The organism is Peribacillus cavernae, assembly GCF_003989135.1.
Taxonomy (GTDB): Bacteria; Bacillota; Bacilli; order Bacillales; family DSM-1321; genus Peribacillus; species Peribacillus cavernae.
Map to the genome: position 1 here is coordinate 573,135 of NZ_RYZZ01000007.1, position 115,343 is coordinate 688,477.

General features: G+C 44.2%; 99 protein-coding genes and 3 pseudogenes (2 of these 102 cut by a window edge). 100 read left to right on the plus strand and 2 right to left on the minus strand.

Annotated elements, in window-relative coordinates; translation table 11 throughout:
• The 60 genes from fliG to ELQ35_RS09195 all read left to right on the plus strand — a co-directional run.
• On the plus strand, positions 1-567 hold the 3' portion of the coding sequence (gene fliG, locus ELQ35_RS08900; RefSeq protein ID WP_126864467.1) for a flagellar motor switch protein FliG. 459 nt of this gene lie to the left of the window's left edge; only the last 567 of its 1,026 coding nucleotides appear in the window; its start codon lies beyond the left edge, outside the window; its stop codon occupies positions 565-567.
• Positions 560-1,321 carry a flagellar assembly protein FliH gene (fliH, locus tag ELQ35_RS08905; protein ID WP_185861707.1) on the plus strand — a complete coding sequence of 254 codons (762 nt, stop codon included), beginning with the start codon at positions 560-562 and terminating at the stop codon, positions 1,319-1,321. Before fliG ends, fliH begins: the two co-directional genes overlap by 8 nt.
• Before the next feature lie 3 nt (positions 1,322-1,324).
• A complete protein-coding gene (fliI, locus tag ELQ35_RS08910) occupies positions 1,325-2,644 on the plus strand; it encodes a flagellar protein export ATPase FliI (protein ID WP_126864469.1) in 1,320 nt (439 codons plus the stop codon).
• 3 nt (positions 2,645-2,647) lie between these two features.
• Positions 2,648-3,091, plus strand: a complete 444-nt coding sequence (gene fliJ / locus ELQ35_RS08915) for a flagellar export protein FliJ (protein WP_126864470.1) — start codon at positions 2,648-2,650, stop codon at positions 3,089-3,091.
• Positions 3,092-3,100: 9 nt separating this feature from the next.
• Positions 3,101-3,715 carry a MotE family protein gene (locus tag ELQ35_RS08920; RefSeq protein WP_126864471.1) on the plus strand — a complete coding sequence of 205 codons (615 nt, stop codon included), beginning with the start codon at positions 3,101-3,103 and terminating at the stop codon, positions 3,713-3,715.
• A 13-nt stretch (positions 3,716-3,728) separates the two neighbouring features.
• Positions 3,729-5,063 carry a flagellar hook-length control protein FliK gene (locus ELQ35_RS08925; RefSeq protein WP_126864472.1) on the plus strand — a complete coding sequence of 445 codons (1,335 nt, stop codon included), beginning with the start codon at positions 3,729-3,731 and terminating at the stop codon, positions 5,061-5,063.
• 9 nt (positions 5,064-5,072) lie between these two features.
• Complete coding sequence (gene flgD, locus ELQ35_RS08930; protein ID WP_126864473.1) at positions 5,073-5,717, plus strand: flagellar hook assembly protein FlgD; 645 nt, start codon at positions 5,073-5,075, stop codon at positions 5,715-5,717.
• Positions 5,718-5,751: 34 nt separating this feature from the next.
• Entirely contained in the window at positions 5,752-6,567 is an 816-nt protein-coding gene (gene flgG, locus ELQ35_RS08935) for a flagellar basal body rod protein FlgG (protein ID WP_126864474.1), read from the plus strand.
• 48 nt (positions 6,568-6,615) lie between these two features.
• Positions 6,616-6,846: a flagellar FlbD family protein gene (locus tag ELQ35_RS08940; protein WP_425466817.1), complete on the plus strand. Its 231-nt coding sequence runs from the start codon at positions 6,616-6,618 to the stop codon at positions 6,844-6,846.
• Entirely contained in the window at positions 6,833-7,264 is a 432-nt protein-coding gene (gene fliL, locus ELQ35_RS08945) for a flagellar basal body-associated protein FliL (RefSeq protein WP_126864476.1), read from the plus strand. Before ELQ35_RS08940 ends, fliL begins: the two co-directional genes overlap by 14 nt.
• A gap of 54 nt (positions 7,265-7,318) precedes the next feature.
• Positions 7,319-8,317, plus strand: a complete 999-nt coding sequence (fliM, locus tag ELQ35_RS08950; RefSeq protein ID WP_126864477.1) for a flagellar motor switch protein FliM — start codon at positions 7,319-7,321, stop codon at positions 8,315-8,317.
• Positions 8,307-9,599, plus strand: a complete 1,293-nt coding sequence (gene fliY / locus ELQ35_RS08955; protein ID WP_126864478.1) for a flagellar motor switch phosphatase FliY — start codon at positions 8,307-8,309, stop codon at positions 9,597-9,599. Before fliM ends, fliY begins: the two co-directional genes overlap by 11 nt.
• 18 nt (positions 9,600-9,617) lie before the next feature.
• Complete coding sequence (gene cheY, locus ELQ35_RS08960; protein ID WP_126864479.1) at positions 9,618-9,980, plus strand: chemotaxis protein CheY; 363 nt, start codon at positions 9,618-9,620, stop codon at positions 9,978-9,980.
• A gap of 23 nt (positions 9,981-10,003) precedes the next feature.
• Positions 10,004-10,660, plus strand: coding sequence for a flagellar biosynthetic protein FliO (locus ELQ35_RS08965; protein WP_126864480.1), 657 nt, complete (start codon positions 10,004-10,006; stop codon positions 10,658-10,660).
• Complete coding sequence (gene fliP / locus ELQ35_RS08970; protein ID WP_126864481.1) at positions 10,657-11,322, plus strand: flagellar type III secretion system pore protein FliP; 666 nt, start codon at positions 10,657-10,659, stop codon at positions 11,320-11,322. The genes ELQ35_RS08965 and fliP overlap by 4 nt, the downstream gene beginning before the upstream one ends.
• Before the next feature lie 15 nt (positions 11,323-11,337).
• Positions 11,338-11,607, plus strand: a complete 270-nt coding sequence (gene fliQ / locus ELQ35_RS08975; protein ID WP_126864482.1) for a flagellar biosynthesis protein FliQ — start codon at positions 11,338-11,340, stop codon at positions 11,605-11,607.
• 3 nt (positions 11,608-11,610) lie between these two features.
• Complete coding sequence (gene fliR, locus ELQ35_RS08980) at positions 11,611-12,387, plus strand: flagellar biosynthetic protein FliR (protein ID WP_126864483.1); 777 nt, start codon at positions 11,611-11,613, stop codon at positions 12,385-12,387.
• Position 12,388: 1 nt separating this feature from the next.
• Entirely contained in the window at positions 12,389-13,471 is a 1,083-nt protein-coding gene (gene flhB, locus ELQ35_RS08985) for a flagellar biosynthesis protein FlhB (RefSeq protein ID WP_126864484.1), read from the plus strand.
• Between the two features lie 43 nt (positions 13,472-13,514).
• On the plus strand, positions 13,515-15,551 hold the full coding sequence (flhA, locus tag ELQ35_RS08990) for a flagellar biosynthesis protein FlhA (RefSeq protein ID WP_126864485.1): 2,037 nt from the start codon (positions 13,515-13,517) through the stop codon (positions 15,549-15,551).
• Positions 15,548-16,705, plus strand: coding sequence for a flagellar biosynthesis GTPase FlhF (gene flhF, locus ELQ35_RS08995; RefSeq protein WP_126864486.1), 1,158 nt, complete (start codon positions 15,548-15,550; stop codon positions 16,703-16,705). The genes flhA and flhF overlap by 4 nt, the downstream gene beginning before the upstream one ends.
• Positions 16,705-17,571 (plus strand): MinD/ParA family protein, encoded by an 867-nt coding sequence (locus ELQ35_RS09000; protein WP_126864643.1) that lies wholly within the window; start codon positions 16,705-16,707, stop codon positions 17,569-17,571. The genes flhF and ELQ35_RS09000 overlap by 1 nt, the downstream gene beginning before the upstream one ends.
• A 122-nt stretch (positions 17,572-17,693) precedes the next feature.
• Positions 17,694-19,742: a chemotaxis protein CheA gene (locus ELQ35_RS09005; protein ID WP_126864487.1), complete on the plus strand. Its 2,049-nt coding sequence runs from the start codon at positions 17,694-17,696 to the stop codon at positions 19,740-19,742.
• Between the two features lie 32 nt (positions 19,743-19,774).
• Positions 19,775-20,248, plus strand: a complete 474-nt coding sequence (locus tag ELQ35_RS09010; protein ID WP_126864488.1) for a chemotaxis protein CheW — start codon at positions 19,775-19,777, stop codon at positions 20,246-20,248.
• Between the two features lie 4 nt (positions 20,249-20,252).
• Positions 20,253-20,891 (plus strand): chemotaxis protein CheC, encoded by a 639-nt coding sequence (locus ELQ35_RS09015; RefSeq protein ID WP_126864489.1) that lies wholly within the window; start codon positions 20,253-20,255, stop codon positions 20,889-20,891.
• Complete coding sequence (locus tag ELQ35_RS09020) at positions 20,884-21,381, plus strand: chemotaxis protein CheD (protein ID WP_126864490.1); 498 nt, start codon at positions 20,884-20,886, stop codon at positions 21,379-21,381. The genes ELQ35_RS09015 and ELQ35_RS09020 overlap by 8 nt, the downstream gene beginning before the upstream one ends.
• A gap of 84 nt (positions 21,382-21,465) precedes the next feature.
• Entirely contained in the window at positions 21,466-22,233 is a 768-nt protein-coding gene (locus ELQ35_RS09025) for a FliA/WhiG family RNA polymerase sigma factor (RefSeq protein ID WP_126864491.1), read from the plus strand.
• 25 nt (positions 22,234-22,258) lie between these two features.
• Entirely contained in the window at positions 22,259-22,780 is a 522-nt protein-coding gene (locus ELQ35_RS09030) for a DUF6115 domain-containing protein (RefSeq protein WP_126864492.1), read from the plus strand.
• 159 nt (positions 22,781-22,939) lie between these two features.
• On the plus strand, positions 22,940-23,662 hold the full coding sequence (gene rpsB, locus ELQ35_RS09035) for a 30S ribosomal protein S2 (RefSeq protein ID WP_126864493.1): 723 nt from the start codon (positions 22,940-22,942) through the stop codon (positions 23,660-23,662).
• Positions 23,663-23,811: 149 nt separating this feature from the next.
• Positions 23,812-24,696, plus strand: coding sequence for a translation elongation factor Ts (gene tsf / locus ELQ35_RS09040; RefSeq protein WP_126864494.1), 885 nt, complete (start codon positions 23,812-23,814; stop codon positions 24,694-24,696).
• A 117-nt stretch (positions 24,697-24,813) separates the two neighbouring features.
• Positions 24,814-25,536, plus strand: a complete 723-nt coding sequence (gene pyrH / locus ELQ35_RS09045; protein ID WP_126864495.1) for a UMP kinase — start codon at positions 24,814-24,816, stop codon at positions 25,534-25,536.
• Positions 25,537-25,538: 2 nt separating this feature from the next.
• The gene (gene frr / locus ELQ35_RS09050; RefSeq protein ID WP_126864496.1) at positions 25,539-26,096 is read left to right on the plus strand and encodes a ribosome recycling factor; all 558 of its coding nucleotides are present in this window, start codon (positions 25,539-25,541) and stop codon (positions 26,094-26,096) included.
• A 413-nt stretch (positions 26,097-26,509) separates the two neighbouring features.
• Positions 26,510-27,283 carry an undecaprenyl pyrophosphate synthase gene (locus tag ELQ35_RS09055; protein ID WP_126864497.1) on the plus strand — a complete coding sequence of 258 codons (774 nt, stop codon included), beginning with the start codon at positions 26,510-26,512 and terminating at the stop codon, positions 27,281-27,283.
• 19 nt (positions 27,284-27,302) lie between these two features.
• Positions 27,303-28,094, plus strand: coding sequence for a phosphatidate cytidylyltransferase (locus tag ELQ35_RS09060; RefSeq protein WP_126864498.1), 792 nt, complete (start codon positions 27,303-27,305; stop codon positions 28,092-28,094).
• A 201-nt stretch (positions 28,095-28,295) separates the two neighbouring features.
• The gene (locus ELQ35_RS09065; protein WP_126864644.1) at positions 28,296-29,447 is read left to right on the plus strand and encodes a 1-deoxy-D-xylulose-5-phosphate reductoisomerase; all 1,152 of its coding nucleotides are present in this window, start codon (positions 28,296-28,298) and stop codon (positions 29,445-29,447) included.
• Positions 29,448-29,459: 12 nt separating this feature from the next.
• The gene (rseP, locus tag ELQ35_RS09070; protein ID WP_126864499.1) at positions 29,460-30,731 is read left to right on the plus strand and encodes an RIP metalloprotease RseP; all 1,272 of its coding nucleotides are present in this window, start codon (positions 29,460-29,462) and stop codon (positions 30,729-30,731) included.
• Between the two features lie 134 nt (positions 30,732-30,865).
• Positions 30,866-32,569, plus strand: a complete 1,704-nt coding sequence (locus ELQ35_RS09075; RefSeq protein WP_126864500.1) for a proline--tRNA ligase — start codon at positions 30,866-30,868, stop codon at positions 32,567-32,569.
• A 303-nt stretch (positions 32,570-32,872) separates the two neighbouring features.
• Positions 32,873-37,189, plus strand: coding sequence for a PolC-type DNA polymerase III (locus tag ELQ35_RS09080; protein WP_126864501.1), 4,317 nt, complete (start codon positions 32,873-32,875; stop codon positions 37,187-37,189).
• Between the two features lie 244 nt (positions 37,190-37,433).
• Positions 37,434-37,904 carry a ribosome maturation factor RimP gene (rimP, locus tag ELQ35_RS09085; protein WP_126864502.1) on the plus strand — a complete coding sequence of 157 codons (471 nt, stop codon included), beginning with the start codon at positions 37,434-37,436 and terminating at the stop codon, positions 37,902-37,904.
• 43 nt (positions 37,905-37,947) lie between these two features.
• Positions 37,948-39,072, plus strand: coding sequence for a transcription termination factor NusA (gene nusA, locus ELQ35_RS09090; RefSeq protein ID WP_126864503.1), 1,125 nt, complete (start codon positions 37,948-37,950; stop codon positions 39,070-39,072).
• Positions 39,073-39,089: 17 nt separating this feature from the next.
• Entirely contained in the window at positions 39,090-39,374 is a 285-nt protein-coding gene (gene rnpM / locus ELQ35_RS09095; protein WP_126864504.1) for an RNase P modulator RnpM, read from the plus strand.
• Positions 39,371-39,673, plus strand: a complete 303-nt coding sequence (locus ELQ35_RS09100) for a YlxQ family RNA-binding protein (protein WP_126864505.1) — start codon at positions 39,371-39,373, stop codon at positions 39,671-39,673. Before rnpM ends, ELQ35_RS09100 begins: the two co-directional genes overlap by 4 nt.
• A gap of 19 nt (positions 39,674-39,692) precedes the next feature.
• A complete protein-coding gene (infB, locus tag ELQ35_RS09105; RefSeq protein ID WP_126864506.1) occupies positions 39,693-41,924 on the plus strand; it encodes a translation initiation factor IF-2 in 2,232 nt (743 codons plus the stop codon).
• Positions 41,924-42,202, plus strand: coding sequence for a DUF503 domain-containing protein (locus tag ELQ35_RS09110; RefSeq protein ID WP_126864645.1), 279 nt, complete (start codon positions 41,924-41,926; stop codon positions 42,200-42,202). Before infB ends, ELQ35_RS09110 begins: the two co-directional genes overlap by 1 nt.
• Positions 42,203-42,222: 20 nt before the next feature.
• Complete coding sequence (gene rbfA / locus ELQ35_RS09115; RefSeq protein WP_126864507.1) at positions 42,223-42,591, plus strand: 30S ribosome-binding factor RbfA; 369 nt, start codon at positions 42,223-42,225, stop codon at positions 42,589-42,591.
• Positions 42,592-42,721: 130 nt separating this feature from the next.
• The gene (gene truB, locus ELQ35_RS09120; protein ID WP_126864508.1) at positions 42,722-43,633 is read left to right on the plus strand and encodes a tRNA pseudouridine(55) synthase TruB; all 912 of its coding nucleotides are present in this window, start codon (positions 42,722-42,724) and stop codon (positions 43,631-43,633) included.
• Positions 43,634-43,683: 50 nt separating this feature from the next.
• On the plus strand, positions 43,684-44,631 hold the full coding sequence (ribF, locus tag ELQ35_RS09125; RefSeq protein WP_126864509.1) for a bifunctional riboflavin kinase/FAD synthetase: 948 nt from the start codon (positions 43,684-43,686) through the stop codon (positions 44,629-44,631).
• Positions 44,632-44,757: 126 nt separating this feature from the next.
• Positions 44,758-45,027 carry a 30S ribosomal protein S15 gene (gene rpsO, locus ELQ35_RS09130; RefSeq protein WP_126864510.1) on the plus strand — a complete coding sequence of 90 codons (270 nt, stop codon included), beginning with the start codon at positions 44,758-44,760 and terminating at the stop codon, positions 45,025-45,027.
• A 150-nt stretch (positions 45,028-45,177) separates the two neighbouring features.
• Entirely contained in the window at positions 45,178-47,298 is a 2,121-nt protein-coding gene (gene pnp, locus ELQ35_RS09135; RefSeq protein ID WP_126864646.1) for a polyribonucleotide nucleotidyltransferase, read from the plus strand.
• A gap of 130 nt (positions 47,299-47,428) precedes the next feature.
• Positions 47,429-48,388: a polysaccharide deacetylase family protein gene (locus tag ELQ35_RS09140; protein WP_126864511.1), complete on the plus strand. Its 960-nt coding sequence runs from the start codon at positions 47,429-47,431 to the stop codon at positions 48,386-48,388.
• Between the two features lie 89 nt (positions 48,389-48,477).
• Complete coding sequence (locus ELQ35_RS09145) at positions 48,478-49,707, plus strand: M16 family metallopeptidase (RefSeq protein WP_126864512.1); 1,230 nt, start codon at positions 48,478-48,480, stop codon at positions 49,705-49,707.
• 132 nt (positions 49,708-49,839) lie between these two features.
• Positions 49,840-50,121 carry a YlmC/YmxH family sporulation protein gene (locus tag ELQ35_RS09150; RefSeq protein WP_126864513.1) on the plus strand — a complete coding sequence of 94 codons (282 nt, stop codon included), beginning with the start codon at positions 49,840-49,842 and terminating at the stop codon, positions 50,119-50,121.
• Between the two features lie 234 nt (positions 50,122-50,355).
• The gene (gene dpaA, locus ELQ35_RS09155) at positions 50,356-51,258 is read left to right on the plus strand and encodes a dipicolinic acid synthetase subunit A (protein WP_126864514.1); all 903 of its coding nucleotides are present in this window, start codon (positions 50,356-50,358) and stop codon (positions 51,256-51,258) included.
• Positions 51,255-51,854, plus strand: coding sequence for a dipicolinate synthase subunit B (locus ELQ35_RS09160; protein ID WP_126864515.1), 600 nt, complete (start codon positions 51,255-51,257; stop codon positions 51,852-51,854). The genes dpaA and ELQ35_RS09160 overlap by 4 nt, the downstream gene beginning before the upstream one ends.
• 167 nt (positions 51,855-52,021) lie before the next feature.
• The gene (asd, locus tag ELQ35_RS09165) at positions 52,022-53,077 is read left to right on the plus strand and encodes an aspartate-semialdehyde dehydrogenase (protein ID WP_126864516.1); all 1,056 of its coding nucleotides are present in this window, start codon (positions 52,022-52,024) and stop codon (positions 53,075-53,077) included.
• A gap of 64 nt (positions 53,078-53,141) precedes the next feature.
• A complete protein-coding gene (gene dapG, locus ELQ35_RS09170) occupies positions 53,142-54,386 on the plus strand; it encodes an aspartate kinase (RefSeq protein ID WP_126864517.1) in 1,245 nt (414 codons plus the stop codon).
• A gap of 29 nt (positions 54,387-54,415) precedes the next feature.
• Complete coding sequence (dapA, locus tag ELQ35_RS09175; RefSeq protein ID WP_126864518.1) at positions 54,416-55,282, plus strand: 4-hydroxy-tetrahydrodipicolinate synthase; 867 nt, start codon at positions 54,416-54,418, stop codon at positions 55,280-55,282.
• A 587-nt stretch (positions 55,283-55,869) separates the two neighbouring features.
• The gene (locus ELQ35_RS09180; RefSeq protein WP_221884959.1) at positions 55,870-57,549 is read left to right on the plus strand and encodes a ribonuclease J; all 1,680 of its coding nucleotides are present in this window, start codon (positions 55,870-55,872) and stop codon (positions 57,547-57,549) included.
• A gap of 56 nt (positions 57,550-57,605) precedes the next feature.
• Positions 57,606-58,355 (plus strand): ClpP family protease, encoded by a 750-nt coding sequence (locus tag ELQ35_RS09185; RefSeq protein ID WP_126864520.1) that lies wholly within the window; start codon positions 57,606-57,608, stop codon positions 58,353-58,355.
• A complete protein-coding gene (locus tag ELQ35_RS09190; RefSeq protein ID WP_126864521.1) occupies positions 58,352-58,561 on the plus strand; it encodes a YlzJ-like family protein in 210 nt (69 codons plus the stop codon). The genes ELQ35_RS09185 and ELQ35_RS09190 overlap by 4 nt, the downstream gene beginning before the upstream one ends.
• A 139-nt stretch (positions 58,562-58,700) precedes the next feature.
• Positions 58,701-61,061: a DNA translocase FtsK gene (locus ELQ35_RS09195; RefSeq protein WP_126864522.1), complete on the plus strand. Its 2,361-nt coding sequence runs from the start codon at positions 58,701-58,703 to the stop codon at positions 61,059-61,061.
• 58 nt (positions 61,062-61,119) lie between these two features.
• Here ELQ35_RS09195 and ELQ35_RS09200 read toward each other — a convergent pair whose 3' ends face one another.
• Positions 61,120-61,410 carry a DUF6509 family protein gene (locus ELQ35_RS09200; RefSeq protein WP_126864523.1) on the minus strand — a complete coding sequence of 97 codons (291 nt, stop codon included), beginning with the start codon at positions 61,408-61,410 and terminating at the stop codon, positions 61,120-61,122.
• A 269-nt stretch (positions 61,411-61,679) separates the two neighbouring features.
• Between ELQ35_RS09200 and ELQ35_RS09205 the strand changes: the two genes are divergently transcribed.
• From ELQ35_RS09205 to ELQ35_RS09370, 34 genes and pseudogenes are all read left to right on the plus strand, one after another.
• The gene (locus tag ELQ35_RS09205) at positions 61,680-62,405 is read left to right on the plus strand and encodes a GntR family transcriptional regulator (protein WP_126864524.1); all 726 of its coding nucleotides are present in this window, start codon (positions 61,680-61,682) and stop codon (positions 62,403-62,405) included.
• An 84-nt stretch (positions 62,406-62,489) separates the two neighbouring features.
• Positions 62,490-63,581: a BMP family lipoprotein gene (locus tag ELQ35_RS09210; RefSeq protein ID WP_126864525.1), complete on the plus strand. Its 1,092-nt coding sequence runs from the start codon at positions 62,490-62,492 to the stop codon at positions 63,579-63,581.
• A 262-nt stretch (positions 63,582-63,843) separates the two neighbouring features.
• The gene (locus tag ELQ35_RS09215; protein WP_126864526.1) at positions 63,844-65,379 is read left to right on the plus strand and encodes an ABC transporter ATP-binding protein; all 1,536 of its coding nucleotides are present in this window, start codon (positions 63,844-63,846) and stop codon (positions 65,377-65,379) included.
• Positions 65,372-66,418, plus strand: coding sequence for an ABC transporter permease (locus tag ELQ35_RS09220; protein WP_126864527.1), 1,047 nt, complete (start codon positions 65,372-65,374; stop codon positions 66,416-66,418). Before ELQ35_RS09215 ends, ELQ35_RS09220 begins: the two co-directional genes overlap by 8 nt.
• A 39-nt stretch (positions 66,419-66,457) precedes the next feature.
• Positions 66,458-67,378: an ABC transporter permease gene (locus ELQ35_RS09225; RefSeq protein WP_370873384.1), complete on the plus strand. Its 921-nt coding sequence runs from the start codon at positions 66,458-66,460 to the stop codon at positions 67,376-67,378.
• Between the two features lie 267 nt (positions 67,379-67,645).
• Positions 67,646-68,923, plus strand: a complete 1,278-nt coding sequence (yfmF, locus tag ELQ35_RS09230) for an EF-P 5-aminopentanol modification-associated protein YfmF (protein WP_126864529.1) — start codon at positions 67,646-67,648, stop codon at positions 68,921-68,923.
• Positions 68,923-70,209, plus strand: coding sequence for an EF-P 5-aminopentanol modification-associated protein YfmH (gene yfmH / locus ELQ35_RS09235; protein WP_126864530.1), 1,287 nt, complete (start codon positions 68,923-68,925; stop codon positions 70,207-70,209). Before yfmF ends, yfmH begins: the two co-directional genes overlap by 1 nt.
• An 88-nt stretch (positions 70,210-70,297) precedes the next feature.
• Positions 70,298-71,023, plus strand: coding sequence for an elongation factor P 5-aminopentanone reductase (gene ymfI / locus ELQ35_RS09240; protein WP_126864531.1), 726 nt, complete (start codon positions 70,298-70,300; stop codon positions 71,021-71,023).
• 89 nt (positions 71,024-71,112) lie between these two features.
• Positions 71,113-71,370 carry a DUF3243 domain-containing protein gene (locus ELQ35_RS09245; protein ID WP_126864532.1) on the plus strand — a complete coding sequence of 86 codons (258 nt, stop codon included), beginning with the start codon at positions 71,113-71,115 and terminating at the stop codon, positions 71,368-71,370.
• A 202-nt stretch (positions 71,371-71,572) separates the two neighbouring features.
• Positions 71,573-72,364, plus strand: coding sequence for a YmfK family protein (locus tag ELQ35_RS09250; protein ID WP_126864533.1), 792 nt, complete (start codon positions 71,573-71,575; stop codon positions 72,362-72,364).
• Between the two features lie 8 nt (positions 72,365-72,372).
• Positions 72,373-73,275: a helix-turn-helix domain-containing protein gene (locus ELQ35_RS09255; RefSeq protein WP_307363456.1), complete on the plus strand. Its 903-nt coding sequence runs from the start codon at positions 72,373-72,375 to the stop codon at positions 73,273-73,275.
• Between the two features lie 80 nt (positions 73,276-73,355).
• Positions 73,356-73,940 carry a CDP-diacylglycerol--glycerol-3-phosphate 3-phosphatidyltransferase gene (pgsA, locus tag ELQ35_RS09260; RefSeq protein ID WP_126864535.1) on the plus strand — a complete coding sequence of 195 codons (585 nt, stop codon included), beginning with the start codon at positions 73,356-73,358 and terminating at the stop codon, positions 73,938-73,940.
• Positions 73,941-73,960: 20 nt separating this feature from the next.
• Positions 73,961-75,199, plus strand: coding sequence for a competence/damage-inducible protein A (locus tag ELQ35_RS09265; RefSeq protein WP_126864536.1), 1,239 nt, complete (start codon positions 73,961-73,963; stop codon positions 75,197-75,199).
• A gap of 312 nt (positions 75,200-75,511) precedes the next feature.
• Positions 75,512-76,156: pseudogene (gene recA / locus ELQ35_RS09270) on the plus strand (recombinase RecA); the annotation flags it as partial.
• Between the two features lie 697 nt (positions 76,157-76,853).
• Positions 76,854-78,815 (plus strand): annotated as a pseudogene (locus ELQ35_RS09275) (reverse transcriptase/maturase family protein); the annotation flags it as partial.
• A gap of 191 nt (positions 78,816-79,006) precedes the next feature.
• Positions 79,007-79,405: pseudogene (locus ELQ35_RS09280) on the plus strand (recombinase RecA); the annotation flags it as partial.
• A gap of 452 nt (positions 79,406-79,857) precedes the next feature.
• A complete protein-coding gene (rny, locus tag ELQ35_RS09285) occupies positions 79,858-81,420 on the plus strand; it encodes a ribonuclease Y (protein WP_126864538.1) in 1,563 nt (520 codons plus the stop codon).
• Between the two features lie 178 nt (positions 81,421-81,598).
• Complete coding sequence (locus ELQ35_RS09290; RefSeq protein WP_126864539.1) at positions 81,599-82,396, plus strand: TIGR00282 family metallophosphoesterase; 798 nt, start codon at positions 81,599-81,601, stop codon at positions 82,394-82,396.
• A 204-nt stretch (positions 82,397-82,600) separates the two neighbouring features.
• The gene (spoVS, locus tag ELQ35_RS09295) at positions 82,601-82,861 is read left to right on the plus strand and encodes a stage V sporulation protein SpoVS (RefSeq protein ID WP_003181955.1); all 261 of its coding nucleotides are present in this window, start codon (positions 82,601-82,603) and stop codon (positions 82,859-82,861) included.
• A gap of 121 nt (positions 82,862-82,982) precedes the next feature.
• Entirely contained in the window at positions 82,983-83,936 is a 954-nt protein-coding gene (locus ELQ35_RS09300; RefSeq protein ID WP_126864540.1) for a dipeptidase, read from the plus strand.
• 444 nt (positions 83,937-84,380) lie between these two features.
• Positions 84,381-86,132, plus strand: coding sequence for a 2-oxoacid:acceptor oxidoreductase subunit alpha (locus tag ELQ35_RS09305; RefSeq protein ID WP_126864541.1), 1,752 nt, complete (start codon positions 84,381-84,383; stop codon positions 86,130-86,132).
• Positions 86,119-86,985, plus strand: a complete 867-nt coding sequence (locus ELQ35_RS09310; protein ID WP_126864542.1) for a 2-oxoacid:ferredoxin oxidoreductase subunit beta — start codon at positions 86,119-86,121, stop codon at positions 86,983-86,985. Before ELQ35_RS09305 ends, ELQ35_RS09310 begins: the two co-directional genes overlap by 14 nt.
• A gap of 330 nt (positions 86,986-87,315) precedes the next feature.
• Positions 87,316-87,852 carry a hypothetical protein gene (locus tag ELQ35_RS09315; RefSeq protein ID WP_126864543.1) on the plus strand — a complete coding sequence of 179 codons (537 nt, stop codon included), beginning with the start codon at positions 87,316-87,318 and terminating at the stop codon, positions 87,850-87,852.
• Complete coding sequence (locus ELQ35_RS09320; RefSeq protein ID WP_126864544.1) at positions 87,840-88,892, plus strand: alpha/beta fold hydrolase; 1,053 nt, start codon at positions 87,840-87,842, stop codon at positions 88,890-88,892. The genes ELQ35_RS09315 and ELQ35_RS09320 overlap by 13 nt, the downstream gene beginning before the upstream one ends.
• A gap of 195 nt (positions 88,893-89,087) precedes the next feature.
• Positions 89,088-90,128 carry an L-threonine 3-dehydrogenase gene (gene tdh, locus ELQ35_RS09325; RefSeq protein ID WP_185861714.1) on the plus strand — a complete coding sequence of 347 codons (1,041 nt, stop codon included), beginning with the start codon at positions 89,088-89,090 and terminating at the stop codon, positions 90,126-90,128.
• Between the two features lie 75 nt (positions 90,129-90,203).
• Positions 90,204-91,382 (plus strand): glycine C-acetyltransferase, encoded by a 1,179-nt coding sequence (locus ELQ35_RS09330; protein WP_126864545.1) that lies wholly within the window; start codon positions 90,204-90,206, stop codon positions 91,380-91,382.
• Between the two features lie 158 nt (positions 91,383-91,540).
• Positions 91,541-93,085: a tRNA (N6-isopentenyl adenosine(37)-C2)-methylthiotransferase MiaB gene (gene miaB, locus ELQ35_RS09335; protein WP_126864546.1), complete on the plus strand. Its 1,545-nt coding sequence runs from the start codon at positions 91,541-91,543 to the stop codon at positions 93,083-93,085.
• Between the two features lies 1 nt (position 93,086).
• The gene (locus tag ELQ35_RS09340) at positions 93,087-93,512 is read left to right on the plus strand and encodes a YlbF/YmcA family competence regulator (protein ID WP_126864547.1); all 426 of its coding nucleotides are present in this window, start codon (positions 93,087-93,089) and stop codon (positions 93,510-93,512) included.
• Between the two features lie 470 nt (positions 93,513-93,982).
• Positions 93,983-94,519 carry an outer spore coat protein CotE gene (gene cotE, locus ELQ35_RS09345; protein ID WP_126864548.1) on the plus strand — a complete coding sequence of 179 codons (537 nt, stop codon included), beginning with the start codon at positions 93,983-93,985 and terminating at the stop codon, positions 94,517-94,519.
• A gap of 186 nt (positions 94,520-94,705) precedes the next feature.
• On the plus strand, positions 94,706-97,360 hold the full coding sequence (mutS, locus tag ELQ35_RS09350; protein WP_126864549.1) for a DNA mismatch repair protein MutS: 2,655 nt from the start codon (positions 94,706-94,708) through the stop codon (positions 97,358-97,360).
• A 26-nt stretch (positions 97,361-97,386) separates the two neighbouring features.
• On the plus strand, positions 97,387-99,294 hold the full coding sequence (gene mutL / locus ELQ35_RS09355; RefSeq protein WP_126864550.1) for a DNA mismatch repair endonuclease MutL: 1,908 nt from the start codon (positions 97,387-97,389) through the stop codon (positions 99,292-99,294).
• Between the two features lie 161 nt (positions 99,295-99,455).
• Positions 99,456-104,030, plus strand: a complete 4,575-nt coding sequence (gene gltB / locus ELQ35_RS09360) for a glutamate synthase large subunit (protein ID WP_126864551.1) — start codon at positions 99,456-99,458, stop codon at positions 104,028-104,030.
• A 30-nt stretch (positions 104,031-104,060) separates the two neighbouring features.
• On the plus strand, positions 104,061-105,548 hold the full coding sequence (gene gltD, locus ELQ35_RS09365; protein ID WP_126864552.1) for a glutamate synthase small subunit: 1,488 nt from the start codon (positions 104,061-104,063) through the stop codon (positions 105,546-105,548).
• Between the two features lie 66 nt (positions 105,549-105,614).
• Positions 105,615-106,070: a hypothetical protein gene (locus ELQ35_RS09370; RefSeq protein ID WP_246026018.1), complete on the plus strand. Its 456-nt coding sequence runs from the start codon at positions 105,615-105,617 to the stop codon at positions 106,068-106,070.
• Positions 106,071-106,409: 339 nt separating this feature from the next.
• Here the strand turns inward: ELQ35_RS09370 and ELQ35_RS09375 are convergent, their stop codons facing one another.
• Positions 106,410-107,300: an acyl-ACP desaturase gene (locus tag ELQ35_RS09375; RefSeq protein WP_126864553.1), complete on the minus strand. Its 891-nt coding sequence runs from the start codon at positions 107,298-107,300 to the stop codon at positions 106,410-106,412.
• A gap of 392 nt (positions 107,301-107,692) precedes the next feature.
• Here ELQ35_RS09375 and ELQ35_RS09380 point away from each other — a divergent pair, with 392 nt between their 5' ends.
• The 6 genes from ELQ35_RS09380 to ELQ35_RS09405 all read left to right on the plus strand — a co-directional run.
• Entirely contained in the window at positions 107,693-108,391 is a 699-nt protein-coding gene (locus tag ELQ35_RS09380) for a FadR/GntR family transcriptional regulator (protein WP_126864554.1), read from the plus strand.
• Positions 108,392-108,472: 81 nt separating this feature from the next.
• On the plus strand, positions 108,473-109,798 hold the full coding sequence (locus ELQ35_RS09385; RefSeq protein WP_185861708.1) for an FAD-binding oxidoreductase: 1,326 nt from the start codon (positions 108,473-108,475) through the stop codon (positions 109,796-109,798).
• Positions 109,799-109,815: 17 nt separating this feature from the next.
• Positions 109,816-111,159, plus strand: a complete 1,344-nt coding sequence (locus ELQ35_RS09390; protein WP_370873382.1) for a (Fe-S)-binding protein — start codon at positions 109,816-109,818, stop codon at positions 111,157-111,159.
• Positions 111,159-112,622 (plus strand): FAD-linked oxidase C-terminal domain-containing protein, encoded by a 1,464-nt coding sequence (locus ELQ35_RS09395; protein WP_126864556.1) that lies wholly within the window; start codon positions 111,159-111,161, stop codon positions 112,620-112,622. The genes ELQ35_RS09390 and ELQ35_RS09395 overlap by 1 nt, the downstream gene beginning before the upstream one ends.
• Before the next feature lie 232 nt (positions 112,623-112,854).
• Positions 112,855-115,035, plus strand: a complete 2,181-nt coding sequence (locus ELQ35_RS09400; protein WP_126864557.1) for a malate synthase G — start codon at positions 112,855-112,857, stop codon at positions 115,033-115,035.
• Positions 115,036-115,206: 171 nt separating this feature from the next.
• Positions 115,207-115,343, plus strand: the 5' portion of a protein-coding gene (locus ELQ35_RS09405) for an NAD(P)-dependent malic enzyme (RefSeq protein ID WP_126864558.1). It continues 1,066 nt past the right edge of the window; 137 of the gene's 1,203 nt are visible here — the first part of the coding sequence; its start codon is at positions 115,207-115,209; the stop codon falls past the right edge of the window.

A 115,343-nucleotide genomic window follows, 5' to 3' on the forward strand; every position in this document is an offset into this window, starting at 1 on the left:
TCTGAACTGCCTCAAGAGGTACAGGCTGATATTGCCAGAAGGATTGCGATCATGGATATTACATCTCCAGAGATTATCAATGAAGTGGAACAAATATTAGAGAGAAAACTTTCAGCAACCGTGACCCAGGATTATACACAGACCGGGGGAGTTGAAGCTGTGGTAGAAGTGTTGAATGGTGTGGACCGCTCAACGGAAAGGACGATTCTCGATGCACTGGAAATTCAGGATCCTGAACTGGCGGAAGAAATCAAGAAACGGATGTTTGTTTTCGAAGACATCGTAACCCTCGACAGCCGGGCCATCCAGCGTGTGATCCGTGATTCGGAAAACGAAGACCTTAAACTTGCGCTTAAGGTTGCCAGCGGGGAAGTCAAGGAAATCGTCTTTAAAAATATGTCGAAGCGTATGGTGGAAACATTCGAGGAAGAAATGGAATATATGGGCCCTGTCCGTCTCCGCGATGTAGAGGAAGCGCAGTCACGTATCGTTGCAGTGATACGCCGTTTGGAGGAATCAGGTGAAATCGTCGTTGCCCGCGGCGGAGGGGATGATATCATTGTCTAGAATTATCAAATCACAGTTTGCAAATACGATTCTCAAGAAAAAAATCAATATCCGAGAGTTTGATTTTCTCCTGCAAGGTGGAGATCCGGAAGCTGCCGCAGTGTTCCAGGAAATCGATGCAGGAAATGTAACGGAACAGGCAAAATCAGAAGCTGAGGCAATCGTTATCGAAGCAAGACAACAAGCAGAAAAGATTCTCAGACAGGCAGAAGCGTCCAGGATGCATTTTGAAGAAGTCGAGAAAATGCAAATGGTTCAGGAAGCACGGGAGCTCGGTTTCAATGAGGGAATAGAGCTTGGGAAGCAGAGGGGCTATGAAGAGTGCGCTGCTGCGATTGAACATGCCAGAGAAATTGTAGCATCATCTAAAAATGATTATCTGGCCCATATCGAGGCATCCGAAAGAACGATATTGGAACTGGGGATAAAGGTATCCGAACGGATTATTGGCACCAGATTGGAAGATTCAGAGCAAGTATATATGTCCATCGCCAAGCAGGCAATCAAGGAAGCGAAAGATCATCCCGAGGTGGAACTGCATGTCCATCCAGTCCATTATCAATATTTCCTTGCCCACAAGGAAGAACTGAGTGCGATTTTCCATAAAGAAACAAGGTTTTATATTTACCCGGACCAAGGGATAGGTGAAACCAGCTGTATCATCGAATCTACGCACGGACGCATTGATGCAGGGATAGACAGCCAACTAAAAGAAATTAAGTTGAAATTGGTTGAATTGCTGGAAGGGGAGTAAAAGATGAAGGCAGCGGAACTATTGCCCTTTGTTGAAGAATTGGAAACCTTAAAGCATTACGGAAGAGTGAAGAGAGTTGTCGGATTGATGATAGAGTCGCAAGGCCCCGCAAGTTCTATCGGAGATGTCTGTTATATACATACCGGCATGAAGCGAAAAAAAAAGCAGATTCGCGCCGAGGTTATAGGCTTCAAGAATGAAATGGTGATTCTGATGCCTTATACGGCGGTAAGCGACATCTCCCCGGGATGCCTTGTAGAAGCGACATCACGCTCTCTGGAAATTAAGGTGGGTGCAGGTTTAATCGGGCAAGTCGTCGATTCACTCGGTAACCCGCTGGACGGCTCCCCGCTTCCAAAAGGACTGGCATCGGTTTCTGTAGAACAAGAACCCCCTGGTCCGATGGAAAGACCGCCGATTGATGAGCCGATCGACGTCGGCGTACGGATGATTGACAGTCTGCTGACGGTCGGAAAAGGCCAGCGTGTCGGAATATTTGCCGGCAGCGGGGTAGGGAAAAGCACACTTCTGGGCATGGTCGCAAGGAATACGACTGCTGATTTGAATGTGATTGGCCTGATTGGCGAACGCGGCAGGGAGGTCCGGGAATTTATCGAAAAGGATCTTGGCCCTGAAGGTTTGGCGAAGTCAATCGTTGTTGTAGCGACCTCAGACCAGCCTGCCTTGATGAGGATAAAAGGAGCCTTGACGGCGACGGCCATTGCCGAATATTTTCGCGATGAAGGCCTCAATGTCATGTTAATGATGGATTCAGTCACACGCGTCGCGATGGCACAGAGGGAAATCGGGCTTGCGGTAGGCGAGCCTCCGACAACGAAAGGCTATACACCGTCCGTATTTTCGACCCTACCAAGGCTGCTTGAACGGACCGGAACTAACCGGTTGGGGACAATCACCGCTTTTTATACTGTTTTGGTGGATGGCGACGATATGAATGAGCCAATTGCCGATACAGTGCGGGGGATTTTGGACGGTCACTTTATCCTTGACAGGCAGCTTGCGAATAAAGGCCAGTTCCCGGCAATCAATGTCCTCAAAAGCATCAGCCGGGTCATGAATAACATTGTTGACGAAAAACATAAAGGCGCTGCAGAAAAGTTACGGGCGACGCTGTCAACGTATGCCGAATCTGAGGATTTAATTAATATTGGTGCTTATAAAAGAGGCGCTTCCAGTGATATAGACCACTCGATTAACATGCAGCCGCAGATCATTTCTTTCCTGAAGCAGGGAATACATGAAAAAATGTCAAAAGGCGAGAGCGTTTTTAATTTAAGACAATTGATGGAAAAAGGTGAATAGCTCATGATCTACCAATATAAGTTCGAAAAAATACTTACCATCAAAGAAAAAGAGAAGAGCGACGCCTTTTCCAAATATAATGAAGCGCTCAAAAAGTTTGAAGAGGCGGCTGAAAAACTTTACAAGCTTCTGAAAAAGAAGGAAGACCTATTGCAATTTCATCAAGAAAAACTGAGAAGTGGCCTTTCAATACAGGAAATCCGCCATCAACAGCTTTTTATGGATAACCTTGAAAAGATCATCGAGCATTATCAAAAAGCGGTTATCGAGGCGCGTTACAATATGACACTGCAGCAGGATAAGCTAATGGAAAAAAATATCGAAGTGAAAAAATATCAAAGAATCAAAGAAAAAGATATTCAAAGATTCCTGGATACCCTAAAAGAAACAGAGAATAGAAACATGGACGAAATCTCGATACAGCAATTCTTAAGCAAGGATAACTAGGTGAGGGTCATGGAAAAAACAACGCTTGAGAGTGAGGAAAAACAATACAATAAGTTCCAATGGTTTCTATTTGTCGTGTTCATTCCCCTGTTATTCTTGATTGTGATCATTTCGATTGTCCTTACAGTTGCGGGGGTCAATGTTTTCGAGGAAGGTAAGAAGGCAGGAGAGAACCTCCCGATAATATCCGGCCTTTTTGACGAAAAAGAACAGAAAATGCCATCCATTGACCGATTCGAGAAAAAGATTGGAGATTTGGAGACGGAAAAAAGAGACAGCGAAGCGGAGATTGCAAAGCTCGAAGAACTCATCGACAGCGGCGACCAAACAATCCAGCGTACTGAACTGGAAAAACAGCAGCTTGAAAAGGAAATCGAAGAATTAAGGGCTGCACAGGACGAAAATAAACGCGCCTTTAAGGATATCATCCGTACCTATGAAACAATGTCTGCAAAAAAATCGGCGCCGATCATCGCACAGCTTGAGGACGATGAAGCCGTTAAAATATTATCGGGCATCAAAGCGGATACACTTACTTCAATTATGGAACAAATGAAACCGGAAGATGCTGCCCGGTTAACAATGAGGCTCACGATTAACTCAAGGGGGGACAGTTCCCCGTAAAGGAGGTGAAAAAATGAACGCTGGATCAGTCTTTTCTTCACAATCTCCATCAGGAACGCCTGCTTCAACTAAATTAAGCTCATCTAATCAGGCCTCTGGCTTTGGGACAGCGCTCACCGCCCTGTCCGCTGGTGCCAATCAACAAATCGAGGGCCTTTCGAGCGAGCAGACCGCACGGTTACAGGAGTTGTCTCTATTTTTACAGACAGGCAGTCTAAGTGACCTGGAGGGAGGCCTTCAACTGGGGCGAGACATTTTGCTGGACGGGAAGCAGCTTGAATCCCATCCGTTTGTAAACATGCTTTTAAAAGGCGGCATCGATGAAGCCTCCCTAGGAAAGCTGGCAGATGCACTAAAAGAGATGGGACAATTAAAAGAACCGGATGAAAATGGAAAGGAAGAAAATGATCAGTCTTTGCTCGCTATCGGGGGAATTGATTTACTTTCGATAATGGCTGCCATTGCCCGGCTGAGTGAAGAGCAGCTTCAGAACGTCGATCTTCAAAGCGCTTCTAACGTTGTGAAATTTGCCAAGATCCAAGAGCTTTTGACTGCATTTAAGGATATGTCCGCTGATGAAGCAGCACTAAGTTCCCAATTGAAAAGCTTGCTCGAAAAAATTTCAAGCAAAGTGGAACAGCTTTTGGAAAACGATTCTTCCAAAAAAAATCTTGGGGCTGCCTTTGAAAGAGAAGTCGCCACTGGGAACGGCCGGAATACAGAATGGCTCAAACGCGCTTTTAGCGGTATTACAGATGATGTAAGCCGTAAAAACAGCTCTGAAACAAAAAATAGCGGAAAAGAGTTCATTTCTACTGAACAAACGGAAATACCCAGATCCCATCCGGTCCATTTTCAGATTTCAAAACTGGAACAATTTGTGTTAACAACGGAAAAAGGCGGTCAACCGGTAAACCAGGAACAATTTATCAAAGCATTTGAAAATATTCTGAACAAAGCAAACTTTACAAGTAGAAATGGGATGCAGAAGCTGTTCATCAAACTAAATCCGGAGCATCTTGGTTCCCTGAGAATTGAACTCATCCAAAAGGATGCTGTGCTGATCGCGAAAATTGTCGCAACTACCGCAAAAGCCAGGGATTTATTAGAGTCGCAGGTCCAGGGTTTGAAGCATGCTTTGAACGGGCAGAATCTCCAGATTGAAAAAATAGAGATCTCACAGTCGTTGAACGCTTTTACACAGGAAAGGTTTTTACAAAGAGATTCAGACAGGTCCGGACCCCAGCAGCAAACAAAAGAACAACAGCAAAACGAGAACCATCAGGAAAAGGCCGAAACGGAGTTCACGGCCGATCTTGAAGCAGCGTTGCTCAATATGGAAGCGTAGGTGAAAAGCATGAATACGATTGACTCATCACTGCTGTTATCCGGCTCTCAGGAGAAACAGCGAAAGACTGGCAGCGATGTTTTAGGAAAAGATGATTTTCTGAAAATATTGATGACACAGCTTCAAAACCAGGATCCGTCGAGTCCGATGGAGGATAAAGACTTTATCGCACAAATGGCGACCTTTTCAACCCTGGAGCAGATTACGAACATGGGAAAAAGCATCGACAAGTTCGTCCAAATGGAACAGCAAAACAAACTGATCTCGTATAATCAATTTGTCGGCAAAGACGTTACCTGGCATAAAGTGATTCCGGGAGAGGATCCAAATGCACAGCCTGCCGTTGAGAACGGCACGGGTTTGATCACTTCCATTCAATTTAAAAATGACAGCGTATATCTGATTCTAGAGGATGGAACGACGCTCGAACCGGGAAATATCTCGCAGGTCAATCAGCCGGGGACCAGCAATAGCCTTATTACAGCCAGTGAACTGATCGGAAAGACCGTAACCTGGTCAAATAATGACAACCAGGAAGCTTCCGCAGCCGTGAAATCTGTTCAAATGAAGGATGGCAAAACGCAGTTTGAATTGGATGATGGACATGCTTCAAAAATTTCGGCGAATCAAATCATTAAAATCGCGGCAACGTAAAAGCGGGAAAATGTGTGACGAAAGGGGAAAAGACATGCTACGTTCAATGTACTCAGGAATCAGCGGAATGAAAAACTTTCAAACAAAGCTGGATGTGATCGGCAACAACATCGCTAACGTGAATACTTATGGATTTAAAAAGGGCAGGGTCATTTTTAAAGATTTAATCAGTCAAAACGTTTCCGGTGCAAGTGCTCCAACCGGGAATAGAGGCGGAGTCAATCCGAAACAGGTTGGCCTGGGTTCACAAATGGCATCTATAGATACGATGCATGAATCAGGGAGTTTGCAGACAACGGGAAGGGTGCTGGATTTAGCCATAGCAGGCGATGGCTATTTTATCGTAGGCGATGCGGCCGGACAAGACCAAAGCTATACTAGAGCCGGCAATTTCTATCTGGATAACAACGGAAACTTAGTAAATGGAGACGGTCTGTTTGTGTTAGGCCAATCAACCACACCGGCCGCCGCCTTCCCAAGTAAAATTAATGTACCTTCTACAGCAACAGAGATGAGTATCAGTAAAAATGGAACGGTCACCTATATAAACGCTGGAGCGCTAGTAACTGCCGGACAAATTATGAACGCAAAGTTTGCTAATACGGGAGGTTTACAAAAAACGGGAAATAATCTTTTTAAGATTACTACAAATTCCGGTGCACCGGTTAGGGGTTTTGCAAATACTCCCGGATTTGGTTCCATCGAATCATCACAGTTAGAAATGTCAAACGTCGATTTATCAGAGGAATTCACAGAAATGATTGTTGCCCAGCGCGGTTTTCAGGCTAACACCCGGATCATTACCACTTCAGATGAAATCCTGCAGGAGCTTGTCAATTTAAAACGATAAGTAAGGGAGGGAAGGAGTTTTAGGCAGGATTTCCCCTAAAACTCCTGTATGGGATTGATAAAGGTTACGAGATTAAACGGGAAAAGTTTTACGGTTAATGGGTTGTTCATCGAAACGGTAGAATCGCTTCCTGATACAACCATCACATTCACAAGCGGGAAGAAAATTGTCGTGAGTGAAAGAGAGGAAGAGATTATCCAAGCTATTATTGCCTTTTACCGTATGATAAATGTTCTCGGGCTTCGTGATGATATGGGAGATAATGATGATGAAAAATAAACTGCTAAGAAATATGTTGATAATTCTGGCCGCGATCGCTCTTGTCGGGGTTATCGCGATTGTAGTGGTGACGAAGTTTTCAGGGGATGGAACCGCAGCTAAAGAGCCGTCCATTGATGAAATAGTCGAATCTTCCGTGGAAATTCCTGAAATCACCACCAACCTTGCCAGCGGGGATTTCATCAAAATTACATTTACTGTCCAAACAGACAGCAAAAAAGCGAAAGAAGAGCTGGAAAAAAGAAATTTTCAGGTGAAGAATATCATCATTACCGAGCTGTCTGAAATGAAATCCGCTGAATTGAAGGGGAAAGCCGGCAAAGAACAACTCCAGGAAAAAGTAAAGGCTGACGTTAATGGATTAATGCAGGAAGGGGATGTTGAAAAGGTCTATATTACCTCCTCTCTCCTTCAATAGTGCGCCACCAAGCAGAAATATCATTTTATAGAGGAATTATGGAGGTGATCACTAGTGCCTGGTGAAGTGTTATCACAAAATGAAATTGATGCGCTTTTGTCTGCTCTTTCAACGGGTGAGATGGATGCAGAGGAACTAAAAAAAGAAGAATCCGAGAAAAAAGTAAAAGTTTACGATTTTAAAAGAGCCTTGCGGTTTTCAAAGGATCAAATCCGCAGCTTGACAAGGATCCATGAAAACTTTGCCCGGCTATTGACTACATACTTTTCAGCGCAGCTGCGGACATATATCCAAATTTCGGTGGCTTCAGCCGATCAAATTCCCTATGAGGAGTTTATCCGTTCGATACCAAAGATGACGATATTGAACGTCTTCGAAGTCCCGCCGCTGGATGGCAGGATTTTAATGGAGGTCAACCCTAACATTGCTTATGCCATGATGGACAGAGTACTTGGCGGGAAGGGTGTAAGTGTCAATAAGGTGGAAAACTTAACCGAAATTGAAACAAAAATCATGTCCAATCTGTTTGAAAGAGGTTTTGAAAATCTTCAGGAGGCATGGGCTGCCGTTGCTGAGATCGAACCGCTCCTGACTGATTTTGAAGTGAATCCGCAATTTCTGCAAATGGTTTCACCAAATGAAACAGTGGTGGTCATCTCACTGAATACGCAAATCGGGGAAACAACTGGGATGATCAATATTTGTATCCCCCATGTTGTGTTGGAACCTATCATCCCTAAGCTTTCTGTCCATTATTGGATGCAGACATCCAAAAAGGAAAGATTGCCAGAGGAAATTGTATCATTGGAGCAAAGGGTGAAAAAAGCCGATCTGCCGATCATAACTGAATTGGGCTCCACGGACATTTCCATCGAGGATTTTCTCCTGCTTGATGTCGGCGATGTAATTGAATTAAACCAGGCAATCGATGTACCGTTGACCGTAAAAGTTGGCGAAATTCCGAAATATGCCGCACAGCCAGGGCAAGCCGGAAAAAAATTTGCCGTCCAAATTCTAGATACCTTGAAGGGGGGAGACGAAGATGGTAAATAATGAAATGCTTTCACAGGATGAAATCGATGCCCTTTTAAGAGGAACCGATGATACTGCATATGATAAAGCAGCTTCTCCCCTTATTGAAGACTTTTTATCCTCAATGGAGCAGGATGCGCTTGGCGAAATTGGCAATATATCATTTGGAAGCTCAGCAACCGCTTTATCAACTTTGTTAAATCAAAAGGTCGATATTACGACACCGACGGTTTTATTGATTGATAGAAGTAAGATTGATGAAGAATTTCCGCATCCTTATGTTGCGATCCAAGTGAATTATACAGAAGGCTTTTCCGGTGTCAATCTGCTTGTAATCAAGCAAAGTGACGCGGCAATCATCGCGGACTTAATGCTTGGCGGAGATGGGGCGAATCCTTCAGACCTGCTTGGGGAAATCCAGCTGAGTGCCGTTCAGGAAGCGATGAATCAAATGATGGGTTCAGCCGCTACTTCGATGTCGACTATATTCAACAAAAAGGTGGATATTTCTCCTCCAAGTATTGATTTATTGAACATAGAATCGGGAGAAGGCGAAAATTCGATCCCAAATGAACATTTACTCGTGAAAATATCATTTCGTTTGCGCGTTGGGGATTTAATTGATTCTAGTATCATGCAATTACTGCCGCTTCCATTTGCAAAAAGCCTTGTCTCTGAATTATTGCATCCTTCCGACACAAATGGAGGGCCGACAGCTAGAATCGAAGATGTTCAACAAATACAAGATGCAAATATCGGATCTGCATCAGTATATCAGGAACCACTGCATCAACGATCAATTGAATCGCCGCCGAATTCAAGCGGATATACACAAATGCCTTATCAACAAGATGACAACCGGCGCGCGGAGGATTATAGTCAACCTGTCCAGGGTGGGTATCAGACCCCGCTGCAGCAAGCTTCTAATCAAAGCGCATCACAGCATTTTGGTTCCGCTTATGGGCAAGTGCCTGGGCAGCAGGCAAACATTCAGCCAGCGAGTTTTTCTAACTTTGCGCCCTACCAGAAGCAGGAACAAGAAACGAAAAATCTGAATATGCTCATGGATATCCCCCTGCAGGTGACTGTGGAATTGGGCAGGACAAAACGATCGGTTAAGGAAATTCTCGAACTTTCCTCCGGGTCAATTATCGAACTTGATAAGCTTGCCGGTGAACCGGTTGATATTCTTGTCAATAATCGTTTAATTGCCCAGGGTGAAGTGGTCGTCATTGATGAAAATTTTGGTGTTCGCGTAACCGATATTGTCAGCCAGACAGACCGATTAAAAAAACTAAGATGATTTGGGGGTTGCCGACAAATGGCACATAAGATTTTAATAGTGGATGATGCGGCATTCATGCGCATGATGATAAAGGATATTTTATCGAAAAATGGATTTGACGTTGTCGGAGAGGCTGCTGACGGTGCAAAGGCTGTGGAAAAATACCGGGAAACACAGCCCGATTTGGTAACAATGGATATTACCATGCCCGAAATGGACGGAATAACAGCCCTTAAAGAAATAAAAAAAATCAATCCGAACGCCAAGGTAATCATGTGTTCGGCTATGGGGCAGCAGGCAATGGTTATCGATGCGATCCAGGCAGGAGCCAAAGATTTCATCGTAAAGCCGTTCCAGGCAGACCGGGTGCTCGAAGCGATCAATAAAACATTAAGTTAATAGAGTAAGAGGGTGTCAGCAACTTGTTTTCCATAAAAAAATCGTTTCAAATTCTGCTTGTTGTTGCGATGGCCCTATTTGGTTTTGGCGGTCTGGCCGTCCATGCTGAAAACCTCGATGGAAGCGTAAAGGATTTTTTTGAACATCCTGGCAAACCGGCAGAAACAAAAGCGGATCACCCCGACAGCAAAGAAAAACCCGCAAGCTCCAAGAGCACAGCGCTCACCTTTTGGGATTTCCTGCGTATGGTTTTTGCAACGATCTTTGTAGTCGCACTTCTTTATGTGAGCTTGAGATTCATCAATAAGAAAAGCAGAACCTATCAGAAAGCAAATTTCATTGAAAATATCGGCGGGACAACCCTTGGCTCAAACCGCTCCGTCCAGCTTATCAAAGTAGGCAAGTCGATATTGGTTGTGGGTGTAGGAGAGACCATCCAGCTGTTAAAGGAAATTGACAATCAAGAAGAATATCGGGAACTGCTGCAGGATTACAATCAAAAAATCGACCACTTGATCCAGCCTGGCGATATCATTTCGAAGCTCAAGCAAAGATTGGCCGTTCCGGATCGCAAAACAACCGGTTTTGCCTCTCAGTTGAAAAAACAGCTTGATGAGATAGCAGCTAGCAGGAAGCAGGCAATCGAAGAGCTTGATGAGCAGGAGCGAGACAGGACATGAACGAATTCGTGAATTTTTTTAACAGCAGCGATCCTGCAAATGTCTCTTCTTCGGTTAAATTGCTTTTGCTTCTGACGGTTTTATCACTTGCACCGAGCATTTTGATACTGATGACCTGTTTTACGCGAATCGTGATTGTGCTTGGTTTTGTTAGGACATCGCTCGCAACGCAGCAGATGCCTCCGAACCAGGTGATCGTCGGGCTTGCCTTATTTTTGACGTTTTTTGTCATGGCTCCTACCTTTCAGGAAGTGAATAAAGAAGCACTCACTCCGTTACTCGAGGAAAAAATTGGTTTGGATGAAGCCTATGAACGGGCTTCAGGCCCTTTTAAAGAATTTATGAGTGCTCAGACCCGCCAGAAGGATCTTGCCCTGTTTTTGGATTATGCAAAAATGGATAAACCAAAGAGCATCCAGGATATCCCGCTGACAGCGTTAGTTCCGGCTTTTGCCATCAGTGAAATCAAAACGGCGTTTCAAATCGGCTTTATGATCTTTATTCCTTTTCTAGTCATTGATATGGTGATTGCAAGTGTCTTGATGTCAATGGGGATGATGATGCTTCCTCCTGTGTTGATCTCGCTTCCTTTTAAAATTTTGTTATTCGTACTGGTAGACGGCTGGTATTTGGTTGTGAAGTCGTTATTACAGAGTTTCTAAGCAGGTGAAGATGAGATGAGTCCAGATTATGTTATCCAAGTGGCAGAACGTGGCATATACACGATCTTGATTGTTTGCGGCCCTATACTGCTCATTGCGCTGGGAGTAGGGCTTTTAATCAGCATTTTTCAGGCAACAACCCAGATTCAAGAACAGACCCTGGCGTTTGTCCCGAAAATTGTTGCCGTGTTGCTGGGGATTATTCTCCTTGGCCCGTGGATGCTTGGCCATATGCTGTCATACGCAAATGAAATTTTCAGCAATTTAAATAGATTTGTAGGGTGAAACATGCAAGAGATCATTCCACAGTTTCCAGCTTTTTTACTCGTATTTGTACGCGTGGCATCATTCTTTGTCACGATGCCGATTTTTTCCTACCGGACAATCCCGGCGTCTTACCGTATCGGCATCAGCTTTTTTCTCGCATGGCTGATGTTTTACACAATTGAGGCTCCAGTTTTTGAAATCGACGGAAGTTATTTCTTGTTGATCATCAAGGAAGCCCTTGTTGGTTTGCTGATCGGGTTTACTGCTTTCATGATTCTCTCCGCTGTGCAAATAGCCGGCGCTTTTATCGATTTTCAAACGGGATTTACGTTAGCGAACGTGATTGATCCGCAGACAGGGGTGCAAAGTCCCATAATGGGACAGTATCTCTATACGATATCCCTTTTATTTTTACTTGGTGCAAACGGGCACCATTTACTGCTGGACGGAATCTTTTACAGTTATCAGTTCATACCGATTAATCAGTCCTGGATTCATTTTGGGGATAAAAATATGTTGGAATTTCTCGTAAAGGCATTTAACCAGACATTTATCATTGCCTTTCAAATGTCGATACCGGTAGTGGGCAGTTTGTTTTTGGTCGATGTTGCACTTGGAATTGTCGCAAGGACCGTACCGCAAATCAATATTTTTGTGGTCGGGCTGCCAGTGAAAATTATTGTCAGCTTTGTCGTCCTCATCATGGTCATGGGTTTGATGATGGTTGTTTTGCAACAGCTGTTCGATTATTTGATCGCTGTGATGCGAGGGTTAATGCAGTTGATCGGAGGAATCTGAAATGAATTGGTTACAGCTTGATTTACAGTTTTTCTCCGGGGAAAAGACGGAAAAAGCAACTCCGAAGAAGCGGCAGGATGCCAGAAAAAAGGGCCAGGCGGCGAAAAGCCAGGATGTTAACACGGCAGTCGTACTGCTTGCTGTGTTTATGCTGTTCATCGTCGCTGGTCCATTTATGAAAGAAACAATCATCGGGCTATTTACAGAATCGTTTCAAGAATCAATGCTGACAACGCTTACGGAAGAAAATGTACAATCCATCTTTATGAAGATGCTTAAGGAATCCGCAATCATCTTGGCACCTGTATTTGGGGTTGCCCTTCTTGCCGGAATCGCGGCGAATTTTATGCAAATCGGCTTTATGTTTTCGACTGAGGCGATTCAATTTAAGCTCGAAAAGATAGATCCAATCAAGGGCTTTAAACGGATTTTTTCATTAAGGGCGATTGTCGAATTGCTAAAGTCGATCCTGAAAATAGCCCTGGTAGGACTTGTTGCTTTTTTTGTAATTTGGCAGCGGATGGATGACATCATGACGCTTTCACAAACATCAGCGGCCGCTGCGATGGCAGTACTGGCGGATATTACTGTGGATGTTGGCCTATACGCTTCCGCGGTTTTATTGTTCTTGGCATTGCTTGATTTTCTGTACCAAAAATATGACTTCGAAAAAACGATTCGGATGTCCAAACAGGATATTAAAGACGAATATAAAAATATAGAGGGCGACCCGCTGATCAAATCAAAGATCAAGCAGAAGCAGCGAGAGATGGCGATGCAGCGGATGATGCAGGAAGTTCCCAGGGCGGATGTTGTCATAACGAATCCAACCCATTATGCCATTGCTTTAAAATATGACGAACAGAAACTGGATGCGCCTTATGTCATTGCCAAGGGTGTTGACTTTGTCGCCCAAAAAATAAAGTATGTGGCGAAGGAAAATGATATCGTGATGATGGAAAACCGGCAGCTTGCCCGGGCGCTGTATGGCCAGACTGAAATCGGCCAGGCCATACCTGAAGAGTTTTTCAAGGCAGTCGCTGAAATATTAGCGTTTGTATACAAAACAAAAGGACAGGTCTAATAAATAGAGAGAGCAATGTTTTAACAGGTTAGGAGCGAAAAAAATGTCAGCAAGAGATTTAACAGTAATAATAAGTGTGATCATGATTGTAGCCATGTTGATTATCCCATTGCCGACATGGCTGTTGAGTATTTTGATTTTGTTTAATATATCTCTTGCCCTTTTAGTTCTGCTTACGTCAATGAATATGAAAGAGCCGCTCGAGTTTTCGATTTTTCCTTCCCTTTTATTACTGTTGACCCTTTTCAGGCTTGGTTTGAATGTTTCTACAACGCGTGCGATCTTGACCCATGGTGAAGCAGGCGGAGTTGTCGAGACCTTTGGAACATTTGTTGTCGGCGGGAATATCCTTGTCGGAATGGTTGTTTTCTTAATCCTGATTATCATCCAATTCATCGTCATTACAAAAGGTTCAGAACGTGTTTCCGAAGTGGCCGCCCGTTTTACACTCGATGCGATGCCAGGAAAGCAGATGAGCATCGATGCTGATTTAAATGCAGGGATGATTTCTGAAGTCGAAGCCCGCGCGAGACGTGAAAAAGTAGGCCGGGAAGCCGACTTTTACGGTTCGATGGACGGTGCGAGCAAATTCGTGAAAGGTGATGCTATTGCAGGCATCATCATTGTCTTAATCAATCTAATCTTTGGCATGGTGATCGGGGTCATGCAGCAGGATTTAAGTCTTGGAGAAGCTGCCATGCACTTTTCCCTGCTGACGGTCGGTGACGGGATTGTCAGCCAGGTTCCGGCCCTGTTGATTTCCACGGCAACAGGCATCGTGGTGACGCGTGCCGCCTCACAGGGGAATCTTGGAGCGGATATCACTTCACAGCTGTTTAGATTTCCAACCATGCTTTATGTAACAGCCGGCACGATTTTCTTGCTCGGATTATTCACGCCAATTTCAGATATATTGACTGTTCCGATAGCCGGAATGCTTGCGTTTAGCGGGTATATGATTTCAAAAACGCCACAATCTGATCCACACGAGCTTCAGGAGATGGAAGAAGAGATGGAAACGGATGAAATGAAGAGTCCGGAAAGTGTTGTGAATCTATTAAGCGTGGATCCGATCGAATTTGAATTTGGCTATGGCCTGATTCCTCTCGCGGATGCTAACCAGGGAGGCGATCTACTGGACCGTGTTGTCATGATCCGCAGGCAGCTGGCGATTGAAATGGGGCTTGTCATCCCCGTGGTGCGGATACGGGACAATATCCAGTTGAAACCTAACGAATACCGCCTGAAAATTAAAGGAAATGAAATGGCGCGCGGAGAGCTCCTGCTCGATCATTACCTGGCTATGAGCCCAGGCATTGAGGATGATACGATTGAAGGAATTGATACGGTGGAACCTTCTTTCGGACTGCCGGCGAAATGGATTTCAGAGGAAATGAAAGAACAAGCTGAAATGATGGGCTATACAGTTGTTGATCCGCCAAGCGTCGTGTCTACACACATAACCGAAGTCATTAAAGCGAATGCCCACGAATTGCTTGGAAGACAGGAAACGAAACAGCTGCTCGACCATTTGAGGGAGTCAGCGCCAATCCTGGTTGAAGAAGTGTCGCCAAATCCATTAACGATCGGGGAAATCCAAAAGGTTTTAGCGAAATTGTTAAAAGAAAAGGTATCAATCCGCAATTTGCCTGTGATTTTTGAAACACTGGCTGATTACGGCCGCCTGTCCACAGATACGGACCTGCTCACCGAATATGTACGCCAGAATCTGGCGAGGCAAATAACGAATGGGCTGGCTGCAGGGGAGGATCATTTAAAGGTGATTACGTTGTCCGGCAGTGTTGAAAAACGGATAGCGGACGCTGTCCAGCAAACCGAGCATGGGAATTACTTATCACTTGATCCAAATGATTCTCAGGCCATCCTGGAATCGATTGCTTCTAAACTGGAAGAGCTTGCTTTAATGGAACAAACGCCGATTGTGCTTTGTTCTCCGGCCGTCCGCATGTATGTACGGCAATTGACAGATCGGTATTTTCCGCAGGTTCCGATTCTTTCCTATAATGAGTTGGAATCCAATGTGGAAGTACAAAGTATCGGGGTGGTGAACGTAGAATGAAAGCGAAAAAGTATATCGCCTCCTCGATGGCGGAAGCGATGAAACAAATCCGGGAAGAGCTTGGAAACGAAGCGGTGATTCTAAGTTCAAAGCCAATCTATTCAGGAGGCATTTTCGGCTTGTTCAAAAAACGGAATATTGAAGTGGTTGCGGCCATCGACCCGCAGGCGATTCTGAACACTGCGGCGCAGAAACAAAAGCTGAAGAGGATACCCCAGAAAAAGCAGCTTACTGATCACCGTCTTCCGCAAAGTCCGGAGCAGGCGATGCAACAGCCTGCAGCTGATGTTTTGAAAGAGTTGGGCGAACTTAAAGGTCTGCTTAAAGGATTACAATATCAAGGATCCGATATTTATGCTAAATACCCCGGGCCATTAAAAGAGATATACGAATGGATGCAAAAGCAGGACATAGATCATCAGCTACTAATTGATATCATGGACGCCCTGCTCGAAAAGTGGTTTTCCCATAAAGCTGAAGCATCAGCGCAGGAGATATCAGGCTGGCTCGAAGCTGAATTTATAAACAGGCTAGAAGGAGCATCTCCTACGATAGAAGGCTTTGATCAAAAATATATCAATATTGTCGGGCCGACTGGTGTCGGCAAAACAACCACTCTCGCTAAGATGGCTGCTGAAAGCATTTTAAAACGGAATAAAAAGGTTGCCTTCATCACGACCGACACGTATAGAATCGCTGCGATTGACCAGCTGCAAACCTATGCGAAAATCCTGAACGTTCCAATCGAAATTGCTTATAATCTTGAAGATTTCAAAAATGCAGCCGAAAAGTTTTCGCATTATGATTTAGTATTTATCGATACGGCTGGGAGAAACTTCAGGAATCAGGATTATGTCGATGATTTGAAAAGCATCATTGATTTCGAAAGAGAAATCGAAACCTATCTTGTCCTGTCCCTTACAGCGAAACAAAAAGATATGGAAGAAATCTTCGAGCAGTTTTCGATTATTCCGATCAAGCAGGTGATTTTCACAAAAGCAGATGAAACCTCAAGCTATGGGTCGATGCTGAATTTCATCGTAAAACATCGTATCGGGGCGGCCTATATCACAAATGGACAAAACGTACCGGATGACATTGAAAAAGCAAGTCCTCAAGCGATTACCAAGACGGTCTTTGGAGCCCAAAAGTGATGAAGGATCAAGCCGAAGGTCTACGGAATAGGTTGAAAAAGCAGCAAAACCTGCAAACTGCGCGTACAATCGCCGTAATCAGCGGCAAAGGCGGTGTCGGAAAATCGAATTTTTCACTGAACTTTGCGATTACATTAGCTAAAAAGGGACATCGGGTGTTACTGGTTGATATGGATATCGGAATGGGAAATATCGATATATTGATGGGAAATCCCTCTCGTTACAGTATCATTGACTTTTTTGAATATGGCAAAACGTTGCATGAGATCATTTCCCCAGGTCCGGAAAGTATTTCCTTGATTGCCGGCGGTACAGGTCTGATTAAACTGTTTGAACTTGAAGAACCGCAGTTTAATCGGTTTCTGGAAGAGTTTAACGGCCTGCTCCATGAATATGACTATATAATTTTCGATATGGGAGCTGGGATCAACGCTGATTCTACCAGGTTCATGCTCTGCGTGGACGACCTGATTGTCATCACGACCCCGGAGCCAACCGCCGTGATGGACGCCTATTCCGTCATGAAATACTTGAACTCTATCAATCAGGATCTCCCGTTTTTCCTTGTCTGCAATCGGGTCCATTCAGCCATCGAGGGGCAGGAAACGATCAAACGAATTCAAAATGCACTGCAAAAATTTTTGCAGAAAGAAACCATCCCGCTCGGTCTATTGCCAGATGATAAATCAGTATCCAGGGCGGTCTCAAGGCAAATTCCATTTGTACTCGACAATGCCGGATCGATTGTTTCGAAGTCCCTGTCAGATCTTGCAGCACGGTATGAAGATGGCTGTTTCAAGGAAGGGCTTTCCTTTAAAAAAAACCATTTTCTCGGGAAACTAAGAAGCTATTTTCTTGGAAGGTAGGGCCTGCAAGTGGACAAAACAATGTCTGAGCTTCGCAATGGCCACCGTCCTTCCGTGGAAAATATAGAGAATATTGCAAAGACAATCGTTACATATTGTTAATTTTGAAGGGGCGTGGTTTCATGGATATGAATCAATACTTAGAGGTCTTCATAGATGAAAGTAAAGAACACCTTCAAACATGCAGCGAGCAATTATTAGAGCTTGAGAAAAGTCCCAGCGATCTTGCCATTGTTAACGAGATTTTTCGGTCAGCCCATACATTAAAGGGGATGTCAGCTACAATGGGCTATGAGGACTTGGCCAAGTTAACACATGAAATGGAAAATGTTTTAGATGCGATACGCAATCAAAAGATCGTGCTTGGTTCGGAGATTTTCGATGTAATATTCCAGGCTGTGGATGACCTTGAAGCCATGGTCATGTCTATTGCAGAAGGCGGAGACGGAAAAAGGGACGTTTCACGAGTCGTTGGCCAATTGCAGCTCATCGAAACAGGGGAATCGTCCCCCATTTCCATTGTGAAGCTTGAGACTGCGGCAACGGCCGCTCCTGTAAACCAAACAGATATCAAAAGCAGCTATGATGAATTCGAATTAACGGTTCTGCAACAGTCGAAGGAACAGGGCTTTGAAAGTTATGAGATCACGGTCGGGCTCAGGGAAGATTGCCTGCTTAAAGCAGCGCGTGTATATATGGTATTTGAAGTACTTGAGAAGGTTGGTGAGGTCATTAAATCCACTCCATCAGCCGAAGCGCTGGAAGAGGAACAGTTTGACCAGGAATTCACAGTGACGGTGATCACAAAGGAATCAAGCAGTGATTTACAAAAGAAAATCATGAAGGTATCTGAAGTGCAAAAGGCAGAAATCAGTGCTATTGATCTCGATAAACTTAGGTTCCGGGCTGATGAAGGTGTAGTGGGAAGTACGATAATTGCTCCAGAAGCAGCCGAAGAAAAGCCGGAAATGCTACAGCCGCAGGAGGAAATGAAAAAGAAAACATCAACGGCCAGGCAGGCAAACAATAAAACGATTCGTGTCAATATCGAACGCCTTGATATTTTGATGAATCTGTTTGAAGAACTTGTAATTGACCGCGGACGGCTTGAACAGATTTCCCGTGACTTGAATAACCAGGAATTAGACGAGACAGTCGAAAGAATGTCACGGATTTCAGGTGATTTGCAAAACATTATCCTGAATATGAGAATGATGCCTGTCGATACGGTTTTCAACCGTTTTCCGAAAATGGTACGTACGCTTGCCAGGGACCTCAACAAGAAAATTAATCTGGATATTATCGGTGCGGAAACGGAGCTGGACCGGACGGTTATTGATGAAATCGGTGACCCTCTTGTCCACTTGCTGCGAAATGCAATCGACCATGGAGTGGAAACCCCGGAAGTCCGTCTCGCCGACGGCAAGAGTGAAGAGGGCACGGTCGTGCTGAGAGCATACCATAGCGGAAACCATGTCTTCATTGAAATTACCGATGACGGTGCCGGTGTCAGTCGAGACAGGGTGTTGAAAAAAGCCCTCGGCAATGGAATTATCTCTGAACAAATGGCCGCAGCACTTACAGATAAACAAGTCTATGAATTACTATTTGCTTCCGGTTTTTCAACTGCGGAAACGATTTCGGGTGTTTCCGGGCGCGGCGTAGGTTTGGATGTGGTAAAAAACACAATTGAATCACTGGGCGGGTCGATTTCAATCAACTCCACAGAAGGCGAGGGCTCTACTTTCTTAATCCAGCTGCCGCTTACCCTTTCAATTATCTCGGTCATGCTTGTCGAAATTCAGAGGGAGAAGTTTGCGATTCCGCTTTCCTCGATTATCGAAACGGCCATTATCCGAAAGCAAGAGATTATGTATGCCCACAATCAGCAGGTAATCGACTTCCGGGGCAAAGTCTTGCCGCTGCTCTTCTTAAAGGACATCTTTGAAGTGCCTGTTTTCGAAGAGGAAGATGAGTTCCTATCTATCGTTATCGTCAGAAAAGGAGACAAGATGGCGGGCCTTGCCGTCGACTCGTTTATCGGGCAGCAGGAAATTGTGCTTAAATCCCTGGGAAATTATCTGAGTTATGCCTTTGCTATTTCGGGAGCAACCATACTTGGTGATGGCCAGGTTGCATTAATCGTTGATTGCAACGCTTTGATTAAATAATCTTATATTTGTTTTTTAAGGAGGGTAAATCGGTGTCTATCCAAGCAGCTGGAGAAGAGGTAAAAGTCATTGTTTTTCAAATTATGGATAAGGAATACGCAATTCCCGTACATCAGGTTCGCGCGATTGAAAAAGTACTCCATCTTACACGCGTTCCAAGAACGGTCCCCTTTATTAAAGGAGTCATAAATCTACGCGGAGTCATAACGCCGATTATTGACTTAAGATCCCGTTTTGAATTGGAAGAAACGGTATATACCGAGAGCACCAGAATCATCATTGTTTCCATGGAAGATATGGAAGTGGGAATAATCGTCGATGCCGCGAACGATGTCATCGATATCCCGGCTATCGATATCGAACCACAGCCCGAAGTGGTCGGCACGGCGGAAGCAGAGTATATTTCCGGGGTTGCGAAGGTTGAAAAGAGACTGCTGATTTTAGTCAACCTGGAAAAGGTATTGAAGCATGAACAGGGAAGAGAATCGATTGGAATGGAAGGGTAGAGGCATGTCGTTTCTTGAAAAGCTCTCGCCTCTCCACCTTGATATTTTAAAGGAAGTCGGAAATATTGGTGCTGGCAATGCAGCTACAGCCCTTTCGACCCTGCTGAATAAGAAAATTGATATGGAAGTGCCGGATGTCCGGATTTTGCCCTTTGATGAAATGCTGGATTTAGCCGGCGGCCCGGAAACAATCATTGCGAGCGTTTTTCTCAGAATTTGCGGTGATGCTCCAGGCAGTATGTTTTTTGTCTTGCCTCCAAGCCAGGCCGCCTGCTTTATACAGCAAATGACAGATGAAAGGGATATATCTTTTGAAAGCCCGCCGTTTTCCGAGATAGCCGTGTCGGCACTTCAGGAACTGGGAAACATACTGACAGGCTCCTATCTCTCGGCATTATCTGATTTTACAAGGCTTAATTTGCAGCCTTCCGTTCCGGCATTAAGTATAGACATGGCTGGGGCCACGATTGGGTCTGGATTAATTGAACTATCCCAGGTAAGTGATCTCGCGATAGTCATCGATACAGCAATTTCTGGAGTCGGCTTAGATACAAACTTTGTAAACGGACATTTTTTCCTCCTGCCTGATCCGGAATCTTTTGAAATCATTTTTGCCTCTTTGGGAGTAGCTACTAATGACTGACCTGGTAAAGGTAATTAAAGTCGGAATTGCCGATATGAACATTGTCAGGCCGCCTGACACAATCAGGACTTCAGGGCTTGGTTCATGTGTAGGCGTCGTGGTTTTTGATCAAATGATGGAGATTGCGGGGCTTGCGCATATCATGCTTCCCGATTCCACGCTCTCAAAGGGCAGTCAAATGAACATGGCGAAATACGCCGATACAGCACTTCATGAACTGGTTACCAGGTTAATGAAGGAAGGGGCCCGGAATTTCGTGATGAAGGCGAAAATCGCTGGAGGCGCGCAAATGTTCCAATTTTCAAACGGGAACGACCTGATGAGGATCGGCCCGCGCAATGTCGAGGCTGTGAGGGCCACACTCGCCGACTTACGAATACGGATTGTGTCTGAGGATGTAGGCGGAAACAGCGGGAGAACGATTGAATTCAATCCGAAAACATGTATGTTGAATATTCGGATGGTCAATAAAGGAATGATCGTTATCTAAGGCTTGGTCATGCTATCCAGTTCTTAGTCGGCGTTCCTTATTACAAGGCGCTTGCGCTTTTCTATGTTAGGAGGAAGAAATCCTATGTCTCAACTGACTACTGGAGAAGAGCAGTTACATTGGCAGAAATGGATCGGCTGCCGTGATCCTCGAGCAGGGGACATTTTGGTGAAAAAATACATTCCCCTTGTCTCCTATCATGTTCAAAGAATATCCGTTACCCTCCCGAGGAACGTAAGCCGGGATGATATCAGGAGTCTTGGCATGATGGGACTATTCGAGGCATTAGAAAGATTTGACCCTGAACGGGATTTGAAATTCGATACATACGCATCATTTCGAATTCGCGGCGCAATCCTTGATGGCTTGCGAAAAGAGGACTGGCTGCCAAGAAGCGCCCGGGAAAAAGCCAAAAAAATTGAGGCTGCTATTGAAGAACTTGAACAAAAATACATGAGGAATGTCACCCCTCAAGAAATTGCCGAATCGTTACATATATCCGAAACAGAAGTACATTCGGCCTTGAATGAACACTTTTTTGCAAATGTACTTTCCATGGATGAGTCTCCCAAGGAACAGGAGCACAAAGAGGGAAACAACTATCATATCAATGACGAGAAGGCCATCCTGCCCGAGGAAAATCTCGTGAAGGAAGAATTATACGAAGAATTGTCATGTGTGATTGAAACATTGAATGAAAAAGAGCAACTCGTACTCCAGCTGTTTTACAAGGAAGAATTGACATTAACGGAAATTGGGCAGGTCATGAGTTTATCGACATCGAGAATATCTCAGATACATTCCCGGGCTATATTTAAGCTAAGAGCCACTTTGCAGAATGCAAAGCAGTAAAGACGTTTCAGATGAGAGGGGTAATATGTCTGCAATCATTATCTTTATCCTATTTTTAGTAAATATCTTCACGATTTTTGCGGTTATTATCCTGTTTCTCCGGCAAAATCGTTTGATGGAAGCTGAAATGAACCATAAAGAATCCATCGCTGAAATCGAGGAAATCATGACGGCGTTTATAATGGAAATGAAAGAAGAAAATGAAGAGCTGCTCAAGAAACTTCGCAAGTTGAAGGAACCGAAGCAAAACGCAGCGGATCATGGGGGGGCACCAAAGATAAGTGATACTAACAGTATGGAAGCTCCCAGGGCTGCAGAAAAACAGGGAAGCCCTGATGCTGCCGGGACAACGGAGCCTTTGGCTGTGAAAGTTTCCAGGAGCAGAGCAGTCCTGGCATATAAAGAAACCGCATTAAACGAAGACAACCAAACACAATCCCAGCACATTTTTGAGCTATACGACAAAGGCATGACCGCAGAAGAAATCGCCAAAAGCTTAAATAGGGGAAAGACGGAAATTGAACTTTTATTAAAATTCCGGATTTAGTGCATAAAATTGCTTGATTGTAATACCTGAATATGCTATATTATGTCATGGTGTTATTACACACGTTTCGTGATTCAAACAGATGGTGCTGTGTCATACAGTTTCTGTTTGAAAATGATCGGAGCGGAGGCCAAACAAAACCATTTAGGAGGAAATAACATGTCAGTAATTTCTATGAAGCAATTGCTTGAAGCTGGTGTACATTTCGGACATCAAACCCGCCGTTGGAACCCAAAAATGAAGAAGTATATCTTCACTGAGCGTAACGGCATTTATATCATCGACCTTCAAAAGACTGTGAAAAAGGTTGAAGAAGCCTACAACTTCGTTAAAGAAGTGGCAGCTAACGGAGGAACAATCCTTTTCGTTGGTACGAAAAAACAAGCCCAAGAATCTGTTAAAGATGAAGCGATTCGTTCCGGTATGTACTTTGTGAACCAACGCTGGCTGGGCGGAACGTTAACAAACTTTGAAACAATCCAAAAACGGATTACCCGTCTTAAAGAAATCGAAAAAATGGAAGAGAATGGTACATTCGAAGTACTTCCTAAAAAAGAAGTCATTCAACTTAAAAAAGAATTAGATCGCCTTGAAAAATTCTTGGGCGGCATTAAAGATATGAAGGGCCTTCCTGATGCAATTTTCGTGATTGACCCTCGTAAAGAACGCATTGCGGTTGCAGAAGCTCATAAATTAAACATTCCGCTTGTAGGCATCGTGGATACGAACTGTGATCCGGATGAAATCGACGTAATCATCCCTGCAAACGATGATGCTATCCGTGCCGTTAAACTTTTAACAGGCAAAATGGCTGACGCGATCTTAGAAGGTAAGCAAGGCGAAGAAACGGCTCCTGTAGAAACTGAAACAACAACTGCTTAGCCAAAACAAAAAGGTGATAAGAGGATGAGGCCTTTTATCACCTTTTTTTGGCGAAATGGAAGTTTCACTTTATCCGATCAGGAAGGCTTAGATTCCGGCAGAATGGTAAAAAATGATATAAGCTGCATAATATGAGGAGGATTTTCGATATGGCAATTACTGCACAAATGGTGAAAGAACTTCGTGGAACAACGGGTGCCGGAATGATGGATTGCAAAAAGGCACTTACAGAAACAGATGGCGATATGGAAAAAGCAATCGATTATCTTCGTGAAAAAGGGATTGCAAAAGCTGCTAAAAAAGCAGACCGCATTGCAGCGGAAGGTACTGCTTACATCACGGTTGAAGGAAACGAAGCCGTTATCCTTGAAGTGAACTCTGAAACAGATTTCGTTGCAAAAAATGAAGGATTCCAGTTACTGGTTAAAGAATTGGCTGCCCATCTTTTGGCAAAAAAACCCGCTACTGTTGAAGAAGCGGTGCAACAAACAATGGATAATGGAACAAAAGTTGAGGAGCATATCAATGCTGCAATCTCTAAAATTGGAGAAAAACTGACGCTTCGCCGCTATGAAGTTTTGACTAAAGGCGACAACGATGCATTTGGCGCGTACCTTCACATGGGGGGAAGAATCGGTGTATTGACTCTTATAGAAGGAACAACTGATGCTGACGCTGCTAAGGATGTTTCCATGCACATCGCTGCATTAAAGCCGAAATACGTTTCCCGCGACCAGGTTTCTTCCGAAGAAATCGAGCATGAGCGCGAAGTCCTGACTCAGCAGGCTTTAAATGAAGGCAAACCAGAAAAAATCGTTTCAAAAATGGTTGAAGGCCGTATTGGCAAATTCTACGAAGATGTCTGCGTAGTCGACCAGTCATTCGTTAAAAATCCTGATCAAAAAGTCGGCCAATTTGTCGAGTCTAAAGGTGGTACGATTAAAAATTTCGTGAGATACGAAGTGGGAGAAGGAATCGAAAAACGTCAGGATAACTTCGCTGAAGAAGTTATGAGCCAGGTTAAAAAAGACTGATCGATCCGAACAGTTACCTGAACGGATTAATTGGGAGCACAATAGTGTTCCCTATTTTTGAATGTTATTTTCAGCACGATGAAAATAAAAGTAAAGATTACATAGTTGGAGGTTCTCATGAGTAGCGCGAAATATAAACGTGTCGTATTAAAGCTAAGCGGTGAAGCTTTGGCCGGGGACGAAGGCTTTGGCATCAATCCTGCTGTAATTAAATCCATAGCCGAACAAGTGAAAGAGGTTGCTGAACTGGATGTTGAAGTGGCAGTCGTAGTAGGCGGCGGAAATATCTGGCGTGGCAAAATCGGAAGTGAGATGGGAATGGACCGTGCCAATGCCGATTATATGGGCATGCTCGCCACGGTAATGAATTCCCTCGCTCTGCAAGACAGCCTGGAGCAACTTGGAATTGAAACGCGCGTTCAGAGCTCAATCGATATGAGACAAGTGGCAGAACCTTATATTAGACGCCGGGCAATCAGGCACCTTGAAAAAAAACGAGTCGTTATTTTTGCTGCGGGAACAGGGAATCCTTATTTTTCAACAGACACTACTGCAGCGCTTCGGGCAGCGGAAATCGAAGCGGAAGTTATTTTGATGGCCAAAAATAACGTTGACGGAGTATACAGTGCGGACCCGGTCAAAGATAAAGATGCAAAGAAATATGACGAACTATCCTATCTTGATGTGTTAAAAGAAGGCCTGGAAGTCATGGATTCAACCGCATCCTCGCTTTGTATGGACAATGATATTCCATTGATCGTCTTTTCAATCATGGAAAAAGGAAATATCAAGCGCGTCGTTTTAGGAGAAACGCTTGGAACTATCGTAAGGGGGAAATAATCATGCCGAAAACAGTCATTTCAAATGCTAAAGAAAGAATGGAAAAAGCAATCGGTGCCTTTACACGTGAATTGGCCAGCGTTCGTGCCGGCAGGGCAAACGCATCATTGCTTGACAAAGTTTCCGTTGATTATTATGGTGCACCAACACCGGTCAACCAGGTGGCAGGAGTATCAGTTCCGGAAGCCAGGCTGCTTGTGATTCAGCCATACGACAAATCTATACTGGGTGATATCGAAAAAGCAATTCTGAAATCAGATTTAGGCTTGAATCCGACAAGCGACGGATCGATTATCCGCATTGCAGTCCCTGCATTAACAGAAGAGCGCAGGAAAGAATTGGTTAAGGTCGTCAGAAAAGAATCAGAAGAAGCGAAAATTGCCATCCGCAATATTCGCCGCGATGCAAATGACGATTTGAAAAAGCTTGAAAAAAACGGGGGTATCACGGAGGATGATTTACGCGGCTACTCCGATGATATTCAAAAAATGACGGACAGCCACATCAGCAAGATTGATGACATTACGAAAGATAAAGAAAAAGAAATTCTGGAAGTGTAATTCACACGTTTATCTTCCCGGGCAATCATTTAATTGCTATAGGGTTTGTCAAAAATGGGGCCAGCCAAAAGTGTAATTCACGCTTTAGGTCTGGTCCCATTTTTGATAAGAAGTTTACCTTTTTTAACTTGGCTGGTGTCTAACGCGTGCAGCCAAGCCGCTCGGGGTCATAAGCCACCCTGCTCCAGGAAATCAGGATTTTCTGTGCAGGGCATCTTATGCCTGTCGCCGACCGATCAGGGGACTTCCGCTTTTCTAATTTACTCTTCTATAACAGTCCGCTTTTTCATAATCTTATGGGAGAAGAGCTTGTTTTTTGTTATTATAGAGTAGATTCTTGTGTCTTTTATTCATTCATAGGTAAGGAATCGATATAGAGTTAGATAGAGTACAACCTATTGGGGGACAAACGTATGTATTCATTTTGGAAGCGTTGGTTTAGAAAAGATGCTTCTTTGGATGTGACAAATAGAGTGAAGGATGTAAAGGATTGTGAAGTTCCTCGGCATATCGCGATTATCATGGATGGAAACGGGCGCTGGGCGAAAAAAAGAGCACTTCCGCGTGTGGCAGGACATCATGAAGGAATGAAGGTCGTCCGCAGGATCACCAGGCTCGCAAACGTTCTGGGTGTCAAGACGCTGACCGTTTATGCCTTTTCTACGGAAAACTGGAAACGGCCCAGGAGTGAAGTGGAATACTTAATGAAACTGCCGCAGGAGTTTCTCGGCACCTTCCTGCCCGAGCTTGTCACTGAAAACGTACAGGTGAAGATGATCGGTGATAAAACAGCCCTGCCCGGACATACCCGTTCTGCAGTCGATAAAGCAATGGAAGAGACAAAAGCCAATGATGGCATGGTCCTGAACTTTGCGCTCAACTATGGGAGCAGAGCTGAAATCATTGAAGCTGTCAACAAGGTAGTAACTGATTCTAAAAATGGTATAATAGGGGAAAATGTAACAGAGGAGCTATTTTCAAATTATTTAATGACTAGTCAATTACCTGATCCTGACTTGCTTATTCGCACCAGCGGGGAAATAAGGTTGAGCAATTTCATGCTCTGGCAGGCGGCGTATTCTGAGTTTTGGTTCACTGATGTCCTTTGGCCGGACTTCAGCGAAGAACATTTATTGGATGCAATTGAAGTTTATCAGAGGCGTTCAAGAAGATATGGCGGTGTCTAGTTAAGAAGGCGAGGATAAAATGAAACAACGTATCATCACAGGAATAATTGCAGCAGCTGTATTTTTGCCAATCGTCATGTTAGGCGGGCTGCCATTTCTGATTCTGGTTTATCTAATGGCTACAATCGGTTTATTTGAATTGTTAAGAATGAAACGAATGCCACTTTTTTCATTCGCATCGACCGTGTCATTCCTATTACTTTGGCTGGTCCTGCTTCCTGAAGACTACAGCGTCTTTCTGGACAGTATGCAGTACGATAAAACACAGCTTGTTTTATTGAGTGTCATTTTGTACCTTATTAATACAGTGATTTCGAAAAACAGGTTTACATTTGAAGACACAGGGTTTTCTTTACTTTCCGTTTTGTACGTAGGAATGGGCTTCTTTTATTTATTTCTAACACGGGAAAGCGGGCTGGTTTGGATATTTTTCGCCCTGTTTACAATCTGGGCATCTGATTCTGGAGCCTATTTTTTCGGCCGTGCGTTCGGGAAGAGGAAACTTTGGCCCGAAATCAGCCCCAACAAAACCATAGAAGGCTTCCTTGGCGGCATAGCCAGCGCTGTTATCGTGGGATTGCTGTTCTACTTCATAAGCGATTTCAATCGGACGTTGATTGAATTATTATGGATGAGTGTGCTGATTTCCGTTTTTGGCCAATTGGGCGATCTCGTTCAATCAGCTTATAAAAGGCATTATGGAGTCAAGGACTCCGGAAAGCTTTTGCCTGGACATGGCGGGATTTTAGACAGGTTTGATAGCTTGATTTTCATTTTGCCAATCCTCCATTTCTTGCATTTGTTTTCATGATAGGTGAGAATGAAAGGCAACGCTGTTTTAAAATAAAGAAGGAAATTATGTCTTATTCAATTTGTAATGTGTCTAACGCAAGCAGCCATGCCCCGACGCACAGGACGTGCTAGTGCCGACGAAGACATAAGGACGTGGCGGTTCTTAGTCGACGTTCCTTTAAGCAAGGCGCTTCCGCTTTTCGTTTAGGAGATGAAGATGTTGAAATATATTAGCCTTTTGGGCGCCACAGGTTCTATTGGGAGGCAGACCGCGGATATAGTAAGGGAGCATCCAGGACAATTCAAAATTGTTGCGATGTCTGCAGGGAAAAATATCGGACTGGCAAGGCAATACATCGAAGAGTTTCAACCGGAGTTTGTATCTGTTCAATTACGGGAGGATTATCAAACGTTAAAAAGTGAGTATTCCTCAAAAGGTATTACCTTTACCTATGGAGATGAAGGGCTTGCAGAAGCAGCGGTGCATGATAAGGCCGAAATTCTCGTCAATGCCGTCATGGGAAGTGTCGGCCTCTATCCAACCCTTGAGGCGATAAGGGCTAAAAAGGATATCGCGATCGCAAATAAGGAGACACTGGTCACAGCGGGACATTTAGTAATTGAGGAAGCTAAAAAGGCCGGTGTCAAACTGCTGCCGGTAGATAGCGAACACTCCGCCATCTTCCAGGCACTGCAGGGCGAACGGAAAAAAAACATTGAGCGGCTGATCATTACCGCATCAGGAGGCAGCTTCAGGGACCGCACCAGGGAAGAACTAAAGGAAGTCACCGTTGCAGAAGCGTTGAATCACCCTAACTGGTCAATGGGAGCCAAGATTACTATTGATTCTGCATCGATGATGAATAAAGGCCTGGAAGTCATCGAAGCGCACTGGCTGTTTGATCTTCCATATGAAAAAATTGATGTGTTGCTTCATAAGGAAAGCATCATTCATTCCATGGTAGAATTCCACGATTCAAGCGTAATGGCCCAGCTGGGTACACCGGATATGAGAGTTCCGATCCAGTATGCATTGACGTATCCTGATCGTCTCCCGCTTAGTTCTTCAAAACGGCTGAACCTGGCGGAAGCCGGAAAGCTTCATTTTTTGGAAATGGATTTCGCTCGGTTTCCCTGTCTGCAGTATGCTTATGATGCAGGGAAAACGGGTGGAACGATGCCGACAGTTTTAAACGCAGCTAATGAAGCGGCTGTGGCCGGGTTTCTTGCCGGAAGAATTACTTTTTTAGAAATTGAGGCGATAATTAAAAAAGCACTTGCTAATCACACAGCGATTCCTATCCCGGATTTACAGATTATTCGTGAGGTTGATATAGAGACACGTCAATTCGTCAATACATTTATGAAATAGAGGTGATTACAAGTGCAAACGTTACAGACAGCCATTTCCTTCATCATTATTTTCGGGTCCCTTGTTTTCTTTCACGAGCTCGGACACCTTTACTTCGCTAAACGCGCGGGGATATTATGCCGCGAGTTTGCGATCGGCATGGGCCCTAAGGTGTTTACGTTCAAACGTACGGAAACAATATATACCATCAGATTGCTGCCAATCGGGGGCTATGTAAGGATGGCCGGAGAGGATCCCGAAACCGTCGAACTTAAACCTGGATACCGTGTCGGGCTGGTTTTCAATCAAGACGATGCTGTTCAGAAAATCATCCTGAACAATAAAGAAAAATATTCCGATATCCGGATCATTGAAGTGGAAAGTGCAGATCTAGAACATGATCTCACAATAAAGGGCTATGAGGAAGGGGAAGAGGAAGTGCTAAAATCCTTCCCGATTCATCCTGAAGCGGTGACAGTGGAGGATGGAAACGAAACCCAAATTGCTCCTTATAGCCGTCAGTTTGCTTCAAAATCGCTTGGACATCGGACAATGACGATTTTTGCCGGCCCGATGATGAACTTTGTACTCGCATTTGTAATCTTCCTGCTTATCGGACTATTACAGGGCGTAGGAGTGGATGAACCGCGATTAGGGGAGTTGACGAAGGACGGGACAGCGATTTCTTCTGGATTAAAAAAGGGAGATCAGATTCAATCAATTGATGGCAATGAAGTTTCCTCGTGGATGGATGTTCAAGAGAGCATCCAGAAAAGTCCCGGCAAGGAAATTGAGTTTGTCGTTGAACGGGACGGACAGACTAAGGAAATCCCGGTGACTCCACAGGAAGTTGACCGCGAAGGCCAGAAAATGGGTGTAATCGGTGTTTATCCGCCAGTAGAGAAGTCGCCGGTAAAAGCGATAAAATATGGCTTTACCGAAACCTATTTATGGACAAAACAGATTTTTGTCCTGCTTGGCAAGCTTGTAACAGGACAATTTACGATTGACGCATTATCCGGTCCTGTCGGCATTTATAAATCGACTGAGGAAGTCGCCAAATCCGGAATTTTCTATCTGATGAAATGGGCTGGTGTCCTGAGCATTAACTTAGGGATCATGAACCTGCTGCCGATTCCGGCGCTTGATGGCGGACGCCTGCTATTCTTCCTTGTCGAAGCATTGAGAGGGAAGCCGATTGACCGGCAAAAAGAAGGGCTTGTCCACTTTATCGGATTTGCCTTGCTAATGCTATTAATGATCGTCGTGACATGGAATGACATTCAGCGCTTCTTCCTGAATTAAACAGAAGCTTAACAAGGACAGCAGGGAATTTACATTTCCTGCTGCCTCTTAATGGGTGTTAATCGGGAACACCTTAACCCGGGGAGCGTTTCGCTTATAAAAAACAGAATAAAGTTATTGAAGAGGTGCAAAAGATGAAGCAAAGTATGACGCTGATCCCTACACTTAGGGAAGTACCGGCAGATGCTGAAGTGAAAAGCCATCAGCTTTTATTAAGGGCCGGATTTATCAGACAGAATTCAAGCGGGGTTTACAGCTTTTTGCCGCTTGGTAAGAAGGTGCTGCAAAAGGTTGAAGCGATTGTTCGCGAGGAAATGGACGAGGCTGGAGCGGTGGAGCTGCTAATGCCTGCATTACAGCAGGCGGAGCTCTGGCAGGAATCGGAACGCTGGTATTCGTACGGACCCGAGTTAATGAGATTGAAAGACAGGAATGAACGAGAATTTGCGATGGGACCGACCCATGAGGAAGTCATCACAAGCCTGATCCGCGATGAAATCAAGTCATATAAGCGCCTGCCTTTGACACTTTATCAAATCCAGACGAAGTTCCGGGATGAATTGCGTCCGCGTTTCGGACTGCTTCGCGGCCGCGAATTTATCATGAAAGATGCCTATTCTTTTCACGCCAACCAGGAAAGCCTCGATGAAGCATATCAAAAGCTGTTTATCGCTTATTCGAATATTTTCCGGCGCTGCGGATTGAATTTCAGGGCGGTAATCGCCGATTCAGGTGCAATGGGCGGTAAAGACACACATGAATTCATGGTGTTATCCGATGTCGGCGAAGATACAATTGCTTACTCGGATGCGTCCGATTATGCGGCCAATATTGAAATGGCTCCGGTCATCACAAACTATGAAAAACCACAAACAGCAGAAAAAGAGCTCGAAAAGATAGAAACCATTGGAAAGAAATCTATCGAAGACGTTTCTGTTTATTTAAACGTTGAGGCTAAAGATTGCATCAAGTCACTTTTATTTAAAGTTAATGATAAACATGTACTTGTCCTTGTCCGGGGCGATCATGAAGTAAATGACATTAAATTAAAAAACTTTTTTAGCGCGTCAGTAGTAGAATTGGCAGAGCCTGAAGAGACAAAGCAAATTCTTGGCTGCTCTATTGGCTCGTTAGGGCCGATCGCTGTCTCTGGCAATGTCGAGATTATTGCCGATCATGCTGTTGCAGCGATTGTAAACGGTGTATGCGGTGCTAACGAGGAAGATTATCATTATATCAATGTCAATCCCTCCCGCGACTTCAAAGAAGTCAAGTTTACCGATTTACGTTTTATTTTAGAAGGGGATCCATCTCCGGACGGAAACGGCACGATTCAATTTGCCAAAGGTATTGAAGTTGGACATGTATTCAAGCTTGGCACAAGGTATAGTGAAGCAATGGATGCATCCATCCTGGATGAGAATGGCCGTAAACAGCCAATGATTATGGGTTGTTATGGAATTGGCGTATCGCGGACACTGGCTGCAGTAGCCGAGCAATTCAATGACGAAAATGGTCTTGCCTGGCCGGTAAATCTCGCTCCTTATCAAGTGCATGTAATCCCGGTCAATATGAAGGATCAAGCCCAGTCGGGGCTGGCAGAAGAACTGTACGCCTCCTTCCGCAAGCAGGGCTATGAAGTATTGATGGATGACCGCCAGGAGCGCCCTGGCGTTAAGTTTACCGATTCGGATCTAATTGGGATTCCTGTAAGAATTACTGTCGGCAAAAAAGCAGCAGATGGAATTGTCGAAGTGAAACTCCGTAAAACAGGTGAGGTTCATGAACTGTCCAAGTCTGAGATCGGTGCAAAGCTTGGGGGATTTTTAGGATTGTAGAAAAGCATAGATGCTCTGAAAAAAAGGTATCAGTCTTGATGGTGATGCCTTTTTTTCTTTGGCTTGCTTTTCATGTAATGTAAGAAAGATAGATATGATATAATTACGGCTGATGTTATTTTTAAACGATAAATATAACTTTTTGAACTTTGAAAGGTGTCTAGCTCCGATGTCGCCACAGGGCGTGGCGGACGTTAGTCGCGTTCCTTTTTATGGGGACCGCCCTTTTCTTATAAGCAGTTGGCGAAATTTGTCTTTTTTTGAATGAAAACAATAGATTTACTAGAAAAGGAGAGAGCGGGAATGGATCAAGATCCGAATAGTGGAAGAGAGAGATTTCAACTCTTGCTCCAACAGCTTGGACTGACGGAAGATGCCTTTGTGGCCTATTTTTATCGTGCTGAAATTGAAAAGCTTTCGATCGAAAGGGAATCAAAAAGCTGGCACTTCGCCTTTAAGCTTGAAGAACTGATTCCATGCAGTGTCTATACAAGGCTGGCCACACACCTATCAGCGACATTTGCTCATATCGCAAAGGTTTCGTTCAGCCTGGCTGTGCAAAATCCGCAGGTGAATGAAGAAATAATCAAGGATTATTGGAAAAATTGCATCGGAGAACTTGAAGGAATCTCGCCGGCGCTTTTAACGCTTTTGAACGAACAGGAACCGCGGATCGCAGGGCATCGCCTTATCGTCAAGGCGCGCAATGAAGCAGAAGCGGGCCAGCTTAAACGAAAATATTCAGGGCTCATTTCAAGCATATATCAAAATTTCGGTTTTCCACCCTTATCGCTTGACGCAGAAGTTTCTGCCTCAGAGGATGATTACAAGCAGTTCCTCGAGGAGAAACAAAAGGAAGATGAAGCAAATGCTGTTGCAGCCATTACGGAAATGCAAAAGAAAGAGAACGAAAAGTCAGGTAATGGCAGCGAGTATCAGGGACCGGTCAAAATCGGTTACACGATCAAGGATGATGCCGACTTCAGAAGAATTGAGCAAATTATTGATGAAGAACGCCGGATTGCCATCGAAGGTTTTGTTTTTGATGCTGAGACAAAAGAGCTTCGCAGCGGGCGGACTTTATTAACCTTCAAGGTAACCGATTATACAAGCTCGCTTTTAGTGAAAATATTCTCCCGCGATAAAGAGGATGCCGAACTGCTCGCCCGTGTGAAGAAAGGGATGTGGGTCCGTACGCAGGGAAGCATCCAGAACGATACGTTCGTCCGTGATTTAGTCATGATCGCAAATGATATTAATGAAATATCCAAGCCTGGCCGGATGGACCTAGCGCCTACAGACGAAAAACGCGTAGAATTGCATCTGCATACACCGATGAGCCAGATGGATGCGGTAACTCCTGTGGCCGCGCTTGTCGCCCAGGCAAAAAAATGGGGCCACAAGGCAATCGCGATCACCGACCATGCAGGTGCCCAATCCTTTCCCGAGGCATTCGCTGCCGGAAAGAAAAATGATATAAAGATTATCTATGGTGTAGAGGTCAACCTGGTAGATGATGGTGTACCGATTGCTTATAACGATGACCACAGCGTTCTCGCAGAAGATACATATGTTGTATTTGACGTGGAAACAACCGGTCTGTCTGCGGTATACGATGCGATTATCGAACTTGCAGCAGTGAAAATGCGGGATGGGGAAATTATCGACCGTTTTGAACGTTTTGCCAACCCGCATCACCCCCTGTCAGCAACAACGATTGACTTGACGGGAATCACCGATGATATGGTTGAAAACGCCCCGGAAATTGAAGAGGTCCTCGGGGAGTTCAGGGAATGGGCCGGGGAATCAACTTTAGTAGCGCATAATGCCAGCTTTGATATGGGGTTTCTGAATGTCGGCTATAAAAAGATCGGCCACCCCAAGGCTGCTAACCCTGTTATTGATACGTTGGAGCTCGGGCGCTTTTTATACCCTGATTTCAAAAACCATCGCTTAAATACTCTTGCGAAAAAATTTGACATAGAATTGACCCAGCACCATCGGGCAATTTATGATGCTGAGGCTACCGGCTATTTGCTGCTGAAAATGCTGAATGATGCCGATGAAAAAGGAATTGTGTACCATGATCAATTAAATGAACATATGGGGGAAGGGAATGCATACCAGCGCTCGCGCCCCTATCATTGCACCCTGCTTGCGCAAAATGAGACTGGATTGAAAAATCTTTTTAAACTGGTGTCCACTTCGCATATTAACTATTTTTACCGTGTACCGCGAATTCCGCGCTCACAGCTGCAGAAATACCGGGAGGGCATTCTTGTCGGCTCTGGCTGTGGCAAGGGCGAAGTGTTCGAAGGAATGATGCAAAAGGCCTTTGAGGAAGTGGTTGATATTGCTGAATTCTATGATTATATTGAAGTTCAACCAAAAGACGTCTACCAGCATATGATTGAAATGGAATATGTCCGTGATGAAAAATCACTGGAGAACATCATCTCAAATATCATCAAGCTTGGCGAAAAGCTTGATAAACCAGTAGTTGCCACCGGAAATGTTCATTATCTTGAGCCGAATGATAAAATTTACCGGAAAATCCTTGTCAATTCCCAGGGAGGCGCGAATCCTTTAAACCGTCATAAGCTTCCCGACGTCCATTTCCGGACGACGGATGAAATGCTAAAAGCATTTTCATTCCTGGGCGATGCGAAGGCAAAGGAAATCGTTGTCGAGAACTCGAATAAGATTGCTGATAGCATTGAAAACATTAAACCAATCAAAGACGATCTCTATACACCTAAAATTGAAGGTGCTGAAGATGAGATGCGTGACATGAGCTACAGCATGGCCAAAAAGATTTATGGCGATGAGCTGCCGGAAATTGTCGAAGCGCGCCTTGAAAAGGAATTAACAAGTATCATCGGCCATGGATTCGCCGTTATTTATCTGATTTCCCACAAGCTCGTAAAAAAATCATTGGATGATGGTTACCTGGTTGGTTCGCGTGGTTCGGTAGGTTCGTCTTTTGTTGCAACCATGACGGAAATTACGGAGGTCAATCCGCTGCCGCCGCACTATATCTGTCCGGATTGCAAACATTCGGAATTCTTTAATGATGGTTCTGTCGGTTCCGGTTTCGACCTGCCGGATAAGGACTGTCCGAATTGTGGAATCAGATACAAAAAAGACGGACATGACATCCCATTTGAAACGTTCCTTGGCTTTAAAGGGGACAAGGTACCTGATATCGATTTGAACTTTTCGGGAGAATACCAGCCCCATGCCCATAACTATACAAAAGTATTGTTTGGTGAAGACAATGTATTCCGGGCTGGTACAATTGGTACCGTCGCTGACAAGACGGCCTACGGCTATGTGAAAGGATACGCTTCTGATAATAACCTCCATCTGAGAGGGGCTGAAGTCGACAGGTTAGTTTCCGGTTGTACAGGCGTTAAAAGGACGACTGGACAACATCCGGGCGGCATAATCGTAGTCCCTGATTATATGGATATTTATGATTTTTCGCCGATCCAATTTCCGGCTGATGACAGGACGTCCGAATGGAAAACGACGCACTTCGACTTCCATTCGATACATGACAATTTACTAAAACTTGATATTCTCGGGCATGATGACCCGACCGTGATCAGGATGCTTCAGGATTTGAGCGGAATTGATCCGAAAACAATCCCGACAGACGATCCCGAAGTCATGAAAATATTCTCAGGGACCGAGTCGCTTGGTGTCACCCCAGATCAAATCATGTGTAAAACCGGCACCCTCGGGATTCCGGAATTCGGTACGCGTTTTGTCCGCCAGATGCTTGAGGATACAAAACCGACTACATTCTCGGAGTTGGTTCAGATTTCCGGATTGTCCCACGGTACCGACGTCTGGCTCGGAAATGCACAGGAACTGATACACAATAGTATCTGCTCCTTAAGCGAGGTTATTGGCTGCCGCGATGACATCATGGTCTATTTGATTTATCAAGGACTGGAGCCTTCGCTTTCGTTTAAAATCATGGAATCGGTGCGTAAAGGAAAAGGACTTTCCGATGAATTTGAAGCGGAAATGCGGAAAAATGAAGTCCCGGAATGGTATATCGACTCATGTAAGAAAATTAAATACATGTTCCCAAAAGCCCATGCTGCTGCTTACGTATTGATGGCAGTTCGTATCGCTTACTTTAAAGTTCACCTGCCGCTTTTGTATTATGCGGCATACTTTACTGTACGTGCCGAGGATTTTGAAATGGAGGCGATGGCACGGGGCTCTCAAGCGATCCGTTCAAAGATAGAAGAAATCAATGCAAAAGGGCTGGACGCATCGACGAAGGAAAAAAATACATTGACGGTGCTGGAACTGGCGCTTGAAATGTGCGAACGGGGCTTCTCCTTCAAAAAAATTGATTTATATAAATCAAGTGCCAGTGAATTTATCATTGAAGAAAATTCTTTGATTCCGCCCTTTAATTCTATCCCAGGGCTCGGGACAAACGCGGCATTAAATATTGTCCGCTCCCGAGCGAATGGAGAGTTCCTTTCAAAGGAAGACCTTCAGCAACGCGGAAAAGTGTCTAAAACAATCCTTGAATATCTCGATAAACAAGGCTGCCTTGAAGCTTTGCCGGATCAAAACCAGCTTTCATTGTTTTAAACTGAAGCGGCTTACGCTTTTCTAATAACCAGGCCGGACATTTGCAAAAGAATCGCGGTTATGGTATATTTTTATTGGAAATACTAAGATAAACCAATGGCAAGAGTGGGGAAACCCACTCTTTCGTGTTGTAATGACTATATTTACAGAAAAGCGGAAGAGCCTGACATCTGTATACATTTAAAAGTTATCCTTTCTTTATAAATTTCAAAGAGAGTACAACGACCATGTATGGAGGAAACATATGAGTAAAAAGGTAACTGAAATCGTAGAAGAGCTTGTTGCTCCGATTCTCGTTGAGTTAGAGCTAGAATTAGTGGAAGTGGAATACGCCAAGGAAGGAAAAAGCTGGTTTCTCCGCGTTTTTATCGATAAAGAGGGCGGAGTTGATATTGAGGATTGCGGTCAGGTCAGCGAAAAGCTCGGTGAAAAGCTCGATGAAGCCGATCCGATTCCACAAAACTATTTTCTGGAAGTGTCTTCACCTGGCGCTGAGCGGCCATTGAAGAAAGACAAAGATTTTCAAAAAGCAATCGGCAAAAACGTATACATAAAGACCTATGAACCCATTCTCGATGAAAAAGAGTTTGAGGGCATCCTTACGGGTTTTGACGGGAATGAAATAGCCCTGGAAGTAACCATCAAGACAAAAAAGAAAACAGTTGTAATTCCATATGAAAAAGTAGCCAAAGCCAGGCTGGCGGTAACTTTTTAAATAGGAAAGATAAAGAACAAATGAACATGAAGGGGGATCAACCATGAGCAGTGAGTTAATGGATGCTCTCAATGTACTAGAAACGGAAAAAGGCATTTCAAGGGATGTTTTAATCGACGCGATCGAGGCTGCACTTATTTCAGCATACCGTCGTAATTTCAATCAAGCCCAAAATGTGCGGATTGACTTAAACCTTGAGAAAGGTTCCATGAGAGTGTTCGCGAGAAAGGATATCGTAGAGGAGGTATTCGACCCGCGGCTTGAAATTTCGATCGAAGAAGCAAAGAGCATCAATCCGAGCTACCGACTCGATGATGTCGTGGAAATGGAAGTTACGCCAAAGGATTTCGGCCGCATTGCAGCACAAACAGCCAAGCAGGTGGTTACGCAACGTGTACGGGAAGCGGAACGCGGAATCATTTATTCTGAATTTATCGATCGTGAAGAAGATATCATGACAGGGATTGTGCAGCGCCAGGATTCCCGCTTCATCTATGTATCGCTTGGCAAGATAGAAGCCCTGCTGCCAATCAACGAGCAAATGCCGAATGAGCAATATAAACCGCATGACCGCATTAAAGTATTTATTACAAAGGTGGAAAAAACGTCTAAAGGACCGCAGATTTTCGTATCCAGAACGCATCCCGGCCTGCTAAAGCGCCTGTTTGAAATCGAGGTTCCAGAAATTTTTGACGGAACGGTGGAAATTAAATCGGTAGCCAGAGAAGCGGGAGACCGTTCGAAAATTTCCGTTCATTCCGATAACGAAGAAGTCGATCCGGTGGGTTCCTGTGTCGGCCAAAAAGGGCAGCGCGTCCAGGCGATCGTGAATGAACTTAAAGGCGAGAAAATTGATATTGTAAAGTGGTCGGAAGATCCCGTCATCTTTGTGGGGAATGCCCTGAGTCCTTCGAAGGTGCTTGAAGTGGTCGTCAAGGAGGAAGAAAAAGCAACGACGGTGATCGTTCCTGACTACCAGCTTTCCCTTGCCATCGGCAAACGCGGGCAAAATGCCCGTCTTGCTGCGAAGTTAACTGGTTGGAAAATTGATATAAAGAGTGAAACGGAAGCCCGCTCAGCTGGGATCTATCCGGTCGCGGAGCAGGACTTTCTTCTAAGTAGGGACAGCTTTGAAGATGACGATGACTTTTCTGAAGATAATGAGTAAGCAAGAGGTGATCCGAGATGAATAGCCGCAAAAAAATTCCGATGCGAAAGTGTGTCGCTTCCGGCGAGATGAGACCAAAAAAAGAATTAATCAGGATCGTCCGGTCCAAAGAAGGAGAAATAAGCATTGATCCTACCGGAAAGAAATCCGGACGTGGTGCTTATTTAACACTTGACCGGGCCATAATTGAGCTTGCAAAGAAGAACAATGTGCTCAAAGCCCAACTCGGTGCGGCGATCGATCCATCCCTCTATGAACAGCTGCTGGAATTAGCGGAAAAGGAGAACCATTCAACTACATGACACAGCTCCAATGGATGTCTCTATTAGGTTTAGCAAATCGAGCGCGTAAGCTAATTTCCGGAGAAGAATTAGTGATAAAAGAGATTAGAAGCGGCAAGGCGAAGCTCGTACTGCTCGCTTGTGACGCTTCTTCAAATACGGAAAAAAAAATCTCTGATAAGTGCAAGTTTTTTAAAGTACCTGTCAAAAGAGTTGAAAACAGGTCTTTGCTCGGCCGGGCGATCGGCAAGGAAGAAAGAGTTGTAGTCGCCGTGCTGGATGAAGGGTTTGCACGAAAACTCCAGACGTTGCTCGATTAAATTTTACGGGGGTGAACGTATGAACAAATTGCGTGTTTATGAATATGCAAAACAACAGAACGTTCCAAGCAAGGACGTTATTAATAAACTTAAAGAAATGAATATTGAGGTAAACAACCATATGACAGCATTAGAAGATTCAGCGGTTAAAAAGTTGAATGAAAGCTATAAGCCAAAAGAAGAGAAGAAACCAAACGCAGGACAGAAGCAAGCAGCAGACATCCAGCCAAAACCGTCCTCTACTCTTGAGAAGTATCAAGCTGAGGCCGATGAAAATACGGGCAGCGTGAAGAAGACCGAAAAGATTCAAAAGAAAACCGTCGCAAAGCCTGTTATCGGCAAGAAAACCGCCCAGGAAAGCCAGAAAAAAGAATCAAAAGTTTTTAAAGGCAATAACAACAATAACAACAATAACCGCAATAGAAACAATAGAAACAATAAACAAAGACCTCAGCAGCGCTCCTCTGCTCCGGTTCCAAAAAGAAAAGAAAAAGAACTGCCTTCAAAGATTACGTTTACGGAATCGCTGACAGTTGCCGAACTGGCGAAGAAGCTGCACCGTGAACCTTCTGAAATCATTAAAAAGCTTTTCATGCTAGGTGTTATGGCAACGATTAATCAATCACTTGAAAAAGATGCCATCGAGCTTGTTGCAGGTGAATACAATGTGGAAGTTGAAGAAGAAATATTAGTGGATATCACGGATCTTGAAGCATTGGTAACCAACGATGACGAGGCAAACTTAATCGAGCGTCCCTCCGTCGTTACTATCATGGGGCACGTTGACCATGGTAAAACAACTTTGCTTGACTCCATCCGTAATACGAAAGTGACAGAAGGGGAAGCAGGCGGCATCACCCAGCATATCGGCGCGTACCAGGTAGCCGTCAATGATAAGAAAATCACCTTCCTTGATACACCCGGGCACGCCGCCTTTACGACAATGCGCGCACGCGGTGCGAAGGTTACGGATATAACGATTCTCGTCGTTGCAGCAGATGATGGAGTAATGCCTCAAACAATCGAAGCAATTAACCATGCTAAAGCAGCTGAGGTTCCGATCATTGTAGCGGTAAATAAAATGGATAAGCCGGCTGCCAATCCGGACCGTGTTATGCAGGAGCTGACTGAACACGGCCTTGTACCAGAATCATGGGGCGGCGACACCATTTTTGCTCCAATCTCCGCGAAAACGGGAGAAGGCATCGACAGCCTGCTCGAAATGATTCTGCTTGTCGGGGAAGTGGAAGAATATAAGGCGAATCCAAATCGGAAAGCAGTCGGAACTGTTATTGAAGCTCAGCTTGATAAAGGCCGCGGTTCAGTGGCAACCCTGCTTGTCCAAAACGGGAATTTGAAAGTCGGTGACCCTATCGTTGTTGGTAACTCTTTCGGGCGTGTCCGTGCCATGGTGAACGATTTAGGCCGCCGGGTTAAAGAAGCAGGGCCGTCTACTCCTGTTGAAATTACCGGATTGAACGAAGTGCCGCAGGCGGGTGACCGTTTTATCGTATTTGAAGACGAAAAAACTGCACGACAGGTCGGGGAAGCACGCGCGCAAATACAGCTCGCTTCACAGCGCAGCGAGAAATCGCGGGTAACTTTGGATACGTTGTTTGAACAAATGCAACAAGGGGAAATGAAAGAACTGAATATCATTTTGAAAGCTGATGTTCAAGGCTCTGCTGAAGCGCTTGCTGCCTCCCTTCAGAAAATAGAAGTAGAAGGCGCTAAAATTAAAATCATCCACAATGGTGTCGGTGCCATTACTGAATCAGATATTATCCTGGCAACTGCTTCCAATGCAATTGTCATTGGATTTAATGTACGTCCGGATGTAAATGCTAAACGTGCGGCCGAATCAGAAAACGTCGACGTTCGTCTGCATAGGATCATCTATAAAGTCATCGAAGAAATCGAAGCGGCCATGAAGGGGATGCTTGATCCTGAATTTGAGGAAAAAATCATCGGCCAGGCTGAAGTGCGTACGACATTCAAGGTTTCTAAGGTCGGTACGATTGCTGGTTCATATGTTACCGACGGAAAGATTACGCGTGACAGCGGCATACGCTTGATCCGCCAGGGTGTCGTCATTTTTGAAGGTGAAATCGACGCTTTGAAACGCTTTAAAGATGATGTGAAAGAAGTAGCGCAAAATTATGAGTGTGGGATTACGATTAAAAATTTCAATGATATCAAGGAAGGCGACGTGGTCGAGGCATTTGTCATGGAAGAAGTTGAGCGCAAGTGATTATCGGCTTGGCCAAATGTGAATGCATCATTCATGACGCCCGCACCTTGAAAGAAAAGCGAGCCGTGCTTCAGCGTGTCATGACACGGCTCAAACAAAAGTTCAACATTTCAGTGGCCGAGACCGGGTATCAGGATGTTTGGCAGCGGACGAAAATTGCTATCGTCACTGTGACATCATCGCGCAAGGCCACTGAGAGAGAATTGCAAAACGCCCTGCAATTTCTAGATTCTTTTCCGGAACTGGAGCGCACAATAACAGATATAGAATGGCTATAAGCTAGCGAGGTGATTTTTTTATGAGCCTTCGTGCGAATCGTGTTGGCGAACAAATGAAGAAAGAATTGAGTGAGATCATCGGCCGCAAGATTAAGGACCCGCGCATTGGCTTTGTTACGGTAACGGACGTTACGGTAACTGGCGATCTTCAACAAGCAACTGTGTATATTTCGGTGCTCGGCGATGAAGAACAAAGGGAAAACACGCTTAAGGGCCTTGCGAAAGCGAAAGGATTTATCCGTTCTGAAATTGGACAAAGAATCCGGCTGCGCAAAACCCCAGAAATTGCGTTTGAATTTGACGAATCGATCGATTATGGAAACAGAATTGATACGTTAATCCATCAAATCCGTTCCGAAGAAAAACCTTCCCAAAAAGATGAGGAATAACAACGGGCCTGTACCAATGTGTATCAAGCTGCAGACCCAGGCATCGAAAAACGGCCAGGAGATAGACAATCATTTGTCTATCTTTTTTTCTGCACTGATAAGTAAGCCATAACTAAAGAGGTGATTTTGTTTGGAAGGAATATTGCCATTACGGAAGCCAAAAGGTATGACGTCGCATGATTGTGTCTTTAAACTCAGAAAGATACTGAAAACAAAAAAGGTTGGACATACTGGGACGCTTGATCCCGATGTAACCGGGGTTTTGCCGATCTGTATCGGCCGGGCCACAAAGATAGCCGAATACATAACAGATTCAGGAAAGGCCTATGAAGGTGAAGTAATGATTGGATTTTCTACTGCTACGGAAGATGCGAGTGGAGAAAAAGTCACGGAAAAAGCGGTTTCCAAAGCAATCAGCAGAGAGAAGATCCTCCAAGTGCTTGCTTCCCTGACCGGAGAGATTGAACAAACTCCTCCAATGTATTCGGCCGTAAAGGTAAACGGTAAAAAGCTTTATGAATACGCAAGGGCAGGCCTCGCGGTTGAACGGCCGACAAGGACAGTAACCATCCATGAGCTTGTGTTGCTTGATGACCGGGAAGAATTCACAGGCAAGACTATCTCGTTTCGATTCAGGGCCAGCTGCAGCAAAGGCACCTATATCAGAACACTAGCCGTAATGATAGGGGAAAGGCTCGGTTATCCAGCTCACATGTCAGATCTCATCCGAATTCAATCAGCCGGGTTTACGCTTGATGACTGCAAAAGCCTCGAGGAAGTGGAGAAAATGGCGGCTGACGGGCGGGAAGATGAGTTTCTTCTGCCGTTGGAAAGAGGGCTGATCCATTTGCCGAAATATCAGATTAGTGATAAAGTAGCAAAGAAAGTAAAAAATGGCGCAGTAATGGAGCAGCCGAAGGATTTACCAGTCGGGAAAGGTATCCCGTTTGTCTTGGTTGACAGCATCCAAAAGGCCTTGGCCATTTATCAGATTCATCCTGTTAAAGAAAACCTGATCAAGCCTGTAAAGGTTTTGATATAGGAATTAATCATAAGCTTGCGCTTTTTTTTATAGAAAGAGGAGAATAGAACGTGAAAGTAATCGCAATAGAACATCCTCATCAATTCAACGCCGATGAATTTCCGCCGCTCGCAATCGCGCTCGGTTTCTTTGACGGTGTGCATAAAGGACATCAGACCGTGATAACAAACGCGGTCGATGCAGCCAAAAGCAGCGGTATGAGTTCGGGTGTCATGACATTCGACCCTCATCCTTCAACGGTGTTAGGCAAAAATGTCAAGCATGTACGCTATATCACTCCGATACAGGATAAAATTGCACTCATGGAAAAGTTTAATGTGGAGTACCTGTTTATCATTCATTTTACGAAAGAATTTGCATCCCTGCTTCCTCAGGAATTCGTCGATGACTATTTAATCAATTTAAATGTCCGCCATGTCGTGGCAGGGTTTGATTACACATACGGCCGCTATGGCAAAGGAAATATGGAGACACTGCCGTTATACTCCAAAGGCCGTTTTACCCAGACCATCGTGGAAAAACAGACACTTGAAGAGGATAAGGTCAGCTCTACAAGAATCAGAAACACGCTTGAAGTAGGGAACTTCACAGAATTCTACCACCTTGCCGGGCGTTTCTATACCACACGAGGAATCGTCATCCATGGCGAAAAGAGAGGGCGCAAGCTCGGATTTCCGACAGCCAATATTGAAGTGAGCGATAATTATTTATTTCCTGCCACTGGCGTTTATGCCGTCCGTATATACATTCAAGGAAGCTGGTATGACGGGGTCTGCAATGTCGGTTATAAACCGACATTTCACGAAAAAAGACCGGAACACCCTTCTGTAGAAGTCCATATGTTATCATACAATGGCGATGTATATGGGGAAGAGGCAGAAATAGAATGGCACAAACGCCTGAGAAGCGAACGGAAATTCAACGGGCTTGAAGAGCTTGTCAAACAGATCGATGCAGACAAGGCGGAGGCCCAGGCTTATTTTTTGCTTCAAAGGTAGACTTGCAATTATCTCAGAAAAGATGTATTCTATTAGTTGTATGAAAATAACCGTTGCTTGGCTAGTCGAGTCACCGACGCTGGCTCAGGAATTGGGGATTTCAAGAAACATTAGGAGGTGAAAAGGATGGCTATTACGCAAGAACGTAAAAATGAAATCATCAATGAGTACAGAACTCATGAAACTGACACTGGATCTGCAGAAGTTCAGATTGCTGTCCTAACAGAGGATATTAACAATTTGAACGAACACTTACGTACCCACAAGAAAGACCACCACTCACGTCGCGGTCTTCTTAAAATGGTCGGTCGACGCCGTAATCTTTTAACGTACCTACGTAATAAAGATGTAACGCGTTACCGTGAACTGATCAACAAATTAGGTTTACGTCGATAATCTTTCAAGAAAGCGGGAAATTTTCCCGCTTTTTTGTTAGCTTTATAATAATACGCCAGCGAGGCAATATAAGCAGTGCGTTGTTTTTTACATAATTAATCGATATTGCTGTTAACCTAGCTAAGAAGTAGAGAGGGGTTTATGAAAAAGATGTCACAGGATAAGAAAACTTATTCATTCGACTGGGGCGGCAGAAAGCTGACTGTTGAAATCGGCCAATTGGCCAAGCAGGCTAACGGTGCGGTTCTTGTCAGATATGGAGACAGCGCTGTCTTAAGTACAGCGACCGCTTCAAAAGAACCAAAGAACCTGGACTTTTTTCCTCTGACAGTTAACTATGAGGAAAGATTATATGCTGTAGGGAAGATTCCCGGCGGCTTTATCAAACGTGAAGGAAGACCAAGCGAAAAGGCAATCCTGGCAAGCCGTTTGATCGACCGTCCAATCCGTCCTTTATTTGCGGACGGTTTTCGTAACGAAGTTCAAGTTATCAGCATTGTGATGAGCGTGGACCAGGATTGCTCGACTGAAATGGCTGCAATGTTTGGATCTTCCCTTGCGCTTACTGTTTCGGATATCCCATTTGATGGGCCGATTGCCGGGGTTATCGTTGGCCGGATAGACAACCAATTCATCATGAACCCGACTGTGGAACAGATGGAGCGAAGTGATATTCATTTAACAGTGGCAGGTACAAAAGATGCCATTAACATGGTTGAAGCGGGTGCTGATGAAGTGCCTGAAGAGACAATGCTTGAGGCGATCATGTTTGGCCATGAGGAAATCAAGAAATTGATTGCATTCCAGGAAGGCATTGCTGCTGAATTTGGCAAAGAAAAAAAGGCAGTCACCCTTTATCAAGTAGATGCCGAACTTGAAACACAGATTAAATCACTTTGTGAAGATGACATCAATAAAGCTGTACAGGTCCAGGAAAAGCATGCACGCGAAGATGCGATTAAAGTAGTGAAAGATCGTGTGATGGCCCAGTTTGAAGAAAAAGAAGTGGATGAGGCTGAACGTAAGCAAGTAAAGGAAATCCTAAATAAATTGGTGAAAACGGAAGTGCGCCGCCTGATTACCGAAGAAAAAGTACGTCCGGACGGCCGAAATCCCGATCAAATCAGACCGCTTTCTTCTGAGGTAGGTTTGCTCCCGCGTACACATGGTTCCGGTTTATTTACCCGCGGCCAGACGCAAGCTCTTTCTATCTGTACCTTAGGAGCCCTTGGCGATGTCCAGATTCTCGATGGACTTGGAACGGAAGAATCAAAGCGGTTTATGCATCATTACAATTTCCCGCAATTCAGTGTCGGTGAAACTGGACCGATGAGAGGGCCGGGACGCCGTGAAATCGGCCACGGAGCTTTAGGCGAAAGAGCACTGGAGCCAGTCATTCCGGCTGAAAAGGACTTTCCATATACAGTAAGATTAGTATCTGAAGTGCTTGAATCAAACGGATCCACTTCCCAGGCCAGTATTTGCGCAAGTACGCTTGCTATGATGGATGCGGGTGTTCCGCTTAAGGCTCCAGTGGCCGGTATTGCAATGGGGCTTGTCAAATCAGGGGACTACTATACAATCCTCACTGATATTCAAGGCATGGAAGACCATCTCGGAGACATGGATTTCAAAGTGGCAGGAACGGCAAAGGGAGTTACTGCCCTGCAAATGGATATCAAGATTGAAGGACTTTCACGGGAAATTCTAGAAGAAGCTCTTCAACAGGCAAAAAGAGGGCGCATGCATATTCTTGACTCGATGCTGGCAACGTTGAATCAGCCGCGCGAAGCATTAAGCCAATATGCTCCAAAAATCCTTATAATGGCTATTAATCCTGATAAAATCCGGGACGTAATCGGGCCAAGCGGGAAACACATCAACAAAATCATTGAAGAAACAGGTGTGAAAATCGATATCGAGCAGGATGGCACTGTATTCATTTCTTCAATAAATGAAGAAATGAACCAAAAAGCGAAAAAAATCATTGAAGATATCGTCCGTGAAGTGGAAGTTGGCCAGATGTACCTTGGTAAAGTCAAGCGTATCGAGAAATTTGGCGCATTTGTGGAAATCTTCAATGGCAAGGATGGCCTGGTCCATATTTCTGAGCTGGCCGAAGAAAGAGTCGGCAAGGTTGAAGACGTTGTGGCAATTGGCGATGAAATCCTTGTGAAAGTTACCGAAATCGATAAACAGGGCAGAGTTAATCTCTCCCGCAAAGCAGTCCTGAAAGAACAAAAAGAAGCAGCTAACAATTCCCAGGGCTAATAAGAACAAAAATTAACCGGCATGCGGTTCCTTATGAAATCGCATGCCTTTTTATGCTGTTTGAACCAGGTACCAAATGTTCTACCTTGTCCGAATTCCTCATACATTTTGTATGAAGGAGGTCGGAAAAATGAATAATAAATGGAAGCAGATAGTTGCGATAAGTGCCATTGCAGGTATATCATGGTTATTAGTGCAAAATCCTTATACAAATCATTATTTAATTGACCTAAAACATAATGCATCCTTTGCGTCAGGGCAGGAGGACAGCCTTTATTTGGAGATTGAAAACAACGCTAAGGAATATGAAGCGCCCCCTCGTCCGGCTAGAATCGACCCGATCTGGAAAGCAGTGCCGGGTTATAATGGAGTAAAAGTGGATATTAAGGCATCCTATCATGTAATGAAGAAGTCCGGAAAATTCGATGAGAAAAAACTGATATATAAACAGGTTCCGCCTAAGACTCATCTGAGTGACCTTGAGCCCGCCCCGATCTACCGGGCACATCCAGAAAAACCGGTTGTCTCCTTTTTAGTAAATGTAGCCTGGGGAAACGAATATGTGCAGAGTATGCTTACTACCTTGAAAAAAAATGACGTCAAAGCGACGTTTTTCCTTGAGGGCAGATGGGCCAAGAATAATCCGGCGCTTGCGAAAATGATTGAGGAGGAAGGCCATGAAATCGGCAATCATTCCTATTCACATCCAAATATGAAAACACTTCCTGCTCCTGCTTCCCAAATGGAACTGCAGAAGACCAATGAAGTCATTGAAGCTGTTACTAAAGTCAAATCCCAATGGTTTGCGCCGCCAAGCGGAAGCTACCGGGATGAAACAGTAAAAATAGCAGATTCATTAGGGATGGGAACGATTATGTGGAGCGTTGATACGATTGACTGGCAGAAGCCAAGTCCCGACGTATTGACCACCCGGGTTCTTTCCAAGATTCATCCCGGAGCATTCGTATTAATGCATCCGACGAAATCATCGGCAGATTCTTTAGAAACGTTAATTAGGGAGATCAAAAAGAAAAACCTGCATATTGTAACTGTGTCTGCAGCAGTTGAAGAAACAAGGATCGTTCATTAGAGTTGCGCTTAAGATGATAAGACAGTATAACTTTTATTCAAGGCGCTTGCGCTTTTCTTAAAAGCACCACAGAATTGGGAGGAATGTTTATGATTAAGAAATATACTTGCCAAAACGGAGTCAGAATTGTTCTGGAGAATATTCCGACTGTTCGTTCGGCTGCTATCGGTGTTTGGATTAAAACAGGATCAAGGAATGAAACGCCAGAGCTTAATGGCATTTCACATTTTCTGGAACATATGTTTTTTAAAGGTACGGCAAACCGCAATGCGAGGGAAATTGCTGAGTCATTTGACAGCATTGGCGGTCAAGTCAATGCGTTTACCTCCAAAGAATACACATGTTATTACGCGAAGGTTCTCGATAACCACGCAAGCTATGCCCTGGAGATCCTTTCTGATATGTTCTTTAACTCGACTTTTGATGAAGAAGAGTTAAAGAAGGAAAAAAATGTGGTTTATGAAGAAATTAAAATGTATGAAGATACGCCTGACGATATCGTTCACGATTTATTAAGCCAGGCCGTGTATGAGTCACATCCGCTTGGATATCCCATTTTAGGAACTGAGGAAACCCTCGAGACGTTTAACAGCGAGTCATTGAAGAAATACGTCCATGATATGTATACGCCGGATAAGGTGGTCATTTCTATTGCGGGCAATGTGGACGAAAGCATGATAAAAGAGGTAGAAAGCTACTTTGGTTCCTATAAAGGCGGTAACGGGCATACGGATCTTATGAAGCCCCGTTTTCACGAGAAAAGGCTTTCAAGAAAGAAAGAAACGGAACAGGCGCATCTCTGCCTCGGTTTTGAAGGACTGCAGATTGGCCATAATGATGTGTACAGCATGATTGTGCTCAACAATATCCTTGGCGGAAGCATGAGCAGCCGTTTATTCCAGGAAGTAAGGGAACAGCGGGGACTCGCCTACTCTGTCTACTCGTACCATTCCGGCTACCAGGACAGCGGGTTGGTAACGATTTATGGAGGAACTGGGGCAGGACAGCTCAATAGCCTGTACGAAACGATCCAGGAAACGCTCGCGACCCTGAAACGGGAAGGAATTACCGAGAAAGAACTAAGAAACAGCAAGGAACAGCTTAAGGGAAGCTTGATGCTCAGCTTAGAGAGCACAAACAGTCGAATGAGCAGAAATGGCAAAAATGAATTACTACTTGAAAACCATAAATCACTGGATGAAATTGTCGAAATGATCGATGAAGTCACAGAGGACAGCGTAAATACACTCGGCAATCAAGTTTTTTCCGATCAATACTCCATTTCCTTGATCAGTCCTTTGGATGACTGGAAAGAATAAGCCCGAATGCGGCATATTGTCGGTCCTTTTCTTTTTACGTAGAATCACTCTCTCTAGTTTCAAGAAATTACTTCTAACGATTACTGTTGGGTGATATAGATTAGTAATTGGAAAAAAAGGAGGAGAAACATCATGAGACTGAGTGAGCTTAGCGGAAAAGAAATCGTCGATGTAAAACGCGCAGAACGGCTTGGTGTCCTCGGACAGACAGACCTTGAAATAAATGAAAGCGGACAGATAACAGCGCTTATCATACCGTCCGTTAAATGGTTCGGATTGAAAAAAAACGGAAACGAAGTCCGTGTTCCCTGGAATCAAATCAAAAAGATTGGTACCGATATGATTATCATCGATATAACGGAAAGCCAGGTTCCCGGAAAAGAACCGCCTCAAAAAATAAAGTTTCCCGATTAAGAGCGGGAAAAGCGATAAACTCATATCAGCCATACATCCTCTAAGCCGCCCTGAAAAAGGCGGTTTTTTCGTGCACCATCGATTTTCTCTAACACTAAAAACCTTATCCCTGAAGAGGAGTAAAACTCCTGGCTTCAACCATTCACCTATTTTACGAAAAAAACATAAGATGGAAAGGTAAAACACGATTTTGTGATAAGCAGGCTTATTTTCAAAAAAGAAGGTGACGGCATGATGCTCACAGGCATACAAATTGCAGTGATAGGCGGGGATGCCCGCCAGCTTGAGGTAATCCGCAAATTTACGGAGCTGGATGCCAAATTGTCATTGGTTGGCTTTGAACAGCTTGACCACTCGTTTACAGGTGCCGTTAAAGAAAAGTTGGAAGAACTCAACCTTTCAGAGATCGATACAATCATTTTGCCGGTTTCGGGCACCAATTCTGAAGGAAAGGTAGAAACGATCTTTTCTAATGAAGAGGTCTATCTTACAAAGGAAATTCTTTCGAAAACTCCTCCTCATTGTACGATCTACTCTGGAATCAGCAATGATTATTTAAATGAAATCATCGAGAAAACGAACCGAAGGCTGGTCCTGCTTTTTGAAAGAGACGATGTTGCCATTTATAACTCGATCCCTACTGTAGAAGGAACGATTATGATGGCGATCCAGAATACTGACTTTACAATCCACGGATCAAAGGTTGCCGTGATTGGGTTTGGGCGGACAGGAATGAGTGTTGCTAGAACATTCCAGGCATTAGGTGCCAATGTAAAAGCAGGGGCAAGAAAAAGCGAGGACCTCGCTAGAATAACTGAAATGGCTATGACCCCGTTCCATTTGAATGAACTGGCACAAGCGGTAAGAGATGTAGATATATGCATAAACACAGTTCCGGTACAAATCGTCACCGCATCTGTGCTGGCCAACATGCCCGTGCATACTCTCTTGATCGACCTTGCTTCAAAACCGGGCGGCACCGATTTCCGCTATGCCGAGAAAAGGGGAATCAAAGCGCTGCTTGCCCCGGGCTTGCCTGGGATTGTCGCGCCAAAAACCGCAGGACAGATATTAGCCAATGTGCTTGCCCAGCTTATTAGAGAAGATATGAAAAAACGAAAGGGGAAAACCGCATGAGTTTAAGTGGGAAGAGAATTGGTTTCGGTCTTACCGGTTCTCATTGTACCTATGATATTGTTTTTCCGGAAATTGAGAAATTGGTTAACGAAGGCGTCGAAGTAATTCCGATCGTCACTTCAACGGTAAAGAATACGGAAACGAGATTTGGCAAGGGAGAGGACTGGATTGAGCGAATCGAAGAACTAACAGGCCATCATGTTGTCGATACGATTGTCAAAGCAGAACCACTTGGTCCGAAAATGCCGCTAGCTTGTATGGTGATTGCACCAATGACGGGGAACTCCCTGAGCAAGATGGCCAATGCCTTGACAGACTCACCCGTATTAATGGCGGCCAAAGCGACTATGCGTAACCACCGCCCGGTTGTTCTTGGCATTTCAACAAATGATGCCCTCGGCTTGAATGGCATGAATTTAATGAGGCTGATGGCTGCCAAGGATATTTATTTTGTGCCATATGGCCAGGATGACCCGGAAAAGAAACCGAATTCAATGGTGGCACGCATGAGCATGATAAGGGAAACAATCATTTCTGCCCTTAGTGGCGAGCAAATCCAGCCTGTCCTTGTCGAAAGGTATAAAGATCCCCTTTAAAAGAGTATCGAACAAAAGCCATACAGACTTTACGGAAAATTTCCGGCAAAGTTTGTCTCATTCACATACTAATATGATAAAATATATGATATTCTTGAAAGCATAAGCAGAAAAGGCACGTAAAAATAGATTACAAATCTGTATGGTTTTGAAAAGGGGAATGTTCGATGACAGAATCACTTGGATTGAATGTAGCGATCTTAGGTGCAACAGGTGCAGTAGGCCAGCAAATGATCGCAACGCTTGAAAAGAGAAATTTGCCAATAAAAAAGTTGACCCTTTTATCTTCAGCCCGTTCAGCTGGTACAAGGGTTTTATTTAAAGGTGAAGAAATAGAAGTGCAGGAAGCAAAACCGGAATGCTTTGAAGGCATTGATATTGCTTTATTCAGTGCGGGAGGAAGCATTTCAAAGGAATTTGCGCCTGAAGCTGTGAAACGTGGAGCGATTGTTGTCGATAACACAAGCGCTTTTCGCATGGATGAAAATGTCCCGCTCGTCGTGCCTGAAGTCAATGAAGACGACTTGAAATCACACAACGGGATTATTGCAAATCCCAACTGTTCAACAATTCAAATGGTTGTCGCGCTTGAACCGATTAGAAAAGAGTTCGGACTTGGCAAGGTTGTCGTTTCGACTTACCAGGCCGTTTCAGGGGCCGGGGCAGCTGCCATCTCGGAATTACTTGACCAGTCACAGGCCGTTTTGAATGAGGAAGAAGTCCAGGCTTCCGTTTTGCCGGTCAAGGGTGACAATAAGCATTACCAAATTGCTTTTAACGTCATTCCGCAAATAGATAAATTCCAGGATAACGGTTTCACCTTCGAAGAGATGAAGATGATCAATGAAACGAAGAAAATCATGCATATGCCGGAACTTTCCGTCGCGGCTACATGTGTCCGTCTGCCAATCGTTACCGGCCATTCAGAATCCGTTTATATCGAAGTGGAAAGCGAAGCGGTAACAGCAATCCAGGTGAAAGAGCTTCTGAAAACAGCAACCGGGGTTGTGTTACAGGATGATCCCGAAAACCAGGTCTATCCAATGCCGCAAGCCGCGGTTGGCAAAAATGAAGTTTTCGTGGGAAGAATCCGCAAGGACCTTGATGAAGAAAAGGGCTTCCATTTATGGGTTGTTTCTGATAATCTCCTTAAAGGGGCAGCATGGAATTCAGTCCAAATCGCTGAAAGCCTTTTAAAACTAGGATTGGTCACAGTAAAATAAATAGTAGAAGAAAAGCATTGTCAGCTTTCCGCATGCGGAGCTGACTTATATTTGAGGTGTTTCTATGAAAATCATCGTTCAGAAATTCGGCGGAACTTCTGTTCGTGACGAAGAAAGCAGATCGCATGCTTTGCGGCATATCGAAAAGGCGGTCAGCGAAGGCTTCAAAGTGGTAGTGGTCGTGTCGGCGATGGGGAGAAAAGGGGAGCCCTATGCAACAGATACATTGCTTTCACTTGTGAACGGTTCACAAAATAAAATTCCAAAGCGGGAGCAGGATTTGCTGTTATCGGTCGGAGAGACGATTTCATCGGTTGTTTTTACCAATATGCTGCTCGAGAACGGAATAAAAGCAACGGCATTCACCGGGGCGCAGGCTGGGTTTCGGACTAATGGAGATCATACGAACGCGAAAATAGTCGAAATGAAGAGCGACCGTCTTCTAAAAGAACTTGAAAACCAAGATGCCATTGTTGTCGCCGGTTTCCAGGGAGCTGCTAAGAACGGGGACGTAACCACGATCGGACGCGGAGGCAGTGACACATCCGCTGCTGCGCTTGGGGCGGCCATCAAAGCGGAGTGGGTTGATATCTTCACAGATGTGGACGGTATCATGACTGCCGATCCGCGGATTGCTGAAAACGCCAGGCCGCTTGCGGTGGTAACCTATAACGAGGTCTGCAACATGGCTTACCAGGGAGCCAAGGTCATCCATCCCCGTGCCGTGGAAATTGCGATGCAGGCTAAAGTGCCGATTCGGATCCGTTCAACCTATACAGACAGCCTTGGAACCCTGGTAACAACGATAAATAGGGAAAACCAGGGCAGCGATATCCGCGAACGCATCGTTACTGGAATCGCCCATGTTTCGAAGATCACGCAAATTAAAGTGACCGCGAAAAAAGGACAGTATGATCTTCAGGCGCAAGTTTTTAAGGCGATGGCACAGGCTTCAATTTCCGTTGATTTTATTAATATTTCTCCGAATGGGGTCGTCTATACTGTAACGGACGAAATGACCCGGCGCGCCATCGGAATTCTCATGGATCTCGGCCATGAGCCTATCATTCAAAAAAATTGTGCCAAGGTTTCGGTTGTCGGTGCGGGCATCAATGGTGTTCCCGGTGTCGCAGCGAAAATCGTCACCGCACTCTCTGAGAAAGGTATCGGCATTCTGCAATCGGCGGACAGCCATACGACAATCTGGGTGCTCGTCAAAGAAGCCGACCTGGTGGAAGCAGTGAATTCCCTGCATGATGCTTTTCAGCTCCATAAAGAAGTAGTAGAATACCCAATAACGGAGATATAATTGTCTATTAAATCAAGAGGTGTTTGATAATGGTACACTTTGGAAGAGTTTCAACCGCAATGGTTACCCCATTTGACAAAAAGGGAAATATCGATTTTGCCAAAACGACACAGTTAGTGAATTACTTAATTGAAAACGGAACAGATTCGCTCGTTCTTGCCGGAACGACTGGTGAATCACCTACGTTATCTACCGAAGAAAAAGCCGCCCTGCTGCGCCATGTTGTCCAAACAGCGGATGAGCGTATTCCTATTATTATGGGGACAGGAAGCAATAATACGTATGCTTCCATTGAACTTACAAAAAAGGCTGAGCAAAATGGTGCCGATGGTATTTTGCTTGTCGCTCCATACTACAACAAACCGAATCAGGAAGGGTTGTACCAGCACTTCAAAGCGATTGCTGAAAGTACTTCGCTGCCTGTAATGATTTATAATATTCCGGGAAGAGCCGTCGCTAACATTGAACCGGCAACGGTTATCAGGCTTTCGAAAGTTCCTAATATTGTTGCTGTAAAGGAAGCAAGCGGGGATTTGAACGCCATGACAGCAATCATTGCCGGAACCGATGATGACTTTATGCTTTACAGCGGCGATGACGGCATTACGCTGCCTGTACTCTCCATCGGGGGCGTCGGAGTCGTGTCGGTCGCCTCACATATTATCGGGAAAGAAATGCAGCTGATGATCGATCAATTCCTGCAGGGCCATCTAAAGGAAGCGGCAGAGCTCCATCAGAGCCTTTTGCCGGTCATGGAAGGCCTGTTTGCGGCCCCGAGCCCAGCACCTGTTAAAACAGCCTTGCAAATGAAGGGGATGGACGTAGGGTCTGTCAGGCTGCCGCTCGTACCGCTTACGGAACAAGAAAGAAACACTTTAAATGAACTTATCAAATAGAAAGAAAAGCGGAAGCGCCTTGTTCAGCCCCGACAAGCATAAGACAGATCCCGAAAGAAGGCGCTTTTTGCCTTCTGTAGGGAGCTGGCTTATGACTCGAGGGGCTAGGCGCTGGAGCTAGACAGGAAGAAAAGCAGAAGCGCCTTGTTCAGCCCCGACAAGCATAAGACAGATCCCGAAAGAAGGCGCTTTTTGCCTTCTGTAGGGAGCTGGCTTATGACTCGAGGGGCTAGGCGCTGGAGCTAGACAGGAAGAAAAGCAGGTAGATAGCATAAAAGACAAAAAGCCAATCGGCCAGAGATTGGCTTTTTGTCTGCCTTCTTCAGAAATCCTAGGAAAAATCTGATGAAATGGACTATGAGATGTCATGAAAAATTCTTCTTCCCAATACTCAGGCCTAACGATTATACTTTTACTACCGAGAGACTGACAACAGGGAAGGGGCTGTGGTATAGTGATCAGAAAATTGATGGAAGGTCGACCGCGAAGGAACCATTGAGTGAATGTGTTGCCATGTTTTTCTAGCATCGGTTATAATGGAATCAACCTTGAGTTTCGAACGGAATTTATTAAGGAGGATTATACTATTGGCACAAGATCATAAGCAAGGCATAAAAATCATTCCTCTTGGTGGACAGGGGGAGCTCGGAAAAAATATGTATGCTGTTGAGGTGTATGGCGATATCTTCCTGCTGGATGCAGGCCTGATGTTTCCCGAAGAAGAAATGCTCGGGATAGACGCTGTCATTCCGGATATTACATATGTAATGGAAAATAAAGAACGGCTGCAGGGGATATTTATTAGTCATGGTCATGAGGACCATATGGGGGCGCTTGCGCATGTGCTGAAGTATTTACATGTTCCTGTTTACGGGACAAAGCTGACAATGGAGCTGGCGAAAGTGAAATTGTCTGAAGATGATTTCAAGGGCAAAGCTGAATTCATTGAGGTCCAATCCCACGACAGATTGAAATTCGCCAATGCTGAAGTTTCTTTCTTCAGGACCAATCACAGCATTCCGGATTCGGTAGGAATCGCGATTCATACTGTAGAAGGAGCAATTGTCTATACCGGTGACTTCAAATTCGATCAAGCCGCAAGCGATTTGTATAAACCCGAGATTGGTGAAATGGCGGACATAGGCAAAGAAGGTGTGCTTTGTCTGTTATCTGATAGCACCGGGGCTGAAAAACCGGGCTACACCCCTTCTGAAGCACTCGTGGCAAAGGATATGGGCGATGCGTTTTATAATGCAGCCGGTCGCATCATCGTCGCATGTTTTGCCTCGAACATCAACCGGATCCAACACGTCTTCAATGCCGCAGCCTCTAACGGCAGAAAAGTCGCGGTTGTCGGCAAAAGCCTCCAGCGTGTATACGAGACGGCATTAAATACCGGTTATTTAAAAGTGGATGAGAAGATGATCATCCCGATTCCGGAGATTAGTCAGTATCCGGATGAGAAGATTGTCATCCTGTCTACAGGACACCAGGGCGAGCCAATTGCAGCATTAAGAAAAATGGCCAAACAAACGCACAAACAGGTCAATATTAAAGCGGGCGATACAGTATTGATTGCTGCTTCTCCATTAAAAGGCGGCGAAGTCATTCTTTATAAGACAATTGATTTGTTATACAGGGCAGGTGCTGATGTTGTGTCAGGGCGTTATCAAGTTCATGTTTCCGGGCATGGCAGTCAGGAAGAATTGAAAATGATGATTAACCTGATGAAACCTAAGTACCTGATTCCCATACACGGGGAATACCGCCATCTTGCGGCACATGCAAAGATCGGCGCAGCCACCGGCCTTGCTAAAGAAAATATCGTGATCCCCGACAAGGGAGATGTTATTGAAATCAAAAATGATAAAATCCGCCTTTCCGGAAAGGTGTCTGCAGGAAATGTCCTGATTGATGGGAGCGGTGTAGGCGATGTCGGCAATATTGTGTTAAGAGACCGCCGCTTGTTATCACAGGACGGTATTTTAGTTGTAGTTGTGACATTGAATCGGCCTGATAAAACGATCGCATCCGGGCCGGAAATAATTTCACGGGGCTTTGTCTATGTACGGGAATCGGAAAAGCTGATGGACGAATCATCGAGCATAGTGACAGAAATCGTCAAAAAGTCCGCTTCCCGGCAAGGCTTCGACTGGTCTACTCTCAAGCAGGATATCAGGGATTCGTTAAATCAGTACTTATACGAAAAAACAAAACGCCGTCCGATGATCCTCCCTATCATCATGGAAATCTCAAAAAGAGAATGAAGCTGCACCTTCCAGATAATAATAATCCCATAAGAAAGAGAAAGGGGATTCATTGAATGGAAAAAGAACCAGTTCCAAATGAACCAGAGGAACAGCAGCCTGGGAAAAGCTCAGCCTTGATTGAAAAAATCCAGCAGCTTGGACAAACCAATGTCCCGCAAATGTCACAGGATTCGAAGATACACTGCTTAACAATCGTCGGCCAGATAGAAGGGCATATACAGCTGCCGCCGCAAAATAAAACAACGAAATATGAGCATGTGATTCCTCAGATTGTCGCCATTGAACAAAACCCGAATATCGAAGGTCTGCTTGTCATTTTAAATACGGTGGGAGGAGATGTGGAAGCAGGTCTGGCCATTTCCGAAATGCTGGCATCACTATCAAAGCCTACCGTTTCGATTGTGCTTGGAGGAGGCCATTCCATCGGCGTGCCTATTGCCGTGTCGTGCGACTATTCCTATATTGCAGAAACGGCAACGATGACGATTCATCCGATCAGGCTGACCGGACTCGTAATCGGGGTTCCACAAACGTTCGAATATCTTGATAAAATGCAAGAGCGTGTCATTAACTTTGTAACCAGACATTCAAAGGTATCCGATGAAAAATTCAAAGAGCTGATGTTTGCAAAAGGAAATCTGACACGGGATATTGGTACAAATGTGATAGGCACGGAAGCTGTGCAATCCGGGCTGATCAATGAGGTTGGCGGCGTCGGACAGGCGATGAGGAAGCTTAATGAATTGATTGAAACATCAAGTTCGAAAGCCAAAGGTCCAAACGGGGAGAAGATGTTACAATGATTTTATATACAATGACGCCGATGGATCAAATATTCCCGACCGACGAAAGCGTGTACTCGAGGTATATGATGATTACTTACAACGGAGTCCAACTCCTCGCTGAAAGACAAGAAAACAATGGCTACCGTGTCGACCGCATTTTAAGCACTGACCCTGCCGTTTACCTGGAGCAATCGATTCAGCCAGGATCCATCATCCGCGAGTGATGTATAGAAATTAGAAAAATCGTCCAAGTTACTGGATATATGGTATACTCAAATTACATCGATAAAAGCAGCCTAACTGGCTGCTTTCTTCATTCTCACGATGAAATTATACACATTGCATGAAAATTCAGGTGATAAAATGGCAAAGAAAAAGCGCAGGAACTCAAAAAGCGCAGATAGGTTAAAGACAACATTAAAATTTGAACTGGCAGGGCTGATTATCCTCGGCCTTTCCGCGATCGCGATAGCAAGGCTGGGGGCAGTCGGAAATGCGATTGTCTATCTTCTCCGATTCTTCATGGGTGAGTGGTATATCATCTTGCTGTTTGGCTTCATTTTGGTGAGCTTTTATTTAATGATTAAGCGGAAAATCCCTTTTTTTCTCAAAAGACAGCTTGTAGGGACATATTTCATTGTGTTAAGCATTTTGCTGCTGAGCCATGTGACATTGTTCGAACTGCTTTCGGGAGGCGGTCCATTCAAAAAGCCAAGTGTAATCGCCAATACATGGGAACTATTCTGGATGGAGGCGAGCGGAAAAACAAGCACGACGGATCTTGGCGGAGGAATGATAGGCGCCCTGATGTTTGCTGCTTCCTATTTCCTATTTGATGAAGCGGGTTCGAAAATAGTAGCGTTACTGCTTATTATCGCAGGCTTTATTCTTTTAACCGGCAAAACGGTCGGCGATACGCTGGGCAGGTTTATTATTTCCGGGGGCAGGTTCCTCGCTGGTCAATGGATAGCGTTTCTTGATGACATGAGGAACTGGAAGGAAAATAAACGGGAGAAGAAAAAGCAGCAAAAGGAAACGGCCTTGCTGAAGGAAGCGGAAGAGGCCGAAATGCAAAAGGTACAGGCTGAAGAATTGCCGATCCAGCAGCCGGAGAAAAGGATCATCTCCAATTTTGCTGATACAGCATACGGGTCTAAGGCGGAGGAAACGGTACCGTTCAATCCGGAAATGGAAAATGGAAAACCCGGAAAGAGCGAAAATACTCTTTCCGTTCCTGAAGACGGAACAGAAGATCACTCACCACCGATCAGCTTCACTGAAGTCGAAAACAAAGAATATCTCCTGCCGCCGATTTCGCTTTTGAATCAGCCGAAAAAAACCGATCAAAGCGGTGAATACCGGCTGATTAATGAAAACGCTGCGAAGCTTGAACGCACATTCCATAGCTTTGGCGTTAAGGCAAAAGTCACCCAGGTCCATTTAGGTCCGGCGGTAACCAAGTATGAGGTCCATCCGGACGTTGGAGTGAAAGTAAGCAGGATCGTCAGCCTTTCCGATGACATCGCTTTGGCATTAGCTGCAAAGGACATCCGGATTGAAGCACCGATCCCAGGAAAGTCGGCGATCGGAATTGAAGTGCCGAATTCTGAAATTGCCATGGTTTCCTTGCGTGAGGTTCTTGAAGCGAAAGAGTACGATAAGCCGGAAGCGAAACTGCAAATCGGCCTTGGCCGCAACATTTCCGGAGAGGCTGTGCTTGCTGAATTGAATAAAATGCCGCACTTGCTTGTTGCGGGTGCAACCGGCAGCGGTAAGTCGGTCTGTATAAATGGAATCATTACCAGTATCCTTATGCGCGCAAAACCGCATGAAGTGAAAATGATGATGATTGATCCTAAAATGGTTGAGCTGAATATGTATAACGGCATTCCGCACTTGCTGGCCCCTGTCGTGACGGATGCGAAAAAGGCTTCGCAGGCGTTGAAAAAGGTGGTCAGTGAAATGGAACGCCGGTATGAGCTGTTCTCGCATACGGGTACACGCAATATCGAAGGCTACAATGACCATGTCAACCGTCACAATCTCGAGGAAGCCGACAAGCAGCCGCTTTTGCCTTATATCGTCGTCATTGTCGATGAACTTGCCGATCTAATGATGGTTGCGTCGAATGATGTCGAGGATGCGATCACACGGCTTGCACAAATGGCCAGGGCGGCAGGCATCCATTTAATCATCGCGACGCAGAGACCTTCCGTGGATGTCATCACGGGTGTCATTAAAGCAAATATCCCTTCCAGGATTGCCTTTAGTGTATCATCGATGACAGATTCAAGGACAATCCTTGACATGGGCGGTGCCGAAAAGTTGTTAGGGCGCGGCGATATGCTGTTCCTGCCCGTCGGAGCTTCAAAGCCTGTCCGTGTCCAAGGGGCATTTTTATCCGACCAGGAAGTCGAAGAAGTCGTCGAGTATGTAATCTCCCAGCAAAAAGCGCAATATCAAGAAGAAATGATTCCAGATGAAACCAGTGAAGCTGTAGGCGAGGTAGATGATGATGTCTATGATGAAGCCGTGCAGCTTATCATTGAAATGCAGACCGCGTCCGTATCGATGCTGCAAAGAAGATTCAGGATCGGTTATACCCGTGCAGCCAGGCTAATTGACGAAATGGAGGCACGAGGCATCGTTGGTCCGTATGAAGGAAGCAAGCCAAGAACGGTCCTTATATCGAAGGATCCGGGAAATGAGGCAAATTCCTCCTAAATCTAAAGACCCCGGGAAATTCCCGGGGTCAGTTTTTGGCAACTAAATTTTGAAAAAACTAGTACTCGTTCAAGTGTCCTTTGCAGAAGGAATCGATTGCTGCAGTTTCTTCTTCTTCAAGTTCGAAATTGAATGACTGCTCCGTCTCATTCTCGATAATTTCATATTTTACGATTCCGCTTTGATGTTCTCCAACAGTATAGAGCACCCTTATGTACAACCCTTTTTCAGAAAACAATTCATCATCCTCAGGTACATCAATATCAAGGAAAAACTCATACCTTTCCCCGGTTAATATACCAAATGGATCTTTTAATAATTCTACTCTATAACCTGTAATGGCTATCACGATATCATCCTTTCCTGCCCTGTAGTTTATCAGTTATTATACCCCTAAAAACACTAAAAGAAAAAGGAGAGCTCCAGAGTGGGGTTTCTTTATAGCATTATCTGTCAAAAACCTTTGATATAAGTGAGTTTTCACCCTCAATTGTTTTTTTGACAAATTTCAATTCTCTATTTATTTATACACAAAAAAGTGTTATAGTATGTTCGATTAGTAGGAATGATTACACATCAGAGGTCTGATGTCTGAAGAAAATGGTTGGAGGAACCTGCATGTCTATTAAGTCAGATAACCGGCATTTGTATCTACAAGTCATCGATCACCTTAAACAGGACATTGAAAAAGGGATATACAAAGAAAAGGAAAAGCTTCCCTCAGAGTTTGATTTAGCGAAGAAGCTTGGCGTAAGCAGAGCCACTCTAAGAGAAGCGCTTCGGATACTTGAAGAAGAAAGTGTCATTATCCGCCGTCATGGAGTGGGAACCTTTGTAAATTCAAAGCCAATGTTCACATCTGGTATCGAACAGCTTAACAGTGTCACGAACATGATCAAGCAGGCAGGCATGAAACCAGGAACCATCTTCTTAAGTTCAACGACCGAGGAACCGACTGATGAGGACATTCGCCGTTTTTCGCGTTCATTGGATCAAGGCATTGTTTTATTAGAAAGGGTACGTACTGCAAACGGGGAACCGGTCGTTTATTGTGTCGATAAAATCCCGGAATACATCCTCCCGCAAACATTTTCCCACGACGATGAATCGATTTTTGACATTCTCGAAAAAGAGGCGGATCGAAGAATAGCGTACGCAGTCGCACAAATTGAGCCGATCGGCTATCATGAGAAAGTTTCGCCCATCCTGGAATGTGACCCTGAAGCGGCTCTCCTTGTATTAAAACAAATGCATTTCGATGAAAAAGACGAGCCAGTTCTATATTCAGTCAATTATTTTAAAGCTGACACATTCAGTTTTCATGTTTTGCGAAAAAGAATTTAACATTTTTTTGCAGGTGAAAACGCAATCATTCTTTTTCCGTTACATTTCTGACTAATCAACTAAAATTCTTTAGGGGGAAAAACCTTGAAAAAGCGTAAATTTGGTTTAGCGCTGTCTTTGGTTCTTGCGGCTGGAACAATTCTTGGTGCATGCGGCAATGATAACGATTCTGAAACGAGCGGCGGCGGATCCAAGAAAGACAATTTCACAGTCGGGATGGTTACAGACATCGGCGGTGTCGATGACAAATCATTTAACCAATCGGCATGGGAAGGTCTTCAAGAATTTGGTAAAGAAAATGGCTTGGAAAAAGGAAAAGATGGTTATAATTACGTCCAATCTAAATCCGATGCTGACTATACAACAAACTTAAATACACTTGTGCGTAACAAGTTTGACTTGATTTACGGGATCGGTTACCTGCTGGCAGAACCAATGGGCAAAGTAGCCGATCAACGTAAAGATTCTAATTTTGCAATCGTTGACGCTGTAGTGGAGAAACCAAACGTGGCAAGCATCACATTCACAGAGCAGCAAGGTTCCTTCCTTGTCGGCGTAATCGCTGCTAAGACGACTAAATCAAATAAGATTGGTTTCATTGGCGGTGTTGACGGCTCCCTAATTAATAAATTTGAAGTTGGTTTCATCGCAGGTGTTAAATCTGTAAACCCTAAGGCAGATGTAAAGGTGCAGTATGCAGGAAGCTTCGGTGCTGCTGATAAAGGACAAGCCATCGCATCCAGCATGTATTCTTCAGGCATCGACATAATCTACCACGCTTCCGGCGGAACTGGCAACGGTGTTTTTGCGGCAGCTAAAGAATTAAAGAAAAAAGATCCTGCCGACAATATTTGGGTAATCGGTGTTGACCGTGACCAATTCGAGGAAGGCAATGTGAAAGCCGGCGACAAGGAATACAACGTAACATTAACTTCAATGGTTAAGCGCGTTGATATCGCTGTTAAAGACCTTGCTTCCAAAACGAAAAATGGCGACTTCCCAGGCGGAAAAGTCATCGAATACGGCCTCGACCAAAATGCGGTGGCAATCGCTGACCACAAAGAGAACGTTTCAGACGATGCTTTGAAGGCAGTTGAAGAATGGACTGGAAAAATCAAATCAGGCGAAATAAAAGTCCCTTCAACCCGTGACGAGTTAAAAACAATGAAATTCTAAGAACAGAAGCGCAAGCGCCTTGTAAAAAGGAACGTTGACTAAGAGCCAAAAATTTTTTTTAATAAGTAAATTATAGGAGGAATAAATAGGGTGAGTACTGCCTTTTATTCCTCCTTTATCAGGTTAGTAAACTGTATTCTATTTTTGAAGAGAGTAAATGAAAAACTATAAAAAAAGTTTTATAGTTTTTCCTTTGGTTTTTTCTCGAAAAATCCAGGGTTAGATTACCTGAACTACTCACCTTTTTAGGAGTTGATAATAAGTGGATTATGTGATTGAGATGCTTAATATCCGAAAGGAGTTTCCCGGCATCGTTGCCAATGATAATGTGACGCTGCAGGTGAAAAAAGGTGAAATCCATGCACTTCTCGGGGAAAATGGAGCAGGGAAGTCCACCTTGATGAACGTTCTTTTCGGATTGTACCAGCCGGAAAAAGGGGAAATCAGGGTTAAAGGAGAACCTGTTAAAATTACCGACCCGAACATTGCCAATAACCTGGGCATCGGAATGGTGCATCAGCATTTTATGCTGGTCGATCCGTTTACAGTAACGGAAAATATCATTCTCGGTAAAGAACCCTCAAAAGCAGGGAGAATTAATTTAAATGCCGCACATAAAGATGTCCGCGAGCTTTCAGAACGCTATGGTTTACTTGTGGATCCTGAAGCGAAAATAGCTGATATTTCCGTCGGGATGCAGCAAAGGGTCGAAATTTTGAAAACTCTCTACCGGGGAGCTGAAATTTTGATATTTGACGAACCGACTGCCGTCCTAACGCCTCAGGAGATCAGAGAGCTGATTACCATCATGAAAACTCTTGTAAAAGAAGGTAAGTCGATTATCTTAATTACCCATAAATTAAAGGAAATCATGGAAGTTTGCGACCGCGTCACTGTAATCCGTAAAGGAGAAGGCATCGGAACGGTAAATGTCAGTGAAACAAATCCAGATGAGCTTGCGAGCCTGATGGTAGGCCGTGATGTAGTCTTTAAAACAGGGAAATCGCAATCAAAGCCTGCGGGTAGCGTCTTAGAAATTGCAGACTTGGCCGTGAATGATTCACGCGGCGTAAAGGCCGTCAAAGGTCTTAATCTTACAGTCAGAGCAGGTGAAATTGTCGGCATTGCCGGGGTGGACGGGAACGGCCAGTCCGAACTGGTCGAAGCGATTACCGGACTTCGAAAAGCAGGAGCTGGCTCCATTAAAATCAATGGAAAAGAGATTAAGAATAGCACACCGCGGAAAATAACTGAATCAGGGATAAGCCATATCCCCCAGGACCGCCATAAGCACGGACTGGTACTCGATTACACAATCGGCGAAAATATCGTGTTGCAAACGTATTATCAAAAACCAAATTCCAGAAATGGTGTCTTAAATTATCGCAACATTTATCAAAAAGCAAGAGCGTTAATCACTGAATTTGACGTAAGAACACCCAGTGAATATACACCTGCACGTGCTCTATCCGGCGGGAACCAGCAAAAAGCAATAATCGGCCGTGAAATAAACCGTGATCCCGATTTGTTGATTGCCGCACAGCCTACCCGAGGGCTCGATGTCGGGGCGATTGAATATATTCATAGACGTCTGATTGAACAGCGTGATACCGGGAAAGCGGTCTTGCTGGTTTCCTTTGAGCTGGATGAAATCATGAACGTCAGTGACCGCATTGCGGTTATTTATGAAGGCGAAATCGTTGCCGTCGTCAATCCTAATGAAACGACGGAGCAGGAGCTGGGATTATTGATGGCCGGCAGTAAGCGTAAGGAAGCAGGTGGATCCACTCATGTCTAGAAAGTTATTAAATATATCCATTCCTGTTATTTCGGTCTTGCTGGGATTGCTGGCAGGTGCGGTCATCATGCTTGTCAGCGGCTACGATCCGATTCAAGGATACTCGGCCATGCTATCAGGTATATTCGGAGATGAATACTATCTGGGCGAAACAGTCCGCCAAATCACTCCCTATATTCTTGCCGGGCTTGCGGTCGCGTTTGCATTCAGAACCGGCCTCTTCAATATCGGGGTAGAGGGGCAATTGATCGTAGGCTGGATCGCGGCAGTCTGGGTAGGAACGGAATTCGATTTTCCTAAAGTCATCCACTTGCCGCTTGCAGTGCTTGCGGGTGCAGCGGCCGGAGCCTTTTGGGCATTTATCCCAGGATTATTAAAGGCGAAATACAGGGTCCACGAAGTTATCGTGACGATCATGCTTAACTATACGGCTTTGCATGTGACCAATTATTTAATCGTAAATGTACTGTCTGATAAACAGGACAAGACAGAAAATATTGCTGAAACGGCATCGTTACGTTCGGTATTATTTGAAAACTTGACAGATCTGTCCCGTATGCATTGGGGAATCATCATCGCGCTTATTTGCGCCATTTTCATGTGGTTTATCCTTGAAAAGACAACGACCGGCTTTGAATTAAAAGCAGTCGGTTTCAACCAGCATGCATCTGAATATGCAGGCATGAGCGTTAAAAGAAACATCATTCTTTCGATGGTCATTTCCGGAGCATTCGCAGGTCTTGCCGGCGCTATGGAGGGGCTTGGAACATTCGGTTATGCAGCGATTAAAGGCGGTTTTACCGGGGTCGGCTTCGATGGCATCGCGGTCGCATTGCTTGGTGGAAACGCGGCAATCGGTGTTGTGTTAGCGGCAGCATTATTCGGCGGATTGAAAAATGGGGCTTTGAATATGCCGCTTGAAGCAGGGGTACCAAACGAAATTGTTGATATTGTGATTGCGTTAATCATTTTCTTTGTGGCATCAAGCTATTTTATCCGCTGGATTATTTCACGTTTGTCTAAAAAGGGGGCGAAATAGGTGGATCTCTATCATATCTTGCAAATTATCGTCCCATCGATGATTGCCCTTGCCGCCCCACTTATCTTCACTGCACTCGGAGGCGTTTTCTCAGAGCGGGCCGGGGTTGTGAATATCGGCCTCGAAGGGTTGATGGTAATCGGTGCGTTTGTCAGTATCGTTTTTAATTTAACATTCGATGAACAGCTTGGGGCGTGGACACCATGGATCTCCATCCTCGCAGCAATGCTTATGTCGATGATTTTCTCGCTGTTCCATGCAGTGGCTTCGATCACCTTCCGTGCCGACCAGACCGTCAGCGGGGTAGCCATCAATTTGCTCGCTGTTGGGCTGTCTTTATTCCTTGTCAAGAAAATTTATGACAAGGGACAAACGGATATCATTAAGGAAACATTCGATAAGATTGATATTCCGGTGTTAAGCGATATCCCAGTTCTCGGAAAGATTTTCTTTTCGAACGGGTATTACATTTCCTATATTGCGATTCTGTTATCTGTAGCAGTCTGGTACGTTGTCTACAAGACCCCATTTGGATTGCGGCTCCGTTCCGTCGGAGAACATCCAATGGCGGCTGACACAATGGGAATCAATGTTTACAGGATGCGCTATCTTGGTGTTATGCTTTCAGGTGCGCTCGGCGGAATCGGCGGGGCTGTACATGCGCTAACGGTAACACTGGATTTCAGCCATTCGACAATCAATGGGCAAGGCTTTATGGCCATTGCTGCGATGATCTTTGGTAAATGGCATCCGCTAGGTGCGATGGGTGCCGGTTTGTTCTTCGGCCTGGCGCAAAGCTTGAGCATCGTTGGCGCAAGCCTGCCGTTCTTTAAAGATATCCCGGCTGTCTACTTATTGATTGCTCCTTATATTTTAACGATTATTGCACTGACCGGATTTATCGGAAGAGCAGATGCTCCCAGGGCATCAGGCCAGCCATATATCAAAGGGAAAAGATAAAGGAAGCTGTCTGCAAATTGCAGGCAGTTTTTTAACTTATATAAAAAAGTATCGGTTAATAATAATAACATTATGTAAACAATTTATTTTTTTGAAAAGTTCGTACCGCTTGCATGAAATTTCCATTACCCTGTATATTTTAAATAGGAGAAAGAATGTAATCGATATCCCTGCGCTTTGGTTTTTCGTGGTACATGTTTAAAAGGTTCCCATTCTACAAACAATATGGCTAATGACATTAGTTTATTAAACAAGGAGGACATTTGAATGGCGATTGCTTCGGATATCGTGAAAGCCAGACCGGGCTATAATCTTCATATCGTAAAAACAGAAAAGTATAAAACCAACACCCTGGTCTTTAAAATGAAAGCACCTTTAACCACTGAAACAGTTACCTACAGATCGCTGCTGCCGTATGTTTTGCAGAGTACCACAAAAACGCACCAGACTTCCACGGAATTACGCTCTTATCTGGACGATTTATACGGGGCCAGCCTTTATGTCGATGTGGCGAAAAAAGGAGAATATCAAGTTATCAGTTTTACGATGGAAATTGCCAACGAGAAATTCCTTTCCGACCCAACCCCTTTGCTTTCGAAAGGCTTTGAACTGCTGATGGCGGTCGTTTTCCAACCTAAAACAGAGGGGGGAGCATTTGCTGCCAATACGGTGTTAAAAGAAAAACGGTCTTTAAAACAGCGGATTCAATCGATATACGATGATAAAATGCGCTTTTCCACCCAGCGTCTCGTTGAAGAAATGTGCCAGGGTGAACCGTACGCACTGGAACCGATGGGGAATGAGGGTGATTTAGATGAAATCACTCCTGAGCTTTTATACACTTATTATCAAAAAGCGCTCTTCGAAGATGAAATTGACTTTTACATTATTGGAGATGTCAATGGAGCTGAAGTGGAAGAACTGGCCGATACGTATATAAGCCTCAAGGAAAGACAACCCAAGAAAATAACACCTGTTCAGAAAAAGGTCGAAAAAGAGAAAGAAGTGACTGAACAGCAGGATCTAAAACAAGGGAAATTGAACATTGGATACCGTACCAATATCCTGTACGGAGATCCTGACTACTATGCACTGCAGCTTTTTAATGGGATTTTTGGCGGATTTTCTCACTCAAAGCTTTTTATTAATGTACGTGAAAAAGCCAGCCTTGCCTACTATGCTTCTTCCCGGATCGAAAGCCATAAAGGATTGCTGATGGTCATGTCCGGAATCGAAAATAAGAATTACGGGCAGGCACTAGAGATTATCCGCCAACAAATGAAGGAAATGAAACAGGGGAATTTTACAGAGGAGGAACTGTCCCAGACAAAGGCAGTTGTGAAGAACCAGATATTAGAAACGATCGATGTCGCACGGGGCTTGATTGAAATCCTGTATCATAATGTCATATCAAGAAACAGTGTCCCCCTCGATGAATGGCTGGAAAGAACTGAAAGAACAACCAAAGAAGAAATTGTCAAGGTTGGCGAGAAGATTGAATGTGACACGATTTATTTCCTAACTGGAACGGAGGTGCAGGAATAATGGAGAAAATTCCGTTTGGTCAGCTGCAGGAAGAATTGTTTCATGAGAAGATGGAGAATGGTTTACAAGTGTATATCTTGCCGAAAAAGGGATTTAACAAATCATTTGCAACATTTACGACAAAATATGGCTCTGTCGATAATCATTTTAAGCCGCTCACTAAAGAAGGATTCGTAAAGGTTCCCGACGGAATCGCCCACTTCTTGGAACATAAATTGTTCGAAAAAGAGGATGGAGACGTATTTCAGCAATTCAGCAAACAGGGAGCTTCTGCCAATGCCTTCACCTCTTTTACTAGGACTGCGTATCTGTTTTCCAGCACTTTTGATTTCGAAAAAAACCTGACAACATTAATTGATTTTGTCCAGGAGCCGTATTTTTCGGAAAAAACAGTTGAAAAAGAAAAGGGAATCATTGGCCAGGAAATCAATATGTACGATGACAATGCAGATTGGCGCCTCTACTTTGGCTGCATCGAGAATATGTATCAAAATCATCCAGTGAAAATCGATATTGCCGGCACGGTGGAATCGATTGCAGGAATAAACAAGGATATGCTCTACGAATGTTATGAAACGTTCTATCATCCAAGCAATATGCTTTTGTTCATCGTCGGACCGGTAGATCCGGATCAGACGATGGAGTTAATCCGGAACAACCAAAACAGCAAGGAATACAAGGAGCTGCCGGCAATCGAAAGGCGGTTTGAGACAGAACAAGCAGCTGTGGCAAAGAAAAGTCAAATTTTGAAAATGAATGTACAAACACCAAAAGTAATGGTCGGGATAAAAGCGACAGATGTTCACTTGTCCGGCCCTGAAATGCTGAAAGCAGAACTTGCGGCTAACATCCTGCTTGAAGTTCTTTTTGGAAAAAGCTCTGACTTGTATGAAGACTTGTATTCAGAAGGGTTTATTGATCAATCCTTTTCCTATGATTTCACGCAAGAACAGGGTTTTGGCTTTGCCTTAATCGGCGGAGATTCCGCCCGGCCCGATGAGTTAACCGAAAACCTGAAGCAGATATTGCTGAAGGCCAAATCCGGCGCAGGCATCACCGAAGAAAGCGTCAGCAGGACGATAAAGAAAAAAATCGGGACGTTTCTTCGTGCCTTGAATTCACCGGAATACATTGCCAACCAATTTACCCGATACGCTTTTAACGATATGGATCTATTCGAGGTAGTCCCTATTCTTGAACAGATTACCCATAACGACGTTAAACAAGCGGCTGTAGGTTTGATAGATGAAGAACGAATCACCGTTTGTCAAGTATTGCCAAAATAATCATCCGTAAAAACCTTGCCGGATTAAGGCAAGGTTTTTACACAGAGTTTCACCTAGAGATACCACAATATAAAGGAGGAGCAAGCGGATGGGAAAACGTTTTGCCCTTATTACCGGAGCAAGTGGAGGAATCGGACGGGCCATTGCCTTAAAGCTGGCACAGGAGAAGTATTCTTTATATTTGCATTACAATAGAAATGAAAAAGCGATTGATCAACTACTATCAGAGCTTTCGCCATTTGACATCGAGCTGATTCCAATCCAGGCTGATTTGGGGGAAAAAGATGGTTATAAGAAGCTTTCTGAAAATATATTTTCGCTTGCAGCAATCGTATTGAACAGCGGGAATAGTTACTACGGCTTGATCACAGATATGGACGAAGCGATTGTTGACCAGATGGTCCAGCTTCATGTTACTTCTCCGTTTTTGTTAACAAAAGAACTTTTGCCAAAGCTCAAGTTTCAGGAAAATAGTGCAATAGTTGCAGTTACTTCGATTTGGGGGGAGACAGGGGCTTCTTTTGAAGTGCTTTATTCCATGGTAAAAGGCGGGCAAAATGCGTTTATTAAAGCATTGAGCAAAGAATTGTCTTTAAGTGGAATCCGGGTCAACGGGGTTTCCCCAGGTGCTATTTCTACCGTGATGTTAGAATCATTTAGTGAAGATGAACTGGAGCTGATAAAGGCGGATATTCCAATGGGCAGGGTTGGTGTTCCCGAGGAAGTGGCTGACGCCGTGGCCTACTTATTATCCGATAAAGCCTCTTATATTACAGGGCAAATACTTGGGGTAAATGGGGGCTGGTATAGCTGATACATGAGATTGCTTAAAATTATTGTATAAATACTGCCTTTCCATCGCAAAATATGGATGTACCATTTTAAAGGAAAGGATGATCATAAATGTCTGTATTGGATAATTGGGATCAATGGAAAAACTTTTTAGGCGACAGACTGCAACAGGGAGAGCATCAGGGTCTTTCCCAAAACTCTGTTAATGATTTAGCATTTGAAATCGGCGATTACCTTGCTAAACAGGTCGATCCAAAAAATGATCAGGAAAGAGTGCTTGCTGATCTTTGGTCGGTGGCGTCTGATGAAGAAAAGCATTCCATTGCCAGCGTAATGGTAAAATTAGTCGAAAATAACGGCGGACAATAATATTTATGTTTTAAAGGCCCCTTCCATTTGGCGGAAGGGGATTTTTATTTAAGCATTTTTAAAAGGATTTTTCTTTTAACTTACTATAAAATGCTATATGATAGATTCTAGACAAGAAATGCCGGAGTTTTCCTGCATATACAGAGTGTTATCTTCAGTGTCAAAAAGTGCCGGATTTTGTCGCTTAGAAGGAGTGGTTGTGGTGGAAAATAAAGAGTGGTATTTTGAATATGAAATTCAAAAAAACCGCCCGGGATTATTAGGCGATATTTCTTCCTTGTTAGGTATGCTCTCTATTAATATAGTGACAATAAATGGTGTGGATGAAGGACGGCGCGGTATGCTGCTATTGACTACGGACAGCAGGAATATTGAGCGTTTTGAATCGATCCTCCGTACGATGGATACGATAACAGTGATTAAACTGCGCGAACCGAAGCTTCGTGATATCCTTGCGGTCCGGCATGGCCGGTATATCCAACGGGATGCGGATGACAAAAAGACATTCAGGTTCGTCAGGGATGAACTTGGTCTCCTCGTCGATTTTATGGCTGAACTGTTCAAGCAGGAGGGCCACAAATTAATCGGCATCCGTGGCATGCCGCGGGTCGGTAAAACAGAATCGGTCGTTGCCGCGAGTGTCTGTGCCAATAAACGGTGGCTGTTTGTTTCTTCGACTTTGCTGAAACAAACGATACGCAGCCAGCTGATTGAGGATGAATACAGCGACGATAATTTATTCATACTCGACGGGATAGTTTCTACACGCAGGGCCAATGAACGCCACTGGCAGCTCGTTCGTGAAATTATGAGGTTAAATTCGGTAAAGGTTGTCGAACATCCGGATGTTTTCGTACAAAACACGGAGTATACGCTGGATGACTTTGATTATATCATTGAACTCAGGAATAATCCTGATGAGGAAATTACATATGAAGTTGTAGAGCAAAATGATCAATTTGCTGCTTCAGATTTTGGCTCTTTTGATTTTTAAAATGGCAGGTGTTTTATTTGACTGAATTGGGAAATAGACTTAAAGAAGCCCGTGAAGCAAAGGGCATGAGTTTGGATGATTTACAGCGTGTAACGAAAATACAGAAACGCTACTTGACTGGTATTGAAGAAGGCAAGTACGATATGATGCCCGGAAAGTTTTATGTACGTGCTTTTATTAAGCAATACTGCGAGGCTGTAGGCCTTGATCCTGAAGAGATTTTCGAACAGTACAAAAGCGATGTTCCGGTTGTTTATAATGAAGACCTTCCGAATCAGCTTTCCAGGGTCCAATCAAGGAAGATCGTTCCTTCAAGAGATTCTAAATTTATCGATTTACTTCCCAAAATACTTGTCGGCCTTTTCATAATTGGTACCGTTGTGTTAATTTATGTCTTAATCGCGAAGAATGTCAATACATCCCAGGACAAGCCGAAGGATGATATCGGCAGTGAAACGGTAAACTATGGGGAAAGCAAAAACTCCCCTTTAAAGAATGAAAAGAAGGGGGAAGAGCCCGCCAAAAAAGAACAACCAGAAAAACAAAAAGAACAGAAACAAGTAACAAAAGAACCTGCAATAGTGAAACAAGAGCTTACATCCGTAAGTACAAGCGGCAAAAACAGCACCTATCAATTAAAGAACGCTGACAAATTCACTTTGAAGGTTTCATCTTCGGGTTCAACCTGGGTAAACATCAAAAATGGAAGCGGAAAATCTTTCTACCAGGGAACTCTTAACAGAAGTCAGAGCCAGGAAATCAACTTTACGAATGAAACAGCGGCAGTACTCATTATTGGGAATGCAGCTGATACCGACATATTTGTAAATGGAGAGAAACTGGAATATTCGATTTCTCCTGTTCAAACGGTTACCCAGAATGTGACCATTCAGTTTGCTAAAGCCCAATAGTCATCTTTATGGTGACTATTTTCTCTTTCTTCATTTCTCATTACGTACATGCCTGTACGAATCTCTGGAGGTTATCGCCTATGAATCTGCCTAATAAAATAACCATATCGAGAATTTTTCTAATTCCTTTATTTTTAATCATCATGCTTGTTCCCTTTGACTGGGGAGAATGGCAAATCGGTAATGAAACAATCCCGATTGCCCATCTTATCGGAGCCTTGCTATTTATTATTGCTTCAACAACCGATTGGATCGATGGGTATTATGCCCGGAAGTTGAATCTAGTCACTAACCTAGGGAAATTCCTGGATCCATTGGCCGATAAGCTGCTTGTTTCAGCGGCTTTGATCGTGTTGGTCGATCTTGAACTGGTTTATGGCCAATCGTGGATTGTTATCGTCATCATCAGCCGTGAATTTGCGGTGACTGGCTTGCGTCTTGTCCTGGCCGGCACCGGTGAGGTCGTGGCAGCCAATATGCTTGGGAAAATCAAGACCTGGGCCCAAATTGTCGCGATATCAGCATTGTTGCTGCATAACTTTCCATTTTTCTTCATCTCCTTCCCGTTTGCCAATCTAGCACTATGGATTGCTTTATTCTTTACTGTCTGGTCGGGATGGGATTATTTTGCGAAAAACAAGGAAGCCTTCAAAAATTCCAAGTAAACCGAATGGAGGGGTAAGCGTTGGATGCGGAAATTATCGCAGTCGGATCAGAACTGCTGCTTGGACAAATCGTCAATACGAATGCAAAGTTTTTATCACAGCAATTTGCCGAAATGGGCGTTAACGTTTTTTATCATACCGTGGTGGGAGACAATGAAAGCCGCCTTACATTAGCGCTTGAAACTGCTGAATCCCGTGCGAATTTGATTGTATTTACCGGGGGACTGGGCCCGACAAAGGATGATCTCACAAAGGAAACGATTTCCTCTCACCTTGGCAGGAAGCTTGTTTCCGATGAAGAAGCTTTGGATTCCATTAAAGCATATTTCAGCAAAACAGGAGCTGAAATGACTGAAAACAATAAAAAACAGGCGCTTATCTTGGAAGGGTCGGAAGTGTTGCCAAATGATCACGGAATGGCCCCTGGAATGGTCACTACGATAAAGGGCATTACTTATATGCTGCTCCCCGGACCTCCGAAAGAAATGGAGCCGATGTTTCTAAGCTACGGTTTTGACAGCATCATGAAAAAGCTGGAAACCCATGAAAGAATCGAATCTAAAGTGCTTCGCTTTTTTGGGATCGGTGAATCCCTTCTCGAAACGAAGATTGAAGATCTGCTTGAGAAACAGGCCAATCCGACAATTGCTCCTCTTGCAGGAGATGGGGAAGTCACACTTAGGATCACGGCCAAGGACTCTTCACGGGAAAAATGCGAGGCAATGATAGCCGAAGTTGAAACGGAAATCATCAGCCGTGTTGGTGAATACTATTATGGAAGCAACGAGACTTCCTTGATTAAGGAGCTTGTGAAAGAGCTGACTGTCCGGAATTTGACGATTGCCGGTGCCGAAAGCTTGACCGGGGGCATGTTCCAGGAACAACTGACTTCCATTCCGGGTGCGGGTAAAATCTTCAAAGGCGGTATTGTTTCCTATACAAATGACACGAAAGCAAACCTACTGAAGATCAGTGATAAAACGATTGACGAGTATGGGGTTGTCAGCGGCCAATGCGCGATTGAAATGGCGGAAAATGTCCGGGATCTTCTTGATGCAGATGTTGGCATCAGCTTTACAGGAGTAGCAGGTCCTGATGAACAGGAAGGCATGCCTGTCGGTACGGTATTTATTGGTATGGCGTTCCGTAATCAAGAATCGAAGGCGGAACGGCTAAATCTTTCCGGGAGCCGGGCGCAAAACCGGATTCGCAGCGTGAAATACGGCTGCCATTATCTTCTCCGTCAATTAATTGAATAATTTGCAACAGGGCCGATGTTGGACATCGGCCCTGTTGCGTGCTGTTCAGGAAATAGACAGATTAATCCGGAAATGAACATTTCATTGCTAACAGTACCTATAAAAAAGCAATTTGCCTGGAAGAAAGCGAGAAACTCGCGGGAAAACCGTCAATAAAAAAACGAATGAATGTTCGACTATTTGCTTGGCAAACGGAAGAAAAAAGTATATAGTAGAAATAGGTTTTGAGATGAGACAACTTAAAATCGATTCATTTGTCTATCGTTTAATCGGACCTACCGATTAGTTGAACATAGAGGAGGAGGAACCCCCGTGAGTGATCGTCAAGCGGCGTTAGAAATGGCATTAAAGCAAATTGAAAAGCAATTCGGCAAGGGATCCATCATGAAGCTCGGAGAACAATCAGACCGGAGAGTTTCAACTGTGTCAAGCGGCTCTGTTACACTGGATATTGCGCTTGGAGTGGGCGGATATCCGCGCGGAAGAATTATCGAGATATATGGCCCTGAGAGTTCCGGGAAAACAACGGTTTCATTGCATGCAATTGCGGAAGTCCAGGCTCAAGGCGGACAGGCGGCATTTATCGACGTTGAGCATTCGCTCGACCCGACCTATGCCCAAAACTTAGGCGTTAACATTGATGAATTGCTGCTTTCACAACCCGATACTGGAGAGCAGGCGCTTGAAATTGCGGAAGCCTTAGTTCGAAGCGGTGCGGTGGATATTATTGTCATCGACTCCGTGGCGGCCCTGGTGCCTAAAGCAGAGATTGAAGGAGAGATGGGGGATTCCCACGTGGGCCTTCAGGCAAGGTTGATGTCACAGGCCCTCAGAAAGCTTTCGGGTGCCATCAATAAATCAAATACAATTGCGATCTTTATTAACCAGATTCGTGAAAAAATAGGTATTATGTTCGGAAACCCGGAAACGACTCCGGGAGGACGTGCGCTTAAATTTGTGCGATAGGAAGTTTTGATGTCTACATCAAAACGTGTCACACATGGTATTGCTGTTGAGAAACAGATAGTACAGTCCTAAGTGCTACCGTTAGCAACCTTACCCCTAACCGAAAGGGACGGGCGACCACAGCATGGTTGAAAAGTCATAATCGATTCGAGCCATAACGAATCCAGATGAATGGCGAAACGGAAAAATCTTCGTACGGTTAAGGCTATACTGCTTGAACCTCAGTTGGAGAGTCTAATAAGGGCAGAGAATACCTAACGATATGGCTATCATTGGTATTTGGAGATGATGTTGCACGTTTAAAATTTGCGTGTTAGCTAAAGGATACATCTCCCTCAACCTCAGTAAGAGGGAAAACAACGAAAAAGGAACCTAACCGAAGAAAATACATTATATCATGTGAGATAACCTATGATTGCCTAAGTAAAGTTTCTGTTATTGAAATAAGTCTAACTACAATGTCTCATCTCATCAAAATCTGGTAGCTTAGATATTTCGAACAGATAAAGTATAGTCTGGAATGACTGATACTAAAATGCTTTATATGGCAACGGAGTTCTCATAGTAGCGTTTGTATCGTGTACCGTTAATATATAGTTAGTGATAACCATAGAGGATAAAATACACGAGAGCGAAGGAGAACAGGTTACGAAGCCTAAAACATATGGAAAGGATATGGTGTGAGACCATGAGAAATCCTGACTTGGTTTTAGAAAGTCTTGGACAACACTCAAATAATAATAGCTACATGTACGAAAAGCTATACCGAAACTTGTATAATACTGACTTCTACCTGAAAGCATATGAGAAATTATATGCAAAAGAAGGTAACATGACAGAAGGAACTGACGGTCAGACGATAGATGGATTCAGCGTACGAAGAATCGAAAGATTAATCGAAAAGCTAAAAGATGAAAGCTATCAACCGAATCCTGCAAGACGTGTGTATATTCCAAAGAAAGATGGTAAACAAAGACCATTGGGAATCCCGTCATTCGATGACAAACTTGTTCAAGAAGTAATCAGAAGTATCTTGGAAGCAATATATGAAAGAAACTTTTCCATAGATTCTCATGGATTTAGAAAAAGGAAAAGTTGTCATACGGCTCTAATGCAAATTAAACGAAATTTTACGGGAATTAAATGGTGGATTGAAGGAGACATTAAAGGATTCTTCGATAATATTGACCATGAAATTCTCCTGAATCTGTTAAGAAAACGAATTAAAGACGAAAAGTTCCTAAGATTAATTTCCAAATTTCTAAAAGCAGGGTATCTCGAAGATTTCAGATTTGTAAACACCTATTCAGGTACACCGCAAGGCGGAATAATAAGCCCGATTTTATCTAACATCTATCTCAACGAATTAGACAAATACATGGAAAATTTCATGAACCAGTTTAACAAAGGAGAAAAGAGGAAAGTTAATAAGGCTTATAAAACATTGAGTGAAAAAGTCGGAGACAAAAGAAAACTACTGGAAAAAGTGGAACCCGGAGAGAGGGTAGTTATTGAAGCAAAAATCGCTGATTTGAAACAAGAATTGCGAAATTATGTAGATAGCAAACCCGAACTAAAGGTAATAGACACTGACGCAGTAGTTAAACGGCTTAGAGGCAAAATATATAAACTGAATAGGAAATTAAGAGAACCAAGCAAAGAGGAAAGAAAGAAATTAATCAAAGAAATTAAAGGGACCAAGAAACTTCAACAAAGCCTTCCAAGCTATGAACAGTTAGATAATGGTTACAGAAGAATGAAATATGTCAGATATGCGGATGATTTCGTGATTGGAATAATAGGCACAAAGGAAGAAGCAGAAACTATAAAGAGTCGATTAACCAATTACCTACAAGAAAGTCTGCGACTTGATTTAAGTCAAGAAAAGACATTAATAACACATTGGCGTAATAAAATTAGATTCTTGGGATACGACATCTTCATAGATGATGATAAGTTAATCCAAAGAAGAAAATTTGGTGATAGACTGGTTCTCGCTCGAACAGGGGTGAACAGCGTAAAACTTTCGCTTCCATTTGATGTGATGGAAAACTTCATGGTAAAGAACAATTATATGAAGATTAAAAACGGCAAGTGGAAAGCATTGCACAAACCGAGACTTCTAAATTGTGATGAACTGGAAATTGTCCATGCATATAATGCAGAGTATCGAGGTCTATATCAATATTACAAATTTGCGTTTAATGTTAAAGACAAGTTAGGCAATGCACACTTTATATTTCAATGGAGCTTCCAAAAAACTCTTGCAGGAAAGTACAGGACTAAAGTCAGTAAACTAATGAGCATGAAAACCGAATCAGGTAGTAAGAAATATTTCAGAAATGGAATATGGGGTGTTACGTTTACAAACAAGAAAGGTATTGAAAAGTTCGTACCGATTTTCCAAAGAGACGAAATATCTTTTGCAAAAGAAATATTCAAACCTGAGGAAATGGAAAATGTAGATATATTCCCAAACACCGCAATGTGGGGAAGGAACGGTCTAATTAAACGTTTACAAGCAAACAAGTGCGAGTGGTGCGGTGACATTGACGGCCCTTTTGAAGTCCATCATGTAAAGAAATTAAAAGACTTGAAGGGCAAGAAAGAGTGGGAACGTCACATGATTGCTCGACAAAGAAAAACAATCGTTCTTTGCGGTGTAGACTCCAAAAGGAATTGTCATCGCAGATTGCACAACGGTGAATTAGATTAGAGTGTTTGAAAAGATTTAGTAGTAACTGGAGAGCCGTATGTTTGGAAACTTACATGTACGGTTCGGTGGGGGGTTCTGGAAAACTTACCGCAGCAATGTGGCAAAGCGTCTGGTTCCTACCCAACTATTCTTCCGTCCGTCTTGAAGTCCGCCGTGCTGAGCAATTAAAGCAGGGAAATGACGTTGTCGGCAACAAAACGAAAATCAAAGTCGTAAAGAACAAAGTCGCACCTCCTTTCCGTGTTGCTGAAGTAGATATTATGTACGGAGAAGGGATTTCACGTGAAGGTGAAATTATCGACATGGGTTCTGAATTGGATATTATCCAAAAAAGCGGTTCATGGTATTCATACAACGGTGACCGCCTTGGACAGGGACGTGAAAATTCGAAGCTGTTCTTAAAAGAAAACGAAGCGCTTCGTTTAGAGATTATGCAGAAGATTCGTGATCATCACAATTTGGATGGAGATCATATTGCTCTTGAAGAAGCTGAAGATAAGGAAGAATTAGAGCTGATTGATTAACAGAAGCATGAAGGGCCGGGCAGTAGTACTTCCCGCCCTTTTTTTGTTGTATAGGAAACCATATAGATTGAATTTTATGTGGATAACTTAAATTTGGTTATCTGCATCCAGCTCCAGCGCCTAGCCCCTCGAGGTCATAAGCCAATCATCTGATGGGAAGAAAACCGCTCCCCATACAGCTGCTTGTCTTATGCTTGTCGGGGCTGAACAAGGCGCTTGCGCTTTTGTTCAGCAGTCGGGTGTAAAGAATACCAAGGCAGAAACATTAATAATGCTGTGCAGGTCAACCCCTTGACAATGAAAAATCACACCTATACAATTAGTATGTATATTTTACATTTTTTCAAACTAAAATTTTGAAAAGCTAAGTGCTGTATATTGAAGTTATGTACAATGTACATGCCGACAGACCTACTTTTTAGAACAAGTTCATAGCAAGGGGAGGTGAAACGATGGGACCCATTACAGTAATCATCTCCATTTTGCTTGGCCTAATCGTCGGTGCAGTTGTTGGCTATTTTGTGAGTAAGTCTGTTTCTCAAAACAAAATAGCAGGGGCTAAAAACTCGGCTGAACATATCCTTGAGGATGCAAGACGTGAAGCGGAGGCTGCCAAAAAAGAAGCCCTGTTGGAAGCAAAGGATGAAATTCATAAGATTCGTTCCGAAGCTGAACGTGAAGTGCGTGAACGAAGAAATGAATTACAAAAACAAGAAAATCGATTATTGCAAAAAGAAGAGAACCTTGACCGTAAAGATGAAACGTTAGATAAACGTGAAATACTTTTGGAGAAAAAGGAAGATTCTCTGAACCAAAGACAACAGCATATTGAAGAGACGGAAAGCAAAGTGGACGAGATGGTTCGCAAGCAGCAAACTGAACTCGAGCGTGTTTCCGGTTTAACCCGTGAAGAAGCGAAAGCTATCATTACGGACCGGATTGAAAAAGAGTTGGCCCATGATATCGCGGTTATGATTAAAGAAAGCGAGAATCGCGCGAAAGAAGAAGCTGACAAGAAAGCGAAGGAAGTACTTTCCCTTGCGATCCAGCGCTGTGCGGCAGATCATGTTGCGGAAACAACCGTTTCTGTAGTTAACCTGCCAAACGATGAAATGAAAGGACGAATTATTGGGCGAGAAGGGCGAAACATTCGAACCCTTGAAACCCTTACCGGTATCGATCTTATTATTGATGATACACCGGAGGCTGTTATTCTCTCCGGATTCGATCCAATTAGACGGGAAACCGCCCGCTTAGCACTTGAAAAGCTGGTACAGGACGGCAGGATCCATCCTGCCCGCATTGAAGAAATGGTTGATAAAGCCCGCCGCGAAGTGGATGAGCATATTCGCGAAATAGGTGAGCAAACAACTTTCGAGGTAGGGGTTCACGGGCTCCATCCAGATCTTATTAAAATTCTCGGCCGCTTGAAGTTCCGTACAAGCTACGGCCAAAACGTTTTAAAACATTCGATGGAAGTCGCGCAGTTATCTGGATTGCTGGCAGCGGAGCTTGGTGAGGATGAAACGCTCGCACGCCGGGCCGGATTGCTTCACGACATTGGGAAAGCAATCGACCATGAAGTGGAAGGCAGCCATGTCGAGATCGGGGTCGAATTGGCAACTAAATACAAAGAACATCCTGTTGTAATCAACAGTATTGCTTCCCACCATGGCGATACAGAACCTACTTCCGTGATTGCCGTGCTCGTTGCAGCGGCGGATGCACTTTCTGCAGCAAGGCCGGGCGCACGCAGTGAAACACTTGAAAATTATATCAGAAGACTTGAGAAGCTTGAGGAGATTTCCGAATCATACGACGGCGTTGAAAAGTCCTTTGCGATTCAAGCCGGACGTGAAGTGCGGATTATGGTCAAACCTGAACAAATCGATGATCTTGAATCTCATCGCCTAGCAAGGGATATCCGGAAACGCATTGAAGAAGAACTGGATTATCCAGGACATATAAAAGTAACGGTCATCCGTGAAACGAGAGCCGTTGAGTACGCAAAGTAAAGTGGTGGTATCACCACTTTGCTTTTTTTTATGCGTCGTATTTCCAAAGGAAAACGGCAGTACATCACGCCCTTCAAGAAAGATTTGTGCTACAATGCATATGGAAATTACCATGAGGGTCAAGAGAGCCCTCCTTGCCATCAGTAAAAAATGCTGTATAACTGGAAAGGATTTTAGTATGAAATTGCTTTTTATCGGAGATGTAGTTGGATCACCAGGAAGGGACATGCTGAAAGAGTACCTTCCGAAAATAAAAGAAAAGTACCGCCCCCATATAACTGTGGTCAACGGTGAAAATGCAGCCGGCGGCCGGGGGATTACCGAAAAAATATACCGGGAGTTTCTTGAATGGGGCGCACAGGCAGTCACGCTGGGCAACCATGCATGGGACAACCGTGATGTCTTTGAGTTTATTGGGAATGCGAAATATCTCGTGCGTCCGGCTAACTTTCCCGCTGGCACACCTGGAGAAGGCTTGAAATTTCTAAAATGGAATCAGCTTGAAATTGCGGTCATCAATCTCCAGGCCCGAACGTTTATGCCGTCGCTCGACTGTCCTTTCATAAAGGCAGATCAGCTTGTCCGGGAGGCAAAGAAACGGACGCCGATCATTTTCGTGGATTTTCATGGAGAAGCAACAAGTGAAAAGCAGGCAATCGGATGGTATCTCGACGGGAAAGTATCGGCGGTTGTCGGTACCCATACACATGTCCAGACAGCTGATGATCGGATCCTTCCGAACGGAACCGCTTATCTGACTGATGTAGGCATGACCGGGCCGTACGACGGGATCTTGGGCATGGAACGGGAAGCGGTCATCCACCGGTTCTTAACAAGTTTACCTGTCCGTTTTGAAGTGCCTAAATCCGGCCGGACGATAATAAGTGCCGTTATTATCGACATTGATGAGAAAACAGGCCATTCCAAAAAAATCGAACGGATCCTTATTAATGATGATCATCCATTTTATATGTAAGCATATTCCTTGGCTATCCTCCTGAAGCGATATCAGTCCCTATATACCTATTGTTCGAATAAGACATTCTCATTTCTGGAAACGGGTTTTTAACAAAACTATTTGTCATACCCGTTTTTTTTTCTGAATATAGTAGCAATGAAAAGAGATATACCTATTGAACGATACATCCAATGGGTAAGGGGAAAACAAGGAGGACTAGGGATGGAAATATTAAAGGTTTCAGCAAAATCTAATCCTAATTCTGTAGCAGGCGCACTGGCGGGCGTATTAAGGGAAAGAGGCGCCGCAGAAATCCAGGCAATAGGTGCTGGTGCGTTAAATCAGGCCGTTAAGGCAGTAGCAATTGCAAGAGGGTTTGTCGCACCTAGTGGAGTGGACTTGATTTGTATTCCTGCCTTTACAGATATTCAGATTGATGGAGAGGAAAGAACAGCCATTAAACTTATCGTAGAGCCAAGATAAGTAGAGTGTGATACTATATTCCTGTTTGCATCTGCAAGCAGGATCTTTTTTTTATGAAGTGAAAAATGCAAGCGGCATGGATGAGTCTCATGGCCGATACTGACAGAATAGGAGGAGAAAAATGAAAATCTTCGACGCCCATTGTGATGTATTGATGAAACTGTTTCTCGATCCGAACATCTCTTTTTTAGACAGTGAAAAACTGCAGATTACCTATCAATCTCTTCAAGAAACAAGCGGCAATGTTCAATGCTTTGCGATATATGTCCCTGAGGCAGTCCATCCTGATATGAGATTCATAGCGGCACTTTCTATGGTTGATATTTTCTATGAAAAAGTCTTGACGATGCCAGGGATGAAGCTGGTAACTGCCCAAAAAGATATCGAAGCGCTCAAAGAAGAGGAAATCGGGGCCGTTTTAACGTTAGAAGGCTGTGATTGTATCGGCGGCGACTTATTGAAATTAAAAACATTGCTTAGACTAGGTGTCACGTCCGTTGGCCTGACATGGAACTTCGCCAATCGGCTCGCAGATGGAGCAATGGAAAAACGCGCGGGCGGACTGACCGGTTTTGGTAAAAATGTCGTGAAAACATTGAATCAGCATCATATCTGGTGTGATGTCTCCCACTTATCTGAAAAGGCGTTCTGGGATGTCATCGAGTTAGCGGATTATCCAATTGCATCGCACTCTAATGTTCATCGGCTTTGCCGGCATCCCCGTAATCTTAAAGATGATCAGATTAAAGCCTTGCTTAAGAAAAATGGCGTAGTAGGCGTGACCTTTGTTCCGCAATTTTTAACGGAGAAGCCTGTAGCGAATATAAGCGATGTCATAAAGCAAATCGATTATATCGCGAATCTTGGAGGAGGGCGGCAGATCGGCTTCGGATCGGACTTCGACGGAAACGATCAAATGGTACAAAACATTTCTTCCTACAGGGATTATAGTAACTTGATTAATGAATTGCATAAGCATTACCCTGCAGATTTTATTCAGGGCATTTTGTTTGATAATTTTGCTGCAAGATTCCCCAAAAATAAAAAAGTCTCTTCACCATTGTTTGTGACTTAAGCACAATTCCGGCATTTAGTTCGCTAGATTTAGGGCCTACAAGAACTCCTTCTTCAGCTTCCTTTCCACCAACTATCATCCACCATCATGCTGAAGAAGGAGGGGCCAGGACGCCTGTTCTTGATAAGTTTTACCTGTACACTCTAAAATTATTGCCAGGAATTCTTAAATGTTTTCTTTTCTACTGTCAACTCACCAAAAGTGATGAAAAATCATAAAAAATAAATATATTCTTGCAAATTATCAAAATATACAAAAAAGTGTCTTCAAAAGCTTGCTTTTTTGGGGGTTTAGGGCTAGAATTGAAAACGTTTAGTACACCTTTCCTATAAATGAGTGTATATTTATACAATACATATCAGGATGGTTCTGTTTATTGAGAGAGTTGTAGCAATCATATTATTTTAGATTATTAACTTAACCGTATCTAAAGGGGTGTAAATCATGATCAATCAACTTTCGTGGAAAGTTGGCGGACAACAAGGGGAAGGTATTGAAAGTACGGGGGAAATTTTCAGTATTGCCCTCAACAGGCTAGGCTACTACTTGTATGGATACCGTCATTTCTCATCTCGTATTAAAGGAGGGCATACGAACAACAAGATTCGTGTAAGCACGACACAAACACGTTCTATTTCTGATGATCTGGATATTCTTGTTGCATTCGACCAGGAGACGATCGATGTCAACTATAAAGAGCTTCACGACGGTGGAATCATCATCGCTGACGCCAAATTTAAGCCTGTGTGCCCTGAGGATACGACGGCGAAGTTGTACGCTGTGCCATTTACGGAAATGGCTGCTGAACTTGGAACATCTCTGATGAAGAACATGGTAGCTGTAGGTGCAACCTGTTCCGTTCTTGAATTGGATGTCAATGTGTTCAGTGAAGTGGTCGAGGAAATCTTTGGCCGCAAAGGGGAACAGATAGTCCAGAAGAACATGGATGCCATTAAAGCAGGCTATGAATATATGACTGACAAGCTTGGCGAAAGAGTCGGAGCTATGAAACTGGAAAATGCGGATGGCCAAAAACGCTTATTCATGATCGGAAATGATGCCATCGCACTGGGTGCCATAGCAGGCGGATGCCGCTTTATGGCTGCTTACCCAATCACTCCTGCTTCCGAAATCATGGAATATTTAATCAAGAAGCTTCCTGCTGTCGGCGGGACTGTCATCCAGACCGAGGATGAAATCGCAGCTGCTACGATGGCAATTGGCGCAAACTACGGCGGAGTCCGTGCGCTTACTGCTTCTGCAGGGCCCGGCCTATCCTTGAAAATGGAAGCAATCGGCCTTTCAGGCATTACCGAAACACCGCTTGTTATTGTAGATACACAACGCGGCGGTCCGTCTACAGGGCTGCCTACAAAGCAGGAACAGTCTGACCTTATGGCGATGATTTACGGAACACATGGGGAGATCCCGAAGATTGTCATGGCTCCAAGTACAGTCGAGGAGGCATTCTATGATACGGCTGAAGCGTTTAACCTTGCCGAGGAATATCAATGTCCCGTTATCGTCCTTTCAGATCTGCAGTTGTCGCTTGGCAAACAGACTGTCCAGCCGCTGGATAACAGCAAGATTGAAATCAGACGCGGAAAATTGGTGACGGATGAACTGCCTGAAGCTGGAAACGGCGACTATTTCAAGCGCTATGAAGTGACAGAAGATGGCATTTCCCCACGTGTATTGCCTGGAACAAAAAATGGGATTTTCCATGTTACAGGTGTGGAACATGATGAAACCGGCAAACCTTCCGAATCAGCCGGAAACCGCATAATCCAAATGGATAAGCGTATGCGCAAAATCAATGGCATTACATTTAAGACACCGGTGTATAAAAATACGCCGCATGCTGAACCTGATCTTTTGATTGTCGGCTTCATTTCCACACGGGGTGTGATTGAAGAAGCGCTTGGCCGCTTGGAAGCAGATGGAATCAAGGTGAACCATGCGCACATCCGCTTAATCCATCCATTCCCGACTGAGGAAATCCTTCCATTGGTGGAATCTGCTAAGAAAGTGGTAGTGATTGAAAACAATGCAACAGGACAATTAGCAAACATACTGAAAATGAATGCCGGTCACGTAAATAAAATAAAGAGCATTCTTAAATATGACGGGAACCCATTCCTGCCGCACGAAATCCATTCACAATGCAAGGAGTTGTTCCAAATTGGCAACATTTAAAGAGTTTCGTAATAATATAAAACCTAACTGGTGTCCTGGATGCGGCGACTTCTCGGTACAGGCTGCGATTCAGCGTGCAGCAGCCAATGTCGGCCTTGAACCGGAAGAACTGGCTGTAGTCTCCGGTATCGGCTGTTCCGGACGCATTTCAGGTTATATTAAGTCTTACGGATTCCATGGAATCCACGGCCGTTGCCTTCCGATCGCCCAGGGTGTGAAAATGGCAAACAGAGAGTTGACAGTCATTGCATCAGGCGGTGACGGCGACGGTTTCGCAATTGGGATGGGCCATACCATCCATTCTATCCGCCGCAATATCGATCTCACTTACATTGTCATGGACAATCAGATTTATGGCTTGACAAAGGGACAAACTTCCCCTCGTTCAGCGGCCGGTTTTAAAACGAAGTCAACCCCTCAGGGATCAATCGAGCAAGCGATATCCCCAATGGAATTGGCGTTGTCTGCGGGGGCAACCTTTGCAGCGCAAAGTTTCTCCACGGACCTTAAAGACCTTACAGCAATCATTGAAGCCGGCATCCAGCACAAAGGCTTTTCTTTTATCAATGTATTCAGCCCATGTGTAACATACAATAAAGTGAATACGTATGACTGGTTTAAGCAAAACTTAACGAAATTGAACACAATTGAAGGCTACGATCACACCAACCGTGAAATGGCGATGCAAACGATCATGGAGCATGACGGCCTTGTCACAGGCATCATCTATCAAAACAATGAACGACAGTCCTACCAGGAAATGATTCCTGGTTATGCACAAGAAGCCTTAAACAAAACAGACCTCAAACTTTCACAGGAAAGCTTCGATAGACTGGCTGCTGAATTCATGTAAAACGACGATTTATGTAAAAAGGGTCAGGCTCAAAAATGGAGCTGGCCCTTTTTGCCGTTAACACAGAATAAATTACCAAATGAATGCATAAATACACAACCATTGTGCAGTTGCAAATTGAATATATATCCTTTGAATTTTCTTCTGATCTTCCTCTGTCTAAAAACCTCGTAGCTTACACCTATTGAGTAAAAGTAACCTCAAAACAGGCGAGGGCGTTCAGACCAATTCAATCACCACAAGTGTAATGCCGGTCTATAATATACAGAAGTTCAAAACAAACAAGCTATTTCAGCATGAATCTAACCATGCAAAGAAAGGAATGATAATATGCCTAACAAATCCCGTAAGGATCCTTATCAAAAGCTAAAACTGCTTGGGTCGAAAAAAGAACAGCAAATGAACCAAAAAATCCAGGAATTGCTGAACAAGAAGGAGTATATTCAAAGCGCAGCACAACATTCGCAAGTAATTGCGCATAAAGTAAAAAAAATCCAAGACTCAGTTGAAAAATTGTCCGTACCCTTCAACATTCCAACTAAAAAAGACGTGGCCAATGTGGCGAAACTGTCGATTCAAATTGAAGAAAAAATCGATGATATGGATGAAAAGCTTTTCTACCTAATTAATGAAATAGAAGAACTTAAACAGAAGACGAAAAAAGGAAAAAATACGGGCGATTCACCTTACGATAACACGAGCACTGCGCGGAACAATCGAGCTTCTAGCAATCGGCCATACGCGGCAAAACGGGTAAACGAGAAAAAGAAAAAAGTTTCCAGTCTATTTATTGCATACCTAAGGGATAGCTTACAAAACCCAAAAAACCCGTCTTCCAAGCTGGGGGAAAGACAATGGCAAATCTAGAAAAGGATGATCGATTTAAAAAGGATTCTTCCAAATGGGAGCATTTTTTGAATATATGGAAGCAACCTCTTCCAGAGATCGGAATGACAGCAAGAGAAGCGGTATGGAAGAAAAACAAATCTGTACTTTGGTACTATCCGCCTGTCGAAAAAAAGTACAACGTTCCGATTTTTTTGATATACTCCCTGGTAAACAAGCCGACAATACTTGATTTGGCACCGGGCGAAAGCATAATAGAAGCGCTGGTAAATGAAGGTTTTCAAGTATATCTGCTTGATTTTGGCATCCCTGGCTATGAAGACAGCGGTACGTCCATCGATGATTATCTGACCGATTATATCGAAAAAGGGGTTCAGCGTGCACTAAGGCATTCTAAAGCTTTGGAAATCACCGTGATGGGCTTTTGTTTGGGAGGGACGCTTGCAGCCATGTATACAGCAATTGCCGATGAACCGGTAAAAAACCTGATCCTTTCGGTGACACCTATCGACTTTAGCGGGATGCCGACTTTTGATCAATGGGCAGCGGAGATAAAAAAAGGCAATGTGAATTTCGATGAACTTATTGATGTATATGGAACTGTTCCGGCAGATTTCATCCAAGCTGGCATACGGCTAACAACCTCGCCTCTGTATTTTTCGCATTATTTGTCACTGCTCAATAAAGCTGATGATAAAGCCTATGTGGAAAGATGGAGAAGATTTAACACATGGTCGAATGGCCACATCCCGTTTGCAGGGGCCGCTTTAAAACAGCTTATGGAAGACCTGGGCAGAAAAAACAAACTCGTCAATGGCGGGTTAAACATAAAAGGAAGGAGTGGGGATCTTCAGAACATCACCGCCAATCTGCTGGTTACTTGCAGCATGCATGACAGATTAGTCCCCGAAGAAATGATTCGTCCAGTGATGGATCTTGTGTCAAGCAGAGATAAAAAGTATCAGCTCCTTGATGCAGGACATGCAACCATGACTGAAACAGGCGGGCTTCCTCCTTATTTGAAAAAATGGCTGCCCAAGCGTTCCGATCCCGTTAAATAAATACTGTACCCATGGAACCCCGGAGCATCTTAAAGTGATCGAGTGCTGCCGGGTTTATTCTTTTTAAAAAAATATTCCGGCTGTAACCAGTTGTACATAGGGGGAGTACAGTGATATTTACAAACATTTTTTAAGAATGTTAGAATACGATTATAACAGGAATAAACTCAATTCGTTTGAGGGAGAGTGTACATGTTGGACGGAAAAATGAAAGCGCTTGTAAAACATCATCGGGGCTACGGTGCAGAGCTGCAAAGTGTCAACATACCAAAAATAAAGGAAGATGAGGTGTTAATAAAGGTTAAAGCAACCTCTATTTGCGGTACGGATGTCCATATCTATGCTTGGGATGGATGGTCACAGGGCAGAGTCAATCCTCCGTATGTGTTCGGACATGAGTTCTCAGGGGAAGTCGTAGAGATAGGTTCAAAGGTTACGAGTGTGAAAACAGGGGATTATGTTTCTGCGGAGACCCACATTGTATGCGGAACATGTCCGCAATGTTTAACAGGGCAGTACCATATTTGCAAAAATACACAAATCATTGGTGTCGACACTCAAGGATGTTTTGCAGAGTATGTAGCCTTACCGGCAGGGAACCTATGGAAGAACCCAAAGGATATGCCTTATGATGTGGCGTCGATTCAAGAGCCAATGGGGAATGCAGTCCACACGGTGCTTGCGGGAGATGTCGTTGGTAAAACAGTGGCCGTCATTGGCTGCGGGCCTATCGGAATCCTCGCTGTCGGTGTAGCAAAAGCTGCGGGGGCTGCCGGGGTCATCGCTATCGATGTCAATGATTACCGTCTTCAATTAGCCAAACAAATGGGTGCTGCCACTTTGGTAAATTCCAAACATGATGATCCTTTACAGGTTGTCGAGAACCTTGCAGGTGGAAACGGCGTCGATGTTGTATGCGAAATGAGCGGCCATCCGACAGCGATAAACAAGGGTTTCAAAATGGTTACAAACGGGGGCCGTGTATCGATTCTAAGTCTGCCGGTCAAGCCAGTCGAAATCAATATTACCGACGATATTGTTTTTAAAGGGATTACTGTCCAAGGCATCACTGGAAGGCAGATGTTCAAAACATGGCAGCAAGTATCCAGCCTTTTGGCCTCTGGACAGGTGGATGTCAGGCCGGTGATCACCCATCACCTGCCGCTTGAAGAATTTGAGAAGGGCTTTGACTTAATGATCAAGGGAGCGTGCGGAAAAGTCGTCCTGCAGCCCTAAACAAAGAAAGGGATTACCGCTTGGCTGTTGAACATATTAAGATAGTGCATCTCAATTTTACGAGGAGGAGATAGAGTGAAAGGCTTTGAGTATTTACAGGAAGAATTAGAGGCAATGCAGAAGGCGGGAACGTTTCGCCGGCTGATACCACTCGAGTCGGAACAGGGTTCAAAGGTAATCATCAATGGAAAAGAGGTAATCCAGCTTTCATCAAACAATTATCTTGGCCTGACTTCTCATCCGCGTTTACGCCGGGCCGCACTGGAGGCGGTAGAAAAGTACGGAGTTGGAACGGGATCGGTCCGGACGATTGCCGGTACTCTGGCCATGCATGAACAGCTTGAAAAAAAACTTGCTGGATTTAAACATACGGAGGCATCGCTTGTCTTTCAATCAGGTTTTACGACGAATCAGGGTGTTCTTTCTGCGATTCTCTCACCGGAGGATGTCGTCATTTCCGATGAATTGAATCATGCCTCCATTATCGATGGCATCCGTCTGACAAAAGCTGGGCGCAAGGTTTACAAACATGTCGATATGAAGTCGCTTGAGGAAGTGCTGAGGGAAACCCAAACGTACCGGAAACGCCTGATCGTAAGCGACGGAGTATTTTCAATGGATGGGAATATCGCACCGCTGCCGCAAATTGTCGAACTGGCTGAAAAATATGATGCGCTGATAATGATTGATGATGCCCATGCTTCTGGTGTGTTAGGAAAAAACGGCCGTGGAACCGTCAATCATTTCGGCCTCGACGGAAGAGTCCATATCCAGGTTGGCACCTTAAGTAAGGCCATCGGTGTTCTGGGAGGCTATGTAGCAAGTACACAAACTTTAATTGATTACTTGATACATAAGGGACGTCCGTTTTTGTTCAGCACCTCCCATCCGCCCGCTGTCACAATGGCATGCATCGAAGCGATAGATGTTCTCCTCGAAGAACCTGAGTTGATTGACAGGCTCTGGGAGAATACTAGATTCTTTAAGCAAGGGCTAGAGGATCTTGGCTTTCACACAGGGAAAAGCGAAACACCGATAACACCAGTGATCGTAGGAGATGAGGTGCTTTCGCATCAATTTTCCGATAAACTTCTCGCATTTGGCGTCTTTGCACAGGGAATCGCATTCCCGACAGTTGCCAAAGGAATGGCAAGAGTTCGGACGATCGTTACCGCCCAGCATTCAAAACAGGAATTACAGCAGGCACTCGATGCCTTTGGAAAAGCAGGCAAAGAGCTAGGGATTCTTCAATAATATACAACGAACAAAGCGGGATGTCTGAAGTGTTGTTTCTTAGCTTTAAAAGGATTATACTTTAGTAATGTGTAAAGCTTTGAACACAATTTGAAAAACATAATGAAAAAATAAAGTTGTTGGATCTTTAGAATCAACTTTTCCGAAAGGGGCTTATTATGAACGAAAAACAACGTTTGGAATCGGGGCAAGTACAAGCTGAAAAACCAGCGGACAAAAAATCCGAAAAGGATTACAGCAAGTACTTTCAAGCCGTATATGTTCCGCCTTCCTTGAAAGAAGCAAAAAAACGCGGGAAAGAAGAAGTAAAATACCAGGATGACTTTGCGATTCCGGAAGAATTCCGCGGTATGGGCGAGGGGCGGAAATTTTACATCCGTACATACGGCTGCCAGATGAACGAGCATGATACGGAAGTTATGGCCGGCATTTTCATGGCACTTGGCTATGAGCCATCCGAATCGGTGGAGGATGCAAACGTGATCCTTTTGAACACCTGTGCCATCCGTGAAAATGCAGAAAATAAAGTGTTTGGCGAGCTTGGCCACTTGAAAGCATTGAAAACGGAAAAGCCAGACCTTCTGCTTGGTGTTTGTGGCTGTATGTCCCAGGAAGAATCAGTGGTAAACCGGATTCTTTCCAAGCATCCGTTTGTCGATATGATTTTCGGGACCCACAATATTCACCGTCTGCCTCACATTTTAAATGATGCCTATATGTCAAAGGAAATGGTGATTGAAGTTTGGTCAAAGGAAGGGGATGTCATCGAAAACCTTCCGAAAGTGCGCAAAGGCCAGACAAAAGCGTGGGTTAACATCATGTACGGCTGTGATAAATTCTGTACGTACTGCATCGTTCCATATACACGCGGCAAGGAACGCAGCCGCCGTCCGGAAGACATCATCCAGGAAGTGCGCCATCTTGCTGCCCAGGGGTATCAGGAAATCACCCTCCTTGGCCAGAATGTAAACGCCTATGGCAAGGATTTGGCCGACGTGAAATACGGCCTTGGCGATTTGATGGATGAAATCCGCAAAATTGATATCCCGCGTATCCGCTTTACGACAAGCCATCCGCGCGATTTTGATGATTACCTGATAGAAGTGCTTGCCAAAGGCGGCAACCTTGTGGAACACATCCATCTTCCGGTTCAATCGGGAAGTACCGATGTCCTTAAAATCATGGCGCGTAAATACACTCGTGAAAAGTATTTAGAGCTGGTCAGAAAAATTAAAGCTGCGATTCCCGATGTCGCGTTGACGACTGACATCATTGTCGGCTATCCGAATGAAACAGAGGAGCAATTCGAGGAAACCCTCTCTCTTTACAGAGAGGTCGGCTACGATTCTGCTTATACATTCATCTATTCACCGCGCGAGGGAACACCCGCCGCAAAAATGAAGGATAATGTTCCCATGGAAGTAAAAAAAGAACGCCTGCAGCGCCTAAACGCATTGGTAAACGAGTTTTCTGCGAGGAAAATGAAAGAAATCGACGGCGAGATCGTGGAAGTGCTTGTTGAAGGCGAAAGCAAAAACAATCCGGATGTGTTAGCCGGTTATACCAGAAAGAATAAGCTTGTAAACTTCATCGGACCTAAATCCACCGTTGGCCAAATTGTTAAGGTGAAAATTATCGAAGCCAAAACATGGTCGTTAAAAGGGGAAATGGTTGAAGAAGCTACAGCGGTTGGGGTGGAATGATATGGGTAAATATACGAAAGACGACATCCTCGCAAAAGCGGGGGACCTTGCAAACATGATTGCAGAAACAGAGGAAGTTGATTTCTTTAAGCGTGCTGAAGCACAAATTAATGAAAACCAAAAAGTCCGCGAGATGATTGCCAGCATCAAAAGCCTGCAAAAGCAAGCTGTAAACTTCCAGAATTATGGAAAAGAAAAGGCTTATACCCAAGTCCAGGCAAAGCTCGATGCTCTTGAGCAGGAGTTGGATGAGCTTCCAATTGTTCAGGAGTTCAAGCAGTCACAGATTGATGTAAACGATTTGCTGCAGATGGTCGCTTCCCAGGTCTCCAACACGGTCACCGACTTGATTATCGAATCGACCGACGGCAATTTGCTAAGCGGCGAAACCGGATCTAAAGTCCGTGCCGGCGGAAAAAGCTGCTGATAAACCGTTCTTATGGAAAGATCACAAAGCTAAATGGTAAAGCTTGACGTTTAACTAAATGGAATAAAAGCTGCCTGTCCTGATATGCATCAGTGACAGGCAGCTTTTTTATTGTCCCCACTTCATTACAAATGTTAAGATACAGGACTCCGGTCCGCCATTATTATGATGCGGCTGGAGGATGAATACAACTTCCGATGGTCTATATTCCGTTTTGACAAGCACTTTAAATTGATTGTCCGGAATTGGTTACGGGGGGTTTTCCGGCGATTTAGTCTAGAATTATCAAAGAATGAATGATGCCAGTAATACGATTACCCTTAAATCGTGACACATATCCCGGAATGTCCGCATAAAATAGTGTAGATTACGATATTTACATTCAGTTTCTTTTACGCAAAAATTATTCGCACACTAGACTTTTAACCTGCATAGGATGAATGGAAACTGTATGAGGAGGGTTCGCTAGCATGTCAGATTATAGAGAGATTATAACTAAAGCGGTGGTGGCAAAAGGACGAAAATATACAAAGTCCTCACACACCATTTCCCCGGCTCATCATCCCTCGAGCATTCTAGGTTGCTGGATCATCAACCATAAGTACGAGGCAAAAAAGGTCGGCAAGAAAGTGGAAATCCGCGGAACATTTGAGATTAATGTCTGGTATTCTTCACAGCATAATACTAAAACCGAGCTTGTGTGTGAAAAAGTTCATTATACTGATGTCGTTTCACTGAAGTACCGCGATCCAGACTACCACGATGACGATGATGTCATCGCAAAAGCAGTTCAGCAGCCGAACTGTATTGAAGCCAGCATCTCGCCATGTGGTCAAAAAATCATCGTCCAGGTGGAAAGAGAGTTCTTTGTCGAAGTGATCGGGGAAACAAAAGTATGTGTCGCTGTTAATCCGGATGGCTGCAATGATGATGACTGGGACTTCGACTCAGATGATGAATTCGAAGATTTGAATCCGGATTTCCTTGTTGATTTTGAAGATGAGTAAAAAGGTTGCATCAAATTAAGCTTGCCTGCCGTTTCACATCAGGTCAGTAAGAATTGGATACGCTGTAATCACCGGATGAAACCTGGCTTCATCCGGCTTTATTTTTCGACTGTAATTTCTAATATGTTATAATAAAGTACACTGATTACATAGGGAATATTTTTTGCGGGAAAGGTTTTGGAAACGATGGCTTCATATACGCCAATGATACAGCAATATTTAAAAGTCAAGGCAGAGTACCAGGATGCCTTTTTATTTTTCCGTTTGGGAGATTTTTACGAAATGTTCTTTGAGGATGCTTTGAATGCATCACAGGAGCTAGAGATTACGTTGACAAGCAGGGAAGGCGGCGGGGAAGATAAGATTCCCATGTGCGGTGTCCCCTATCATTCTGCTGCAGGGTATATTGATATTTTAATAGAAAAAGGCTATAAGGTAGCGATTTGTGAACAGACGGAGGATCCAAAGCAAGCCAAAGGGGTAGTCCGGCGCGAGGTAGTCCAGCTGATCACGCCCGGGACGAAGATGGACGGCAAGGGCCTCGTTGAAAAGGAAAACAATTTCATTGCTTCGATTACCGATTTTGCGGATGGAACATTTGGGCTGGCCTACAATGATTTGTCGACTGGTGAAAACAAAGTCACCATTCTTGAGGGCGGCTTTGATGATATGTACAATGAGCTTTCGATCCTTGGTGCCAAGGAAGTCGTTATTGGCAATGACTTTCCATCTGAATGGCAGAAGAAAATGAAGGAAAGGGAAGTGGCTGCCCTTTCTTTTGAAGATTCAGCCGAAGAAAGCATGGAGTTTGTGTCTTTGCTTACGTTCTTACAGGAGCGAAAACAGCGTGCCGCTGTCTCCAGGCTGCTGCATTATCTATTCAGGACGCAAAAACGCAGCCTTGACCACCTCCAGCCGGTCCTGCCTTATGAAACCAATTCATTTATGAAAATTGATTTTTTTTCGAAGCGTAATTTGGAGCTTACCGAAACGATACGCTCCAAAGGAAAAAAGGGCTCCCTGCTCTGGCTGCTCGATGAAACGAAAACGGCGATGGGCGGTAGATTGCTAAAGCAGTGGATTGAAAGGCCGTTGATTGATCGAAAGCAAATTGAAACGAGACAAGCCCTCGTTGAAATTTTAAAAACCCACTATTTCGAGCGGCAGGATCTTCGTGAGCATTTGAAAGAGGTTTATGATCTAGAGCGGCTAGCGGGCCGGGTCGCTTTTGGCAATGTAAATGCGCGCGATTTACTCCAGTTGAAGCGGTCGCTGCGGCAAATTCCCGTGATCCGGGAGATAGTAACTTCAATGGATAGTGAACGGATTGGCGTTCTCGCTGAAAAACTGGATCCGTGCGAGGAAGTCACTGATTTACTGGAAACGTCATTGAATGAAAATCCACCGCTCTCTGTCAAAGAGGGTAATATCATCAGGGACGGTTTTAACGAAGAGCTGGACACGTACCGTGATGCGAGCAGAAACGGAAAAACGTGGATTGCCCAGCTTGAACGGGCAGAGAGGGATAGGACAGGCATCAAATCGTTAAAGATTGGCTACAATCGTGTGTTCGGTTATTATATTGAAGTAACAAGGGCAAATCTTCACCTTCTGGAAGAGGAAAGATACGAGCGGAAGCAAACGTTGACGAACGCCGAGCGCTTTATCACTCCTGACTTAAAGGAGAAAGAAGCGCTCATCCTCCAGGCTGAAGAAAAAAGCATCGGCCTTGAATACGATTTGTTCCTGGAAATCCGTGAACAGGTCAAAGCGCATATTCCCAGCCTTCAGGCCTTGGCGAGGGCAATCAGCGAGCTCGATGTGCTGCAGTGCTTTGCGACCATCAGTGAGGAAAGGCATTACGTTAAACCGGTATTTTCCAATGAACGGAAAGTGATTTTGAAGGATGGGCGCCATCCGGTTGTCGAAAAAGTGCTGCAGTCTCAGGAATACGTTCCAAACGATTGCTATATGGACAGCGAACGAGAGATGCTGCTCATTACCGGGCCGAATATGTCGGGGAAAAGCACTTATATGCGACAGGTCGCACTTACGGCTATCCTTGCCCAGATCGGCTGTTTTGTTTCAGCAGGTGAAGCGGTTCTGCCTATTTTCGATAAAATATTTACAAGAATCGGCGCTGCGGATGATTTAATTTCCGGGCAGAGTACGTTCATGGTCGAAATGCTCGAAGCAAAAAATGCGATCGTTCATGCTACCGAAAACAGCCTGATCCTGTTTGATGAAATCGGCCGCGGCACTTCCACGTATGATGGAATGGCGCTCGCGCAGGCAATCATTGAGCATATCCATGAAAAAATCGGGGCTAAAACCCTCTTTTCCACGCATTACCATGAGCTGACAGCATTATCGGACACACTCGCCTGCCTGAAGAATATCCATGTAAGCGCCGTGGAGCAAAACGGAAACGTTGTATTCCTTCATAAAATCAAGGAAGGCTCCGCTGACAAAAGTTACGGCATCCATGTTGCCCAGCTCGCGGAATTGCCAAAATCTTTGATCAACCGTGCGAATGAAATCTTGACCGAGCTTGAAAAAGGCAGCCGCTCAGACAGGCCAGGCCAATTAAACGAAACGGACCAAAAGAAAGAAAGAACTTTGTATAATGAACCAAATGCATCCTCTAGGGAAACGAAAGCAGCTGCAGCAGAAAGCGAAGCCCAGCTGTCATTCTTTGAAGAAGCTGCCATTCCCGATAAAAAAGTGCCTGCTGCAAAGGAAAAAAAGGTGCTGGACGAGTTGAAGACGATGGAGATACTCGAGATGACACCGCTTGATGCACTGAATCTGTTATACAAGCTGCAAAAAAAACTGAAATAAGCAAGTAAAGCGAGGCGATCTTTGACGTGAGGAAAATAGTTCAGCTTGATGAGGCATTATCCAATAAAATAGCGGCCGGAGAAGTGGTTGAACGACCTGCCTCAGTTGTAAAGGAACTTGTTGAAAATGCCATCGACGCAAACAGCACGATTGTCGAAATTGAGCTGGAGGAAGCGGGTCTTTCCAGAATCCGTATCATCGATAATGGCGACGGGATCTTGCCTGACGATGTGGAAACGGCATTTAAGCGGCATGCCACGAGCAAGATAAAAGATGAAAGTGATTTATTCAGAATCCGTACATTGGGCTTTCGCGGCGAGGCGCTGCCGAGCATAGCCTCCGTATCCCGCTTCGAGCTGAAAAGCAGCACCGGCGACGGGGCGGGGAAGAGGATTGTCCTTGAGGGCGGCGCCGTCAAGGAACTCGAACCTGCTTCAAGCCGTAAAGGCACCGATATCACCGTATCGGATTTGTTTTATAATACCCCGGCCCGCTTAAAGTATATGAAAACAATCCACACCGAACTTGGGAACATCACAGATGTGGCCAACCGGCTGGCCCTGGCCCATCCCGAGGTATCATTCCGCCTGATCCATAATGACAGGAAACTGCTTCATACAACTGGAAACGGTGATGTCCTGCAAGTGCTAGCGGCGATCTATGGCATCAATATTGCAAAGAAAATGATACCGGTGCAAGGAAGCTCGCTTGATTTTACCGTGAAAGGATTCATCGCCCTGCCTGAAATCACAAGAGCGTCACGCAGCTATATCTCAACGATGGTAAACGGGCGGTTCATCAAAAACTATCCGCTCGCTAATTCGATTTTGGACGGATATCATACCTTGCTTCCGATCGGCCGCTATCCAATCGCGCTGCTCTCGCTGGAAATGGATCCCATCCTCGTTGATGTGAACGTACATCCATCTAAAATGGAAGTTCGGCTAAGCAAGGAACAGGAACTGAACCAGCTTGTCGCAGAAACGATAAAGAACTCATTCAAAACGAGGGAGCTAATCCCAAGCGGACCCGAAAATATCCGCAAAGAACAGGACAGATCAGAACAGGCTGCCTTTGAACTGGACCATATTGTGCGCGAGGAAAGTTCTGTCCGTGCCGATGGAGAGCGGCAGGCTGCCGGATTAGGAAAAACCATGGTTCGTGAGCCCACTATCCAGGAGCTGGAATATCCCGGGAAACTGAATCGTGACGGTGCTAACATTCCGGAGGTTCAAGTATCGCATTTTGAAGCGCCTGCTCCTGTATTCGATGACGAGCCAGCGCAACCATTCTTTTTGGATCCTGTTCGTAGGGCGGACCATGGCGAAGAATCAGCGGGTTCTATCTCGGCCAGAGTTCCCCCTATGTATCCAATCGGCCAGATGCATGGAACGTATATTTTTGCCCAGAATGAAAAAGGGTTGTATATCATTGATCAGCATGCCGCACAGGAACGGATTAAATATGAATACTTCTCAAAAAAGGTAGGCAGGGTTGAAAACGAACTGCAGGAAATGCTCGTGCCGATCACGCTTGAATATTCCACAGATGAGTGCATCAGGATTAACGAATATAAAGAGGAGCTTGAGAAGGTCGGAGTTTACCTCGAGGAGTTCGGCCACAATTCCTATATCGTCCGGGCCCATCCGCAGTGGTTCCCAACAGGAATCGAGCAGGAAGTAATGGAGGAAATGGTCGAACAGCTTCTATCCATGAAAAAGGTGGATATTAAAAAGCTCCGTGAAGAAGCGGCTATCATGATGAGCTGCAAGGGCTCGATAAAAGCAAACCATCACCTGCGAAACGATGAAATACGAGCTCTGCTTGATAAACTGCGGCAAACGAGCGATCCGTTCACCTGTCCGCACGGGCGTCCGATCATCATTTCTTATTCAACCTATGAGATGGAGAAGATGTTCAAGCGGGTCATGTGAAAGAAAAAAGCCTAGTAACGTTGATATATCAATGTTACTAGGCTTTTTTTGTTTTAAATATTGAACCTTTGTATCCAGTATTAGAAAACAAGATTAGAATATTTTCTGGATTTTACACCATCTTAAAGATAGTTGAATTAATTGTGAAGGAAGGTTTTGTGATGAGTCATTATCAGTATCCTCTGATGCAAGGTTTATATGATCCAAAAAATGAACATGACGCATGCGGGATTGGCTTTATCGCTAATATAAAGGGAAATAAATCGCATGAAATCGTACAATTGGCGGTTAAAATTCTTTGTAATCTTGAGCATCGAGGCGGACAGGGTGCCGATACGAGCACCGGAGATGGTGCAGGGATTATGACACAAATTCCCCACTCTTTTTTAAAAAGAGAATGTAAGAAAGAGGATATTGATCTGCCTGAGGAAGGGAAATACGGTGTCGGAATGATCTTTTTGTCACCCGACCCAAAGGTAAGAAAAACCGCAAGGAGAAAACTGGTTACCATTATCGAAGAAGAAGGGCAACAACTCCTAGGCTGGAGAACAGTTCCCGTCAATGATTCGTTTCTTGGTGAGGAAGCGAAGAAATCAAAACCATTTATTCAGCAAATTTTTATTGCACCGGCCTCATCCAATACAGATCAGATGGATTTTGAGCGAAAACTGTATGTCATTAGAAGGAGAGCGGAAAAAGAAATTCGGGAGGCTAAAGAATCTGAGCATTTTTATGTTGCCAGTCTTTCAACGAGTACGATTGTTTATAAAGGAATGTTAATTCCAGAACAGATCGATACCTTTTATATTGAATTGAACAATCCCAATTTTAAAACGGCAATGGCCCTTGTCCATTCCCGTTTTAGTACCAATACATTTCCAAGCTGGGAAAGATCCCATCCAAACCGATATGTCATTCATAACGGTGAATTTAATACCCTTAAAGGGAATGTAAACTGGATGCGTGCACGGGAAATGTTATGTAGGTCTGACTATTTTAATGAAAGTGAATTGGAAAAAGTATTGCCGGTGATTGATGAAGAAGGGAGCGACTCTTCGATGTTTGACAACTGCTTTGAGTTTCTCAGACTTTCCGGTCGCTCCCTTGCCCATACAGCGATGATGATGATTCCCGAACCATGGGCCAATGATGAAATGATGAGCGAGGAAAAACGGTCATTTTATGAATATCATAGCTGCCTGATGGAACCATGGGATGGCCCAGCTGCAGTAGTGTTTACGGATGGAAAACAAATCGGGGCCTGTCTCGACCGAAATGGACTGCGGCCAGCGAGGTATTATGTGACTAAGGATGATATGATCATTCTATCTTCGGAAATCGGCGTCCTTGACATACCTCCAGAAGATATAGCCTATAAAGAACGGCTTCGCCCCGGGAAAATGCTGCTTGTTGATTTAGTTCAAGGCAGAATTATTCCAGATGAAGAGATTAAAAACAAAGTTTCATCCGAATACCCCTATAAAAGCTGGCTAACTGATCATTTAATTAGTCTCGATGATTTACCAGGGCCGCAAGAAGTACAAGGAAATGAACCAATGTCAGTCCCTGAACTGCAGCTTGCATTTGGCTATACCAATGAAGAAATGACGAAGATGCTTAAGGCCATGGTCACAGACGGTGTTGATCCGATTGGTTCGATGGGAAATGATACACCGCTTGCTTTTCTCTCAAAAAAGCCGCAGCTTTTATACAATTATTTTAAACAGCTGTTTGCCCAGGTAACAAATCCGCCGATTGATGCGACTCAGGAAGAAATTATTACAGATATTGGAACAACTATTGGCGCAGAAAGAAACTTAGTCAAGCCTGAGCCGGAAAGCTGCCGCAAAATCCGCTTAAACACACCGATTTTAACTGAAAAACAGTTCACAAAGCTTTGTACTAACCCTTATGAGGATTTTAGGGTAGAAATACTCTCGATTCTTTTTGATGTAACTAAAGGCAAGGTCAATCCAGAAGAAGTGTTAGATTGTCTATTTAACCAGGCAGATAAATCAATCCAAAATGGTGCAAAGCTTTTAATTTTATCTGACAGGGGAGTCAATGGAAAAATGGCGGCAATTCCCGCTTTACTTGCCGTTTCTGGGCTTCATCACTATTTAACGAGGAAGGGGACACGCACAAAGGTCAGTCTGATTGTTGAATCGGGAGAGCCTCGTGTTGTTCATCATTTTGCATGCCTTCTCGGTTATGGCGCAGAGGCTATTTATCCATATCTTGCGTACGCGACATTAAAAGAAATGATCAATAACGGAGACCTTCGTGACACAGATTATCAAGAATCCGTTCATCGTTACATAAAAGCGGCAACAAAAGGTGTTGTTAAAGTGATATCCAAAATGGGGATTTCAACCATTCAGAGTTACCGGGGAGCGCAAATTTTTGAAGCGATCGGTATTCATATGGATGTCATTGACCGTTATTTTACCCGCACAGCTTCAAGATTGGGCGGTATCGGTCTTAAGACTATTTTTCAAGAGGCTTTAATGAGGAATGAACAGACATTTTCAAGTCAAGATAAGACCCTTGATTCCGGCGATGAATTTCAATGGAGGAGAGATGGAGAAGACCATCAATATAATCCGCAAACCATCCATTTGTTGCAACAGGCGTGCCGCATGAATGATTATCAGCTATTTAAGCAATATTCAAAGCTCCTCAATGATCATAATACTAATTTACAGTCCTTAAGAGGACTTCTTGCGTTTAAGAACAATCGTCAGCCCATCCCGATTGAAGAAGTTGAACCTGTTGAAGAAATATATAAACGTTTTAAAACCGGGGCAATGTCATTTGGGTCGATCAGCGAAGAAGCTCATGAAAGCCTCGCGATCGCAATGAATCGTATTGGTGGCAGAAGCAATTCGGGCGAAGGTGGTGAAGCACCGGAACGATTTACACCGAGTCCTAATGGCGACCTGCGTCGCAGTGCTATTAAACAAGTTGCTTCAGGGAGATTTGGGGTAAGCAGTTATTATTTGGTGAATGCAGATGAAATTCAGATCAAAATCGCACAGGGAGCAAAACCCGGTGAAGGCGGCCATCTGCCGGGTAAAAAGGTCTATCCGTGGATTGCCGAGGTTAGAGGCTCAACCCCTGGTGTCGGTTTGATTTCACCGCCACCGCATCATGACATTTATTCGATTGAAGACTTAGCAGAATTAATCTTTAACTTGAAAAACGCCAATCCGAACGCCAGGATCAGTGTCAAGCTTGTTTCAGCGGTGGGGGTAGGCACAATTGCAACAGGAGTGGCAAAATGCCGGGCAGATCTGGTGTTAATCAGTGGGTATGACGGTGGAACAGGCGCTGCACCAAGGACTGGCATTACACATACGGGTTTGCCATGGGAAATTGGACTCGCGGAAACGCATCAAACCTTGATGTTGAATCATCTGCGTGATCGAATCGTTGTTGAGGCTGACGGGAAGATGATGACAGGCCGGGATATCGTCATTGCCGCGTTACTCGGTGCCGAAGAATATGGATTCTCAACCGCACCGCTTGTCGTTCTCGGTTGTATTTATATGCGAGTTTGCCATCTTGATACATGTCCGGTCGGTGTAGCCACACAAAACCCCGAATTAAGGAAAAAGTTTACTGGAAAACCCGAGCATGTCATGAGTTTTATGAGCTTTATCGCAAATGAAGTACGAGAGATTATGTCCGAACTCGGGTTTAGGTCGATAAGCGAAATGATCGGCTGCACAGATGTTCTGGAAACGAATCAAGCGATCGATCACTGGAAGACAAAAGGCATTGATTTAACGCCGCTCTTTTATCAACCGGATGTCCCGGCTCATGTCGGCCGTTATGCAACGAGAACGCAATATCATGGAATTGATGAGACACTCGATATACAGGAGTTAATTCCATTGTGCGAGCCTGCCCTGGAACATAGGGAGCCTGTAAAGGCATCGTTGCCTATTTTAAATATTAACCGATCCGTAGGAACATTGCTTGGAAGTGAAATTTCAAAAAAATATGGCCAGGAAGGTTTGCCGATGGATACGATTCAATTAAGATTTTCCGGATTTGCAGGCCAAAGTTTCGGAGCCTTTATTCCCAAAGGAATGACATTGATTCTTGAAGGAGATTCAAACGACTATGTCGGAAAGGGGTTGTCAGGGGGGAAAATTATTGTCTATCCTCCGAAACAATCGACCTTTGTTCCGGAAGAAAACATTATCACCGGAAACGTCGCCTTTTACGGTGCAACATCTGGTGAAGGATATATTCGCGGAATAGCCGGAGAACGGTTTTGCGTCCGTAATAGTGGTGCAAACGTCGTTGTAGAAGGTGTGGGCGATCATGGTTGTGAATATATGACTGGTGGACAGGTGGTCATTCTTGGTCCGACAGGCAGGAATTTTGCCGCCGGTCTATCAGGTGGAGTTGCCTATGTCTTTAATGAACTTGGAGATTTTAGCATGAAATGTAATCAAGAAATGGTATTTCTTGAACCATTAGTTTACCAAGATGAGATGAATAGTGTGAAGGCCATGATTGAAAAGCATGCAGCCTATACAAAAAGTACGGTTGCTAAACGGATACTTGAGAATTGGGACCATGTGGTATCCAAATTTATTCGGGTCATTCCGAAAGATTACCTTGAAATGCAACAATCCATTAGTCGTTTGGTTGACACAGGACTTACCAATAAAGAAGCTGCAATGAAAGCATTTGAAGAAAGGAAAAGAGCAGTTGCTGACTGAAAATAGCGGTTCGAAAAGGAAGTGAAAAAATTGGGTAAGATAACCGGCTTTATTGAATTTCTACGGGAAACAAGACATGAACGTGATCCAAAAAATCGAATCAACGATTGGGAGGATTATACGCTCCCGATATCAGAAGAAAAAGTAAAGGAACAAGGAGCGCGGTGCATGGACTGCGGCATTCCAACCTGTCATATGGGAACAAACTTAAATGGCCTGACATCAGGCTGTCCTGTTTACCACTTAATTCCTGAGTGGAATGATCTGGTTTATCAAGGACAATGGAAGGAAGCCCTAGAGCGTGAACTTAAGATGAACAATTTTCCTGAATTTACGGGGATCGCCTGTCCCGCTCCTTGTGAAGGGTCCTGCGTTCTCGGGATTAACGAACCGCCTGTTGCCATTCGCACGGTTGAACGGGCGATTATAGAAAAAGGTTTTGCAGAAGGCTGGGTTACACCCGAGCCGCCAAAAACAAGAACAGGAAAAAAGGTGGCCGTCGTCGGATCGGGACCTGCCGGGCTTGCCTGTGCTGACCAGTTAAATAAAGTTGGCCACAATGTCACTGTTTTTGAACGAGATGACCGTCCAGGCGGACTGCTTACTTACGGAATTCCAGAAATGAAGCTTCCATATAGGATTGTAGAACGGCGAATCAATCTATTAATAGAAGAACAAATAACATTTGTAACAAATATGGAAATAGGAAAAGACTATCCAGTGAACAAGCTCCGTGAGGATTTTGATGCAGTTGTTCTTTGTTGCGGTGCACTAAAACCAAGGTCATTACCTGTTGAAACGGGCGGGGATTTCAAAGGCGTTCACTTTGCGATGGAATTTTTACATGCAAATACAAAAAGTTTGCTGGATTCCAATCATAAAGATGGAAATTATATTTCAGCTTCAGGAAAAGATGTCATTGTCATCGGCGGCGGAGATACAGGAACAGACTGTATTGCAACGTCGATTAGACATCAATGCAGAAGCCTCGTCCAATTTGACATTTACGGAAAAAGACCCGAAACAAGAGCGGAAGACAATCCATGGCCACAGTGGCCTGTCATCCACCGAATCGAATACGGTCAAAAAGAAGCGGCAGCTTTTTTTGGAAAAGACCCGCGTGCTTATGCAATCATGACAACAAAATTTGTTGGTGATGAGAATGGACATGTTAAAGAGGTTCATACCATTAATGTAGAAACTCAATTCGATCAAAATGGACATAAGATTCGAAAACAAATCCCGGGTACCGAAAAGGTGTGGCCAGCCCAGCTTGTCCTTATTGCGATTGGGTTCACAGGACCTGAACAAATTCTTCTTCAACAATTCGGTGTTGAAACAGACGAATATTCAAACGCAAAGGCTGAATATGGCAAATTCGGGACGAATATAGAAGGAGTTTTCGCTGCGGGAGATATCCGACGTGGGCAAAGTCTAATTGTCTGGGCGATCAATGAAGGAAGAGGAGCTGCGAGAGAGTGCGACCGATATTTAATGGGAACAACAGAATTGCCGTAATGATGACTTGAAAAGTAAAAAATAATTTCAAAGGGACAGCTTGTACTGGATGTCACCAAAGAAATATTGACTGCGAAGCCTTTCGGGGAAGCATCCCTTATTGTTACGATGTTGTCGGCTGCAGCAGGTGGAGCAGTGACAATGATCTATACACTATTTCGTTATGGTCGTTCAGATGCGCCATCTGTCATTAATGGTTCATTAGCTGGCCTGGTCGGCATTACCGCCGGCTGTGCGTTTGTTAGCGACCAGGCAGCTATTCTAATCGGGGCTGTTTCCGGGTTACTTATGATGGCTGCTGCTAATTGGTTAGAGGCCAAACGTATTGATGATCCTGTAGGGGCATTTCCAGTCCATGCGGCTTCCGGTATATGGGGAACGATAGCCGTAGGGCTTTTCTCCACAGAATGCGGGTTGTTCACGGACGGGGAATGGCACTTATTGGCTATACAACTCTTCGGATTGACGGTATTGTGTGCATGGGGATTTTTATTAACATGGTTCGGCCTTAAACTCATTTGACTGTGGGTGCCGCTTCGTGCAACTGACGAAGAAGAGGAAGCAGGTTTAGATATTAGCTATCACGGTATTATGGCTGTCCACACATCGCAGCAATTTATTAGGACCGAAGATTTCACTCAGGTTCAGAAAGAAGACCCCGATGAATAACCATTTAAGTAATTGGTAGCTCTTGTTGATGCGTACGGCAAAATGGTTTGTATCAGGGGAAAAGAGACAGGAAGGGATCAGTAAAGCAAAAGAGCTTATTAAAAAAATGACCCAAACAGGTTGGGTCATTTTTTACAGTTAATAATAGAATACATTTACCTTATTACACATGTTGATGTTAGAAGGAATAATTTATTTGTTTTTGAAAAATCGGTCTCTGATTTTTTTCATGCGATCCCGGTACTTTAATATATCTACCCTTGCTGCTTCAGCTTCAGGTGCGATGGGTCTTAAATTTTCGATATTCCAATAATCGATTATGACATCAAGAACCTGATCAAAATACTCTAAGGGACCATAATTTGCTTCTTTCGCAATAATCGCCATACGGTTATCAAAATCAGGCATTACAGCGCCCGGCATTTGAAAATTACGAATCACATGACCAAGATAATAACAATAGTTCGGTTCTAATTGAAGATGAAATTTAATGACATCACGATAAAAAGCATAATGCAGCGTTTCGTCTTTTGATAAGCGCAGAAGAAGAGTGGACAATTCGCTGTCATGCGGCCTGGCTACTTTAGCGACATTTTTATAAAAGGCCATCGTCGCAAGCTCCTGCATGGTTGTATAAACCATGGTTTCAAAAGGTGTCGTATAGTCTGGGCTATAACCGCTCTCAACAGTTTGTTTATGCAGTTGGTGAATACGCTTTGGATCAACACTGCGCGTGATTAATAGATAGGTTTCAAGTAAGCTGGAATGTTGGTCTTCTTCCGCAGTCCACGTATGGACAAAATCTCGGACAACTGATAAAGAGCCTTTAAAGGTTTGATCCAGATGTGAAGTGAACCAGGGAAGATTAACTTCTGTCAACAGAGCGGTTTCCACGGCAGTGATAATGTTTGCAGGCAAGGTAACTTGACTTGAGTTCCAAGGTACTCTCCGAAAATCTTGAGCTTTGTCCCATGGTAAGAAATCATGATACCCCCAATCTATTTTCTCTGATCGTTTTTTATGTTCCACATATAGTTCTCGGATTTGGGGTTCTAACCTAAAATCCAAATGATTTGTAAGCAAAAGAATACCTCCTTTTTTAGTCCTTCCGTTGTCTAGGACCTTTCTCTGTTCGATAGGACTCAACTAATACATGTTTCATATATTTTTTTTGGTTACTTTATTTTGGGTAGCCGTTTCACGTATAAAGGGTATTATATCGCATCAAAAGCCAATGGGCAATCATACTCGGGCAGGCTGATGTTGGCAATAAATAAATTATTATGTGGGTCATCGCTGTTTATTTGGCCCAATCCATCGTTTTTTAATGGTTTTGCGTTTTAAACAGATTGAACCTTTTAATTATTTACTAAATTCGAAAAATTGATTGAAATATGGAGAGAGGCATGATTTAATAAATGTAAACATATAACATATCAGATATGTGATGTCTGAAAGAGTAAGGTGGTGAGTGCGTGAATGTTGAAAAAATTTCTACAAAGAAGGTGTCAGATTCAGTTGGAGAACAAATTGAGAAAATGATTGAGTCCGGAACGTTTCAGGCAGGGGAAAAACTTCCTTCCGTGCGCGAGCTCTGCGATTTGTTTGGTGTAGGCAGATCCGCTGTCCGTGATGCAATCACGATGCTTAAAGGAAAAGGCACAGTTCATGTGAAACAGGGTGAAGGTACGTTTATTTGCGAATTCGATCCGACAAAATTATTTAACAGCCATCTGTTGCTGTCTGGCTCGAAAGACATAAAAGAACTTTTTCAGGTAAGAAAAATCCTGGAGACCGGAATCGCCGAGATGGCCGCATTAAACCGTACGGAACGAGACTTGGAATTTATGGAAGGAGTTCTCTCCAACCCATCGATTAATGGATGGGAGTCCGATTATCATTTTCACATGGCGATTGCCAAAGCGGCTGGCAACAAAATTCTGATTCAGTTCGTGCAATTCATCTCTACTACGATGAAGAAAGCGATGATTGATTTTCACAGATACATTGAAAAAAATGCGACTATGGTTAAAACGATTGTCGAACACCATGATCGGATCTACCAATCGATTAAAATAGGGGAGCCGAATAAGGCCCATCAGTCAATGATTGAACATTTAAATTATGTGGAAGAACTTTTGCAAAGCAGCGTATTGCAGAAAGTATCAGGGTAAGCGGCTATCCGATATGGAAAGCAATTTTGACAATAAAGAGAAACGATGTTTGTTATAACGTAACAACAGGGGGTGCAAGTCTTGATCACAGCGGAACTTCTATCAGATTTAAAGTCTATTTTATCTGAAGAGCAAATGATAGAGGGTGAAAGTGAGAACCATCTATTAGGAAATAGCGGCCAGGTGACTATCTATCCAAAATCAGAAGAAGAAATTGCAAACGTGTTAAAGTATGCAAATAATCATCGGAAAAAAATAACTGTGTCTGCTGGCGAAACAAAAAGAGGATTCGGTGGAATAATCGACTCTGCCGATATTTTACTCTCATTGGCGAATTATAAAGGGATTGTCGAACATACGCCTGGAGACATGACATTAACAGTCAAGGCAGGTACGCCTTTTAAAGAATTGCAGGATTATTTGGCGGAACATAAGCAAAAGGTTTCGCTGGACCCTGCGTGGCCGGAATATGCAACGATCGGCGGCATCATCGCGTCGAATGAAAGCGGTCCCAAACGCCTCGGCTACGGAGCAGGCAGGGATGTGGTAATTGGACTTAGGATGGTGTATCCAGATGGCACGATAATCCGATCCGGCGGAAAAGTCGTAAAAAACGTGGCCGGTTATGATATGAACAAACTATTTATAGGTTCAATGGGTACGTTGGGTGTCGTAACTGAAGTGACTATGAAGCTCCGTCCCTTAGCCAAATACGAAAGCCTTGTATTGTTATCTTTCCCTGAAGGAAATGTTGAGGAGATTCGTTCATTTGCAATCCATCTTCTTGATTCGGTGATGGAACCTACCGCTCTTGAATTGCTAAGTCCAGCTTTATCACAAAAGCTAATCGGCGAAAATCTTCATACGCTCGCGATAGGCTTTGAGGATGTCGAAAGCTCTGTGCATTACCAGGAAGAGTATGTAAAGAAGATTCAACCTGCCAATAGCAAAATGAAGATTCTTCAACAAAAAGAAGCGCAAGCTTTTTGGGATAAAATTTATTCAATTGGTCCAAATGGTGCAGCGCCTGCTGCGGGCAGTGAAATAGAGGCTTCCTTGAAAATAGGTGTGACCAACCTGGATGTCCTCCATGTTATAAACATCAGCCAGCAATTGAAGGATACTCACAATGTAGTGGTTGAAGCACATGGTGGAATAGGCCATGGATTGTGCCAGGTAAATCTAAAAGGTGCGAGCGAAGATATCGAATCAGCGATTGACCAGCTAAGGAATTCTGTTAACCAACTCGGTGGATATGTGATTGTTAAGCATTTGCCCCTATCTCTCCGAAAGAAAATAAATATTTGGGGTGAAAATCCATCGTATTTCTTCCTATTAGAGGGAATTAAATCAAAGATCGACCCGAACAGCGTTCTTAATCATAAACGATACGTGGGAGGGATTTAAAAGTGAGTCTAAAAGAAATGGCTTTAAAGCAAGACCCGTCGTGTACAACCAATAGCCTAAGCAATTATCTTTGGAGCGACGCACCTGACGAAAACAAATGGGCCGACTGTGTACACTGTGGAATGTGTTTGGAATCATGTCCGACCTATGAGCTGACCGGACAGGAGCAGCATTCCCCCCGCGGGCGTGTGCATCTTATCAAATCGGTTGCAGAAGGAAAGCTTGAAGTGAATGAGCAGTTCATGGATCCCGTTTTTGCCTGTCTTGACTGCCGTGCGTGTACCACCGCTTGTCCGGCGGATGTTGATGTCGGCGGACTAATTGAAGAAGCGCGGGGGCAAATTCGCCAGGCGATGCCACTGACAGGATGGAAAGGCTCAGTAAGTAAGTTGTTCCTGCAGGGAATATTCCCGCATCAAAACCGCTTGAACTCAATGGGAAGCCTATTAAAGTTCTATCAAAAGAGCGGCATGCAAAAGGTGGTCCGCAAAACCAAACTGATCAATGTTATGCCTCAGCACTTAGTTGAGATGGAAGCAATTATGCCAGAAATAAAAGAGCCGTTACGTAAGAAGTATAAAAATGAAAAAGTCATCAAGGCAAAAGGTGAAACGAAAAATGAAGTGTCGCTGTTAACCGGATGTGTGATGGATGTCATGTTCAGTGATATCAATGAATCCACGGTCAACGTATTAACCCGGAATGGCAATGATGTTTCCATCCCGCAAAACCAAACCTGCTGCGGGGCACTGCATGTCCATGCCGGTGACCGTGAAACAGGAAGGAAGCTTGCAAAACAAAACATGGAGGCATTCAAGGATTCTGATAAAGTCATCACTAACGCAGCTGGCTGCGGTTGTGCGTTGAAGGAATATCCGGAACTGTTTCGTGAAGACCCGGAATGGCATGAAAAAGCAGAAGAGTTTTCTGCGAAAGTGGAAGACATCTCCAAATACATCCATGATACAGGCTACGAAAAACCAAAGGCTGAACTCAACACCCGTATCACCTATCATGACGCCTGCCATTTAGCACATGGCCAGGGAGTGCGCCAGGAGCCGCGTGATATCCTGCTAGATATTCCAGGGGTTGAAATGGTACATATGCCAAACGCAGACCGCTGCTGCGGCAGTGCCGGCATATACAACATTACAAATCCGGAAATGGCCGGGGATGTACTTGAAAGCAAAATGCAAAATGTTCCTGACGATGTTGAAATGATTTCGATGGGGAACCCCGGCTGTATGCTCCAGATGGCGATGGGGGTTGAAAAATACGGAAGAAATCAAAAAATCGTCCATACAATTCAACTGCTGGATTGGGCCTATCAAAAAGAGGATCAGTTAAAGGGGGGAGAGTAATGGCGTCAAAACAGATCAAAACAAACGACAAGCATGTAAAGAACCTTGCCAACATCGTGGGGGGGTCCCGTTCGATTCTTTACCATAAAGAAGATTTGCTAGCATATGATTCCGACGGGTTTACGCTTCATCGGCATTTGCCTAAAGCGGTTGTATTCCCAAAAGACACCCAGGAAGTGGCGAAGCTCGTTAAATACTGCTCGGACAATCAACTGCCTTTCCTGGCACGCGGAGCCGGAACCGGTTTAAGCGGCGGAGCCATTCCAATGAATGGAGAAGTTATTATCAGTATGGTCAGAATGAAGCGTCTATTGAGTGTCAATCTCGAAAATAGGCGTGCGGTTGTAGAACCGGGTTTTGTTAACCTTAAGCTGACCAACTCGATTTCTGACAAAGGTTATTATTACGCACCGGATCCATCAAGCCAATACTGCTGTACAATTGGCGGAAATGTCGCAGAAAATGCCGGAGGGGCCCATTGTCTTAAATATGGCGTCACCACGAACCACATCCTTGGGCTGGAAGTTGTCCTGCCAAATGGGGAAATTATTGAAATTGGGGAAAACGGGATTCCTGATGCACCTGGATACGATCTGCTTGGATTGATAACCGGATCCGAAGGGACGCTCGGTATTGTAACAAAAATAACAGTCCGGATTTTGAAAAACCCGGAAGCAAAGCAAACGGTGCTCGCTTATTTCGATAATGTTACCGACGGAAGTCAGGCTGTATCTGATATCATCTCAGCCGGGATCGTTCCGGCTGCCCTGGAAATGATGGATAAAACTGCAATTGAGGGTGTGGAAGCAGCCGCCTTTCCTGTCGGGCACCCAAAGGATATTGAAGCAGTACTGCTTATCGAAGTCGATGGGATCTCAGCCGGGATCGCCGAACAGATCAATCAAATCCTTGAGGTATGCAACAATAGAAATGTCCGTGAAGTGAAAGTAGCCCAGGATGAGCTGGAACGGGGCAGATGGTGGGCGAACCGCAAAACAGGATTCGGGGCAATGGGAGCGATTTCTGCGGATTACCTGGTACAGGACGGCGTGATTCCACGCAGCAAACTGCCGCAGGTGCTGAACAGAATCAACCAAATTAGCGAGGAAGCTGGTCTGCGGATAGCCAATATTTTTCATGCAGGAGACGGAAATCTTCATCCGCTTGTCCTTTTCGATGCCCGAATTCCGGGTGAAAGCGAAAAGGCGCTGGCCGCCGGAAGCGCCTGCCTTCAAGCATGTGCCGATGTCGGTGGAACGATTACGGGAGAGCATGGTGTCGGCATCGAGAAAAGGGAGGAAATGCGCTTCGTTTTTACGGATGAAGAAATCAACGCCCAGACTGATATCCGTGAAGTGTTCAACCCTAATAATCTATTAAATGCAGGTAAGTTATTTCCGATGCCGGGGCGTTGTGTTGAAATAAAGAAAGAATTGAAAGAAAAGGAAGCAGCTATATCATAAAGCGACAATCCATCAGAGAACGATTGGAAAGCGAGGCAGACAATACGCATTCGTCTGCCTTCACCTCGCTTGTAGCCGTTTCATTGGACAATCCGCAGCCAATTGTAAAAATCTTGTGAAAGTTATTGAAAAGGCATCAGATTTTATGCTATTATTTTTTTAAAGAAGTTTTGAAACGGTGTTTCGTAATAACAAACACCAAGTTGTTTCATTTTAAAGGAGGAACCTTATCATGACTGATTATGTAAAGACGGGTAATCTTCAAGTGGCTTCAGAGCTTTATGAGTTTATTAACACAGAAGCACTGCCTGAAAGCGGATTGGAGCGAGACAAGTTCTGGTCCAATTTTGAAAAACTGATCGATGATTTGACACCGAAAAACAAGGAATTACTGGCGCGGCGAGATGAGATCCAAAACAAACTAAACGCATGGTATCGCGAAAATAAACAGAGCTTTGATTTTGGTAAGTATCAAACATTTTTGCAAGAAATCGGCTATCTTGAACCAGAAGTGGAAGATTTTCAGATTACGAGTGAAGGGGTGGACGCTGAAATTGCTGTCCAGGCCGGCCCACAGCTCGTCGTTCCTGTTAACAATGGCCGTTATGCGATTAACGCTGCCAATGCCCGCTGGGGGAGCCTTTACGACGCCCTTTATGGAACAGATGCCATTAGTGAAGAAGATGGTGCACACCGGGAAGGCGGTTACAATCCAGTTCGCGGCGGGAAGGTCATTGAATTTGCACGGGAATTTCTTGATCAGGCTGCACCATTGATACAAGCTTCTCACAAAGATGCAGCAGGATATAGCATCGTGGCCGGAAAATTGTCCGTTGCATTTCGCAACGGGGAGAAGGCTTCTCTTGAGGATGATGCCAAGTTTGCCGGCTATCAAGGACAACCTGAACATCCGACAGCTGTATTATTAAAGAATAACGGTCTTCATTTTGAAATTCAGATTGACCACAATCATCCGATAGGCAAAACGGATGAGGCGGGCGTTAAGGATGTCCTCATAGAAGCAGCAACGACGACAATCGCGGACTGTGAAGATTCTGTAACTGCCGTAGATGCAGAGGATAAGGTGCTCGTATACCGCAATTGGTTAGGCCTGATGAAAGGTGATTTGTCCGCTACCTTCAAAAAAGGCAGTAAAACAATGACAAGGACGCTCAATCCCGACCGCGGCTATTCATCCCCGGGTGGAGAGGAATTTTCATTGTCAGGCCGTTCACTTATGTTTGTCCGTAACGTAGGGCACTTGATGACGAATAATGCCATTTTAGATAAAAATGGAGACGAAATTCAAGAAGGGATTTTGGATGCAGTCATCACCAGCCTTGCCGCTAAGCATACTCTCTTAGGAAACGGGCCATATCAAAATACTTCCGAGGGTTCGGTTTACATCGTTAAACCAAAAATGCATGGATCAGAAGAGGTTGCTTTTGCGAATCAGCTTTTTGACCGTGTGGAGGACTTGCTTAGTTTGGAACGAAATACCCTTAAAATCGGTGTAATGGATGAGGAACGCCGAACAACCTTGAATTTAAAAGCATGCATTAAACAGGTAAAAGATCGCGTTGTGTTTATCAATACCGGATTCCTGGATCGCACTGGTGATGAAATCCATACCTCTATGGAAGCAGGACCGATGATTCGCAAGGATGAAATGAAGGGATCAAAATGGCTGCAAGGCTATGAGCAATCGAATGTGAATACAGGCCTTGCAAGCGGCTTCCAGGGCCGCGCCCAGATCGGCAAAGGGATGTGGGCGATGCCTGATCTGATGGAGGAAATGCTGAAACAAAAGGTGGGCCAGCTTAAAACAGGTGCGAATACGGCATGGGTGCCGTCACCTACCGCGGCTACATTGCATGCGCTTCACTACCATCAAGTCAATGTAATAGAAGTGCAAAATCAGAAAGCCAAAGAATCTAGCGACCTGAGGGATGATATTTTAGAATTTCCGGTCGTGAAAAACCCGCAATGGAGTCCTGGAGAAATTAAACAAGAGCTTGATAATAATTCTCAAAGTATATTAGGCTATGTTGTCCGCTGGGTAGAGCAGGGAGTCGGCTGTTCAAAAGTTCCGGATATTAATGACGTCGGACTGATGGAAGACAGAGCTACACTGCGTATTTCCAGCCAGCTGATGGCCAACTGGCTGCACCATGGCATCATTACGAAAGAACAAGTGCTGGAGAGCTTACAGCGGATGGCTAAAGTAGTCGATGAACAAAACGCTGGAGATGCTTCGTACCGCTCCATGTCCAGGAACTACGATGATTCTGTGGCATTCCAGGCGGCCTGTGACTTGATTTTTGAAGGCTATGAACAGCCGAACGGCTATACAGAGCCAATCTTGCACCGCCGCCGCATTGAAGCGAAGGCTAAGTTCACCGTAAAACAATAGCTAGTAAAAGGTAAAATAACAGGGGCATTCTATTTCCTAGGATGTCCTGTTCTATAACTGAGGTAACCCCTATTTCCTGTTGAAATTAGAGCAAATACACCTAAGCGAAGACTGCTAGTTTCAACAACCTATCTCTGGTAGTTTAAAAAAATGATTGGAGGAACTGAGGCTATGCGAAACATTCGGGAAGAATCGTTGGAACTTCATAAGCAGTCTAAAGGAAAAATAAGCGTGAATGTTAAGGTGCCTGTTAATGATGCAAATGATCTGAGTTTAGCCTATTCACCTGGTGTGGCGGAGCCCTGTAA

Excerpts from the sequence above, each read along its gene's own strand:
- fliI (WP_126864469.1), top strand. The coding sequence starts at position 1,325 with ATGAAGGCAGCGGAACTATTGCCCTTTGTTGAAGAATTGGAAACCTTA.
- fliJ (WP_126864470.1), top strand. The coding sequence starts at position 2,648 with ATGATCTACCAATATAAGTTCGAAAAAATACTTACCATCAAAGAAAAA.
- ELQ35_RS08920 (WP_126864471.1), top strand. The coding sequence starts at position 3,101 with ATGGAAAAAACAACGCTTGAGAGTGAGGAAAAACAATACAATAAGTTC.
- ELQ35_RS08925 (WP_126864472.1), top strand. The coding sequence starts at position 3,729 with ATGAACGCTGGATCAGTCTTTTCTTCACAATCTCCATCAGGAACGCCT.
- flgD (WP_126864473.1), top strand. The coding sequence starts at position 5,073 with ATGAATACGATTGACTCATCACTGCTGTTATCCGGCTCTCAGGAGAAA.
- flgG (WP_126864474.1), top strand. The coding sequence starts at position 5,752 with ATGCTACGTTCAATGTACTCAGGAATCAGCGGAATGAAAAACTTTCAA.
- ELQ35_RS08940 (WP_425466817.1), top strand. The coding sequence starts at position 6,616 with ATGGGATTGATAAAGGTTACGAGATTAAACGGGAAAAGTTTTACGGTT.
- fliL (WP_126864476.1), top strand. The coding sequence starts at position 6,833 with ATGATGAAAAATAAACTGCTAAGAAATATGTTGATAATTCTGGCCGCG.
- fliY (WP_126864478.1), top strand. The coding sequence starts at position 8,307 with ATGGTAAATAATGAAATGCTTTCACAGGATGAAATCGATGCCCTTTTA.
- cheY (WP_126864479.1), top strand. The coding sequence starts at position 9,618 with ATGGCACATAAGATTTTAATAGTGGATGATGCGGCATTCATGCGCATG.
- fliP (WP_126864481.1), top strand. The coding sequence starts at position 10,657 with ATGAACGAATTCGTGAATTTTTTTAACAGCAGCGATCCTGCAAATGTC.
- fliQ (WP_126864482.1), top strand. The coding sequence starts at position 11,338 with ATGAGTCCAGATTATGTTATCCAAGTGGCAGAACGTGGCATATACACG.
- fliR (WP_126864483.1), top strand. The coding sequence starts at position 11,611 with ATGCAAGAGATCATTCCACAGTTTCCAGCTTTTTTACTCGTATTTGTA.
- flhB (WP_126864484.1), top strand. The coding sequence starts at position 12,389 with ATGAATTGGTTACAGCTTGATTTACAGTTTTTCTCCGGGGAAAAGACG.
- flhA (WP_126864485.1), top strand. The coding sequence starts at position 13,515 with ATGTCAGCAAGAGATTTAACAGTAATAATAAGTGTGATCATGATTGTA.
- flhF (WP_126864486.1), top strand. The coding sequence starts at position 15,548 with ATGAAAGCGAAAAAGTATATCGCCTCCTCGATGGCGGAAGCGATGAAA.
- ELQ35_RS09000 (WP_126864643.1), top strand. The coding sequence starts at position 16,705 with ATGAAGGATCAAGCCGAAGGTCTACGGAATAGGTTGAAAAAGCAGCAA.
- ELQ35_RS09005 (WP_126864487.1), top strand. The coding sequence starts at position 17,694 with ATGGATATGAATCAATACTTAGAGGTCTTCATAGATGAAAGTAAAGAA.
- ELQ35_RS09015 (WP_126864489.1), top strand. The coding sequence starts at position 20,253 with ATGTCGTTTCTTGAAAAGCTCTCGCCTCTCCACCTTGATATTTTAAAG.
- ELQ35_RS09020 (WP_126864490.1), top strand. The coding sequence starts at position 20,884 with ATGACTGACCTGGTAAAGGTAATTAAAGTCGGAATTGCCGATATGAAC.
- ELQ35_RS09025 (WP_126864491.1), top strand. The coding sequence starts at position 21,466 with ATGTCTCAACTGACTACTGGAGAAGAGCAGTTACATTGGCAGAAATGG.
- ELQ35_RS09030 (WP_126864492.1), top strand. The coding sequence starts at position 22,259 with ATGTCTGCAATCATTATCTTTATCCTATTTTTAGTAAATATCTTCACG.
- rpsB (WP_126864493.1), top strand. The coding sequence starts at position 22,940 with ATGTCAGTAATTTCTATGAAGCAATTGCTTGAAGCTGGTGTACATTTC.
- tsf (WP_126864494.1), top strand. The coding sequence starts at position 23,812 with ATGGCAATTACTGCACAAATGGTGAAAGAACTTCGTGGAACAACGGGT.
- pyrH (WP_126864495.1), top strand. The coding sequence starts at position 24,814 with ATGAGTAGCGCGAAATATAAACGTGTCGTATTAAAGCTAAGCGGTGAA.
- frr (WP_126864496.1), top strand. The coding sequence starts at position 25,539 with ATGCCGAAAACAGTCATTTCAAATGCTAAAGAAAGAATGGAAAAAGCA.
- ELQ35_RS09055 (WP_126864497.1), top strand. The coding sequence starts at position 26,510 with ATGTATTCATTTTGGAAGCGTTGGTTTAGAAAAGATGCTTCTTTGGAT.
- ELQ35_RS09060 (WP_126864498.1), top strand. The coding sequence starts at position 27,303 with ATGAAACAACGTATCATCACAGGAATAATTGCAGCAGCTGTATTTTTG.
- ELQ35_RS09075 (WP_126864500.1), top strand. The coding sequence starts at position 30,866 with ATGAAGCAAAGTATGACGCTGATCCCTACACTTAGGGAAGTACCGGCA.
- ELQ35_RS09080 (WP_126864501.1), top strand. The coding sequence starts at position 32,873 with ATGGATCAAGATCCGAATAGTGGAAGAGAGAGATTTCAACTCTTGCTC.
- rimP (WP_126864502.1), top strand. The coding sequence starts at position 37,434 with ATGAGTAAAAAGGTAACTGAAATCGTAGAAGAGCTTGTTGCTCCGATT.
- nusA (WP_126864503.1), top strand. The coding sequence starts at position 37,948 with ATGAGCAGTGAGTTAATGGATGCTCTCAATGTACTAGAAACGGAAAAA.
- rnpM (WP_126864504.1), top strand. The coding sequence starts at position 39,090 with ATGAATAGCCGCAAAAAAATTCCGATGCGAAAGTGTGTCGCTTCCGGC.
- ELQ35_RS09100 (WP_126864505.1), top strand. The coding sequence starts at position 39,371 with ATGACACAGCTCCAATGGATGTCTCTATTAGGTTTAGCAAATCGAGCG.
- infB (WP_126864506.1), top strand. The coding sequence starts at position 39,693 with ATGAACAAATTGCGTGTTTATGAATATGCAAAACAACAGAACGTTCCA.
- rbfA (WP_126864507.1), top strand. The coding sequence starts at position 42,223 with ATGAGCCTTCGTGCGAATCGTGTTGGCGAACAAATGAAGAAAGAATTG.
- rpsO (WP_126864510.1), top strand. The coding sequence starts at position 44,758 with ATGGCTATTACGCAAGAACGTAAAAATGAAATCATCAATGAGTACAGA.
- pnp (WP_126864646.1), top strand. The coding sequence starts at position 45,178 with ATGTCACAGGATAAGAAAACTTATTCATTCGACTGGGGCGGCAGAAAG.
- ELQ35_RS09140 (WP_126864511.1), top strand. The coding sequence starts at position 47,429 with ATGAATAATAAATGGAAGCAGATAGTTGCGATAAGTGCCATTGCAGGT.
- ELQ35_RS09145 (WP_126864512.1), top strand. The coding sequence starts at position 48,478 with ATGATTAAGAAATATACTTGCCAAAACGGAGTCAGAATTGTTCTGGAG.
- ELQ35_RS09150 (WP_126864513.1), top strand. The coding sequence starts at position 49,840 with ATGAGACTGAGTGAGCTTAGCGGAAAAGAAATCGTCGATGTAAAACGC.
- dpaA (WP_126864514.1), top strand. The coding sequence starts at position 50,356 with ATGCTCACAGGCATACAAATTGCAGTGATAGGCGGGGATGCCCGCCAG.
- ELQ35_RS09160 (WP_126864515.1), top strand. The coding sequence starts at position 51,255 with ATGAGTTTAAGTGGGAAGAGAATTGGTTTCGGTCTTACCGGTTCTCAT.
- asd (WP_126864516.1), top strand. The coding sequence starts at position 52,022 with ATGACAGAATCACTTGGATTGAATGTAGCGATCTTAGGTGCAACAGGT.
- dapG (WP_126864517.1), top strand. The coding sequence starts at position 53,142 with ATGAAAATCATCGTTCAGAAATTCGGCGGAACTTCTGTTCGTGACGAA.
- dapA (WP_126864518.1), top strand. The coding sequence starts at position 54,416 with ATGGTACACTTTGGAAGAGTTTCAACCGCAATGGTTACCCCATTTGAC.
- ELQ35_RS09185 (WP_126864520.1), top strand. The coding sequence starts at position 57,606 with ATGGAAAAAGAACCAGTTCCAAATGAACCAGAGGAACAGCAGCCTGGG.
- ELQ35_RS09190 (WP_126864521.1), top strand. The coding sequence starts at position 58,352 with ATGATTTTATATACAATGACGCCGATGGATCAAATATTCCCGACCGAC.
- ELQ35_RS09195 (WP_126864522.1), top strand. The coding sequence starts at position 58,701 with ATGGCAAAGAAAAAGCGCAGGAACTCAAAAAGCGCAGATAGGTTAAAG.
- ELQ35_RS09205 (WP_126864524.1), top strand. The coding sequence starts at position 61,680 with ATGTCTATTAAGTCAGATAACCGGCATTTGTATCTACAAGTCATCGAT.
- ELQ35_RS09220 (WP_126864527.1), top strand. The coding sequence starts at position 65,372 with ATGTCTAGAAAGTTATTAAATATATCCATTCCTGTTATTTCGGTCTTG.
- ELQ35_RS09225 (WP_370873384.1), top strand. The coding sequence starts at position 66,458 with ATGATTGCCCTTGCCGCCCCACTTATCTTCACTGCACTCGGAGGCGTT.
- yfmF (WP_126864529.1), top strand. The coding sequence starts at position 67,646 with ATGGCGATTGCTTCGGATATCGTGAAAGCCAGACCGGGCTATAATCTT.
- yfmH (WP_126864530.1), top strand. The coding sequence starts at position 68,923 with ATGGAGAAAATTCCGTTTGGTCAGCTGCAGGAAGAATTGTTTCATGAG.
- ymfI (WP_126864531.1), top strand. The coding sequence starts at position 70,298 with ATGGGAAAACGTTTTGCCCTTATTACCGGAGCAAGTGGAGGAATCGGA.
- ELQ35_RS09245 (WP_126864532.1), top strand. The coding sequence starts at position 71,113 with ATGTCTGTATTGGATAATTGGGATCAATGGAAAAACTTTTTAGGCGAC.
- pgsA (WP_126864535.1), top strand. The coding sequence starts at position 73,356 with ATGAATCTGCCTAATAAAATAACCATATCGAGAATTTTTCTAATTCCT.
- rny (WP_126864538.1), top strand. The coding sequence starts at position 79,858 with ATGGGACCCATTACAGTAATCATCTCCATTTTGCTTGGCCTAATCGTC.
- ELQ35_RS09290 (WP_126864539.1), top strand. The coding sequence starts at position 81,599 with ATGAAATTGCTTTTTATCGGAGATGTAGTTGGATCACCAGGAAGGGAC.
- spoVS (WP_003181955.1), top strand. The coding sequence starts at position 82,601 with ATGGAAATATTAAAGGTTTCAGCAAAATCTAATCCTAATTCTGTAGCA.
- ELQ35_RS09300 (WP_126864540.1), top strand. The coding sequence starts at position 82,983 with ATGAAAATCTTCGACGCCCATTGTGATGTATTGATGAAACTGTTTCTC.
- ELQ35_RS09305 (WP_126864541.1), top strand. The coding sequence starts at position 84,381 with ATGATCAATCAACTTTCGTGGAAAGTTGGCGGACAACAAGGGGAAGGT.
- ELQ35_RS09315 (WP_126864543.1), top strand. The coding sequence starts at position 87,316 with ATGCCTAACAAATCCCGTAAGGATCCTTATCAAAAGCTAAAACTGCTT.
- ELQ35_RS09320 (WP_126864544.1), top strand. The coding sequence starts at position 87,840 with ATGGCAAATCTAGAAAAGGATGATCGATTTAAAAAGGATTCTTCCAAA.
- miaB (WP_126864546.1), top strand. The coding sequence starts at position 91,541 with ATGAACGAAAAACAACGTTTGGAATCGGGGCAAGTACAAGCTGAAAAA.
- ELQ35_RS09340 (WP_126864547.1), top strand. The coding sequence starts at position 93,087 with ATGGGTAAATATACGAAAGACGACATCCTCGCAAAAGCGGGGGACCTT.
- cotE (WP_126864548.1), top strand. The coding sequence starts at position 93,983 with ATGTCAGATTATAGAGAGATTATAACTAAAGCGGTGGTGGCAAAAGGA.
- mutS (WP_126864549.1), top strand. The coding sequence starts at position 94,706 with ATGGCTTCATATACGCCAATGATACAGCAATATTTAAAAGTCAAGGCA.
- gltB (WP_126864551.1), top strand. The coding sequence starts at position 99,456 with ATGAGTCATTATCAGTATCCTCTGATGCAAGGTTTATATGATCCAAAA.
- ELQ35_RS09390 (WP_370873382.1), top strand. The coding sequence starts at position 109,816 with ATGGCTTTAAAGCAAGACCCGTCGTGTACAACCAATAGCCTAAGCAAT.
- ELQ35_RS09395 (WP_126864556.1), top strand. The coding sequence starts at position 111,159 with ATGGCGTCAAAACAGATCAAAACAAACGACAAGCATGTAAAGAACCTT.
- ELQ35_RS09400 (WP_126864557.1), top strand. The coding sequence starts at position 112,855 with ATGACTGATTATGTAAAGACGGGTAATCTTCAAGTGGCTTCAGAGCTT.